At 45.8% G+C, this 112082-nt stretch carries 120 protein-coding genes, 1 pseudogene, 6 riboswitches and 1 other annotated feature (2 of these 128 cut by a window edge); of the genes and pseudogenes, 34 read left to right on the top strand and 87 right to left on the bottom strand.

Annotation, left to right across the window (positions count from 1 at the left end; all coding sequences use genetic code 11):
* From ACINLD_RS03015 to ACINLD_RS03000, 4 genes and pseudogenes are all read right to left on the bottom strand, one after another.
* Positions 1-410, bottom strand: partial view of an NAD(P)-dependent oxidoreductase gene (locus ACINLD_RS03015; protein ID WP_077736909.1) — the 5' end (the start) only. 463 nt of this gene lie to the left of the window's left edge; the window shows 410 of its 873 coding nt (coding positions 1-410); its start codon is at positions 408-410; its stop codon lies beyond the left edge, outside the window.
* Between the two features lie 13 nt (positions 411-423).
* Positions 424-1209 carry an SDR family oxidoreductase gene (locus ACINLD_RS03010; protein ID WP_077736910.1) on the bottom strand — a complete coding sequence of 262 codons (786 nt, stop codon included), beginning with the start codon at positions 1207-1209 and terminating at the stop codon, positions 424-426.
* A 97-nt stretch (positions 1210-1306) separates the two neighbouring features.
* Positions 1307-2233, bottom strand: coding sequence for a methyl-accepting chemotaxis protein (locus tag ACINLD_RS03005; RefSeq protein WP_409446670.1), 927 nt, complete (start codon positions 2231-2233; stop codon positions 1307-1309).
* A gap of 15 nt (positions 2234-2248) precedes the next feature.
* Positions 2249-3172: pseudogene (locus ACINLD_RS03000) on the bottom strand (cache domain-containing protein); the annotation flags it as partial.
* A 307-nt stretch (positions 3173-3479) separates the two neighbouring features.
* On the opposite strand from ACINLD_RS03000, the gene ACINLD_RS02995 reads away from it, so the two are divergent.
* A complete protein-coding gene (locus tag ACINLD_RS02995; protein WP_077736912.1) occupies positions 3480-4058 on the top strand; it encodes a GNAT family N-acetyltransferase in 579 nt (192 codons plus the stop codon).
* Between the two features lie 59 nt (positions 4059-4117).
* On the opposite strand, the gene splB is transcribed toward ACINLD_RS02995, so the two are convergent.
* The 7 genes from splB to ACINLD_RS02960 all read right to left on the bottom strand — a co-directional run bounded on the left by splB (position 4118) and on the right by ACINLD_RS02960 (position 11903).
* Positions 4118-5146 (bottom strand): spore photoproduct lyase, encoded by a 1029-nt coding sequence (splB, locus tag ACINLD_RS02990; RefSeq protein ID WP_409444727.1) that lies wholly within the window; start codon positions 5144-5146, stop codon positions 4118-4120.
* A 72-nt stretch (positions 5147-5218) separates the two neighbouring features.
* Entirely contained in the window at positions 5219-5452 is a 234-nt protein-coding gene (locus ACINLD_RS02985) for a transcriptional regulator SplA domain-containing protein (protein ID WP_026586746.1), read from the bottom strand.
* Between the two features lie 117 nt (positions 5453-5569).
* Complete coding sequence (gene ptsP, locus ACINLD_RS02980) at positions 5570-7288, bottom strand: phosphoenolpyruvate--protein phosphotransferase (RefSeq protein WP_026586745.1); 1719 nt, start codon at positions 7286-7288, stop codon at positions 5570-5572.
* Positions 7288-7554 (bottom strand): phosphocarrier protein HPr, encoded by a 267-nt coding sequence (locus ACINLD_RS02975; protein WP_026586744.1) that lies wholly within the window; start codon positions 7552-7554, stop codon positions 7288-7290. Before ACINLD_RS02975 ends, ptsP begins: the two co-directional genes overlap by 1 nt.
* A 98-nt stretch (positions 7555-7652) precedes the next feature.
* Positions 7653-9749, bottom strand: a complete 2097-nt coding sequence (gene ptsG / locus ACINLD_RS02970) for a glucose-specific PTS transporter subunit IIBC (protein ID WP_409444728.1) — start codon at positions 9747-9749, stop codon at positions 7653-7655.
* Between the two features lie 223 nt (positions 9750-9972).
* Positions 9973-10818, bottom strand: coding sequence for a glucose PTS transporter transcription antiterminator GlcT (gene glcT / locus ACINLD_RS02965; RefSeq protein WP_026586742.1), 846 nt, complete (start codon positions 10816-10818; stop codon positions 9973-9975).
* 113 nt (positions 10819-10931) lie between these two features.
* Positions 10932-11903 carry a LacI family DNA-binding transcriptional regulator gene (locus ACINLD_RS02960; protein WP_077736914.1) on the bottom strand — a complete coding sequence of 324 codons (972 nt, stop codon included), beginning with the start codon at positions 11901-11903 and terminating at the stop codon, positions 10932-10934.
* Positions 11904-12010: 107 nt separating this feature from the next.
* Here ACINLD_RS02960 and ACINLD_RS02955 point away from each other — a divergent pair, with 107 nt between their 5' ends.
* The gene (locus tag ACINLD_RS02955; RefSeq protein WP_256860431.1) at positions 12011-12145 is read left to right on the top strand and encodes a hypothetical protein; all 135 of its coding nucleotides are present in this window, start codon (positions 12011-12013) and stop codon (positions 12143-12145) included.
* Between the two features lie 147 nt (positions 12146-12292).
* Here the strand turns inward: ACINLD_RS02955 and ACINLD_RS02950 are convergent, their stop codons facing one another.
* From ACINLD_RS02950 to ACINLD_RS02920, 7 genes are all read right to left on the bottom strand, one after another.
* Complete coding sequence (locus ACINLD_RS02950; protein ID WP_256860432.1) at positions 12293-12448, bottom strand: GNAT family N-acetyltransferase; 156 nt, start codon at positions 12446-12448, stop codon at positions 12293-12295.
* Between the two features lie 307 nt (positions 12449-12755).
* Positions 12756-13850 (bottom strand): M24 family metallopeptidase, encoded by a 1095-nt coding sequence (locus ACINLD_RS02945; protein WP_077736915.1) that lies wholly within the window; start codon positions 13848-13850, stop codon positions 12756-12758.
* 159 nt (positions 13851-14009) lie between these two features.
* Positions 14010-15917, bottom strand: a complete 1908-nt coding sequence (locus ACINLD_RS02940) for a heavy metal translocating P-type ATPase (protein ID WP_077736916.1) — start codon at positions 15915-15917, stop codon at positions 14010-14012.
* A 235-nt stretch (positions 15918-16152) separates the two neighbouring features.
* Entirely contained in the window at positions 16153-16644 is a 492-nt protein-coding gene (gene stoA, locus ACINLD_RS02935) for an endospore biogenesis thiol-disulfide oxidoreductase StoA (RefSeq protein WP_077736917.1), read from the bottom strand.
* A 59-nt stretch (positions 16645-16703) separates the two neighbouring features.
* Positions 16704-18044 carry a polysaccharide biosynthesis protein gene (locus ACINLD_RS02930; protein ID WP_026586737.1) on the bottom strand — a complete coding sequence of 447 codons (1341 nt, stop codon included), beginning with the start codon at positions 18042-18044 and terminating at the stop codon, positions 16704-16706.
* Positions 18045-18195: 151 nt separating this feature from the next.
* Positions 18196-18795 carry a cell wall hydrolase gene (locus tag ACINLD_RS02925; protein WP_026586736.1) on the bottom strand — a complete coding sequence of 200 codons (600 nt, stop codon included), beginning with the start codon at positions 18793-18795 and terminating at the stop codon, positions 18196-18198.
* Positions 18796-19021: 226 nt separating this feature from the next.
* Positions 19022-19216 carry a hypothetical protein gene (locus ACINLD_RS02920; protein WP_077736918.1) on the bottom strand — a complete coding sequence of 65 codons (195 nt, stop codon included), beginning with the start codon at positions 19214-19216 and terminating at the stop codon, positions 19022-19024.
* 169 nt (positions 19217-19385) lie between these two features.
* Between ACINLD_RS02920 and ACINLD_RS02915 the strand changes: the two genes are divergently transcribed.
* Positions 19386-19574 carry a YkvS family protein gene (locus tag ACINLD_RS02915; protein WP_026586734.1) on the top strand — a complete coding sequence of 63 codons (189 nt, stop codon included), beginning with the start codon at positions 19386-19388 and terminating at the stop codon, positions 19572-19574.
* Positions 19575-19677: 103 nt separating this feature from the next.
* On the opposite strand, the gene ACINLD_RS02910 is transcribed toward ACINLD_RS02915, so the two are convergent.
* The 5 genes from ACINLD_RS02910 to ACINLD_RS02890 form a co-directional block, all read right to left on the bottom strand.
* Complete coding sequence (locus ACINLD_RS02910) at positions 19678-21780, bottom strand: SA1320 family protein (protein WP_077736919.1); 2103 nt, start codon at positions 21778-21780, stop codon at positions 19678-19680.
* Positions 21781-21795: 15 nt separating this feature from the next.
* Positions 21796-22728, bottom strand: coding sequence for a DUF1672 family protein (locus ACINLD_RS02905; protein ID WP_409444729.1), 933 nt, complete (start codon positions 22726-22728; stop codon positions 21796-21798).
* Between the two features lie 62 nt (positions 22729-22790).
* A complete protein-coding gene (locus tag ACINLD_RS02900) occupies positions 22791-23354 on the bottom strand; it encodes an Mbeg1-like protein (RefSeq protein WP_277692714.1) in 564 nt (187 codons plus the stop codon).
* 10 nt (positions 23355-23364) lie between these two features.
* On the bottom strand, positions 23365-24297 hold the full coding sequence (locus tag ACINLD_RS02895; protein WP_409444730.1) for a DUF1672 family protein: 933 nt from the start codon (positions 24295-24297) through the stop codon (positions 23365-23367).
* A gap of 513 nt (positions 24298-24810) precedes the next feature.
* Positions 24811-25245, bottom strand: a complete 435-nt coding sequence (locus ACINLD_RS02890) for a hypothetical protein (protein WP_026586731.1) — start codon at positions 25243-25245, stop codon at positions 24811-24813.
* 761 nt (positions 25246-26006) lie between these two features.
* Between ACINLD_RS02890 and ACINLD_RS02885 the strand changes: the two genes are divergently transcribed.
* The 6 genes from ACINLD_RS02885 (at position 26007) to ACINLD_RS02860 (ending at position 29085) form a co-directional block, all read left to right on the top strand.
* Positions 26007-26489, top strand: coding sequence for a DUF2975 domain-containing protein (locus ACINLD_RS02885; protein ID WP_026586730.1), 483 nt, complete (start codon positions 26007-26009; stop codon positions 26487-26489).
* Positions 26490-26499: 10 nt separating this feature from the next.
* Entirely contained in the window at positions 26500-26724 is a 225-nt protein-coding gene (locus tag ACINLD_RS02880; RefSeq protein WP_077736925.1) for a helix-turn-helix domain-containing protein, read from the top strand.
* A gap of 102 nt (positions 26725-26826) precedes the next feature.
* On the top strand, positions 26827-27618 hold the full coding sequence (locus tag ACINLD_RS02875; protein WP_277692905.1) for a DUF817 domain-containing protein: 792 nt from the start codon (positions 26827-26829) through the stop codon (positions 27616-27618).
* Between the two features lie 221 nt (positions 27619-27839).
* Positions 27840-28331, top strand: a complete 492-nt coding sequence (locus ACINLD_RS02870) for a DinB family protein (protein ID WP_409444731.1) — start codon at positions 27840-27842, stop codon at positions 28329-28331.
* A 360-nt stretch (positions 28332-28691) separates the two neighbouring features.
* Entirely contained in the window at positions 28692-28862 is a 171-nt protein-coding gene (locus ACINLD_RS02865) for an XRE family transcriptional regulator (protein WP_236251226.1), read from the top strand.
* 16 nt (positions 28863-28878) lie between these two features.
* Positions 28879-29085: a hypothetical protein gene (locus tag ACINLD_RS02860; RefSeq protein WP_077736927.1), complete on the top strand. Its 207-nt coding sequence runs from the start codon at positions 28879-28881 to the stop codon at positions 29083-29085.
* Positions 29086-29195: 110 nt separating this feature from the next.
* On the opposite strand, the gene ACINLD_RS02855 is transcribed toward ACINLD_RS02860, so the two are convergent.
* The 10 genes from ACINLD_RS02855 to ACINLD_RS02810 all read right to left on the bottom strand — a co-directional run bounded on the left by ACINLD_RS02855 (position 29196) and on the right by ACINLD_RS02810 (position 36080).
* Complete coding sequence (locus tag ACINLD_RS02855; RefSeq protein WP_026586726.1) at positions 29196-30317, bottom strand: Rap family tetratricopeptide repeat protein; 1122 nt, start codon at positions 30315-30317, stop codon at positions 29196-29198.
* Positions 30318-30476: 159 nt separating this feature from the next.
* On the bottom strand, positions 30477-30827 hold the full coding sequence (locus tag ACINLD_RS02850; RefSeq protein ID WP_277692711.1) for a hypothetical protein: 351 nt from the start codon (positions 30825-30827) through the stop codon (positions 30477-30479).
* A 323-nt stretch (positions 30828-31150) separates the two neighbouring features.
* Positions 31151-31381 (bottom strand): hypothetical protein, encoded by a 231-nt coding sequence (locus ACINLD_RS02845; RefSeq protein ID WP_409444732.1) that lies wholly within the window; start codon positions 31379-31381, stop codon positions 31151-31153.
* Positions 31378-31566, bottom strand: coding sequence for a hypothetical protein (locus tag ACINLD_RS02840; RefSeq protein WP_077736929.1), 189 nt, complete (start codon positions 31564-31566; stop codon positions 31378-31380). Before ACINLD_RS02840 ends, ACINLD_RS02845 begins: the two co-directional genes overlap by 4 nt.
* Before the next feature lie 83 nt (positions 31567-31649).
* The gene (locus tag ACINLD_RS02835; protein WP_077736930.1) at positions 31650-32099 is read right to left on the bottom strand and encodes a group I intron-associated PD-(D/E)XK endonuclease; all 450 of its coding nucleotides are present in this window, start codon (positions 32097-32099) and stop codon (positions 31650-31652) included.
* Between the two features lie 340 nt (positions 32100-32439).
* Positions 32440-32937: a preQ(1) synthase gene (gene queF / locus ACINLD_RS02830; RefSeq protein ID WP_026586724.1), complete on the bottom strand. Its 498-nt coding sequence runs from the start codon at positions 32935-32937 to the stop codon at positions 32440-32442.
* A gap of 17 nt (positions 32938-32954) precedes the next feature.
* On the bottom strand, positions 32955-33686 hold the full coding sequence (queE, locus tag ACINLD_RS02825; protein WP_026586723.1) for a 7-carboxy-7-deazaguanine synthase QueE: 732 nt from the start codon (positions 33684-33686) through the stop codon (positions 32955-32957).
* Positions 33679-34119 (bottom strand): 6-carboxytetrahydropterin synthase QueD, encoded by a 441-nt coding sequence (gene queD / locus ACINLD_RS02820; RefSeq protein WP_026586722.1) that lies wholly within the window; start codon positions 34117-34119, stop codon positions 33679-33681. The genes queE and queD overlap by 8 nt, the downstream gene beginning before the upstream one ends.
* Before the next feature lies 1 nt (position 34120).
* On the bottom strand, positions 34121-34780 hold the full coding sequence (gene queC / locus ACINLD_RS02815; RefSeq protein ID WP_026586721.1) for a 7-cyano-7-deazaguanine synthase QueC: 660 nt from the start codon (positions 34778-34780) through the stop codon (positions 34121-34123).
* A gap of 137 nt (positions 34781-34917) precedes the next feature.
* A riboswitch (PreQ1 riboswitch) is annotated at positions 34918-34962 on the bottom strand.
* Positions 34963-35045: 83 nt separating this feature from the next.
* The gene (locus ACINLD_RS02810; protein ID WP_077736947.1) at positions 35046-36080 is read right to left on the bottom strand and encodes a hypothetical protein; all 1035 of its coding nucleotides are present in this window, start codon (positions 36078-36080) and stop codon (positions 35046-35048) included.
* Between the two features lie 222 nt (positions 36081-36302).
* Here ACINLD_RS02810 and ACINLD_RS02805 point away from each other — a divergent pair, with 222 nt between their 5' ends.
* The 3 genes from ACINLD_RS02805 (at position 36303) to motB (ending at position 40162) form a co-directional block, all read left to right on the top strand.
* Positions 36303-38393 (top strand): AAA family ATPase, encoded by a 2091-nt coding sequence (locus tag ACINLD_RS02805; RefSeq protein WP_409444733.1) that lies wholly within the window; start codon positions 36303-36305, stop codon positions 38391-38393.
* A 196-nt stretch (positions 38394-38589) separates the two neighbouring features.
* Positions 38590-39393 (top strand): flagellar motor stator protein MotA, encoded by an 804-nt coding sequence (gene motA / locus ACINLD_RS02800; protein ID WP_026586718.1) that lies wholly within the window; start codon positions 38590-38592, stop codon positions 39391-39393.
* Positions 39386-40162, top strand: a complete 777-nt coding sequence (gene motB, locus ACINLD_RS02795) for a flagellar motor protein MotB (protein WP_026586717.1) — start codon at positions 39386-39388, stop codon at positions 40160-40162. The genes motA and motB overlap by 8 nt, the downstream gene beginning before the upstream one ends.
* 24 nt (positions 40163-40186) lie before the next feature.
* Here the strand turns inward: motB and ACINLD_RS02790 are convergent, their stop codons facing one another.
* Entirely contained in the window at positions 40187-40642 is a 456-nt protein-coding gene (locus tag ACINLD_RS02790; RefSeq protein WP_026586716.1) for a MarR family winged helix-turn-helix transcriptional regulator, read from the bottom strand.
* Between the two features lie 235 nt (positions 40643-40877).
* Here ACINLD_RS02790 and ACINLD_RS02785 point away from each other — a divergent pair, with 235 nt between their 5' ends.
* A complete protein-coding gene (locus ACINLD_RS02785) occupies positions 40878-42389 on the top strand; it encodes a PAS domain-containing sensor histidine kinase (protein WP_077736949.1) in 1512 nt (503 codons plus the stop codon).
* Between the two features lie 60 nt (positions 42390-42449).
* On the opposite strand, the gene ACINLD_RS02780 is transcribed toward ACINLD_RS02785, so the two are convergent.
* A complete protein-coding gene (locus ACINLD_RS02780) occupies positions 42450-42695 on the bottom strand; it encodes an aspartyl-phosphate phosphatase Spo0E family protein (RefSeq protein ID WP_026586715.1) in 246 nt (81 codons plus the stop codon).
* A 203-nt stretch (positions 42696-42898) separates the two neighbouring features.
* Between ACINLD_RS02780 and ACINLD_RS02775 the strand changes: the two genes are divergently transcribed.
* On the top strand, positions 42899-43207 hold the full coding sequence (locus tag ACINLD_RS02775; protein WP_236251225.1) for a YkvA family protein: 309 nt from the start codon (positions 42899-42901) through the stop codon (positions 43205-43207).
* A complete protein-coding gene (fosB, locus tag ACINLD_RS02770) occupies positions 43204-43656 on the top strand; it encodes a metallothiol transferase FosB (RefSeq protein ID WP_026586713.1) in 453 nt (150 codons plus the stop codon). Before ACINLD_RS02775 ends, fosB begins: the two co-directional genes overlap by 4 nt.
* A 26-nt stretch (positions 43657-43682) precedes the next feature.
* On the opposite strand, the gene ACINLD_RS02765 is transcribed toward fosB, so the two are convergent.
* The 5 genes from ACINLD_RS02765 to ACINLD_RS02745 all read right to left on the bottom strand — a co-directional run bounded on the left by ACINLD_RS02765 (position 43683) and on the right by ACINLD_RS02745 (position 48170).
* Positions 43683-44222, bottom strand: a complete 540-nt coding sequence (locus ACINLD_RS02765) for a 1,2-dihydroxy-3-keto-5-methylthiopentene dioxygenase (protein ID WP_026586712.1) — start codon at positions 44220-44222, stop codon at positions 43683-43685.
* 19 nt (positions 44223-44241) lie between these two features.
* Positions 44242-44868, bottom strand: a complete 627-nt coding sequence (locus ACINLD_RS02760) for a methylthioribulose 1-phosphate dehydratase (RefSeq protein ID WP_026586711.1) — start codon at positions 44866-44868, stop codon at positions 44242-44244.
* Positions 44826-45527: a 2-hydroxy-3-keto-5-methylthiopentenyl-1-phosphate phosphatase gene (mtnX, locus tag ACINLD_RS02755; RefSeq protein ID WP_277692709.1), complete on the bottom strand. Its 702-nt coding sequence runs from the start codon at positions 45525-45527 to the stop codon at positions 44826-44828. The genes ACINLD_RS02760 and mtnX overlap by 43 nt, the downstream gene beginning before the upstream one ends.
* Entirely contained in the window at positions 45524-46741 is a 1218-nt protein-coding gene (gene mtnW, locus ACINLD_RS02750) for a 2,3-diketo-5-methylthiopentyl-1-phosphate enolase (RefSeq protein WP_081692830.1), read from the bottom strand. The genes mtnX and mtnW overlap by 4 nt, the downstream gene beginning before the upstream one ends.
* Before the next feature lie 88 nt (positions 46742-46829).
* Positions 46830-46929: riboswitch (SAM riboswitch) on the bottom strand.
* 50 nt (positions 46930-46979) lie between these two features.
* Entirely contained in the window at positions 46980-48170 is a 1191-nt protein-coding gene (locus ACINLD_RS02745) for a pyridoxal phosphate-dependent aminotransferase (protein WP_026586708.1), read from the bottom strand.
* 94 nt (positions 48171-48264) lie between these two features.
* Here ACINLD_RS02745 and ACINLD_RS02740 point away from each other — a divergent pair, with 94 nt between their 5' ends.
* The 3 genes from ACINLD_RS02740 (at position 48265) to mtnA (ending at position 51615) form a co-directional block, all read left to right on the top strand.
* Positions 48265-49044, top strand: coding sequence for a carbon-nitrogen family hydrolase (locus ACINLD_RS02740; protein WP_409444734.1), 780 nt, complete (start codon positions 48265-48267; stop codon positions 49042-49044).
* An 82-nt stretch (positions 49045-49126) separates the two neighbouring features.
* Positions 49127-49270, top strand: a riboswitch (SAM riboswitch).
* Between the two features lie 83 nt (positions 49271-49353).
* Complete coding sequence (gene mtnK, locus ACINLD_RS02735) at positions 49354-50541, top strand: S-methyl-5-thioribose kinase (protein ID WP_277692707.1); 1188 nt, start codon at positions 49354-49356, stop codon at positions 50539-50541.
* 12 nt (positions 50542-50553) lie between these two features.
* Positions 50554-51615, top strand: coding sequence for an S-methyl-5-thioribose-1-phosphate isomerase (gene mtnA / locus ACINLD_RS02730; RefSeq protein WP_026586705.1), 1062 nt, complete (start codon positions 50554-50556; stop codon positions 51613-51615).
* A 209-nt stretch (positions 51616-51824) separates the two neighbouring features.
* Here mtnA and ACINLD_RS02725 read toward each other — a convergent pair whose 3' ends face one another.
* Together ACINLD_RS02725 and ACINLD_RS02720 are read right to left on the bottom strand one after the other, a co-directional pair.
* A complete protein-coding gene (locus ACINLD_RS02725) occupies positions 51825-52322 on the bottom strand; it encodes a methylated-DNA--[protein]-cysteine S-methyltransferase (RefSeq protein ID WP_077736954.1) in 498 nt (165 codons plus the stop codon).
* Between the two features lie 4 nt (positions 52323-52326).
* A complete protein-coding gene (locus ACINLD_RS02720; RefSeq protein WP_026586703.1) occupies positions 52327-54537 on the bottom strand; it encodes a PAS domain-containing sensor histidine kinase in 2211 nt (736 codons plus the stop codon).
* Between the two features lie 284 nt (positions 54538-54821).
* Between ACINLD_RS02720 and ACINLD_RS02715 the strand changes: the two genes are divergently transcribed.
* The gene (locus ACINLD_RS02715) at positions 54822-55847 is read left to right on the top strand and encodes an acyltransferase family protein (protein WP_026586702.1); all 1026 of its coding nucleotides are present in this window, start codon (positions 54822-54824) and stop codon (positions 55845-55847) included.
* 40 nt (positions 55848-55887) lie between these two features.
* Here the strand turns inward: ACINLD_RS02715 and ACINLD_RS02710 are convergent, their stop codons facing one another.
* The 5 genes from ACINLD_RS02710 to htpX all read right to left on the bottom strand — a co-directional run bounded on the left by ACINLD_RS02710 (position 55888) and on the right by htpX (position 60850).
* Positions 55888-56079: a hypothetical protein gene (locus tag ACINLD_RS02710; protein WP_077736955.1), complete on the bottom strand. Its 192-nt coding sequence runs from the start codon at positions 56077-56079 to the stop codon at positions 55888-55890.
* Entirely contained in the window at positions 56076-56237 is a 162-nt protein-coding gene (locus tag ACINLD_RS02705; RefSeq protein ID WP_164470268.1) for a hypothetical protein, read from the bottom strand. Before ACINLD_RS02705 ends, ACINLD_RS02710 begins: the two co-directional genes overlap by 4 nt.
* 102 nt (positions 56238-56339) lie before the next feature.
* Positions 56340-58337 (bottom strand): penicillin-binding transpeptidase domain-containing protein, encoded by a 1998-nt coding sequence (locus ACINLD_RS02700; protein WP_409444735.1) that lies wholly within the window; start codon positions 58335-58337, stop codon positions 56340-56342.
* Between the two features lie 111 nt (positions 58338-58448).
* Positions 58449-59798 (bottom strand): TrkH family potassium uptake protein, encoded by a 1350-nt coding sequence (locus ACINLD_RS02695; RefSeq protein WP_026586700.1) that lies wholly within the window; start codon positions 59796-59798, stop codon positions 58449-58451.
* Positions 59799-59956: 158 nt separating this feature from the next.
* A complete protein-coding gene (gene htpX / locus ACINLD_RS02690; RefSeq protein ID WP_026586699.1) occupies positions 59957-60850 on the bottom strand; it encodes a protease HtpX in 894 nt (297 codons plus the stop codon).
* A gap of 145 nt (positions 60851-60995) precedes the next feature.
* Between htpX and ACINLD_RS02685 the strand changes: the two genes are divergently transcribed.
* Together ACINLD_RS02685 and ACINLD_RS02680 are read left to right on the top strand one after the other, a co-directional pair.
* On the top strand, positions 60996-61715 hold the full coding sequence (locus tag ACINLD_RS02685) for a DUF1836 domain-containing protein (protein ID WP_026586698.1): 720 nt from the start codon (positions 60996-60998) through the stop codon (positions 61713-61715).
* Positions 61716-61842: 127 nt separating this feature from the next.
* The gene (locus ACINLD_RS02680; protein ID WP_026586697.1) at positions 61843-62043 is read left to right on the top strand and encodes an alpha/beta-type small acid-soluble spore protein; all 201 of its coding nucleotides are present in this window, start codon (positions 61843-61845) and stop codon (positions 62041-62043) included.
* A 13-nt stretch (positions 62044-62056) separates the two neighbouring features.
* On the opposite strand, the gene ACINLD_RS02675 is transcribed toward ACINLD_RS02680, so the two are convergent.
* From ACINLD_RS02675 to ACINLD_RS02660, 4 genes are all read right to left on the bottom strand, one after another.
* On the bottom strand, positions 62057-63127 hold the full coding sequence (locus ACINLD_RS02675; RefSeq protein ID WP_026586696.1) for an anti-sigma factor domain-containing protein: 1071 nt from the start codon (positions 63125-63127) through the stop codon (positions 62057-62059).
* Entirely contained in the window at positions 63124-63879 is a 756-nt protein-coding gene (gene sigI, locus ACINLD_RS02670; protein WP_026586695.1) for an RNA polymerase sigma factor SigI, read from the bottom strand. Before sigI ends, ACINLD_RS02675 begins: the two co-directional genes overlap by 4 nt.
* A 293-nt stretch (positions 63880-64172) precedes the next feature.
* Entirely contained in the window at positions 64173-64940 is a 768-nt protein-coding gene (locus ACINLD_RS02665; protein ID WP_026586694.1) for a TerC family protein, read from the bottom strand.
* A 270-nt stretch (positions 64941-65210) separates the two neighbouring features.
* Positions 65211-65822 carry a DedA family protein gene (locus ACINLD_RS02660; RefSeq protein ID WP_142246158.1) on the bottom strand — a complete coding sequence of 204 codons (612 nt, stop codon included), beginning with the start codon at positions 65820-65822 and terminating at the stop codon, positions 65211-65213.
* A 289-nt stretch (positions 65823-66111) separates the two neighbouring features.
* Here ACINLD_RS02660 and ACINLD_RS02655 point away from each other — a divergent pair, with 289 nt between their 5' ends.
* The 3 genes from ACINLD_RS02655 to ACINLD_RS02645 all read left to right on the top strand — a co-directional run bounded on the left by ACINLD_RS02655 (position 66112) and on the right by ACINLD_RS02645 (position 70612).
* Positions 66112-67755 carry a diguanylate cyclase domain-containing protein gene (locus ACINLD_RS02655; protein WP_026586692.1) on the top strand — a complete coding sequence of 548 codons (1644 nt, stop codon included), beginning with the start codon at positions 66112-66114 and terminating at the stop codon, positions 67753-67755.
* 130 nt (positions 67756-67885) lie between these two features.
* Positions 67886-68764: a Ku protein gene (locus tag ACINLD_RS02650; protein ID WP_026586691.1), complete on the top strand. Its 879-nt coding sequence runs from the start codon at positions 67886-67888 to the stop codon at positions 68762-68764.
* Positions 68765-68767: 3 nt separating this feature from the next.
* Complete coding sequence (locus ACINLD_RS02645; protein ID WP_409444736.1) at positions 68768-70612, top strand: DNA ligase D; 1845 nt, start codon at positions 68768-68770, stop codon at positions 70610-70612.
* Between the two features lie 8 nt (positions 70613-70620).
* On the opposite strand, the gene ACINLD_RS02640 is transcribed toward ACINLD_RS02645, so the two are convergent.
* From ACINLD_RS02640 to ACINLD_RS02630, 3 genes are all read right to left on the bottom strand, one after another.
* On the bottom strand, positions 70621-71082 hold the full coding sequence (locus ACINLD_RS02640; RefSeq protein WP_026586689.1) for a MarR family winged helix-turn-helix transcriptional regulator: 462 nt from the start codon (positions 71080-71082) through the stop codon (positions 70621-70623).
* A 182-nt stretch (positions 71083-71264) separates the two neighbouring features.
* Complete coding sequence (locus ACINLD_RS02635; protein WP_026586688.1) at positions 71265-71438, bottom strand: Fur-regulated basic protein FbpA; 174 nt, start codon at positions 71436-71438, stop codon at positions 71265-71267.
* A gap of 101 nt (positions 71439-71539) precedes the next feature.
* On the bottom strand, positions 71540-71695 hold the full coding sequence (locus ACINLD_RS02630; protein WP_179115738.1) for a hypothetical protein: 156 nt from the start codon (positions 71693-71695) through the stop codon (positions 71540-71542).
* Between the two features lie 192 nt (positions 71696-71887).
* Here ACINLD_RS02630 and ACINLD_RS02625 point away from each other — a divergent pair, with 192 nt between their 5' ends.
* Positions 71888-72220, top strand: coding sequence for a MerR family transcriptional regulator (locus ACINLD_RS02625; protein WP_026586687.1), 333 nt, complete (start codon positions 71888-71890; stop codon positions 72218-72220).
* Positions 72221-72258: 38 nt separating this feature from the next.
* On the opposite strand, the gene ACINLD_RS02620 is transcribed toward ACINLD_RS02625, so the two are convergent.
* From ACINLD_RS02620 to ACINLD_RS02610, 3 genes are all read right to left on the bottom strand, one after another.
* A complete protein-coding gene (locus ACINLD_RS02620; RefSeq protein WP_026586686.1) occupies positions 72259-72642 on the bottom strand; it encodes a hypothetical protein in 384 nt (127 codons plus the stop codon).
* 89 nt (positions 72643-72731) lie between these two features.
* The gene (gene mgtE / locus ACINLD_RS02615) at positions 72732-74087 is read right to left on the bottom strand and encodes a magnesium transporter (RefSeq protein WP_409444737.1); all 1356 of its coding nucleotides are present in this window, start codon (positions 74085-74087) and stop codon (positions 72732-72734) included.
* Positions 74088-74340: 253 nt separating this feature from the next.
* A riboswitch (M-box (ykoK) riboswitch) is annotated at positions 74341-74506 on the bottom strand.
* A 139-nt stretch (positions 74507-74645) separates the two neighbouring features.
* Positions 74646-74801, bottom strand: a complete 156-nt coding sequence (locus ACINLD_RS02610) for a transcriptional regulator SplA domain-containing protein (protein ID WP_142246129.1) — start codon at positions 74799-74801, stop codon at positions 74646-74648.
* Positions 74802-75082: 281 nt separating this feature from the next.
* On the opposite strand from ACINLD_RS02610, the gene ACINLD_RS02605 reads away from it, so the two are divergent.
* From ACINLD_RS02605 to ACINLD_RS02590, 4 genes are all read left to right on the top strand, one after another.
* A complete protein-coding gene (locus ACINLD_RS02605) occupies positions 75083-76027 on the top strand; it encodes a S8 family peptidase (protein WP_026586684.1) in 945 nt (314 codons plus the stop codon).
* Positions 76028-76151: 124 nt separating this feature from the next.
* Positions 76152-76341, top strand: a riboswitch (cobalamin riboswitch).
* A 149-nt stretch (positions 76342-76490) separates the two neighbouring features.
* Positions 76491-78779, top strand: coding sequence for a 5-methyltetrahydropteroyltriglutamate--homocysteine S-methyltransferase (gene metE / locus ACINLD_RS02600; RefSeq protein WP_077736958.1), 2289 nt, complete (start codon positions 76491-76493; stop codon positions 78777-78779).
* Positions 78780-78988: 209 nt separating this feature from the next.
* A complete protein-coding gene (locus ACINLD_RS02595) occupies positions 78989-79303 on the top strand; it encodes a hypothetical protein (protein ID WP_026586682.1) in 315 nt (104 codons plus the stop codon).
* Positions 79300-80049: a hypothetical protein gene (locus ACINLD_RS02590; RefSeq protein ID WP_051290361.1), complete on the top strand. Its 750-nt coding sequence runs from the start codon at positions 79300-79302 to the stop codon at positions 80047-80049. Before ACINLD_RS02595 ends, ACINLD_RS02590 begins: the two co-directional genes overlap by 4 nt.
* Before the next feature lie 27 nt (positions 80050-80076).
* Here ACINLD_RS02590 and ACINLD_RS02585 read toward each other — a convergent pair whose 3' ends face one another.
* On the bottom strand, positions 80077-80706 hold the full coding sequence (locus ACINLD_RS02585; protein WP_026586681.1) for a histidine phosphatase family protein: 630 nt from the start codon (positions 80704-80706) through the stop codon (positions 80077-80079).
* A 148-nt stretch (positions 80707-80854) separates the two neighbouring features.
* Between ACINLD_RS02585 and ACINLD_RS02580 the strand changes: the two genes are divergently transcribed.
* Complete coding sequence (locus tag ACINLD_RS02580) at positions 80855-81325, top strand: nucleoside deaminase (RefSeq protein ID WP_026586680.1); 471 nt, start codon at positions 80855-80857, stop codon at positions 81323-81325.
* 46 nt (positions 81326-81371) lie between these two features.
* Here the strand turns inward: ACINLD_RS02580 and ACINLD_RS02575 are convergent, their stop codons facing one another.
* Complete coding sequence (locus ACINLD_RS02575) at positions 81372-82022, bottom strand: hypothetical protein (protein WP_277692700.1); 651 nt, start codon at positions 82020-82022, stop codon at positions 81372-81374.
* 86 nt (positions 82023-82108) lie between these two features.
* Entirely contained in the window at positions 82109-82522 is a 414-nt protein-coding gene (locus tag ACINLD_RS02570; RefSeq protein ID WP_409444738.1) for an organic hydroperoxide resistance protein, read from the bottom strand.
* Positions 82523-82671: 149 nt separating this feature from the next.
* On the opposite strand from ACINLD_RS02570, the gene ACINLD_RS02565 reads away from it, so the two are divergent.
* Positions 82672-83115 carry a MarR family winged helix-turn-helix transcriptional regulator gene (locus tag ACINLD_RS02565; protein WP_409444769.1) on the top strand — a complete coding sequence of 148 codons (444 nt, stop codon included), beginning with the start codon at positions 82672-82674 and terminating at the stop codon, positions 83113-83115.
* Between the two features lie 29 nt (positions 83116-83144).
* Here the strand turns inward: ACINLD_RS02565 and ACINLD_RS02560 are convergent, their stop codons facing one another.
* The 11 genes from ACINLD_RS02560 to ACINLD_RS02510 form a co-directional block, all read right to left on the bottom strand.
* Complete coding sequence (locus ACINLD_RS02560) at positions 83145-83570, bottom strand: organic hydroperoxide resistance protein (RefSeq protein WP_026586676.1); 426 nt, start codon at positions 83568-83570, stop codon at positions 83145-83147.
* A 110-nt stretch (positions 83571-83680) separates the two neighbouring features.
* Entirely contained in the window at positions 83681-84928 is a 1248-nt protein-coding gene (locus ACINLD_RS02555; protein WP_026586675.1) for a glutamate-5-semialdehyde dehydrogenase, read from the bottom strand.
* Between the two features lie 14 nt (positions 84929-84942).
* Complete coding sequence (proB, locus tag ACINLD_RS02550) at positions 84943-86040, bottom strand: glutamate 5-kinase (protein ID WP_026586674.1); 1098 nt, start codon at positions 86038-86040, stop codon at positions 84943-84945.
* A 62-nt stretch (positions 86041-86102) separates the two neighbouring features.
* Positions 86103-86321: a binding site (T-box leader), on the bottom strand.
* 60 nt (positions 86322-86381) lie between these two features.
* On the bottom strand, positions 86382-87284 hold the full coding sequence (purU, locus tag ACINLD_RS02545) for a formyltetrahydrofolate deformylase (RefSeq protein WP_077736959.1): 903 nt from the start codon (positions 87282-87284) through the stop codon (positions 86382-86384).
* A 109-nt stretch (positions 87285-87393) separates the two neighbouring features.
* On the bottom strand, positions 87394-87708 hold the full coding sequence (locus ACINLD_RS02540) for a DMT family transporter (RefSeq protein ID WP_026586672.1): 315 nt from the start codon (positions 87706-87708) through the stop codon (positions 87394-87396).
* Complete coding sequence (locus ACINLD_RS02535; RefSeq protein ID WP_026586671.1) at positions 87708-88037, bottom strand: DMT family transporter; 330 nt, start codon at positions 88035-88037, stop codon at positions 87708-87710. The genes ACINLD_RS02540 and ACINLD_RS02535 overlap by 1 nt, the downstream gene beginning before the upstream one ends.
* A gap of 60 nt (positions 88038-88097) precedes the next feature.
* Positions 88098-88201, bottom strand: a riboswitch (guanidine-I (ykkC/yxkD leader).
* A gap of 49 nt (positions 88202-88250) precedes the next feature.
* On the bottom strand, positions 88251-88772 hold the full coding sequence (locus ACINLD_RS02530) for a DinB family protein (protein ID WP_077736960.1): 522 nt from the start codon (positions 88770-88772) through the stop codon (positions 88251-88253).
* A 60-nt stretch (positions 88773-88832) separates the two neighbouring features.
* A complete protein-coding gene (locus tag ACINLD_RS02525) occupies positions 88833-89540 on the bottom strand; it encodes an HAAS domain-containing protein (RefSeq protein ID WP_236251224.1) in 708 nt (235 codons plus the stop codon).
* Between the two features lie 42 nt (positions 89541-89582).
* Positions 89583-89915: a PadR family transcriptional regulator gene (locus ACINLD_RS02520; RefSeq protein WP_026586668.1), complete on the bottom strand. Its 333-nt coding sequence runs from the start codon at positions 89913-89915 to the stop codon at positions 89583-89585.
* Positions 89916-90032: 117 nt separating this feature from the next.
* Positions 90033-91325, bottom strand: coding sequence for a polysaccharide lyase family 1 protein (locus tag ACINLD_RS02515; RefSeq protein WP_081692829.1), 1293 nt, complete (start codon positions 91323-91325; stop codon positions 90033-90035).
* 384 nt (positions 91326-91709) lie between these two features.
* A complete protein-coding gene (locus ACINLD_RS02510) occupies positions 91710-92228 on the bottom strand; it encodes an acyl-CoA thioesterase (protein WP_026586666.1) in 519 nt (172 codons plus the stop codon).
* Positions 92229-92409: 181 nt separating this feature from the next.
* On the opposite strand from ACINLD_RS02510, the gene ACINLD_RS02505 reads away from it, so the two are divergent.
* Positions 92410-93276 (top strand): dimethylarginine dimethylaminohydrolase family protein, encoded by an 867-nt coding sequence (locus ACINLD_RS02505; RefSeq protein WP_077736962.1) that lies wholly within the window; start codon positions 92410-92412, stop codon positions 93274-93276.
* A gap of 7 nt (positions 93277-93283) precedes the next feature.
* On the opposite strand, the gene ACINLD_RS02500 is transcribed toward ACINLD_RS02505, so the two are convergent.
* The 12 genes from ACINLD_RS02500 to proG form a co-directional block, all read right to left on the bottom strand.
* Positions 93284-94411: a hypothetical protein gene (locus tag ACINLD_RS02500; protein ID WP_142246131.1), complete on the bottom strand. Its 1128-nt coding sequence runs from the start codon at positions 94409-94411 to the stop codon at positions 93284-93286.
* Positions 94398-95018, bottom strand: coding sequence for a patatin-like phospholipase family protein (locus tag ACINLD_RS02495; RefSeq protein WP_077736964.1), 621 nt, complete (start codon positions 95016-95018; stop codon positions 94398-94400). The genes ACINLD_RS02500 and ACINLD_RS02495 overlap by 14 nt, the downstream gene beginning before the upstream one ends.
* 62 nt (positions 95019-95080) lie before the next feature.
* Positions 95081-96100, bottom strand: coding sequence for an ABC transporter ATP-binding protein (locus ACINLD_RS02490; protein WP_026586663.1), 1020 nt, complete (start codon positions 96098-96100; stop codon positions 95081-95083).
* Between the two features lie 23 nt (positions 96101-96123).
* On the bottom strand, positions 96124-97011 hold the full coding sequence (locus tag ACINLD_RS02485) for a C40 family peptidase (protein WP_077736965.1): 888 nt from the start codon (positions 97009-97011) through the stop codon (positions 96124-96126).
* Entirely contained in the window at positions 97011-98105 is a 1095-nt protein-coding gene (locus tag ACINLD_RS02480) for a mandelate racemase/muconate lactonizing enzyme family protein (protein WP_026586661.1), read from the bottom strand. Before ACINLD_RS02480 ends, ACINLD_RS02485 begins: the two co-directional genes overlap by 1 nt.
* Positions 98106-98129: 24 nt before the next feature.
* On the bottom strand, positions 98130-99017 hold the full coding sequence (locus tag ACINLD_RS02475; protein WP_256860501.1) for an LD-carboxypeptidase: 888 nt from the start codon (positions 99015-99017) through the stop codon (positions 98130-98132).
* A 110-nt stretch (positions 99018-99127) separates the two neighbouring features.
* Positions 99128-100768 carry a peptide ABC transporter substrate-binding protein gene (locus ACINLD_RS02470; RefSeq protein ID WP_179115740.1) on the bottom strand — a complete coding sequence of 547 codons (1641 nt, stop codon included), beginning with the start codon at positions 100766-100768 and terminating at the stop codon, positions 99128-99130.
* A gap of 10 nt (positions 100769-100778) precedes the next feature.
* Positions 100779-101771, bottom strand: a complete 993-nt coding sequence (locus ACINLD_RS02465) for an ABC transporter ATP-binding protein (RefSeq protein WP_026586658.1) — start codon at positions 101769-101771, stop codon at positions 100779-100781.
* A 7-nt stretch (positions 101772-101778) separates the two neighbouring features.
* On the bottom strand, positions 101779-102738 hold the full coding sequence (locus tag ACINLD_RS02460; protein ID WP_026586657.1) for an ABC transporter permease: 960 nt from the start codon (positions 102736-102738) through the stop codon (positions 101779-101781).
* 5 nt (positions 102739-102743) lie between these two features.
* Positions 102744-103670, bottom strand: coding sequence for an ABC transporter permease (locus ACINLD_RS02455; RefSeq protein WP_026586656.1), 927 nt, complete (start codon positions 103668-103670; stop codon positions 102744-102746).
* 15 nt (positions 103671-103685) lie between these two features.
* On the bottom strand, positions 103686-104510 hold the full coding sequence (locus ACINLD_RS02450; RefSeq protein ID WP_077736967.1) for a M55 family metallopeptidase: 825 nt from the start codon (positions 104508-104510) through the stop codon (positions 103686-103688).
* Positions 104511-104699: 189 nt separating this feature from the next.
* Entirely contained in the window at positions 104700-105512 is an 813-nt protein-coding gene (proG, locus tag ACINLD_RS02445; protein WP_077736968.1) for a pyrroline-5-carboxylate reductase ProG, read from the bottom strand.
* A 164-nt stretch (positions 105513-105676) separates the two neighbouring features.
* On the opposite strand from proG, the gene ACINLD_RS02440 reads away from it, so the two are divergent.
* On the top strand, positions 105677-106981 hold the full coding sequence (locus ACINLD_RS02440; protein ID WP_077736969.1) for a S1C family serine protease: 1305 nt from the start codon (positions 105677-105679) through the stop codon (positions 106979-106981).
* A 59-nt stretch (positions 106982-107040) separates the two neighbouring features.
* On the opposite strand, the gene ACINLD_RS02435 is transcribed toward ACINLD_RS02440, so the two are convergent.
* Positions 107041-107994, bottom strand: a complete 954-nt coding sequence (locus ACINLD_RS02435) for a ring-cleaving dioxygenase (RefSeq protein WP_077736970.1) — start codon at positions 107992-107994, stop codon at positions 107041-107043.
* Positions 107995-108322: 328 nt separating this feature from the next.
* Between ACINLD_RS02435 and ACINLD_RS02430 the strand changes: the two genes are divergently transcribed.
* Positions 108323-109648: an APC family permease gene (locus ACINLD_RS02430; protein ID WP_077736971.1), complete on the top strand. Its 1326-nt coding sequence runs from the start codon at positions 108323-108325 to the stop codon at positions 109646-109648.
* Positions 109649-109685: 37 nt separating this feature from the next.
* Here the strand turns inward: ACINLD_RS02430 and ACINLD_RS02425 are convergent, their stop codons facing one another.
* The 3 genes in view from ACINLD_RS02425 to ACINLD_RS02415 are tightly spaced (at most 38 nt apart) and all read right to left on the bottom strand, a layout consistent with a single transcriptional unit that may run on beyond the window.
* Positions 109686-110570 (bottom strand): carbohydrate ABC transporter permease, encoded by an 885-nt coding sequence (locus ACINLD_RS02425; RefSeq protein ID WP_077736972.1) that lies wholly within the window; start codon positions 110568-110570, stop codon positions 109686-109688.
* A 17-nt stretch (positions 110571-110587) separates the two neighbouring features.
* Positions 110588-111541, bottom strand: coding sequence for an ABC transporter permease (locus tag ACINLD_RS02420; RefSeq protein ID WP_026586640.1), 954 nt, complete (start codon positions 111539-111541; stop codon positions 110588-110590).
* A gap of 38 nt (positions 111542-111579) precedes the next feature.
* Positions 111580-112082, bottom strand: the end of a protein-coding gene (locus tag ACINLD_RS02415) for an extracellular solute-binding protein (RefSeq protein ID WP_035428021.1). Its footprint extends 1021 nt past the window's final position; only the last 503 of its 1524 coding nucleotides appear in the window; its start codon lies beyond the right edge, outside the window; its stop codon occupies positions 111580-111582.

Below are 112082 nucleotides of genomic sequence, written 5' to 3'. Positions count from 1 at the left end.
ATAATCGCAAGCGTGCCGTTGCGGGCGCCGATGTCTCCGCCGGAAACCGGGGCGTCCAAAGCATACAGCCCTTTCTCTTTGGCGGCCGCTGCAATTGTTTTGGCAAGAGACGGATTCGAAGTCGTCATATCAATGAGGTATGAGCCTTTCTTTGCGTTATCAATAATGCCCCCGCTGCCAAAATAGACCTCTTCAACATCTTTCGGGTAACCGACCATCGTGATGATCACATCTGCCGCTTGTGCCAGCTCTTTGACAGATGCTTTCCATTCCGCTCCTTTTTCGACCAGGTTGTCCGCCTTCTGTTTCGTTCTCGTAAAGACGGCTGTCGGATAGCCTTCAGCCAAAAGATGTGCGGCCATGCTGTTTCCCATGACGCCAAGCCCGATAAATCCGATTGTTTTTTTCATGCTGTTTTCCCCCTTATATCGCTTTTACCATTCCGCCGTCGATCAGTAGTGTTTGTCCCGTCATGTATGTATTGCACTCTGATAAAAGAAAGCTTGCATATTGTGCAAAGTCTTCAGGCTTCCCGTAGGCGCCGAGCGGTATTTGTTTTTCGAAAGATTCTTTCACATGCTCTTCGGAAAGGCCTGTCTGTTCGGCTTTTTGCCTGTCAAGTTCTGCCACGCGGTCGGTCGCGATCCTTCCCGGAGCCAGCGTGTTAATCAAAATACGGTGCTCGGCCAGCTCTTCAGCGAGAGACTTCGTAAGACCCACGATCCCCATCCGAAACGTATTGGAAAGCAATAGACCGGGGATCGGCTGTTTGACTGATGATGAAGCGATATTGATGATCCGTCCGCCATCCTTTTTTAAATATGGAAGAGCTTCACGGATCAAGCGGATATAGCTGAGCAGGTGAAGTTCAAACGATGATGTCCAATCATCATCGGTAAGCTCCAGCAGGCTGCCGCCTTTAGGTCCGCCGACATTGTTGACAAGCATGTCCACCGTTCCGTGCACTTCGGCCGTCTTGTGCACAAGCGCCTTGATCTCTTCTCCGTTGGCAAGGTCGCATACTTCATAAGTGACCGCGGCGCCCGAAAGGCCTCTCAGCTCTTCTGCTGTCCTTTGCAACACTTCTTCATTTCGACCGGACAGCATAATATTGGCGCCTTCCCGGCAAAGAGCGAAAGCGATCGCTTTTCCGAGACCTTTGCTGCTTGCGGCGACAAGCGCGGTTTTGCCTTTCATCTTTAAATCCATGCGGGCATCAACTCCTTTCTTTTTTCTAGTTTAACACGAAAATTAGGATCTCACAGCTTAAATAAAGCCCCCTCTGGCTCTTGAGGGGGCTTTGTCGCTATACTTTAAATTTTTCAATCGCTTCCAATAAATCTCTGTTCGCACTGCTGAGTGCTTCAGTTGATTTGGCGATCGATTCAAGCGTCGTCAGCTGCTCGTTGGTAGAGGCGCTGACCTCCTCTGCCGCCGCGGCGGATTGCTGGGAAATGGCGGAAATGCTTTGGATCGAATCCGTCATTTTTTGCTGCTCACCGCTCATATCTGAGATCTCTGAGTAAATGTGATCAATCGATTTGACGAGCGCCTGCATTTCCGCCGTAATCTTGCTGAGCGCTTCTCCCGTCTCATGGATCATGTCATTTTGCTCTTCGTTCAGCTTGCTTGCTTCCGTCATGGCGGAAACGGCATCCTTTGTTTCAAGCTGAATCTGTTTGACCGTTTCACTGATATGCTGTGAAGAGGATGCCGATTGCTCAGCGAGCTTTCTAACCTCTTCCGCGACGACGGCAAAGCCGCGTCCGCTTTCTCCGGCCCGGGCCGCTTCAATGCTGGCGTTCAAGGCAAGAAGATTGGTCTGATCCGAGATGGCCGAAATCGCCGTGACGACATCTTCAATATTCTTCGTTTTTTCTTCAAGCTGCTGAAGCATTTGTTCCACTTTTTTCGTTTCCGTATTTGCTTCGTTTGATTTCGCCAAAAGCTGTCCGAGCGCGTCAATTCCTTTATAGCTTGCATCTTCGGATGTTCTGGAAAGCTTTTGAATGCTGTCGGCATGGTGTTCGATTTCTTTAATTTTCACAGACAGCCGCTCGGATTTTTCATTGACGTTTTCTACTTCTGCAGCCTGTTCTGTCGCACCGGTTGCAACTTCATCAATCGCTTTGGCGATCTGCTCGCTCGCAAATACCGTTTCTTCAGATACGGAACTCAATTGATCCGTTGTTTCCGATACTTTACCGGATGACGACCTGACCTTCAAGATCATCTCTTTCATGTGCTCGACCATTTTGTTAAAGTCTTTTGTCAGCGTGCCGACTTCATCTTTCGACTTAACCGCCGTCTGCACAGTCAAATCTCCGTCAGAGACCGCTTTTGTTTGGGCGATCAGGCGTTTGATCGGTCCCGTGATGGTTTTGGCCAGGAAGTAGCTCAGAACAATCGCAACCACCAAGGCTAAACCTGAGATGATGAGCACAATTTTGTTCATTTCCTGAGCGACCCAGAGCAGTTTATCGGTTTGGAACTGCGTGCCGACTTTCCAGCCTGTGCCGTCGATCGTTTGATAGGCGATGACATTGTCTTTGCCAAGCTTGATCCCGTCTTTTGCGGAAGGAATGTCTTTGTACATCTTATCTTTTGACATATCTTTGCCTTGTTTTGACGGGTGAGCCAGCATGGTTCCATTTTGGTCGATCAAAAAGGCGTAGCCGTCATAAGGGACCTTTTGATCATTGATGATTTCGTTTAATGCTTTTAGCGAAATGTCAAAGCTGATGACGCCTTTTACTTTGCCGTTGACAACGATGGCTTTTGCTGCGGCTACCGTCATGTCTCCTGATACGACATCTTGATACGGTTCAGTCCAAACGACTTGATCCGGTGTTTTTTCCGCTAATGTATACCACGGGCGGGTTGTCGGATCAAAATCTTTATCAAATGATGTTTCCGGATATATAAAGATTTCTTTTTGCTCTGTCCCGATATATGCAAAGTTGACATGCTCGTTTTTATCCTTTATCTGCTTTAATTCATCGAGAACAAGATTTTTTAATTCCTTACCGTTTACCCCGACAAATGACTGGCTCATTTGGCCGTCACTCATACGGGATAAGGCGATTTCGTAGTTCTTTAGTTGAAGCTCGATGTTTCCTTTAATCGCGTTGAGAAGACTAGAAGTGGAGTCCTTCGCTTCTTCTTGAAGCATGGATTTCAAAATGAACGTGGTTGACAATTGGAGAACGATCACCGTCACAATCAGGATGACAGCAACGAATCCAGCAATTTTAATGTGCAGTTTTTTAAACATGCGAATCCCTCCCTTACACACACTTTCATACTTTTTTTATCGGCTTGGATTATTGATTGTTTAAGACAGGGGTCAAAACGCTATATAATGAAGGAAATAAGCAAAGGAGTGATGGGGGATCCATAAACAATTTTACGTTGATAACGGTACTTCTTTTCAGCAGGTTGAAATCCGCAATTATCGGCCTGAGGATATTCCTGCGCTGATGTCTTTGCAGAGAGAATGCTTTCCCGCACCTTTTCCCGCAGACCTTTTATGGAATAAAAAACAGCTTCGCTCCCATATTGATATTTTTCCGGAAGGAGCTGTATGCGCTGTTGCAGAAGGCCGCCTTATCGGCTCCATGACAGGGCTTATCATCGACTTTGACCCGAGCCGACCGCATCACAACTGGGATGAGGTGACAGACAGCGGATACATCCGCACACACCAAAACAATGGGAACTCGCTTTATGTCGTTGATATTTCCGTCTCTCCAGATCATCGGAAGCTTGGAATCGGGAAATGGCTGATGCAGACGATGTATGAATTGACGGTTGATAAAGGGCTTGAGCGGCTGTTGGGAGGCGGACGCATACCACACTACCACAAGTCTGCCGAGCAGCTGTCTCCGGAACAATATGTGCAGGCGGTGTTGCGGGGAGAAAAACGCGATCCCGTCCTTTCATTTCTTCTTCAATGCGGCCGTTCGCCTCTTTGCGTAATCCCGGACTATCTTGAAGATGAAGAATCGCTTCATTACGGCGTGTTAATGGAGTGGAAAAATCCTTTTTTTAAATCATAAACTGGGAAACTCCTGATTTTCAGGAGTTTCCCAGTTTGATTTTCTCATTTTATGCTCTGTCATGTGAAATATTCGATTTTCGCTTCAGGAAAATGCTTGTCGATATAAGTTTCGAGCGCAGTGCGCAGTTCGGCTTCTTCATCCTGTTGATAAATATATTTTCCAATTCCATATCTTCCCCATTTATAGCGGCGTTTTTCTTCGTCAAGTTCGAGCTTTGTTTTCGGGTAATTCTTTTCAATGACACGTTTGGCCGGCTTGGTGAATCTGTGCTGAATCATTTCAAATGTGATGTCATGTCTGACATGCCGGGGCAGAGCATAATCCAGCTTTTCAAGCAAGGCTCTGTATCCTTCCTGCCAGCCGTCATGAATGTAGATGGGCGCTATGATAAATCCGAGCGGGTAGCCCGCCTCCGCCACCTTTACCGCGGCTTCGATCCGTTGATCCAAAGGAGATGTACCGGGTTCAAAGTGTTTAATCACATAGTCGGCATTGACGCTAAACCTGAACCTCGTTTTGCCATTATGTTCTGCATCAAGCAAATGGTCGACATGATGAAATTTTGTGACAAAGCGCAGTTTGCCGAGATCAGACCTCCCAAAATGTTCAATTGCATGTTTTAGCGTATGTGTCAGATGATCGATTCCGACGATATCAGATGTGCAAGAAGCTTCAAACCGAGTCTCATCCGGTGCCCGTTCCTGCATGTACTGATCAGCTTGATCAAGAATCTCTTCAACATTGACATATGTTCTGATATAAGGCTTGCTTCCCATCGTCGTCTGCAGGTAGCAGTAGTGGCAGTGACCCATGCATCCAGTCGCAAAGGGGATGGCAAATTCTGCGGACGGTTTTGATGAATCGAATTTCAGCGTCTTTCTGACGCCGATGACAAGGGTTGACTTTGCGTTCCGGTATTTTTGCAGGTGGCCTTCTCCCGGGATATTCCTCACCTGATTATGGGAAGTGGTTTCTCTAATCTCCAGGCCCATATTAGCAAATTTGTCTTTCAGTTTTCGGCCGAGGGGATATTCCAACGCTCTCGGTTCAATGTAGACAAGCTGGGGGACAAACGGTTTAACCATTAAAAAGAGACACATCCTTTTTGTCGTTTCCCATACTTTTTGCATGAACGATGTACGATATACGGGGAAATGCTAGGCCTCGTCAAACAATTCACGATAAAGCCGCTCCGCCTCTTCATATGAGGAAAAAACGGCGTCATCCTCGGCGAACGCGTGGTATGTATCAAACAGAAACAGCGCCAGTTCGCCTTCATGGAGCGGATGCTCGACAACCTCCGCTTCTTTAATATGGGCAACATTTGCAGCATGCGGATTGCGATAAATGACATATACTTGATCCCCTGCCTTGACCTGTTGTTTTGACATACAAAAAGCCTCCATTTTATCAGATGTTAACTTGTAGTATCCCCGTCAAAACAAGCCTCATTCTGTGCAATACAAAAAGCCCGGACGGAATATACCGCCCGGGCTTGCTGGTTTGATTTATGAGAGAGTGAAGGTTTCTTTAACGAATTGAACAACTTCCTCTGTCGTACTCATTGACAAAATCTTCTCTTTAAATGACTCTGTCTCTTTTTTAGAAAGCTTGCTGATTTGCGTTCTCGCCGGAAGGATGGATGTTGCGCTCATTGAGAACTCATCAAGGCCAAGGCCGAGAAGGATCGGGATCGCAATTTCATCGCCGGCCATCTCACCGCACATGCCAACCCATTTGCCTTCTTTATGAGCCGCTTCAATCACAAGCGTAATCAGGCGAAGAATCGCAGGGTTGTATGGCTGATAAAGGTAAGATACCTGTTCATTCATCCGGTCTGCGGCCATTGTGTATTGAATCAGGTCGTTCGTTCCGATGCTGAAGAAGTCGACTTCTTTCGCAAATTGATCAGCGATTACCGCTGTAGCCGGAATTTCAACCATCATTCCGACTTCAATGTCGTCGGATACTTTCTGGCCTTCAGATTGCAGCTTTTCTTTTTCTTCTATTAGAATCGCTTTAGCTTGTCTAAATTCATTGACCGTCGCAATCATCGGGAACATAATTTTCAGGTTTCCATATGTACTTGCCCGAAGTAACGCGCGCAGCTGCGTTCTGAAAATCTCTTGCTCATCCAGGCAAAGACGGATGGCTCTGTATCCTAAGAAAGGATTCATTTCTTTCGGCAGTTCAAGATATGGAAGCTCTTTGTCTCCTCCGATATCAAGGGTACGGACGACAACGGATTTGCCTTCCATACGCTCAAGCACCGTTTTATAGGCGTCAAACTGCTCCTCTTCAGTTGGAAGCTGGTCTCTGCCCATGTAAAGAAACTCTGTACGGTAAAGTCCGACGGCTTCGCCTCCATTTTCAAGGACGCCTTTCACATCATCAGGTGTGCCGATATTTGCGGCAAGTTCAACATGGTGTCCGTCATTTGTGACAGTTGGTTCGTTGACAAGCTTGGCCCATTCCGCTTTTTGCTCCAAAAACTTTTGGTGCTTTTCTTCGTATTGGCTGATGACGTCTTGAGCAGGATCAACGATCACATCGCCGTTGATGCCGTCTACGATCACCGTTACGCCGTTTTGAATTTCCTTCGTCGCCGCTTTTGTTCCGACAACCGCAGGAATTTCCAATGAGCGAGCCATGATGGCTGAATGGGAAGTCCGTCCGCCGATATCCGTTGTAAACCCTTTAACAAACTGACGGTTTAACTGCGCTGTGTCAGATGGAGTCAAGTCTCCGGCAACGATAATGACTTCTTCGGAAATCAGGCTCGGGTTTGGAATGTCAACACCGAGAAGATGTCCTGTGACCCGCTTTGTGACATCGCGGATGTCTGCAGCGCGTTCTTTCATATATTCATTGTCCATTGACTCAAACATCGTGACAAACATGTCAGCCGTTTCTTTCAAAGCAAACTCCGCATTGACGGAATCTGATTTGATTTTGTCTTTGATCGGGTTTAACAATTCAGGATCGCTTAATACTAAAAGATGTGCTGAAAAGATTTCAGCTTTATCTTCGCCAAGCTCTTTCAAAGCGTGGTTTTTAATGGTTTCCAGCTCTTTTTTCGACTGCTCGACGGCTTCTTCAAAACGATTTACTTCCGCCTCAGAATCAGAGATGTTTTTCTTTTCAACCGTGAGATCAGGCTCCTCAAGCCGATATGCTTTTGCGATCGCAATACCGGCTGAAGCTCCTATTCCTTTCAATTCAAGCATTACTCGCCGAGTCCTTCGCTTTTCATTGTATCTTCCAGTGCAGAAAGAGCATCATTTTCGTCAGCGCCTGAAGCAGAAATCGTAATTTCAGCACCTTTAGCAATACCAAGTGACATAACACCCATAATAGATTTAAGGTTTACGGTTTTTCCGTTATATTCCAAATTGATATCTGCATCATATTTGCTCGCAGTTTGTACAAGAACTGTCGCTGGACGCGCGTGGATACCAGAGTCTGCAGTTACTTTAAACGTTTTTTGTGCCATTTTTATCAATCTCCTTTTAATTTAAAGCTTTAATACATTCACAATATTATATCATACAGCCGTACATGTCATCTGACAAGTACGGCCATTTTGTGAATTTATTTTTCGATGCGGACGATTTCGTCCTGCTTCAGGCTGACATTTCCTTCCGCCACTAAGCTTACAGCAGCGCCTTCTTCAAGGTTTGTGAAAACGACTGGCGTCATCAAGGAAGGCACCTGATCCTTCACTTTGTCAATATCGACTTCGAGCAGCTTCTGGCCCGGTTCAACGCGGTCTCCTTCTGAAACAAACGATGTGAACCCTTCGCCTTTCAAGCTGACGGTATCAATTCCAAAGTGGATCAGAATCTCTCTACCGCCGTCAGATTGCAGGCCGATCGCATGCTTTGTCGGGAAGACGTTGAGCACTTTTCCTCTTACAGGAGAAACGACCGTGCCTTCTGAAGGAAGAATCGCGAAGCCGTCGCCCATCATTTTTCCTGAGAATACCTGGTCAGGTACATCAGTAATCGGATGAAGCTCTCCTGCCAGCGGTGAAACAAAGACTTCCTCACCCGCTTCATTTTGAAGAGGTTCGACCATGACTTCTTCAATCTGCTGCTCGACTTCCTCAGCGGCTTCCGGAGCTTTTTCAGGGCGCGGCGTACGTCCTGACATGATATCCTGCATTTGTGATTTTAAGGTGTCTGATCTCGGTCCGAAGATCGCCTGAATGTTATTGCCGACTTCAAGTACGCCTGATGCGCCAAGTTTTTTCAAGCGCTCCTTGTCAACTTTCTTCTGGTCGTTGACTGTCACGCGAAGTCTTGTGATACATGCATCAAGGTGCTTGATGTTTTCTTGATCTCCCATGGCTTCAAGAATTTCATACGGCAGATCGCCGGCTGCTTCTTTGCCTTGTTCAGGAGCTTCTGCAGCCTCATCCTCGCGGCCCGGCGTTTTCAAATTGAATTTGCGGATCGCAAATCTGAATCCGAAGTAGTAGACCACAGCCAGCACGAGACCGACAGGGATCACAAGCCACCATGCCGTGCGGTTTGGCAGAATACCGAACAGGAAGTAGTCGATCAAACCGCCTGAGAACGTCATTCCGATCTTGACATTCAGAATGTCCATCATCATGAATGACAATCCGGCGAATACACAGTGAATCGCAAACAGGATAGGTGCAACGAACAAGAATGAGAATTCGATCGGTTCAGTAATCCCTGTTAAGAAAGATGTCAGCGCGGCTGAACCCATAATACCGGCGACAAGCTTTTTGTTTTGCGGCTTTGCTTCATGATAAATCGCCAGCGCTGCGGCAGGAAGACCGAACATCATAAACGGATATTTACCCGTCATAAATGTTCCGGCAGTCAACTGAACGCCGTCTTTAATCTGCGCCATGAAAATTCGCTGGTCACCGCGGACAAGTTCTCCAGCTTTGTTTGTGTAGCTGAAAAATTCGTACCAGAATGGCGAGTAGAAAATATGGTGCAGACCAAACGGTATCAGCGAGCGTTCGATAATACCGAAGACCAAAGCGGCCAGCGCTTCGTTGGCAGCAAGCAGGTTTGTCGAAAAGCTGTTCAACGCCCCTTGAATCGGCGGCCAGATCACCAGCATGATCAATCCAAGGATCAGGGCGCTGATGGATGTAATAATCGGAACAAACCGTTTTCCGGCAAAGAATCCTAAGTATTGCGGAAGTTCGATTTTAAAGAATCGATTGTACATGGCAGCGGCGAGGACACCGACGATAATACCGCCGAATACCCCGGTCGCCAATGTCGGAATCCCGAGCACTGTCGTATATTGCGGATGGTTCTCGGCGAAAAATTGCGCTCTTTCAACTGCATCGCTCGGAATTGAGCCGTTTTGAGTCAGCACCGCGCTCATCGTCACATTCATGACGAGGTAGCCGATGATAGCGGCGATTCCAGCGACACCGTCACCGTTGGCAAGGCCGATTGCAACACCGACTGCGAACAAGAGAGCCAGGTTGCTGAAGACAACATCCCCTGAGCTTTCCATCACTTTCGCAACCATTTGAACGCCGCCATTCGTTAGAAACGGCGCGACCTTAATCATTTGCGGGTTTTGCATGGCATTACCCAAGGCGAGCAGAATTCCTGCCGCCGGCAAGATTGCTACTGGAAGCATCAGCGCCCGTCCGATTTTCTGCAGGACGCCAAATAGCGATTTAAACATTGTTTTTACCCCCTCTAAGGATAGTTTGACCTTACAGCAAAAATTCATGACAACTTCGTTCAGGTAGGCCTCTTTTTTTCAAGATAAACCGTTTACATTTCGTTTCTAGAACGACAAAAAAGGCATGGTGAAAGCGGGTACACAAAGAAACAAAAGACAGCGTCTTCATTTCTTCCCTTTTTTCACTCATGCCTGATCGAATCAGTAACACGTTATAAAGGCGTTATGAAATTTTATTTGTTAAACGGTACAAATGCAATGTCAAATAAACAGCTTCTGCCTCATGAACAGGTTTCTTGAGCGATTGCTGCAAGATCTTGATCATCTTCCAAGCAGTATTGTAACATAGCGGATATTCGGTTTTCAACAACAACATTAATTTTTCCGGTTCTTGAATGGGTTCGTCCCGTTTGATCCTGTCAATCGTAAACCGCAGATGGCGGATCAAACGCAAGTAGTTTACGCTTTCTCTGTTCACCTTCATCTGAAACGAGTCTTCAATGACCTGGACGAGCCGGGAGATCAGCTGTGAGTGTTGATTGACTTCAGACAGCGGCCGATTCGTCATCGCGCTGTGAATATGAAGCGCGATAAAACCGATTTCACCTTCAGGAAGCTCGACGCCCAGTTGTTCGTTGATCATCTTGATGGCTTCATTGGCCACTTCGTATTCCTTCGGATAAAGCGATTCCGTCTCAAGCAGGAACGGATTTTTCATATCAAATCCCTGTTCAAGGCGCTTGACGGCAAACGCGATATGATCTGTGAGAGCGACATGGATATGCTCGTTCAGCGGCTGGCCGATTTTCTGCGCGATATGGTAGATGACGTCACTTGCGATATCAACCATTTTTTCATCGACATATGTGAGGAGCTTTTTATACTGGGATTGTTCTTTATCATTTTCCAAGACAAACATCTTTTCATAGTTCTCATGTTCGATAAGATCTCCGCGCTTTTTGCCAAATCCGATCCCTTTTCCAATCAGGACCGCCTCTCTGTAATCCTCGTGGAGTGCGATTAAAACGTTGTTGTTGAGTACCTTTTCAACGGTAAAGGATCTTTTCACGATCCTCAGCTCCTTTTTGTCATCAATCTCTCATATCGTACAAAACTCACGAAAGGGCGTCAATTTATTTTGACGTTTTTGAAAGAAAAATGTCGAAAATGATTGTCTATTTTTTATACTGTCGATCTTTCGATCAGTTTGTAGGAGATAACCTGCTTTTCAGGACCTGCTCCGCTGATTCTTTTTTGCAGGAGGCGGAAGGCGTGTCTGCCCATCTCTTTTATCTTGATTTCGATCGTTGAAATACCGAGTACTTGGCTGATCGGCTGATTATCACAGCTTAATATCGCGAGCTTTCCGGGAACATCAACACTGTGATGCCGAGCTTCAAGATAGAGGCCTGCCGACACCTGGTCATTGGCGACAAACACCGCCGTCGGTTTCTCCTTCATCCCTCTCCACCTCGAAAACAGTTTCTGCCCATCGGTGATCGTCAAGGACCGTTCAAACACCCACTCATCGCGATAGGCTTCCCCGATGGATGAGAGCGCTTCTTGATAAGCCGTCAGACGGAAGTGGCTGTTGACCCCATTTTTCCTTGCCAAGCCGATCGCAATTTTTCTGTGCCCTTTTTCAATCAGAAAATCCAAACCGCGGCGGAACGCTTCCTGATGGGGGATGCTGACCGTTGAAAAATGCTCTTCCTTTGAATCCTGGCAAAGGATGAAAGGCCCTGTCTCGCGCCAGTTCAAGAGCTCCTCATCAGACATTGCTTTTGAGCAAAAAATCAAGCCGTCCACCTGCCGCTGCTTCAGCTGCTCCAATGCAAAAATTTCTTTTTCCACTTGGTAATTTGTCTGGTACAGCGCAAAGTGGACCCCGGCTTGGGCCGCCTCTTCGGCAATTCCTTCAATTAATTCGCTGAAATACGGCAGGCTGATCGTCGGCAAGACAACCCCGATCATATTGGAAAAGCCTTTCGACAAGTGAACGGCGTGCATATTCCGCGCATATTCAAGCCGCTCAATCGTCTCAAGAACTTTTTTCCGCTTCTCTTCCTTAACATAGGGATGGCCGTTGAGAACCCTTGAAACAGTCGTGATTGACACACCCGCCGCTTTAGCTATTTCTCTGATATTCGCCATTGGTTTCCCTTCTTTCATTTCACTCTTGATATGGAAAGCGTTTCATACTTTAGAATGAAAACAACATCGGTTCTGATCACGTTTTCATTTTCGAAAGGAGAAGAAAAATGGGTATCTTGATTCTGTTCCTCTTATGTATCGTTATCATATTGTCTTCAAAAGCGGCGATGGCACCGCTCAAAGAAAAGCATAAGGTCAAACCATTCCGCAGTTTTGACGATTTTTTCATTTCAAAGGACTGATATCATCGGCGGAACAGGCATCGATTTAAAGGAAAAGAGCCTGCAGGCTTTTTTCCTGCTGCCACCCGCCACATTCCTAACACCGTCGGCCTTCATCAACATATGTTTGATTCAAATTTTAAAGCCTTGCGATCCGTCCCAAATACCTCAAAGCCCTAATAAAGCGGACAGTTTTTTAGCTGATCGATTCGTTGACCCAACGGTTAAGTACACATTTTCAATTCCGTCTATGCTTTTCGCCTTTTCGACCGCTTCAGTCAACAATGCCTTTCCAAGGCTATATCCGCGCTTTTCTTGTGTCACATCATCGCCGCGATCGTTGCTCTATGCCTCAATTTCATCTTTGTTTCTTTGACTAATGTGACAACCCCCGCAAGCCTCGATATTGTTCCGCAGATTGATGCTTCTCTTCTTGATCACTTGGTGCAAATGCTTCCGGTTTTTTTGCAGCGCTTCAAGCCTTAGATCAGCGTCCTGAGCATTAAATTGTCTGATTTCCAACGTTTTCTCCTCGCTATGTTTTTTACACCTCTTGACCTGTTTGCTGAAAAAGAGCAGGTGATGCTCCTTTGATCACCTGCTGAACAAACCACATTGAATTTACTAAACCTTAAGAAATCACGGTCAGCTGTTTCGGATAACATGTCAAAGCTTCCGCGCCGTCCTCAGTGACAAGGACATCGTCTTCAATTCGAACGCCGCCGATTTCCGGGATATAGATGCCGGGCTCAATCGTATAAACCATTCCTTTTTTCAATCGTTCATCATTGTTATGGCTCATGGACGGGTATTCGTGCGCGGAAATTCCCAGCCCGTGGCCGAGGCGGTGCGGGAAGTATTCCCCATAGCCTGCTTGTTCGATCATGCCCCGCGCTTTTAAATCAAGATCGCCGATCCTCACACCCGGTTTGCTCATTTCCAGAGCCGCCGTTTCCGCCTGGAGAACCGTGTCATATATTTCTTTCTGGCGGCTGCTTGCCTCTTTATAGACGAGCGTCCGCGTAATGTCAGAGCAGTACCCGTCCGTGATCACACCGAGATCGAAGAGGACGAAATCGCCTGCTTTCAGCGTCCTGGTTCCGGGATTTCCGTGCGGCTGCCCCGATTTTTCGCCAAACAGGACCATCGTTGAAAAAGACATGCCTTGAATCCCTTTTTTCTTCAGTTCGTATTCAATCGTGGCGACAACCTCGATTTCTGAAATGCCTTCCTGCAAAGCAGCAGCGCCCGCTTCCACTCCGTAGTCGGCAAGCTTTGCCGCTTCGCGGAGAATGCGGATTTCATGTTCATCCTTTACAACCCGAAGCTCGTTCAGCTTCTGTTCTGCAGAAACGAGCTCTGCTCCATTTGTAACAGCCTTCAGCATTTCAGCGCGGGAAAGGGAGAGCGTTTCTTTTTCAACCGCTACTTTGGATAGCTTGAGATTTCTTTTTTTGAGGGCTTCCGCGATCAGATCCCAAGGATTTTCATGGTCCTCATAACCGATGATGTCGTGCGGCCAGCCCGCCGCTTTGGCCTGATTTTTCTCCATCAGCGGGCAGACAAAAAACGGCTCCCCTGTTTGAAATGCGAAAACACCCATCAGCCGTTCGTGAGGCTCTGTGTAAAAGCGAGTCAAATAAAAAACATTTTCTTTTGAATGAATAAAAGCTGACGAAATATCATTTTCCTGCAGCCAGGCAGAAATTTGTTCAATTCTTTCCACGTTAAGTCCACTCCTAATCACAGTTTCCGTTCATATCCTATGTAAAGCACCAACTATATTGTATCAGTTTTTCCCGGCTTCTGCTAAAGCTCAAAGCGAAATCGGTTGAAGATCAAAACAAAACGGCTGCCTTTTCAGCATGACAGCCGTTTTGCCTGCTTACGATTTTAGGAGGCGGAGTCCGTTTAAGATGACGAGCAGTGTGCTGCCTTCATGCCCGATAACGCCGAGCGGCAAGTCGAGAATTTGCAGGAAGTTGCTGCAAATCAACAAACAGATCACAGCCAATGAAAAAATGACATTTTGTTTGATGATCCTGTTCATTTTCCTGGAGAGGCGAATCATGTTCGTCAAACCTGTCAAATCGTTTTTCATGAGCACGACATCAGCCGTTTCCAAGGCCACGTCTGTTCCTTCTCCCATTGCCACACCGACATCGGCGGCGGCAAGAGCCGGCGCATCATTGATCCCGTCCCCCACCATGACAACCGTTCCATACGTATGTTTAAGCTTTTGCGCTTCTTCCACTTTGCTGTCAGGCAGGCATTCAGAAACGACGAATTTGAGTCCGGCTTCCCGGGCGATCGCCGCTGCCGTTTCCGGCTGATCACCGGTCAGCATCGCGGTCTGAATACCGAGCGCGTTCAGATCGCCGATTACCGCTTTCGCTTCCGGCCTGATTTGATCCTTTAATGCAAAGCAGCCGGCCAAGCGGTCTCCTTTTTTCAAATAAACAATCGTTTTCCCCTGTTCAGCAAGCTTTTGAACCGAATCTCCAAGGCATTGGTCAGCTTCTTTGTCACCGGCAAATCCCGCTTTACCAATCAGCCATGTCTCCCCGCGGTATTGGGCCCTGACGCCAAAACCTGACGTCTCTTCTATCGATACATGTTCCGCCGCGCGAATTCCTTTAGCTTCGGCATATGCGACAATCGCTTTGGCTAGCGGATGATCCGACTGTTTTTCAATAGCGGCTGCCGCTTCGAGACACTCGCTTTCATCCATGCCTTCAACTAAAAGCATGTCTTCTACAGCGGGCTTCCCCTTTGTGATCGTTCCCGTTTTATCAAAGGCGACGATTTTGCTGTTGCCGAGCTTTTCAAGGAAAACGCCGCCTTTGACTAGCAGTCCGTTCCTTGCTCCATTTGATATCAGTGATAAAGCAGCCGGCATGATTGAAGCGACAAGAGCGCAAGGAGAAGCAACCACCATAAACACCATCGCCCTGTAAAACGTCTCGCTCCAGCCCCACCCCAGCACATAATGAGGTAGAAAAAGGAGAAGGCCGACAGCCAGCAAGACGCCTTTCACATACAGGTTTTCAAAACGGTCAATAAACGCTTGGGAAGGGGAAACACTGTTTTGCGCAGATTCAACCAGCTTGATGATTTTTTTGAAAAGCGAATCTTCATTCGCCTTGGAAACGCGAACAGTCAACGATCCGCTCAAATTAACCGTTCCGGCAAATACGGCGTCACCGGAGACTTTTTCCACGGGTATTGATTCACCGGTGAGAGCAGACTCATCAATGCTTGTTTTCCCTGATTCAATTTCACCGTCGGCGGCGATTCGTTCCCCCGGCTTGACCATGATCAAGTCGCCGGAGGCAAGCTCAGCCGCCGCCACTTTTCGGGCGCCCCCTTCTCCCAGCAAAACAGCTTCCTCAGGCTCCAATTTCATTAAAGACGTCAAGTCCCGTTTGCTTTTATTTAACGTATAAGTTTCAAGAGCGCCGCTCAACGAAAAGATAAAAATCAAAATGGCGCCTTCAGCCCAGTAGCCGATGATCGCCGATCCGATCGCAGCAAAGATCATCAGAAGCTCGACATTCAGCGTCTTCTCCAGAAGCGTTTCTTGAATTCCCTCTTTTGCTTTGGCAAAGCCCCCGATACAAAAAGCTGCCAAAAACAAGCTGACGGACAATGTCTCATTACCGGACGACAGCCAGCCGGCTATGATCAGCACGCCTGCCAACAGCGCAGCGGCCAGTTCGCCATGCTGTCTCCAATTGTCTAAATGTAACATATGATATTTTGGCTGTGATTGATTGCGGATATCTAATTGCATCTTCAAATCCCCCTAATTGAGAATGTAATTCATCGTCAATTTCCTTTTAAAACAGAAATTGCTGCCATACGGCAGCAAGATCATCAGTGTTTTTCGCTTATATAAAAGATTTTTCGGTCTTCTTAGGTTCATTATAGCACGGCAGCACCACTTTTCAAGTAATAATTATTATAATTTTCTTTTGATATTAATTATCATTTACATTCATCCATAAAAAAAGCTGAAAAATTCGATTTCAGCTTTTTTTCCTTGCCCATTCCTTCATTTGTTCAACTGTAATCGGCCCGACGATCGATTTTTCCAGCTCTCCTTTTTCATTGATGAAAAACGTCGATGGAATCGTCATCACATTGTAGGCTTTCATCATCTCGCCTTTCGCGTCAAATATAATCGGAAATGAAAGCTTATTCGCTTTGATAAATCGCTTGACCGTCTGCTCGTTTTTTTCTGCATTCAGCAAATTAACGGTGATCAATTTCACATCAGGCTGTTTTTCTTCATAATAGGACTGAAAACGGGGAAGCTCCTCCCGGCACGGAGGGCACCAGGTCGTCCAAAAATGAATGATCGTCTTCTGGCCTTCAGCAGGGATGATCACACGCTGGCCTTCCATCGTTTTCATATGCATCACCGCAGGTGCAGCGTTTTGCGCGTAAGCAGTCGGCGGCAACAGACCTGTCCAGAGCAAAAAAATCAATGACATGCAAAAGGCGGCTATTCTTTTCATTTTATCTCCCCTTCTTTTTGATTTTAGCTTCCCCGAAAGAGCGGAAACTATGAAGGGGATCAGCGGCTTTCAATTCTCGGCGATCCCGTTTTCGTCGTTAATAACAAGGTGACACCGAGCTCTTTGCATATCGTCACATAATGCAGAGATGTCAGCAAAATCATGCCTGTGTTCATCGCCAGAATGATGCCCGTCATCTGCAAACTCTCCATTGAACCGAGCATATACATCATCAAAAACGATATTGCACTGGCCCAAACATTATGATAAAAAGCATCCTTGACAAGCCCCATCCCGATTAAGCAAGCCTGAAAAGGCATGACGAAAAAATGAAACAAAAAATAGGGCCAAAGCAATTTCAGATAGAAGGCGGCATTTGCCGTATCAAAAAACAGGCGGGTCAAAGGCTCTGCAAAATGATACATCACCAGCACCGCCGGGATCCCGTAAAGGAGCGTGATGAAGATCGACTGTTTGATCCGTTTGATGACACGGTCAATTTGTCCATAGGCATAGCTTTCAGAAATGCTCGGGATCATGACAACCATAAGCGAATGGGCGATAAAAGCGGGGAAAAATCCGATCGTCATGGCAACCCCTGACAGCACACCGAACTGCTCAATCGCCGCTGTTCTCGAAACGCCGGCGGCGAGCAGCGTCCCTTTGACCAAAAAAGGTTCGACGGCATTTGTAACAGCATGAAAAACACGCAGCCCTGTCGTCGGAATCGAAACGGTAAGCAGCCGTTTTAACACATCATTCCGACGCAAATGGACATGCTGTCCTTTAGCGGCAGCCCGTCTCACCAAAATAAACTGGGAATATAAATACACAAAGACAACGACTTCACTGGCGAACAGAACAAACAGCGAGATCAATACCGATGTATCCAGATCAAAGGAATACCACTGAAAAAATAAAAACAAGCCGATCAGCTGCAAGATTTTTTTCAATGCATTTGCCGTTGCGATTTTCCCCATTTGCTGGACACCCATGAAATATCCCCGGGCAACAGATGTAAATGCAACCGTCGGGATCATACCGATGACGATGCCCCTGATTAACGGGTGATACGAATCGAATATCGGAATAAAGGGCAAAATGATAACCGCAGCCGCCGTAGAAAAGACCGTGCAGACCGCGGTCAGCCTCAAGGCATGTTTCAGCATGCTTTCATGCAGCTTTTGATTGGACTCCGCAATAAACTTTGATATTGAAACTGGCAGCTCGAGGCTTGCGATGACGACGACCAAAAATATCGAAGGCAGCACACTCATATAGAGCCCCATGCCATGCTCGCCAAGCTCCCGTGCAAGAATCATATTGATGACAAACTCAAGACATTCTGCAAAAAAAGCTGCTAGCGAAAGAAGAACGATTCCTTTTACAAAACGGTTCATGAGGTCTCTCCTTGTCTTAGGCTGGTTATATCCCATTCATATGAGACAAGTCTAAAAATTATTTCTTTTCATTCGCTGAAAAAGGTGATAGTGTTAAAGATAGAGTATGGAGAAATAAAAAAGCCAAGGCTTGGGGAAGCCTTGACTCAGATTAAACTGCAAAGACATGATTGCCGATGCGTTCGATGACTTTTCTCGTTTTAATCCAGTCATCCGTAGCGGACTCGGGATTATAAAAATATAACGCGTCTGTTTCTTTTTTATGTTCATCAACCGCCTCTTCGACAGCTTTAATTGATTGGCGGTCCGGTTTTTTCCTGATGCTTCCATTAAGAACAGGCTCAAATGCGTTTTTTTGGTAGATGACACTTTTGACGCTGTCGGGAAATCTGTCGTCTTCGACACGGTTCAGGACAACATTGGCCACCGCCACTTTCCCTTCAAACGGTTCGCCTTTCGCTTCTGCATGAACGAGTCTTGACAGCAGCCTTTTCTCTGCACCCGTCAATTCCGGTGCTTCCTCTTCTTCTATATCCTCAGCGTCAGGCTGCGGCATGATTTCGATGAAGCTTTTTTCATCTGTCAAATGAGTGAAAGACGAGTACTCTTCTGGACTCAAGCTTTCCAACACCCGCTCCTTCGCCTGTTTTTCTTTTTTCGAAAACGGCAGGGCGGCCTGAGCATGCTCGATTTTTGCCGCAGGCAGCATGCAGATGATAAAAGCAGCTAACGCAGCTAACTTTGCTTTCATTTCAATCCTCCTTGCCATATCCTCTTCGACAAACATATGTCTTACAGTAACAAGACAAAACATCGATTTCATTGTTAAATTTTTACCATGCTTTCCATCAAACCGTTCCACTGGCATATAATTGTATAGAGCGCGCTGTTTTTTCCGGAAAAAGGCAAAAAACCCAGCAATACATGGATTGCACAGCAAATAAAAAAGCTTTCTCAAAAGTAATGAGAAAGCCTTTTTAGCTTCTGGGTTCTTCCGTATATTGAAAAACAATGTCTCCCCCGTGCTGGGCGATGCCCCGAAAATATTTAAAATCTTCCTGTTTTGTTAAGATGGCTCTAAAAGAAAGAAAATCATCTTTGTTCACGCGAACTTCGTGAATCCTCCCCGACCGCAGCTGTTCGATCAAGTCAATGGCATTTTCATCTGTCAACTGGCCTCTCTCCTTCTTTTCTGAAATCACCTTTAACTAATTAACTATACCACTAAGCAGCAGCATGTACAACAATAGTGCTGTTGCTTCCCATATCGCTTTACTTCTAAAAGAAAATATTGCAAAATACTTTCAATGGGTTAATTCACTTTAAAGGAGAGGAAGTCATTTGAAGATTGCAAAAGTCGGGAACGTCATCGAATTTAAAAACGGACTCACCGGAATCGTGGAAAAAGTAAACGAAAATTCGGTTATCGTCGATGTCACGATTATGGAAAATTACAGAGACTTGGAATTGGACTCCTTAACCGTCGTCAACCATAAAAACTATAAAATTATTAAAGACTCCTTTCATTGATCATCCATTCTTCAGCAGATTCCACGCAGGTTTAAAAAATTCCACAAAGTTCTTCCATAAGGAAAAACCGCCCGAACATCCGGCGGTTTTTTCCCTGCTTCTCCTACATTGTGCCGCGTTTAACATCAGCGCGAAGAAGTTTGATATTGCTCAGAATGTCTTTTGCAGCATCACACAGTGCCGTAATGGTTTTCGCTTTTTGATTTGACAGCTGAAAAACAATGTCTTGAAAAAGCAGCTCCGTTTCTTCCAGAATCGAGACGGCGGCCGTATTGTAAAGGTTGATGTTGTGGAAGTGAACCTGTTCAAACACCGCATTGTCAATGTACGGTTTGAACTTATGTATAAAAACAGGCAGGAAGGAAATTAAATTGCCGACCGCTTTACGGACTCCTTCTATCGTCCCCGCCATTTCATCCAGCGGCTTCACCACATGGTCAATCGCACTTTTTATTTTCTCATCCCAATCAGAAAACATCCCGACTAATTTCGCCGGAACGGCCAAGCCTAAAAATAGATTCGCCGTCCCCTTTACGGCAGCCGACGCAGCCTCCAGGGCAAATTCCACCGCCAGCAATGCATCAAATAGGATGTTTACAACAGGAACGAGGCTTGCGTTCAAAGAGCCCGCCATCGTCGCCGCTGAGCTATTCACATGGCGGTCTTTCAATTTCAGGCGATCTTTTAAATAGTCGGACTCCTCAAATTGAGATTGAACAGATGCCGGAATCGATGTCTTTTGCTGCATGGGCGCTTTTCGGTTTTTAATATCTTGCGCTGCGCCGCGGTCGCTCGTTTGAAAGCCTTCCCCCGCCGTCTGAACCTGGCGGATAAATGTCTTGACCTGTTTTTTCAAGCCCTTTTCATTCTTTCCGACAATGACAAAATGACTGTAGATTTCATCCGCAACAGCATCGGCAAATCCCATTGCAGGGTTGACGAATATATCGGATATCTCCTGTCTGATCATGTTTGTCAGCGCATTGGTCAGACTGTCAATATCATGCTTAAGACCGTTCAAATATCCCCTAATCTCACCTGTCATACTTTCCACACTGATATTTGTTTGAAAAACATATTCAAACAGTTCAGCCGGAGGCGAGTTCAATAGCACATTTAACGAACGGCACTTTTCTTCAGCCGTATCCAGCAATGCAATTAAACCGTCGATCAAATATTTTAAGAGATTGCCCGCTTGCGATATTCCGATAAATAACGGATTGCCAAAGGCGCTTTCAAACATGTCGGTAAACGTTTCACGAAGATCGGCTAAACGTTTTGGTTTCAGCTTTTTTTCGTGTTCGACGATATCATTGGAATGATCCAGGTACTCTGAAACATATCCCAACCGCCTAAGCACATCGCTTTCCAATGCAGCTGCCAGCAGGTCAAGATTTTCTTTATTGATCTCAATCTTGTTGGAACCGATGTTTCCGTATAGAGGCTCCCCCGTCCAAATGCTTGTCACGATATGATCGCCAGCAGAAACATAAATTCGGCCGTGACCCGGTTCTCCTTTTTCACCGATTTCGACCGATTGGCCTTCCTCTGTATTTTCCCCCATTCTATAGCCCATGTGGTTGGACATAAAGGCGGAAACGAGCGGAACGCCATTATCAATTTCGATCACTTTTCCCGGAATCCGGTCCCCTAGCAGCACGCCTTCTTCCGCCAATGTCAGCGGATCATACTTACTGAAATAGTTTGTGATATTGGGATAGTCTTGGTCCCGGTCCACTTCCCCTTCCGGCAGGATCGACGGATTAATCGTCACAGCCTTCACATCGGGATGCTCCACCGCAACCGCATTCGCCAATCCCCCGCCAAGCGAGTTTCCGCAGACTGAGTTTAGTTTATCACCGTATTTGGCTTTCATCTGGTCGTAGTAGTCGCGGGCAGCTTTGACTTGTTCCGGTGTTACATCACCGGCCATCTGCGCATCGGTGAGAATGTCCTGGATGCCGTTTGTTTTCCCCGCGTCCGTTCCTTGGTAGACGACTGTGTATTCGCCTGTTTCTATGTTTTTGACCGTTATCACATCAAGGCCGGTTGGGTCTTCATATATTTTATTTACCACTAAATACTTATAGCCATTGACCTTAAATGTATCTGTTTCATGCGGATTTTTATAGGAATGAAATCCTGCGATTTCTACTAAATTTTTATCTTCACTGAGTGTTTTATTATTTTTTTCTTCATTAGCCATTATGAAATAGTGCTCCTAATCTTTCATAATATAAGTCGGGTCGGACCTTTCAAGAGTATTTTCCTGTGAATTCGAACCCGCTTTTTTGTTAATCGTATTGTCATGTAAAAAGACACTGTATTGCCCTGGTGCGAGCCCCTCCATATTTTCCAAGTCTTTTACAATTTGATCGAAAATAGATTTGTCTGGTTCTGTATTAGGTTTTTCCATGAATAAATGTATAGTGACATAAAACGATTCCGGGTCTGTCTTAGAATGCTTGATCTCGCGTTTCCATTCTTCTTTACTTTTATTTGGATTTTTTAAATATTTCAAATAAACCTTATCTAAACTATCATCAAAAGTTGTTATATAATAATAAATCGTATGAAACCCTGATGCCATTACATTATTAACGGCTTCTTGCCTCATGCCGACAACAGGCTCTTGCTTCGCAGTCTTCGCCAGGTAATCATCAAGCTTCCCTAGTTCTTGATCAAAAACCATTGCATAAATACCACTATTAATTGCACTTTCAACTTGACCTTCCTGTGACCATACTTTATCCGTCAATACCTCCTCAGCCTTTACATCAATCGGAACAACCGCATATGTATGAAAATGCGGCTCACCCTCTGATTCAACAAATACAGAAGCCGCATTAAGCGCTCCAACAATATGATGTACTTTCACTTTCGTCTTATATTTGTCCAGGAAAAATGTCTTGACGGCTTTTTCAATTTCCTCACGATGTGCTTCGGCGATTTTAGTCGTTTCTTCTCCACCGTCCAGTTCATAGCCTTGCCCCGTATAATCTTGTACACTGATTAAATTTTGGTTATACTCCGCTTGGCTGTTAGCCTCTGTTTTTTCACCGTTTTTGTCATGATTTCCCACATCCAAGTTCATGCATCCTCCCAGAAGTATTGGGATACCAATACTGAGCGTTATGATTTTTTTGTATTTCATCATTCATCCTCCTCTGATGAGGTTTGTGTTTCTCAAAATCATCTTATATGTCCTTTGAAACCTCAATACCGAGGCCGGACGCCTTCTTCCGCCAATGTCAGCGGATCATACTTACTGAAATAGTTTGTGATATTGGGATAGTCTTGGTCCCGGTCCACTTCCCCTTCCGGCAGGATCGACGGATTTATCGTCACAGCCTTCACATCGGGATGCTCCACCGCTACCACATTCGCCAATCCCCCGCCAAGCGAGTTTCCGCAGACTGAGGTTAGTTTATCACCGTATTTGACTTTCATCTTGTCGTAGTAGTCGCGGGCGGCCTTCACTTGTTCCGGTGTTATATCACCGGCCATCTGCGCATCGGTGAGAATGTCCTGGATGCCGTTTGTTTTCCCCGCGTCCGTTCCTTGGTAGACGACTGTGTATTCGCCTGTTTCTATGTTTTTGACCGTTATCACATCAAAGCCGGTTGGGTCGTTATATTTGATATCCTTAACCTTATATATAACGTTATTTATATAAATTTCCCTTCCAATATCTTGGTGTTTGTAGGCATGATATCCCGCTAATTCAACCAAGTCCTTATCATTAACATGACTATTATTTCCATTTGATGATGAAACCATCTGAATCTCCTTACTTATCTTTGATAATCTCCTCAGAATCAAGACTATTATCTTTTGATCCCCTCGCAGTCTGTTTACCGATCATATTGTCATGTAAAAGCACACTATAAATCCCAAGTGGCAAACCGTCCATTTTTTTTATGTCCTTTGATATTTGTTCAATGATTGATGGATCAGGCTCTACGTTTTTGTTTTCCAGGAACAATTGAATGGTAATATCAATACTCTTTTCATTCATTTTCTGATTTATTAAGATCTTTTCCCATTCTTTTTTGCTTCGATCAGGTTTTTCTAAATACATTTCACTAAGATTGATACCACTAAATACACCGGGAGACATCGATATATAGTAGTATGGTGTACTATATCCGCTCCCCCCTACATTTTCCACAGCTTCCTTTGTTAATCCAACCAGATTATGTTTTGCAGAAAACTCTTTCAAATACTGATCTAGAACTTTAAACTCCTTATCATATACCATTGCGTAAATTCCTGTTCTAATAGCATCTTCAACTTGACCTTCTTCAGACCAAACTTTATCGATTTTCACTTCTTGCTTCTCCACATCTATCGGAACAACCGCATATGTATGAAAATGCGGCTCACCCTCTGATTCAACAAATACAGAAGCCGCATTAAGCGCTCCAACAATATGATGTACTTTCACTTTCGTCTTATATTTGTCCAGGAAAAATGTCTTGACGGCTTTTTCAATTTCCTCACGATGCGCTTCGGCGATTTTAGTCGTTTCTTCTCCACCGTCCAGTTCATAGCCTTGCCCTGTATAATCTTGTACACTGATTAAATTTTGGTTATACTCCGCTTGGCTGTTAGCCTCTGTTTTTTCACCGTTTTTGTCATGATTTCCCACATCCAAGTTTATGCATCCTCCCAGAAGTATTGGGATACCAATACTGAGCGTTATGATTTTTTTGTATTTCATCATTCAGCCTCCTCTGATGAGGTCTGTGTTTCTCAAAATCATCTTATACGTCCTTTGAAACCTCAATTCCGAGGCCGGACGCTTCTCAATCCCGATCGAAGAAAATTTTCCCATTGATCAGGAATCGCTTTATTATAAATCAAGAGACATCCCATTTGAATCATTTGATGCGTATTTTAAGGTAGGGATAAAGTAAATGAGACATTAGAACTAACAGAACACCTCTTGATCGAAATAATCGAAGACTTCGGAATTAGGTATATATATTCATTTTTTGTTAAACACCTGTACATTCAGAAGTCTAAATGACATGGATCAAGATGAGGAATTACAGAATAAGAACAGCCCGTTTATTCGAATCGGGCTGTTCTTTGGTTTTTCTGCCTGATCAAACTTTCTATGGTTGTTCAGGCGATAACCTTTGATCAGGACGGTGTCTCAGGAGATGCCTTGTGGTAAGACAATAAAAAAGACCCGGCTCAGTCTGAGCGGGCGATGTTTCCCTTTTTTAAATTACCAGTCCGGCTCCTCATGTTCAAAACCATAAAATCCTTTGATGATCACGTCCCCGCACCCGGACACTTTAGTGATCTCTAAATAATGATTTCTGTACGGTGTTCCCGCTACTTTGTCGGCAGCACTTAAGTTGAGTTGATTGCCAGTGAATTCTTTCTCGCTTAACGTATACTGATTCCCGCTTAATGAAATTCTCTGTAACTTGAAGTTGAGCGTGCATCCTTCCGCATTGAATATCGTAAATTTGTAATAAAGCCAGGTTGGGTAATAATTTGGATTCGTATCATCAGACATAAAAAAGCCTTTGTTTTCCTCTGTCATTGTAAAGCTCTCTTTTTTCTCGTCTTTTGTGATCTTTGCCAGTGCCTGTTGTACGTTCAAAGTTAACGCTAATAAAAGTGTCAGCACAGTGCAAGCCAATAATTTTTTCATCAGCACCCCTCCCGATTTTACCATATTATAACCCGGATTGAATAAAAAGGAAATTAAGTTTTAATTCTTGTCGCTATGATTTCACAATCAATTATTGGATCAAAAGATTGCCGGAAGTGTGCAACTCTATGTTTGAACAAGAAATTTCCAATCGATCGGCGCAAATAAATGGTCTAAAAAAGAGATTTTAGGACATTTATGTGACTCGGCCGTCAATAATATTGAAAGGTCTATCAAAATTCAATATGAAAAATCGGTATATGTTATTCAAATGTATCATCAAGACCAAGGGTCATGGTTCAGAATGATATACCACTCGATGAAATCGTAAGTCTTTTCCAATCGCTCAACAAGCAAATTGTTCATATCATCAAAACGATTTCTGACGAAAAGCTGTCAACCCTTTGTGACATAGGGAATAATCAGCATAAAACATTACATCATATTTACAAACAAATCTTAAGGAATCAGGTAAAGAACATGACAAAGGGTGAGAATCGCGCAAAATACAGCCGAGGCTGCTGGTAAGCCGAAGGAAAAGCTCAAAATCGATGAAGGATGAACCGAAAAGTCCATTGAGGAAAATGAAAGTGTCTTGATAAGCCTTTAACTACATTAAAAAGCATTCCCCTGTAATGAGGAATGCTTTTTTATCTTGTTTAAAATCAATAACAAAATAACCTATTTCAATATTTTTTTATTGTAAAACGATAAATGATGTGATAAATTCAATATTGAAAAAAATAAGTGAGGTGCTTCATATGAAACAAGGATCAACACTCTTTTTAAAGATAGCTGTTATTCTTATTGGAATCCCGGTTCTTGCTTTGTGCATTTTTTTTGTGCCGGAAATAGCAAACTTTACAGCGGAATTGTATCCAGATATTTCCTATCTGAAATATCTCGTTTATATCGATTTGTATTTAGCGGCGGTCCCTTTTTACTTTGCTCTGTATCAAGCCTTTAAACTTTTAAGCTATATTGACCAGAATAAAGCTTTCTCGGAATTATCCGTCAGGGCTTTAAAGAATATAAAATCCTGTGCAATCACCATCAGTATTTTATTTGCGGCAGGCATGCCACTCTTCTATCTCATCGCGGAGAGGGACGATGCTCCAGGTATCATACTAATCGGATTGGTCCTTATTTTTGCTTCAATGGTTATCGCAGTCTTTGCCGCTGTTCTCCAAAGGCTATTGCAAGAAGCGATCGATATAAAATCAGAAAATGATTTAACAGTCTGAGGTGAAAACAATGGCAATTATAATCAATATCGATGTGATGCTGGCTAAAAGGAAAATGAGCGTCACGGAACTTTCTGAGAGGGTCGGAATCACGATGGCGAACCTTTCAATATTGAAAAATGGAAAGGCAAAAGCGATTCGATTGTCAACTTTAGAGGCGATTTGTAAAGCTTTAGAATGTCAACCCGGAGATATTTTGGAATACCGAAGCGAGGAAGACACCCAGGATGAATAAGAATGAGAAAGTTATTTAGCGATGATCCTACGCATATGACCGTAAGGCTATTGACAACTATTCTGAGGCCTTTTTCAGAAAAAAACTTTGGAGGCACAAATCATGAGAGCACTAAAACAGCTCGTTCTTTTTGGTTGGGAACAGGCCCTATCATGTTTGTTTCCTGTCGTTATTTTTGCCTCTTTGGCGATGACCAAAATTATCCCTCTTCCCTTCCTGCCGCGGTATGACTGGCTGCTCATCATCTGCCTTCTCATGCAGTGGCAGATGGTGCGTTCCGGTCTTGAAACACGGGATGAATTAAAAATGATCACATTGTTCCATCTTATTGGCCTTAATCTTGAACTTTTCAAGGTACATATGGGCTCCTGGTCTTATCCCGAGGAAGGATTCTCCAAATTTTTCGGAGTGCCTTTGTATAGCGGCTTCATGTACGCAAGTGTTGCCAGTTATCTTTGCCAGGCCTGGAGGCGCCTTAAGGTTGAGCTGATTAAGTGGCCGCCGTTTTTGGCAGTTGTCCCTCTTGCCGCTGCGATTTACTTGAATTTTTTCACCCACCATTTTTGGATTGACATCCGCTTTTGGTTATCCGGACTTGTCATGATCGTCTTTTGGCAGTCATGGGTCACATACGAGGTGAATGGAACTCGTTACCGTATGCCGCTCGCCCTTTCCTTTGTGCTCATCGGATTTTTCATATGGGTAGCCGAAAATATCGCAACGTTTTTTGGGGCTTGGGAATATCCAAACCAAACCGAAGCATGGAGTCTCGTTCATCTAGGAAAGGTGAGTTCATGGCTCTTATTGGTGATTGTCAGCTTTCTTATCGTTGCGACGTTAAAACAGGTGAAGGGGAAAAACTCCACCAAGATAGATACTAGTCCAATCTTATAACTGTTAATAACCTTATTTCAAAAAAATCGGCCTACTCCGTTTCATAAATGGCGTTGACTTGATTGGTCTAATGTGTCGCATTTGTATAGCGGAGGTTAAGAACGAATACGAAACAATAGAATGCGAAAACAGGATTAAATCAGGTGTTTTATGATGGTACCCATTTGTGTATAATTAGAAGAATATTCTGGTATTTATTATTTCTGCGGGGTGGGATAGTGATGGAAAAACACGAATATGAGTGGGTCAAACAAACGAGACAGATTTTACTAGACCAGTGTAAAGAATTGAAGGAAAATGATTTCACAAAAGAGTTGGGATTTGGTTTTCAAAGTATAAGAGATTCTTTAGTTCATGTGGCGGGTTGTTATCATGCTTGGCTGGGTTCCTTTGTGCTTTCAAAAACAGCTACACCACTATTAACAAAGGAAGCAATCAATGATATGCAGATAGAGGATATTCAACGTTATTTTCAACAGGCGAATATATATGTAGACACTGTATTTGAACAATTCACTGATAAATTTGATGAAATGATCGAAAAAGAGCCTTCTTGGAAAGCAGGCAGCGGGGTTGTAAGAAAAACGCCGCAGCAATTACTAATCCACTCTATCACGCATGAATTTCATCATAAGGGGCAAATTGTAGCCATGTTGCGGTTGCTTGGCTATACTCCTAATAATACAGACATTTTAGGGCTGCCTGAAAAGTAATTTGCTGTACATAAATAAGAGATCATGAGTTATTAAACTAACGGGCAGACGGCTTTCCGGTTACGTCTAAGCCGCTGTATAAACGAAAGGAATTGCTGGCCGGCCTTAAAAAAAAGACGTGCAATTACGCACGTCTAGGTCACAAACTTAGCAATCTCCTTATCGGTTATCCGTTAATAGGTCACACTGCTGTCACTCTCTATCGATCACTCGTCCAATTTTCCGACCAATTCCGCCTGCATCGAACTTGAAATCTTAAATGTATTACATGATTTCTCGGAAGCGAAGTCATTCACAATAGACGACATCATTCTTTACAAGTCGGATATAGATATAGTTAGATCTAGGTTGAATGAAGTTATGAAAGAGAAAGGAATCCAAAGCCAGAAGGAATTGGCTGAGTTAGTTGGTACTACCGAGGCCACGAAAAGCAGATTGAAAACGAATACAGACATGAAATCACGACACTATTCATTATTAGCAAGGGGTAAAATGTGCCAATCGAAGAATTATTTCATGTCGAGGAAATAGAAGAGGGAAAATAAAAGTGGAGATGACTGGCGGAGAGTTTGTTGCCTTGAAGGTGATCGCGCAAATATGGCGAATACTTGGATTGCCCGATCCAAGAGGTCGTACAGTTGAACGCGTAGAAGATAATGCTGAACAATTAATCTCAAATAAAAAAGCCCTTCTCATTATAGTTGGGCTTTTAGTGCTATTTTTTCTTAGCAAAACGGAATCGCGATATTTCTAAATTAAGATGCGAACCTTTCTGCGACTTTAAAAGAAGTGTTATCTGTTTGAACATATGTGGAACTAACCACACTTACTGTCCCCAATAATAAAACAGCGCAAATCAAAAATTTAGCTTTCATTTACATAACCACTCCTTTGAATTTGTCTTCTTGCGTCACATGCAATACGGTAAAAATCACATGCATCACGAATCTTTTCTTCAGTTTGCAAAACTTGCGCAGTGATGATTCCGTAATCTTCCACATCTGCATACAAACCGTTTTCTTTGAAGAACTTAAAAGATTCCCTAACTAAATCCAGATCATTAATCAAGTAAAGCCCTTTTAACATTTCGAGCTTTGCAAGGTCATATGAATTACAAATTTTTCCGGCAGATTCTTTTCCTTCACAATAAAGGTCATGGGCTGTTACCAACTCAGATTGCTTTGCTCTAACATGTGCAAGGTTAAAAAAGGCTTTTGGTAAAAAACTATGATTAACCTCTCTATACACTTCAAGGGCTTTTTGGAGATGATCGGAAGCTTTTTCAAGTTCTTCAAGTTGATTGTAACATATTCCAAGATTCAAATGCGATGAGCCAATTAAATGAACAGAGTCCAAAATTACTGATTCAGTTAATGCTTGGTTTAAGCTTGGTAAAGCTTTTTCAGGAAGCATTTGATCTCGATGATTTCCAGCAAGAATGAATTGACATTGAACTCTGCGTTCTCCATAAGTATCGTACTTTTTATAAATGTTATAAGCGCGGCTCGCATAATTCATCGAAAAAAATGTCTGTTTCATATGGTAATACACTTCTGATACCTTGAAATAAAATTCAGCTTTCTCTAGCTCATCACACTCAAAAGAATCAAGTTGTTTTTCGGCATTCCTATAGAAATTCAACGCGAGTATCAGTTCTTTTTGTCTGAAATGATACATTCCTGCGAAGAATTGATAATAATATTCCAACATTCCCTCAAGGTTGTTTTGATCACGAATTTTTTTGAACTCCCCAAATCGTCTAGCTAAATTACCGCCGGAATCAGAATACATATAATCAAATTGAAGATTGTGTCGAAATAACAATAAGTTATAATAGACAACTACGTCTTGGTTCTGTTCCATTTGCTCTAATTCTCTTTTAACTTCTTTCCTGGTATCCTCCGCTTGGCCCGGCCAATTGTTTTTCAAAGCCGTATACCAAAAGTTCATTTTCGTCGCAACCAGATCATAAGGAATGACATCCATAAGCCCTCTCCCTTTCTTCATTAAATTTTCAGAAAGTTAAAAGCGTCTCTTTATCTTAATAGTAATAATTCTACAAAATAACCCTGTTTTTCACAACCATATATTGTTAACACACCTATAAAACATCTAATATGTAAACAAATAGAGTAGGTTATGTTTTTAGTCCTGATCAATAAGATTCATTTTCATGGACTGCAAGGATTTAAGAAGATCGAGGTTATCGATTAGCACACGAAATAAGAAGTTTTCCCGCCGTCGATACCTTAACATACCCACATCAACTTCCGGCGGCTCATACGCTTTAATTTCATGGGAAAATCGTTTATAGTAGGAGGCAATGAAAAGGTATCTTTTTTCGATGGATGACGGTACTATAAATTGATCGCTTTTTCCTCCCGTTAATGAGAATTTGAATGATTGATCCAAAAACAAAAAAAGCCGATGACACACCTTTTCGTTCACAACGAATGAGCCTCCACTATTGTTCTGCGTATATTCGTAAAAAGCCACGTTATCGCTCTCCTTCCGTTTATTTATAAGACCTAGCAATCGTTCGCATACGCTCACTCTTGCAGATGTTATTAATCGCGATAAATCTTTTATTAAAAAATATCCGCGCGAATGTATATGAGCGCTATTATTTAATTGAGTATAGATAATGCGTATAGTAAATGAGTATAGTTCGTCTGTCGTTTGAGCAAGGGACGGGTTCACCTCATGAACCCCCGGCTTCATTTTCGAATGCTTTCGGTATCGGAAGCAGCACGTACAGGTTCGAAATTGTCCGCTCTCTTTACTCCTTCTTTCGCGAATATCGATCAAGCCGACTTCCTTTAACTTCCGTAAAGCCTCCCGGACCGTATTCTCCGAACAGAAAATTCGGACGCCAACGTCTTGATTGAAGGAAACGACTGCTTGCTGTGATTGTCCGCGTGCATCGACAACATCGTATAAACGAGCTTTTGCGCACTCTTGTCGAGAATCTTGACGTCAGATAGTACGCTGCTCGCTACTTGTGCGAATTTGTGCTCGCGTAAATCCAAAACGCCTCGCTCTTCGTTCAAGACAAAGCTCCCTTATCGAACACCTTCGCGATGACGTACCCTTTCGATTCGAGAAGTTCAATTAGTTTAACCGCATTCTTCTTCCCGGTTCCCTGATCGCCACCCATATTGTGTGCTTCAGATAAAAATCTAGTAAGATGTACGAACAAAATCTCGTCTTCAGATTCGTTTCTACCTTCGTACATAACAGTCACCTCCTGAATTAGTTCCACAGACGAACCTGTGATCTTGGAAATCAATCGGTCGTTTTTCGTTTGTCATGCGTTTATCACCCCGCAATATCTTTCGTTATAACTTCCGGAAAATCCGTGTAATCCGAAAAGTATAATGGCTGTTTGCTTCCGCCGCATCCGTTCATATCGACCACCTCTCGGAGCATGATCGAATTTTGCGATTTCCCTTGCCACACATCGTAAGGCAGATACGCAACCCGTCGATTCTCTAAATCCACTATCGCAAGTATGTCGTAATCAGCTTTCGTATAAGGCCGACTCGCACCGTTTGATTTTCGATTATCTATTTTCATTCGGTAGCCGTCGTGCTCCATATTCGTTTTGACCTGAATCTTCGTAAATACTCCGCCCACATCCGTAACGATATCGTAATGGACCCACGGTATGTCCGGATTAAGGCTAACGATTTCCTTCCTCGCTAGGTCTGCGCGAACAATACTCTCCGCTGCATATCCGCAAAAATTACGTTTACTAACGGCACCCATCCGACCACCTCCTCATGAGATAATACCCGCGACTTTTTAAAACCGCACAATAAGTTCGAAATTTTTTCGCCTTCACTTATAACTGCGCAACAACTTTCCGAAATGGACACCGTTTTTAAAATTTCGCTGTCATAAATAGTTGCGAAGTCACTTTCGGATTGGCACACGTTTTAGACAAAAAAATAGACGCACTCAATCGTACGTCTACGTCACACTAGCATTAAATTTCGCTTATATTTATAGATAAAAAACGTCACAGTGACGTCACACCGGCATCACACTCCGATCACACAACGTCACACTTCGCTATTTTCACGGGTCACACTCCGCCACACTTAAATCACCGATTATCAATCGTCTCCGGATACAAATCATGATTCATCATCCGGTACTCAGCCATTTTCTCATACTTCGTGCCCGGTTTGCCATAGTTTGTATACGGGTCGATGGAGATTCCGCCCCTCGGGGTGAATTTGCCCCAGACTTCGATGTAGCGTGGGTCCATCAGTTCAATTAAATCGTTCATGATGATGTTCATGCAGTCTTCGTGAAAATCGCCGTGGTTGCGGAAGCTGAAGAGATATAGTTTCAAAGACTTGCTTTCTACCATTTTTTTATCCGGAATATAGCTGATGTAAATGGTCGCAAAATCGGGTTGCCCTGTTTTCGGACACAGGGATGTGAATTCGGGACAATTGAATTTGACGAAGTAGTCTCTGTTTTCGTGTTTATTTGGAAATGACTCGAGCACTTCCGGAGAGTAGTCGAACAAATAATTGGTCCCTTGATTGCCGAGAAGGGTTACGCCTTCCAGTTCTGATTCTTTTCTTGTCGTCATGTTTCATCTTCCTTTCTTTACACGCCGCGTTTATTTCCCCAGATGAGGGTGTGAAGCTGCGGAAGGACGCGGACGCGGTTTAGTTCAGGGTCTCGCGTGACCGCTTCTACCAGCTCTTCATACTTTTGCAGCAGTTTTTCAACAAGCCGGCTCTGATCCTCGGTCTGAACGTCATCATTTCCGACCTGGAGAAAAAACGGGATCTCTGGATAACGATGGTGGACTTTTTTGGCAAATTGCAGGTCGTCCGCCGTGAAAATGACGACCTTCAGACTTGCCGCGGCCAATCTGCCGTGGTCTTTCAGTTTGCCGATGATATGGTCAAGCTTGTTAAAGTCGGTGTTCATGTTTGAGCTTGGCGGTTTCGGTGAGATGGTCAAATCATCGATATCCGTAAACCAGTCTTGATAAAATGTGCCTTGGGTTTCAAGCGCCGTCCGGATATCGTGTTCTTTCAAAAGGGAGATCAGGGCATCCAGCTGTTTTAAAAGCGCCGGGTTTCCGCCCGAAATCGTCACATGCGAAAAGGCGTTTCCGCCGATTTCTTTCAGCTTTTCGTATACGTCTTCCGCCGTCATCCATTGAATATCTTTTTTGGCCGAACCGTCCCATGTGAAGGCCGAGTCACACCAGCTGCATGAATAATCACAGCCGGCGGTTCTCACAAACATCGTTTTTTGGCCGATGACCATGCCTTCCCCCTGAACAGTCGGACCGAAAATTTCCAATACCGGAATCGGCTTAGCCATGTTGACCACCTGATGTTGGACGGTAGACGACATAGCTTGTCGGGGTTTCCCTGACAAACACCTGAACACAATGCGGGCGGTTTTCAAGCTCCCGTAAATAAGCCTCGACTTTTTCATAAATCGTTTTTGCGACAACTTCAGTCGACGGAATTTGTTCAGGGCTGTCACCGGAAAATTCGTTGTGATCATTTAAAAGCGTATGATCATATTCCCCATGGATCAGTTTTTTAATCGTGCTGAAATTGACGAGAAAACCGGATTCATTTAAGACATCTCCGGCAATCGTGATGTTGATCGTATACGTATGGCCGTGGACCCTGCTGCATGCGCCCGCATCATCCCTCGGAATGAAATGAGCGGCCGACATTTGCATATCTTTATTGAGTTCAAATGCGTACGGGTGGTTTGCTTGCGGGTAGATTTGCGTCAGCATGTTAAGCTCTCTCCCTTTTCATTTTCATGTATTCGTTGTAGCCGTTCGCGCGCAGTTTGCAAGCCGGACATTCGCCGCAGCCGTCGGCGATGATTCCGTTGTAGCAAGTCAGCGTCTCATGTTTGACGAAGTCAAGGGCATCCAGCTCATCTGCCAGCTCCCATGTTTCCGCTTTATTCAGCCACATGAGCGGCGTGTGGATGACAAACGGGCGCTCCATCGCCAGGTTGACAGTGACATTGCATGATTTAATGAACGCGTCACGACAATCGGGATAGCCGCTGAAATCCGTTTCGCATACACCGGTCACGATGTGGCGGGCGCCGACTTGGTAGGCAAGGATGGAAGCAAACGATAAAAACACGAGGTTGCGTCCGGGAACAAATGTGGACGGAAGCTCGCCTTCTTTTGCTTCAATGTCGATGTCATCCCTTGTTAAAGCATTTGGCGCCAGCTGATTCAAAAGCGCCATATCCAACAGATGATGTTTGACACCCAGCTTTTCAGAAATGCTTTTCGCCACTTCGATTTCCTGCTTGTGCCGCTGGTTATAATGAAAGGTGACCGTTTCCACCTCTTCAAATTGTTGCAACGCCCATAAAAGGCATGTGGTGCTGTCCTGACCGCCGCTGAAGACAACGATCGCTTTTTCCTTTTTCATGGTTCCTCCTTCTCCGCTTTCGCCAATGTATTCAAAAGAAGAGATTCGATCTTAAGCCAACGAAAAAACACCTTTCTTTTGTAGGAAAGGTGTTCTAGCAAAAAAACAATAAAAAAGGCCATACCCCAAGGATACAGCTTTCCTTAGTTTTTTATAGAGGGTTTCGCTAGAACCTCTCCCGCGGTTTCAAGAGCGGATTTTGTTCAATTTTCCTTCGCCATCTTATCACAAATCCGGGCGCTCGCCAAGCCCCGGACATTGACGTTTAGCGTTTTGGCACTTTTTTGACGATCAGAAAGAAAATAAAGACAAGGCTGAGCTGGCCGAAGAGCGGATAAATGGTGGAAATCAATTTTCCGTAGCCGATCTGCCCGGTTAAGTAAATCGTCAAGAGAATGAATATGAAGATGTAAACACTTTTTATATGAAGATATTCATTGATCTGCTTTTCCAGACCGTATAGATTGCCGATGACCGATGTGAACACTTCGCCGAAAATGATAAACAGGTAGATGATATGGACAGAATGCTGGACAATATAGACGACCTGCGCCATCGGAATCTCATATAAAAGAACATCAGGCAATGTTGAAAGTGATAAAAAGCTGGCGATTAAGACAAGTGTGAGCAGCGTCCCTCCGATAAACGCCCCTTTTTTAATCAGCTCTTCCGATTTTAATTCAGAGGCGATCGGCACAAGAACAGCCTGTGCGAGCGACAAATTGAAAGCGCCATATGACACGGCCGACAAGATCCACTCCGTATGACCCGACGTCGACGGCAAAGTATTGACGCTTGGCCCGCCGAAGATAAACGAATCAAACAGAACGATCAATGAAAACAGCAGCAATAAAGGAACGACGACGATATTGACGCCGAAAATCCCCTTTACACCCGTCATCATCACGAACAGGCTTAAGGCGATCGTCACGAGCATCCCCGCCTGATTGGAAAGTCCGAGCTGTTCTTTGAAAAGCGCTCCCGCTCCCGACAGCATCACGGACGTCACGCCAAGCAGTACCATCAGCATGAAGGCGTTGACGAATTTTCCGAGCGTTTCGCCGAACAAATATTTGTTCAGCTCCTGATAAGATTTCGCTTTAATTCTGATGGAGATCAGCATGATTTTCGCGCCGAGAAAAGTAAACATCAGCCCGCTGATCAAAATCCCGGCCAAACCTGTCCAGCCGAACCTTAAAAAAAATTCAACGATCTCTCTTCCCGTCGCGAATCCGGCTCCGACGACAGTTCCGACGTATACAAATGCCAGCTGAAAAGCTGATCCTTGTGATTGGCTCATAACTCTCCCCCGTAAACGAATTCCCTTGCTTCATCATATGAGGCACGTCCCTTAAAAAGAAGGACAACTTCACGACGCAGGAACAAAAAGGAAAAAGCATGATACTTGAAAGTCAAAGATGGTCAAGGTATACTATAGTCAAAGATGGTCAAATGAAGCGACCATTTTTTCAAACACCATTGGTCAAAAAAGGTCAAATTATATTGAAAGGGGTTTTGGCAAATGCGTTGTCAACATTGTCAAACAAATGAAGCGACGATTCGCCTAAACATGCAAATAAACCATACAAAAAAACAAATGGATTTATGTGAAAACTGCTATAAAGAGCTGACTCAGCCTTCCATGTATTCCGGAAACCACTTTTTTGGAGGAGGGTCTTTCTTCAGTCAGCCTGCACAACAACAGCAGCAAACCGCTCGCACAAAAGGGCTGCTCGATGAACTGGCGGTCAATGTAACGAATGCCGCCCGAACTGGGCTGGTTGACCCTGTGATCGGCCGCGAAGATGAAGTGGCCCGAGTGATCGAAATTTTAAACCGGAGAAACAAAAACAATCCGGTGTTAATCGGTGAACCAGGCGTCGGTAAAACAGCCGTTGCAGAAGGACTTGCCTTAAAAATCGCTGAAGGCAATGTGCCAAACAAGCTGAAAAACAAAGAGCTCTATCTGCTTGATGTCGCCTCCCTTGTGGCGAACACGGGAATCAGGGGACAATTTGAAGAAAGAATGAAGCAGCTGATGAAAGAGCTGAAAGAACGAAAAAACGCCGTTCTTTTCATTGACGAAATCCATCTCTTAGTCGGCGCTGGCTCTGCGGAAGGATCTATGGACGCGGGCAACATTCTGAAACCTGCGCTTGCCAGAGGCGAACTGCAAATCATCGGTGCGACGACTCTGAAAGAGTATCGTCAAATTGAGAAGGATGCCGCTCTGGAACGACGCTTCCAGCCGATCATGGTGCATGAGCCGACCATTGAACAGGCGACAGCCATTTTGAACGGCCTGAAGGAGAAATATGAAGCATACCACGGCGTTTCCTATACAGATGAAGCCATTAAAGCATGTGTCGTTCTGTCCAGCCGCTACATTCAGGACCGCCACCTTCCCGACAAGGCGATCGACCTGCTCGATGAAGCCGGTTCAAAGGCAAACCTTACAATCGATACGGTCAGCGGTGAAGAAGCGGAAAAACGCCTGAAAGAAATCGAAGCGGAAAAACAAAAGGCGCTTCAGGATGAACACTATGAGCTGGCGGCAAAGCTCCGCGATGAAGAAGAAGCATTGCACGCTAAGCTGGAAGAAAAAACAGCAGCAAAACAGGCCATCGTCGGAGCCGAAGACATCCAGGCGATCATCGAACAAAAAACAGGCATTCCGGTCGGCAAACTGCAGCATGACGACCAGAAAAAAATGAAAGAGCTTGAAGCCAATCTCGCAAGCCGTGTTATCGGACAGGAAGAGGCTGTGAAAAAAGTGGCAAAAGCCGTGCGAAGAAGCAGAGCCGGTCTAAAATCAAAAAACAGGCCTGTCGGTTCCTTCCTGTTTGTCGGTCCGACAGGAGTAGGTAAAACAGAGCTTTCCAAAAGGCTTGCCGAAGAGCTGTTCGGCACGAAAGATTCCATCATCCGCCTCGACATGAGCGAATATATGGAAAAACACGCCGTATCCAAGCTCATCGGTTCTCCTCCGGGATATGTCGGTCATGATGAAGCCGGACAGTTGACAGAAAAAGTCCGGAGAAACCCGTACAGCATCGTCCTGCTCGATGAAATTGAAAAAGCTCACCCTGATGTACAGCACATGTTCCTGCAGATCATGGAAGACGGACGGCTGACGGACAGCCAGGGACGGATGGTCAGCTTTAAAGACACCGTCATCATCATGACAAGCAATGCCGGCGTTTCCGAAAAACGGACAACAGTCGGTTTCAACAGAGAAGAACAGCTGCTGGGTGAACAATCATTGATCGATTCGTTAAGCAGCTACTTCAAACCTGAATTCCTGAACAGGTTTGACAGTATTGTCGAATTCAAGCCTCTTGAAAAAGAAGATCTTGTCAAAATCGTCGACCTGCTTCTGAAGGAGCTTGAAGAAACATTAAGCGATCAGGAGCTGACACTTACGGTTTCAGACGAAGCAAAAGAAAAAATCGCCGAAATCGGATGTCACCCTGCATTTGGTGCGCGTCCTTTAAGAAGAACGATTCAGACAGTAGTCGAAGATCAAATGACCGACCTGCTGCTTGAAGAAGAAAATATTTCCGGTTTTCACGTTACAGCGGAAAACGGCGATATTGCGGTGCAATCCGTATAACACATGCGGCTTCCATGTTGGAAGCCGCTTTTTATAATACATAAGACTCCACTAAATTAAAAATTTTTCCATCTTTTCATCCTAAAGTCCCGTTTCAGCTTGATTTCTCAACAATTTCTGAAACGCTCTAAAGTTCCGATCGACCGGCACCGATATTAACGATAGAAAAGTTAGTTAAAAGGAATTGGTGAAAAAAATGGACAAAACATCGTTAATTGGAATCATTTTAGCTATCATCGGAGTAGGTGTCGGCATGGTGATGAAAGGTGTCAGCCCGTCCGTTCTGGTCAACCCGGCGGCATGGCTGATCATACTTGTCGGGACAATCGCCGCGGTTACCATCGCTTTTCCAATGCGCGAATTAAAAAGGGTTCCCAAGCTCTTCGGCATCTTGTTTAAAGAAAGAAAGTCGATCGAAATCAACGAGCTGATCCCCATGTTTTCTGAATGGGCGCAAATCGCCAGACGCGAAGGCCTTCTCGCATTGGAAGCGAACCTGAATGAAATCGATGATCAATTTTTGAAAAACGGCATGAGCATGGCGGTAGACGGACAGAGCGCTGATTTCATCAGGGACGTTCTGACCGAGGAAGTGGAAGCAATGGAAGAACGGCATCAGGTCGGGGCGGGCATTTTTACCCAGGCAGGCACATATGCACCGACATTGGGCGTTTTGGGAGCCGTTGTCGGGCTGATAGCCGCGCTTGCGGACATGAGCAACACTGAAGCGCTGGGACACGCGATCAGCGCAGCCTTTGTCGCCACCCTTCTCGGGATTTTTACAGGCTATGTGTTATGGCATCCTTTTGCCAATAAATTAAAACGGAAATCCAAACAGGAAGTGAAAGTCCGCGAAGTGATGATCGAAGGAATTCTTTCCATATTGGAAGGACAGGCTCCAAAAGTCATCGAACAAAAGCTTCTCATGTATGTCTCTCCTAGCGAGCGCTCCAGCATCGTGATTCCTGAGGGAGACAAAGGGGAAACGAATAATGGCTAGAAAAAAGAAGCATAAAGACCATGAAGAACATGTAGATGAGTCCTGGCTCATCCCCTATGCCGACTTGCTCACACTTCTCTTGGCCCTTTTCATCGTACTGTTTGCCATGAGCTCGATCGACGCCAAAAAGTTCGAAATGCTGTCCAAATCGTTCAATGCCGTGTTTACAGGCGGTACAGGAATGATGGATTATTCGAGCTTCACAGAGCCGAAAACAAGCACAACCGAGGAAGGGAAAAGCCCTGATGAGCCGAAAGATATAGCGAAAATCCAAAAAGAAAAGGACAGGCAGTCGCTGAAAAAAATTCAGGACCATATCAACCAGTTCATCAAAAAGAAAAACCTTGAAAAACAGGTGAACACAAAGCTGACAGACGAAGGGCTTCTTCTCTCAATCGAGGACAATATTTTCTTCGATTCAGGGAAAGCCGAGATTCGCCCGCAGGATGTCCAGCTTGCCAAGGAAGTGTCCGACCTTCTCGTGCTCAATCCGCCGCGCAATATCGTCATCAGCGGACATACGGATAACGTGCCGATTAAAAATTCTCAATTTAAATCAAACTGGCATTTAAGCGTCATGCGCGCTGTCAACTTCATGAGCCTCTTGATCGAAAATCCAAAGCTCGATCCGAAGATATTCAGCGCTAAAGGCTACGGAGAATATAAACCGATCGCTCCAAATGACACGGAGGAAGGAAGAAGAAAAAACAGGCGTGTTGAAATTCTGATCCTGCCGATCGATGTCAAAAATGTAAATAACGAAAAATAAGGAAGCTGCGATTGGGCAGCTTCCTTATTCTTTGTTTTGATAAAAGTGCTTTGCGTTCAGACCTACTTTTTTCAGCATGTCGATACAGGCTTCCTTTTCTTCAGCGCTCAGGACACTGATCATTTGATGCAGTTCTTCGGCATGTCCGGGAAAAATCTGCTCAAGGAGCTTGATGCCTTTGTCGGTGATTTGCGCATAAGTGACCCTTCGATCGGTTGTACAGGCTCTTCTTGCGATCAGCTGCTTTTGCTCCAGCTTGTCAACCACATATGTAATGCTCCCGCTCGCCAGAAGAATCTTATCCCCTATTTGCTGCAGGGGCTGATCCCCTTTGTGATAGAGAAGCTCTAATACAGCAAATTCTGTCGGATTCAGACCATGCTTATGAATATGTTTATTCATATGATCATTAATTGATCTGTACGCTCGTGATAATACAATGAATAATTTCAATGACTGTTCCTGTTCTCTATTGCTCATATCTCTCATCTCCAAAGAAACAACTACAGGAAAACATTAATAAACTATGAGGAAAATGTCAACTGTTAACATTCAAACCATGTTATGATGATAGCAAATGAACCTCAAATAGATATTTTCGGAAATTCCCCGGTATTGTGTCCTATTTTCAATGTATTGGTTATCTTTTCTATAAATCGGCTCTTACTAGTGATATAATACCTCTATTCCTGTATCGATTGGGAGAGAGTAAAACATGCGCAATTTAAAAAAGATATGGAAGAAAATCAGGCTGTATTTAATCCTTGTTTTGATTCCGGCCTTTATTATAAGCTTTTTTATATACGAACAAGAGCGTGAAAACATTACTGATAAACACCGCCAGACGGCAACGCTTATGCTGAATATCCATCGAAACCAGATCAATTATTTGATCGGTGAAACCGAAGCAAGGCTCAGTTCCCTGGCAACGGCTCTCAACCATCCTGTCGACGAAAAACATATCAAACATATCCTGACGGAAACATACAAAAAAGAGCCGCGCTTTTCAGCATTGTATCTATTAAATGAAAACGGCGATGTCATGGTCAGTACGATGCCCGTAAAAGAAAAGAAGCCGGTGTCGTACAAGGACATTCTCCAAAAGGCGAAAAGCTCCAAGAAATCCGTGATTACCGATGACGCAAGCATCATGACGGACAAGCTGGAATTGAATATTTTCACTCCGGTCTTTAATGACAAAGGGAAGACGACAAACTTTTTATTAGCCTCGATTCGCATCGATTATTTGAAAAACATTATGAATGTGCTAAGCCCCGAGCTTTATATCAAAATTTTGAATCAGAAAAACCAGGTCCTTTTCACAGCCGGGCACTCACCCCCTGAAAAGCCGGAAGGCGGTACTGTCGATGCTTTTTTGGACCAGATCGACTGGAAGCTTGAAGTCTATCCTGAACCCGTCCAGCTAAACGAAATTGTTTACAGCCTTCTATTGTCCTTTTTAAGCATCTTTATACTGCTCAATATTTTATTCGTGCTGCTCCAATATGTATTGCTTAAAAGGCGGACGAAGCAGGAACGCGCCCAGAATGAAGCGCAAAAGCTTGAATTGATCGGCACACTGGCGGCGAGCACCGCTCATGAAATCAGAAATCCGCTGACCGGAATCAGCGGGTTCATCCAGCTGCTTCAGAAAAAATATCAATCTGCTGAAGATCAAATGTATTTCTCGATCATCGATCAGGAAATCCGGCGGATCAATCAGATCGTCAGTGAGTTTCTGGTGCTTGGGAAGCCGACTGCCGAGCAGTGGCAGTTAAACACCTTGAATGAAATGATTGACGAAATTATGCCGATCATTCATTCTGAAGCCAACCTGTATAATGTTGAGGTGGAATTCAAAGATCTTGCGGAAGGCCCGTCTTTCGTTTTTTGTAAGAAGGACCATATTAAGCAGGTCGTTTTAAATGTCGCTAAAAACGCATTGGAATCAATGAAAAACGGCGGGAAATTGCTGATCAAAATGGATCAGGATCAACAGGCTGCGAAAATTGTGGTGAAAGATGTTGGAGAAGGCATTCCGAAAGAAATGATGGAGAAGATTTTCCAGCCTTTTGTCACGTCTAAAGATAAAGGCACAGGGCTCGGCCTTGTCGTGTGCAAGCGAATCATCTCCATGTATGGGGGAACGATACATATCGAGAGCGAACGGCATAAAGGAACAACCGTCACAATCACGCTTCCGACATCAAAAGATCAAAATGGCTGATATGCTTACCGCTCGCGAAAAGAGCTTCCGTTAATGGCAGCTCTTTTTCATGGACTTGGATCATGCCGTATATTTTTCAAGGATCAGACAGCTGATGCCGTCTAAAACATGGGGCAATGGCTTGTCTGATGAATAATGATCATTCATTGTCATTTTTTGATATTGATAGATCAACTGGTCTAATTCCTGACTCTGTTTAATTGTCTCATCCCCTGTATATCCGTAGACTTCAGCAGCTTCGACCATCATTTGCCGCTTTTCATTGATGGAGGCCAACAGCGCTTCTTTCTCTAAATACCTTTGCATACGCTTCACCCCTTACCGCGTTAAAGTTTCGAGATTCATCCAGATTTTGCGTACTTGAGCATTATTACAGATTATACTTATTTTGTAAACCTATTTTCCGAAAAAATATTTTGAAATCAAGTATAATAGATTTGTTGAATCATTCCCTTGAATGAAATATGGTAAACACCGAAATGTTTTTTCCTTTTAAAGGAGGTCTTTTGATGAAAAAACCTATTTCAAAACTAACGGCTTTCTTCGCTGTAAAAGAAGCGCGCTCCGGTCTGATCCTGTTTTTCAGCGCCTTTAAAGCGTGGAGAAAAGGAGAATATCCGCTTTTTCCTAAAAGAACGATTTTTCTGGCCGCTTTGGCTTTCATTTATGTGCTGTCACCGATTGATTTGATTCCGGACATTATCGCAGGGGCTGGCTGGCTTGATGATGCGGCTGTTCTTGCCTTTCTTTTCAGACAAATCGCCAAAGAACTGGCTGAATTTGACGCCCTGCACGAGAAAGGAGGCGGCGCAAAATGATTGATGGTCTTAATCATCTGTTATTTTCAGTCTCCGACCTAAAGGCGTCCATCGCTTTCTATGAAAATGTGTTTGATGCAAAATGGCTCGTCAAAGGCGAGAAAACCGCGTACTTTGATCTAAACGGCATCTGGCTCGCTCTGAACGAGGAAAAGGATATTAAACGGACTGAAATCCGCGACTCATACACACACATTGCCTTTTCGATCAAAGAGGAAGATCTCGATCATTGGGAGACGAAATTAAAAGATTTGGGCGTGAATGTGTTAAAAGGGAGAAAACGCCATCAGGGTGATAAAGATTCGATTTATTTTTCCGATCCGGACGGACACAAATTCGAGCTCCACACCGGCTCTGTCTTCGACAGACTCGAATACTATCAAACAGAAAAGCCTCACCTTTCATTTCATGAGGGCCATATTCAAGCGCTATACGATAAAAACAAATAAAAACAGCGCCCTAAGCGGCGCTGTTTTTATGACTGTTTAACCTGTTCTCTTTCATAGATCGGCACCCAGCCCTCGGTCGTCACAAATATCCTGACGGCTACGACTTTCCTGTCTTCTTGAAGCGTGAAGTAATGGCGGGTGTTTTCCGGAACAGAGATCAAATCGCCGGGGCTCAATAAACAATCGAAAAATACGCCGTCTTTTCCTTCAATCGCAAAGATGCCGTGGCCGCTGACGATAAACCTGACCTCATCATCTGTGTGGTGATGCTCCTGTTTAAAGTTTTTCAGAAGTTCATCCAGTTTTGGATTTTCATCAGAGAGCGAGATGACATCTTGCGCCTTATAGCCGCGCCGCTCGGAAATGTCTTTGATCTCACTTTGAAAACTATTTAAAATCTCCTGTTTTTCCGCGTCTGTTAAATCGTATTTTTCCCTTAAACCTGCAGACAGTTTCGTGATATCCCATTGTTCGTAAATCACACCCTGCTGATCGAGGTACTTTTTCACCTCTTCACTGTTTTCGATCACCGTGTTTTGCTCATCATGGATACGGATTGTTGCCATGTGCGTTTCTCCTCCTTTTTCAAACATACGCATGTCTGAAAGCTTTTAATTTTAAATGCCAGCTGAACAAAAATTCATAAGCTTCAAGAAACCGCTTTGCTTCAAATGCCGTTTTCCCCCAGACGGTAATGCCGTGGTTCCTGATCAAGACGGCGCCGGAATCGCCTGTCAGGTGAGCGGCAAAATCAGCCGCCAAGTCCGGAATATGGGCGGTATTTTCGATAATCGGAATGGTGACTGCGGCGTTTTCCTCCCATATCCCGAGCGCTTTAATGATTTCCTGCCCTTTAAAAGTGATTTGCTGCTCTTTTGCATAAAGTTCTGAAATCACGTTATTGTCGACGGTATGAACATGAAGACAGCTGCCTGCGTTTGTTTTTTGATAGACATACGCATGGAGCAGCGTTTCCGCCGACGGCTTCAGGGAGTGGCCGCTTTCTGCAGGATTGCCTTCTTGATCCACCAGCAAAAAATCCTCGTCCGTCTCTTTTCGTTTGTCTTTTCCGCTGGCCGTCACCAAAAAGCGAAGCGGAGCCTCCGCTACTTTGATTGAAAGGTTGCCGCTTGTCGCCGGAAACCAGTCTCTTGCCGCGAGCTCCCTTTTTACTTCGGCAAGCTCCTGCCTGCGCTGTTCTCTAACAGCCATTCCTTCACCTCCCGGGTTTCTTCTAGGGCGCGCTTCACATCGTGAAAATCCTGAAACGCGATATGGTTCAAATGCAGAGCCTCACATTCCTTCAGCAAATAATCACGGGCCATGCACAAATCAGAACGCTTTGCAGCCTCAACATCCGTGACGGAATCCCCGATCATCACGAGAAAGTCATCTTCCCCTTTCAGCCTTCGAATGATGGAAGGCTTGCAGCAGCCGCATTCGTTTTCGCACTTATCATCACACAGATGCGGCCAATCAATCGCGATGCTCTCGCCAGTAAAATCCGCCTTGTTGCAATAGATGCGCTCCCTTTCCACGATCCCTTCAAGCAAAGGATAGACGAAGAAATCCATGCCTCCGCTGACGACGTAAAAGGGAATCCCGCACTCATCAAGGAATGCAACAAACTCCTTAAAACCGGCGCGGATCTCCGCTTGCTCGAGTACAAATGCCGTCATCTCTTCCCTGAGGCTGCTCTCCAGAAGGGCAAACATGCCGCCGACTCCCTCTTGGATCGATATTTCCTTGGAGAGAACACCGTCTTTTAAGGCAATCCATTCGTTTGGAGCGAATTGTTTCATGATGCTGATGATGTTGTCGTTCGTTGTAATCGTCCCGTCAAAATCGCAGATGATCAGCGGCTTTCTCATACGGGAATCTCCACTTTCCCCCATTTATCCAAAGCGAGCTTTAAATCGCGGGACCGTTTTGCTTTTTCTTCGACAGGTTCGCCTTGAAGAACGGCTTCTATGATCGCTCTAAACGCCCTGCCCCCGCCTGTTGCTCCGTTTGGATGGCCGTGAATTCCGCCGCCCGCATTGATGATGTGGTCAATACCGAAGTCTTTCATCAAAAGCGGAACCATGCCTGGGTGTATGCCGGCCGACGGCACGGCAAATGACGGCTGAAAAACATCCTCTTTCGTGCATTCATCATGAATGGCGAGCGCTTCCCGCTTTTCGAGCGCGACGCTTCCGTACGGGGAAGGAAACAGGCTGAAATCCGCCCCCAGATAACGGGTCAGCTTTCCCAGCAAAAGCGAATGGGAAAAACCGTAATACGGCGAAGAAGCCAATGCGCCGCTGACGGCCGGATGAGCCATGATCGCAAGCGGAATTTCGTCGTCTTCGGCCAGGCTTTGGAGGACGTCCAGCCCATAGGCAAACACATTGAACAGCAAAACGTCGGCCCCAAGCTCAGCGGCCTTTTTCGCTTTGTCTTTCAGCTCCATCGTCCTTCCTGTCAGATTGACGGCGTAAAGCGTTTTGTGTCCGGTTTCTTCATAGGTGCTTTGCAGCACTTTTTTCCCTTCGGTGATCCGCTTTTCAAAAGGAGCGTTCCCGGTTTCAAACAAAATCTCATCATCCTTGATCAAATCGACACCGCCGAGCGCCTGCTGCCTCAGCTGCTCCTTCAAATCTTCCATATCGCGGCCGATGACGCCTTTGAAAATGCTCATCAGAAGCGGCCTTTCAAATTCGCCGATCTTTTTGCGGATGCCGTAGATCCCGAATTTCGGTCCCGGCAGCGATTGCTTAAAGTCGTTTGAAAACGAAAGATCCGTCAATTTGATTTTCCCGTCAAGCGACAGCTTGCCAAAAACGGTCGTCAAGACAGCCGGAATATCCCTCGTAAAATTGGCTTCCGGATAGGCGATCGTGACCACCGCCTGTTTCTCCCCGCGGGCGCCTTCCGTTTCTTCAACGCGGACGACGCGTCCTTTGTGCTTTTTTAATTGTTCCTGTTTCAGCTGCGGCAAATCCGTCCAGGATCCCACCGTCAGGCCGAGCGCAATTTGCTCCGCCCGTATTTTTGGATCGCCTCCGGGATCTGTCAGGACATATGTTGCCAAAAGTTCACTCATGCTCTTTAGCTCCTTCCTGTTTCCCATGCATACAAAAAAACCTCTTTTTGCGGCTGTGCTAAAAAGAGGTTTCGTTTCTCACTTCGAATCCTTATCTCTCAGCGCCAGCTGCAAGAATTAGCACCGTGCTTAAAAAGTCGGTTGCCGGGCTTCATCGGGCTCGTCCCTCCACCTGCTCTTGATAAGAATATTGATTTTTATAAATTATTTTGAATTATCCCACCGTTTTCCTTAGTTGTCAATGAGGGACTGCCGATTTTTTGAAAATGTTCAGCCTGGCGATCCTGCTTGCCGCTTCACGCAAGCGTTCCTCACTTGTAAGAAGACCGACTCGTACATAGCCTTCACCATGCGGACCGAATCCGATGCCCGGCGCTGTCGCGACATTAGCCTTCTCCAGCAGCAAATCCGAAAATTCTTCAGATGTAAAGCCTTCGGGGACGGGCATCCAGGCAAAAAAGGAGCCTTCCGGAAACGGGGCGTCCCAGCCGATATCCCGGACAGCCTTGATCCAGACGTTCCGCCGTTTTTCATATCGTTCATTTTGCACGTTCACACAGCTTTGATCTGCGAGAAGCGCGACGGCGGCTGCATCCTGCACCGCTTTAAAAAGGCTGACATACATATGGTCCTGGTAGAGATTCAGCGCTTCGATCACAGAGGCGTTTCCGACCGCAAATCCGACTCTCCATCCCGCCATATTGTAGGTTTTGGACAGCGTATAAATTTCGATCCCGGCTTCCTTAGCGCCGTCTGTTTGCAGAAAGCTCACCGGCTTTTGGCCGTCATAGCCGATCGCCCCGTAGGCAAAATCATGAACGACACAAATGCCGTGCGCTTTGGCAAACCCGACGGTTTCTGCAAAAAACGCCGGTGTGGCCTGAGCTCCGGTCGGGTTGTTCGGATAGTTCAAATACATCAGCTTCGCTTTTTCTTTTAGCTCAGAGGGAATGTCGCTGTAGTCGGGCAGAAAATGATTGTCCGCGGTAAGCGGCATCGTTTCCATCTTCGCTTTGGCCAGCTCAACACCCGACCAGTAATCCGGATATCCCGGGTCGGGAACGAGCACGGTATCCCCCGGATTTAACAGGCATTGCGGCAGCTCTACAAGGCCCGCTTTTCCGCCGAACAATACGGCAACTTCCCGCTCAGGATCAAGGGAAACACCATACTCCCTTTGATAAAATTCGGCTGCCGCCTCTTTCAGCTTGCGGCTCCCGCGAAAGGAAGAATAGCGATGATTTTCAGGATGATGCACGGCTTTTGCCATCGCTTCAACAATATGATCCGGTGTCGGCTGATCAGGGTTTCCCTGGCCGAGATTGATGACATCATGACCCGCTGCCATCTTTTCATTCACCTTTTTGACCAGTGATGCAAAAAATTGTTCCGGAAGCTGTTTCAGCACATCAGAAAACTCAAATTTCATTTTTTTCACCCGCTTTGAAAAATTCTTGAAATGATAGTCCATCATCATATATTGTTAAAGGTAAATTGTAAAGCAAAAAATGAGGTGAATAAGAGTGAAGCGGACGATTTCCTGCCTGCAATTCGATATCGCATACGGCAATCCTTCGGAAAATCTCAAAAAAGCGGAGCGGCTGATCGAAGCGGAAAGCCGGCATGCGGATATCCTCGTTCTCCCCGAGCTTTGGACGACAGGCTATGATTTAAAAAAACTCGATGAAATCGGCGACGATGAAGGCGAACAAACGAAAGCATGGCTCAGGAAAACGGCAAAGGCCAACCATGTCCATATTGTGTGCGGATCAGTCGCCGTCAAGAAAAAGGACGGCGTATACAATACGATGTATATCGCGGACAGACACGGGCAATTGATCAAAGAATACAGCAAAGTCCACCTTTTTCAGCTGATGGATGAGCATCTCTATTTATCCGCCGGTTCCGCCGACGGCGGCTTTGAGATTGAAGGCACACCTGCCGCCGGTGTCATCTGCTATGACATCCGTTTTCCGGAATGGATCAGAAAACACACCTCAAAAGGAGCGGGCATCCTCTTCGTGGCGGCGGAATGGCCCCGGCCGAGGCTTGATCATTGGCGGAGCCTTCTAATCGCGAGAGCTATTGAAAACCAATGTTTTATCGCCGCCTGCAACTGTTCGGGGAAAAATCCGGAAAACGAATTTGCCGGCCACAGCATGATCATCGATCCGCTCGGACGGGTTCTTGCAGAAGCAGGACACGAAGAAACGGTCATCAGCGCCGAAATCGATCTTAAGGACATCGAAAAAACGAGAGGGCACATTCCGGTTTTTGAAGACATCCGCAAAGATTTATATTAAAAAGTATTGACAAATAATCAATGATACTGGTAACATGTTCAGCAACTGACCGAACTGAAATTTCAAAATTTTATATTGATTTCTCTTATCGAGAGTTGGGTGAAGGACTGGCCTTATGATCCCAACAGCAACCGACCGTAATACCATTGTGAAATGGGGCGCGAGCATTTTGCGCCGCTAGGGCACGGTGCTAATTCCATCAGATTTGCATTCTGAGAGATAAGAGAGGCGTGCGCGACGATCAGCCTCTTTCTCTCGATGAGAAAGAGGCTTTTTATTTTGTTAACGACTTTGAGGGGGAATTTTAAAATGACCGTAACGAAAACCGCAACCTACGAAATCCTGACAGAAAGCTCTGCGGCCGCGCTCGCCGTCCGGCTCGGACTTTTTTCAAGCAAAAGCACTTTGACATGCCGGGAAATCGGCGACGGCAACCTGAACCTCGTCTTCCGCGTGTATGATCAGGAGCAAAAGAAAGGCTTGATCATCAAGCAGGCCGTTCCGTATGCGAAAGTCGTCGGCGAAAGCTGGCCGCTGTCATTGGACAGGGCGAGAATTGAAAGCAGCGCACTGATCCGGCAGGCTGAGCACGCACCACACCTTGTGCCCAAAGTGTATTACTCGGATACAGAGCTGGCCGTCACCGTGCTGGAGGATCTGTCCCATTTGACAATCGCCAGAAAAGGACTGATCGAAGGGTACGATTATCCGCATTTGTCAGAGGATATCGGTGAATTTCTCGGAAAAACGCTATTTTACTCGTCTGACTATGCATTGGATCCAAAAGTAAAAGAGCGTTTGTGCAAGCAGTTTATCAATCCTGATTTATGCGACATTACAGAAAACCTTGTTTTCACAGATCCATTCTTCGACAATGAAACAAATGATTTTGAGGAAGAGCTGCGCGGTGAAGCGGAGAAGTTATGGGGCAATGGTGCCTTGAAGCTTGAAGCGGCAAAGCTGAAAAAGCGTTTTATAACCTCGTCGGAAACGCTCATTCACGGCGATTTGCATACCGGAAGCATTTTTGCCGGTGATGCCGAAACGAAAGTCATCGATCCTGAATTTGCATGTTACGGTCCGATCGGTTTTGATATCGGCCAGTTTATCGCCAATCTGTTTTTAAATGCTTTGGCCCGCGAAGAAAACAGACGCGGCCCGCTGTACAGCCATGTTGAAACCGTATGGAACACATTCAGCCGCACATTCAGCGAAGCATGGGAAAAAGACAGCCTTGATCAGTACAAACACGCGCCCGGACGACTGGAAGCAACACTGAAACAAGCGCTGGAGGACGCCGCCGGCTTCGCCGGCTGCGAACTGATACGCCGGACGATCGGGCTTGCCCATGTCGCCGATCTGGATACGATCGCCCCATTTGACAGACAGATCCGGCAAAAAACGCTCGCATTGAGAACAGGCGCGGCATTAATTGAAAAACGCAGCAGTTTCCGGACGCCTAAAGATATCATTGAAGCGTTTCAGAGCTTGCTTTAGGGAGTGACTAACATGCCAGAACAATTTGCAGTTCCCCGCTCTGTGGAGTGGACAGAAACATCGGTAAAAATTTTAAATCAGCAAAAGCTGCCCGAGAAAACGGAATATCTCAATTTGACGACACAGGAAGACATCTATGATGCGATCCGGTCGCTGAAGGTGCGGGGAGCTCCGGCCATCGGCATCACAGCGGCGTTCGGGCTTGCGCTTTGCGCCCAACAAATCGAAACGGCGGATGTTTCCGAATTCCAAAGAAAGCTTGCCGAAATCAAAAATGTGTTAAACGGCGCGAGACCAACAGCCGTCAATTTATCATGGGCCTTAAACAGGCTGATGAAAAGCGCTGAAGGCGCCCGGTCTGTGAATGAAGCAAAAACCGATCTCATCCATGAAGCGATTCAGATTCAGATTGAAGATGAGGAAACATGCCGGCAGATCGGGCAAAATGCTTTGCAGCTGTTTAAATCCGGTGACAATATCATGACGATCTGCAACGCCGGATCGATCGCGACAAGCAGATACGGAACGGCTCTTGCCCCGTTTTATCTGGCCAAAACAAAAGATCTTGACCTTCATATTTACGCCTGTGAGACGAGGCCCGTCTTACAGGGCGCGCGCCTGACGGCATGGGAACTCATGCAGGGCGGGATCGACGTCACGCTGATCACCGACAGCATGGCCGCACATACGATGAAAGAAAAAAACATTTCTGCTGTCATTGTCGGAGCAGACCGGATCGCAAAAAACGGAGACACAGCCAATAAAATCGGAACCTATGGGCTGGCGATACTCGCCAATGCCTTTCAAATTCCGTTTTTCGTTGCCGCTCCCCTGTCAACTTTTGATATTTCGATTTCGTGCGGAGACGCCATTCCGATTGAGGAACGCGATCCAGATGAAGTCAGACAGATCGCAGGGACACGGATCGCGCCGCAGGAGGTGCCTGTGTTCAATCCGGCTTTCGATATCACTCCGAATCATCTGATCTCGGGGATCATTACAGAAAAAGGGATCATCACAGGCCATTATACAGAAGAAATCGAAGCGCTTTTTTCCGCTAAAGCTAACGTGTAGGCAGCTTTAGCGGATTTTGATGAATTTCATAATGTCTTTTTTTTGTTCTTTTGTCAGGACATGCAGTTTGACGAACAATTCGGTGTAGCCGACAATTTTTTGCGGGCGGTTTGTTTTCATTGATTCGTCCTCCTTTTTTACCAAGACCAACATTTTTAGCTTAATAAAATTATATGTCGCCGACAAAAAAAAGCAACGGCGCGCTTGCATTATTTTCCTTTATAAGGAATATTCTCGAGCTCAAGCAACACCGCTTTTTTATCTGTTTCATTTCCCGCATACCCTGTCAGCGTCTTGTTTTTTCCAATGACGCGGTGGCAGGGAATCAAAATCGGCAGCGCGTTTTTTTTGTTTGCTTGGCCGATTGCCCGGACGGCTTTCGGATTTCCGATGGCACAGGCAATATCGTGGTAGCTTCGTGCTTCACCGTAAGGAATGGACTCCAGCGCTTTCCACACTTTTTTCTGAAAAACCGTCCCCTCCTGATCGATCGGCAGTGAAAAGGTTTGGCGCTCGCCCCGGAAATATTCTTCAAGCTGACGCTTCGCATCCAGCAATAGCGGCGTTTTTTTGGGCATGAGCTCTGCATCTTTTTCCCGCAGATTCTCCAATTCCTCCTGATTCAAAAGCACATGTGTAATGCGGCCGTTCTCCTCGACGATATATGCTTGTCCAAAGGGCGAACTGAACTCAATATAAAAACTCACGATGTTATAAAGCCTCCTCCTCATGCTGTTGTCTGATCGGAAGTGTCAGGTGAAAGGTCGTGCCTTTTCCCTCCTCACTTTCGACCTCAATTTTTCCTTTGTGTTCTTCAATAATTTTATAGCTGACCATCAGGCCAAGTCCAGTGCCCCGTTCTTTTGTTGTATAAAAAGGCTCGCCAAGCCGCTTCAATTTGTCTTCCGTCATGCCGATCCCTTCGTCGGCAAGCGATATGAGGATATGATCGTTCCCCTTCGGCTTGATCGACACATAGACATTGCCGCCGTCCGGCATTACTTCGATCGCATTTTTCAAAATGTTGATAAAAACCTGTTTCAGCTGATTCGGCTCGCAGTAAATCAGCGGAATTCGGCCGTCACAGGTGAGGTGCATCTGCACATTGTCCAAGTTGGCCTGCGCATGCAGAAGATCCATTGTATCCTGCATAATTTTGACGACATTTTTTTCTTCGTACATGATCGCCTGCGGCTTTGCCAGAATCAAAAATTCCGTAATAATTGATTCAATCCGCTTTAATTCAGAGGTGATCACATTAAAATAGAGCGAGTGATCCTCTTTGATGCTGCCTTTCAGCAATTGGATAAACCCTTTTAAAGCCGTCATTGGATTGCGGATTTCGTGGGCGATTCCTGCCGCAAGCTCTCCCACCACATGAAGCGTATCCGATTTGCGCAGCCGTTCTTCCAGCTCCCTCCGTTCAGTCACATCTCTGAGCATTGCCAAATTCATGTTTTGGATAATGTTGCGCTTAAATGAAAACTCCAAAATTCGTTTTTGATCGGTTAACAGAAACGGAATATCATTGTCCATTTCCTCAAAGGAGATCGCTGCTGCGGGAGAGGCTGCATTTTCTATTCTGTAGGCGGAAATGACGTCAAGAAGGCTCGCTGTTTTCAGCTCGTCAAGGGGGAGGCCGAGGATCTTTCCGGCCAGGGGATTCGCGTCAATAATCTCATACTGATTATTGAAAAGGACAATCCCGTCCATTGAACCGTTGAATACTTTTCTGAATTTGAGCTCGCTTTCCCGCAATTCTTTCTCCATCCGCTTCCGGTCGCTCACATTTCTTAGGATGGTGAGGTGCTGGCTGTTAAACATGATGCGCTTCGCCGTAAACTCGAGTTCCTTATATTGTCCGTTGCCCATGCGAAACAGAAGCTCTTCCCGGATTTCTCCTTTTTCACTGTACCGTTTCATAATGGAATGATAGCGCTTATCATTTTTATCAACAAAATCGGTCATTTTTTTGTTGATCAGCTCATCCATCGGCACTTCAAAGATCTTGCATGCCGACTGATTCGCCTTGACGACCCGCCCGTCAGTACCCATAAGGACAATGGCGTCCATCGCATTTTCAAACACTTCCCTAAACCGTTCTTCACTTTTGAACAACTGTTTTTCCATCGAGCGTTTTTCGGTAATGTCCCTCATAATCGACATATAAAAGCCGTTTAAAATATTCGATGTGATCGTCAGTTCAAACAGCCTGTTTTCCCCTGATCTGAGCCGGACCGGCAGCTCTCCTTTTGCTTTTCCTTTGCGAAAAAGGGCGCTCCAGATTTTCTCGAGCCTGCCGCTGTTTTCCGTGGAGACGAACTGTGAGAGCCGCAATTTGGAAAGCTCGTCTTTTTTGATCTCAAAGCTTTGGCAGAAAGAATGGTTGGCATCGATAAAACAGCCTTGTTTATCAAAAATGACGATCCCTTCGACCGCCCTGTGAAATAAATCTTTAAATAGCTTTTCATTGATCGTGCGTTCACGTTCAAGGATCTTTTTTGAGGAAATGTCCCTCATGACTACAAAAAAACAGTCTTCACCGATTCCTTTACTGGCAGTAAACTCTATGTATTTGACGGAGCCGTTATCAAGTCTGATCGCGACCTCTTTTTTCGCATATCCCCGCTCCAAAAAACGGCTGATGTTCTGATTTAATTCATCAGGCGGTACAGCGTGAACAAAATCGAGCGCCGGGCGGTTCAGCAAATTCTTTTTTTTGCTTTGCAGGATGTTGCAGGCCGCATCGTTCGCCTGAACGATGTTCATCTGCCGATCTAAAATAAAAATGGCGTCAAGCGTTCCGTTAAACAACAGCTCATACTGGTGCAAATCCGCTTTTAGCTTTTCGTTTTCTTTTCGAAATTTCTCCAGCTGTTTTTTCAGATTCAAGGATTCTTCCAAATCAAGAGTCTCCTCCATTAGCTACACTCCTTCCCTGAACACCTATCCTCCATTAATTCTACAAACCGGCACATCTTCCTTCATATGTTTCAAACTTTTACAAGCTTTCCACCCGTTTTACAGAAAGATGACGATCAAAAAGTTCCTTACTTTTTAATGACATCGTCCTAACAATGAGGCTTAATACATAGAGAACAACCGGCTTTCTATTTTAGAATTGAATAAGCGGGGCAATACTTGTAGAAGGCGTTGTCAGCGCGCTTTTTTAGACTCGCAAAAAAAGCTTAAAAAAGGGTGATGTTATGACGAATTCACGTGACAGTTATTTTGATAATGCAAAATTCCTTTTGATTTTCCTTGTCGTATTCGGACATATAATCCGCTCTTATATCAATGATAATGATGTGTTTCTTCATATATATAAATTTATTTACACGTTTCATATGCCGGCTTTTATCCTCATATCCGGCTACTTTGCAAAAGGGTTCAATCGGCCCGGATATGTCAAAAAAATCGCTTGGAAATTGATTGTCCCTTATTTGATTTTTCAAGGCATTTATACGGTTTTCTATTCTTTTATCGATGATCAAAGCCTGTCTGCCGCAAATCCGTTTGAACCGCAGTGGTCGCTTTGGTTTTTATTGAGCTTGTTTTTTTGGAACCTTCTGCTGTTTCCTTTCACAAAAATTCCGGCAAAATGGGCGTTTGCCGCAAGCTTTCTGATCTCCGTTCTTGTCGGATATGTCGATATTGTCAGCAACACGCTCAGCCTGTCGCGGACATTTGTCTTCTTCCCGGTCTTTTTGGCGGGCTATTATTTACAAAAAGACCATTTTAAAATGCTGACAGGCTGGAGAGGCAAACAAGCTGCTCTCATCGTGTTGACGGCAACGTTTGTTTTCTATTTTTTCGCTGATTTTGATTATTCATGGCTGTTCGGCTCCAAACCGTATTCAGAATTCGGCGCTGTCGGGATGAAGAGCGGACTGAACCGCGTGGCGCTGCTTGTATTAACATTTGCCTCGACATTTGCCTTTCTGGCGCTTGTCCCTGAAAGGCGGTACTTCTTCACCCTTTGGGGAACGCGGACATTTTACGTTTACCTGCTGCACGGCTTCATCATCAAAACATTCAGAAATACCGGTGCAGAAGAATGGCTGGCCGACTATCAGAGCCTGACCGTTTTGATAATCGCAACCGCCATCTTGACCTTCTGCTTATCGAGCGGCTTTGTGAAAACGCTGGCTCAGCCGGTCATCGAATTGAGAATGACGAATTTAATGCGCTGGCTTAAAAAAGACGGCGGATATAAAGCTTATATCAAATAAACGAAACTCCCCTCCTAACAATCCGCGGAGGGGAGTTTTTTTAATCCTTTTGGCGCTGTTCCTTTTGAGCGTCAGCTTTATCGTCCTTCTTTTTTTTATTATGTTCGGTGACATCTATCCATTTATAGGCGTTGATATCGCCGAGTTCACCGGAAAACTCTTCCTGAAGCACTTCTTTGTTCATCGGTTTTTTATGATTTTGCCGCTCCCCGCTTTTCAGATGCTTCTTCACTGCCGCGACTCTCCCTGCTTGCCGTTTTTCGAATTGCGGTTGGCGCCTCTGTCCCCGTTTTCGGCATCAAACTGTGTGATGTATTGATGGTCATGCATGCTTTCTGCAGGTGTCTTATTGTTAAGAGCGGCTTCATTTCTGGCAACTTTTCTCTTCATCATGACATTCCTTTCTTTTGTCTTCTCATTCGATATCCTTTCCTAAAACAGACAGACCACACATCCATTTACCGGAAAAAAATAAACGCCGATAAACGGCGCTTATTTTTTGAAGACATTTTTGACTTTATTGACGACGTATGAACTGCCCCCGCGGTCTGAAACATCCTGGATCATCATCGTAATTAACAGGTCTTTATTTTTATAGTCATAGGCTGTAAACCAGCCGTTTTCTTTGCCTTTTTCGTCTTTTTTCGTTTTCAGCTCCGCAGTTCCGGTTTTCCCTGCGATTGAAAGACCTTTTACAACCGGTTTATATGCTGAGCCGCGCGGATCTTCAACAACGCCTCTGAGACCTTTTGTAATCGTCTCTGCTCCGTCTGCCGGGACAACGTTTTTGTGCCAGATTTCCTTCTCATCTCCATCCTTTTTGATGAGGTAAGGCTTGATCAAATCCCCGTTATTTAAAAACGGCGTATAGCTTGCGGCGAGGTGTATCGGAGACATGAGCATCTGTCCCTGGCCATAGCCGGAATCGGCCAGAAGGATCTCGGAATCGATTCCTTCGTTTGATATCGAGGAAGCTTTTGTCGGGAACTCATAATCAAGCTTTTCTTCAAAGCCGAATGATTTCAATCCTTCGGTAAATTTGTCGCTTCCGGTATCAAGAGCGGTCTGCGCGAAGTAGATGTTGTCTGAAGTGATCAGCGCGTTTTCCAGGTTGACTTCGCTCAATTGATCGGACACCCTTGTCACTTTATAGCCGCCCCATGACGAATCTTTCTGCCATTCTTTCCCGACGATTTTTTTCGCCTCATCCGTTTTAATCGCTCCGTTTTTCAGGCCGATGGATGCGGTTATCGGTTTGATGGTTGACCCTGGTGCATACGTCTTATTATATTTGGAAGTGAATGGCGCCTCTTTGTCTTTGTTCAGCTTTTCCCATTCTCCCTTTTTCCAGCCGAACAAAAATCCATTCGGGTCATAGGAAGGCGCGCTGACAAGCGCCAATGTTTCCCCGGTCTGCGGATTCAGCGCCACCGCTGCACCGGAATCGTCCTTTAATTGGCTGTACAGCTCTTCCTGCTTTTTGATATCAATCGTTGTATGGATATCCGTTCCATCCTTGGAATCCTTTGAAGCGACCGTTGCACCTGATTCAGGTATCGAAATCGTCCAGCCGATTTCCCCTCTCAGCTGCTTTTCATAGACATGTTCGAGACCGACGATTCCAATCATCGAATGTTCACTGTAGTTTTCTTTATCCTGCTTTAATTCCTCTTCGGTAATCGGCCTTATGTACCCTGTTAGATGAGCGGCTTTTTCCCCATAAGGATAATACCTGGATTGAGTGTCCTGCTTCAATACACCCGGTAAAGAGGTCGCTTTTTTCAGCAGGTCGGTATTGTCTGGCTTTACTTTTTTGAGAGGGACAAATGAATCATCTTTCACCCAGCTTGCAGAAAGCTGTTTTTCAATGTCTTTCATTTCCATATCAAGCATTTTTGCAAGCTTTTTCAAGACCGCTTCTTTATCTTCTCCAAGCTGTCCGGGAACGACGCCGATTTCAGGCACTGTCGTGTTTGTGGCGAGCGCTTTTCCATTTCGGTCGTAAATGCTGCCCCGCACCGGTGCTTTTGCGGTAATCCGGACGGTTTCTCCTTCTTTCAGCTGAGAAAAAATAAACGACGGGTTCCAGTTGATCTTCCATGATGTTTTGCCGTCTTTTTCTTCCTTTACAAGCTTTGCTTTTCCTTCAAAAGAAACTGGTCCGGCCAAAGTATTCATACTGACTTTATAGGGAATCGTTTCCGAATCTTTTTTGTCTTCATCTTTTTCATCTTCATCAACTGTTGAAACCTTCAAATCAGAAACTCCGATCTGTTCGTAAATCGACTGATTCCGTTTGATGAACTCATTTTTGGAAATTGATTTTTGTGCTTTAGTCGACAGCTGATCATACATCTGTTCAAAATTTTGTTTGTTCCATTTGTTTACATATTGATCCATGCTTTCTTTTGCCGTCGGTTCGTTTGAACAAGCTCCGGCGAGCAATAGAAATCCGGCGGCGATAAACAAATGGACGATTCGCTTTTTCATCGTGTTTCCCCCTTTTTTTCAAGTCCGCCATTTAAGCATTATATCATACATATATATACAGTGACCGACTTTACGATCATAAAAAAAGACAGCCGCTTAAGACTGTCTTTTCTATCCGATGATAATTCTTTCTTTCGGATAATGGTAATTCGCTTCAATTTCTTTTCTTCCGATTAAATAAAGAAGCGTCACAATGCCGATGCGTCCGATAAACATCAAAATGATGATGACGCTTTTGCCGATAGTGCTCAAATCAGGTGTAATGCCAAGCGATAATCCGGTTGTTCCGAATGCTGAACATACTTCAAACAAGAGTTCAAGATACGTATGATTCTCCGTCGCCGACAGAATGAGTGTGGAACAGAAAACGAGGATGACTGCCATCAGCGTCACAATCAATGATTTCATTAAATCAAACTGATGCAATTCCCTCTTAAAAATCTTTACCGACTTATTCCCCCTGGCAAAATGGAACAACGCCAGCAAATTTAAAGCAAAGGTTGTCGTGCGGATGCCTCCGCCGACTGAGCTTGGCGAAGCGCCGATAAACATGAGCAGGCACATAAACAATATCGTCGTATCCTGAAACTGGCTGATGTCTATTGTAGCGAGACCGCCGCTTCGTGTCGTCGTCGATTGAAACAGCGAGTAAAATAACATTTCATGCCACGATTTTCCTGCAAATGCAAAGCGCGCTTCCATTACAAATATGGCAATCGTTCCTCCAACAACCAAAAGAAAAAATGTCACCGAGGTCAATTTTGTAAACAGGCTGAAGGAAAATGTCCGTTCTTTGCTCAACAGAAAATCCTTCACTTCGATCAGGACGGGAAATCCGATCGCACCCAGGATCAGCAGCATGATAACGATAAACTGGACAAAATAGTCGTGCTGAAACGGGATCAGCGAATTGCCTGTAATATCAAATCCAGCGTTGGTTGTCGCGCTGACACTGGTAAAAAATCCTTGTATATAGGCTTCACCGGCAGAGTCAAAATACTTGAGAAAATAAGTGCCGAGTATCAGTCCGCCAAAACATTCGATGATCAGGATCAACCCGAGTACATGCTTCATCATCTTGACAAGCCCCGATAAATTCGTCTGGTTTTGATCGGTCATGATCAGGCGCCGCTCTTTTAAGCCGATCCGCTTTCCAAATATCAGCCAGACAAAAGTCCCCAGCGTCATAATCCCGATACCGCCAAACTGCAAAACGAACGCCAAAATCCATATCCCCGCCGTGCTGAATGTATCAGCGGTATCGACCACCGTCAAGCCTGTCACACTCACAGCGCTGACCGCGGTGAAAAGCGCGTCGATAAAAGACCATTCCACATCCTTTTGGTGTGCAACGGGAAGACTCAGCAAAATAACCGATACTGTAACCGCCAAAAAATAATAGAGCGCAATCAGCTGTACTGGCGACAGCACGCGCAAAAGTTTCCTTAGTAAAACCTTCATAATCGTTCCTTCTTTTCTCGATTCACTAGTCAGTGTATGTGATCGCTTGTGTATAACGTGTACCATTTTAAAGGAAACATGGTCCAATGTACAGACGGATTTGTTTTTTTGAATTTAAAAAACAGCCCCCATTAAAAAGGGGGGCTGTAAGACCTATATTATTTGGCTTCCAAACGACGAATTCTTTCATGTAAATCAGGGTGTGTGGAAAACAGTGATGTATGCTTTTTCCCGTTGATTTTTAATGTAGCGACAGAAGCCTGTTCTTCTTTGATTCTCGATGTATACTGCTCAAGGGAACGCAGGGCATGGATCATCTTGTCCTTTCCGGCAAGGTCTGCTCCGCCTCTGTCTGCATGATATTCGCGGTGCCGCGAATATGCGAAAACGACAAGGCTGCCGAGAATCGAGAAGACAATTTGGAAAATGATGACTGCGATAAAGTGAACGATCGGTGCAAGCTCTTCGCGGACGAACCGAGAAACCGCCCAAGCGGCGATCCGCGCAAAGAAGACGACAAACGTGTTGACGATTCCTTGAAGCAGGGTCATCGTCACCATATCGCCGTTTGCGATATGCGCGACTTCATGGGCAAGCACGCCTTCAACAGCAGCATCGTCCATTTCCTGAAGTAAGCCGGTTGATACGGCGACAAGCGAGCGGTTTTTAGACGGCCCTGTCGCAAATGCATTCACTTCACGGGAATTGTAAATCCCGACTTCAGGCATTTTGGTCAATCCAGCGGCGCGAGCCAGTTTGTGAACACGGTCCACCAATTGCTGCTCTTCATACGAGAGCGTTTGTTTCTCAGGATTGAGCACCTGAACGCCCATCGCCATTTTCGCCATCCACTTGGACATTAGAAGCGACATAAAGGAACCGACAAAACCGACAACCGCACTAAATACGAGAAGCGCGACAATATCAATGCCGCCGCCGGCGGTGAAATACGTTCCGACACCTGTTAATGACCCGATAATGGACAAGACGATTCCGATTGTCGTAATGACCAGAATGTTCGATAAAAGAAAAAGAAGGATTCTTTTTGCCATAATAACCTCCATGTTATAATAAGATCAAATGAACTTGTATAATAAAATTATAAGACATTCATTTGAAAATGCAAGTGATAAGCCGTAAGATAATGTTTATAATATTGTCTATTTTATTTTTAATACATACATAATGAGGTGTAATATGAAACCTTTTAGATTGACTCGACTGGAAATGGCCAAACTGATGCATGCATTAAAAGGACAGCTCGATGTCAGCCCGCTGACCATTTTATTGAAATCAGCCGATATGGCGATGAAAGAAGCCGAAAGCGAGCTCGACATCCCCGAGTTCATCACCCGCTATGAACGGAAAAAGCAAAAAACAGAGCATGGGCTTTCCACAAATGAAATCGTGGAGCTCGGCAACTTGTGTGAGCTGACTTCTTTAAAATCGACAGCCATCCAAAACTGGATCAAACGGGACATCAAAGATTTGATGGGTCATCCTGAGCTCGGGAAAAAGTATTCGATCGACCAAGCCGTTATCCTTCTTATTGTACGAGACTTAAAATCAGTTTATGACTTTGAAACGATTCGTCCAATTTTAAAAACGGTGTTCAATACGATAACGGATCGTTCCGACGATGTTGTCAGCCCCCTTCGCTTTTATGAAGGCTATGGGCGGGTGCTTGAACAGGTCAACCGGATCAAAGATTATACGCTGAAAGAATCGGCTCTGGAAACGACCGTCATGCAGCAGACAGAGCATCTCCGGAACTTTTATCAAGACCTTCCCGACGCCGAGTGGAAAAAAGCCAAAGACATCACAGCGGTCACCGTGCTTTCCGTTCTTGCCTCTCATATTCAGGCAACGGCGCAAATCATGATCGATAACGTTTTCAGCAAATATGACATGAAATGAGTTTTAAGACATGCCTGGCTTCATGAAAGCCAGGCGTTTTTATCGTACGCAACAATTGCCAGCATAAAAAACATCTGTCCATTTCAAACTAAACAAGCAGTACATTAGAAAAAGGAGTTGAAACTTCATGGTAAGAACCAACAAACTGGTTGTTCCCGGGGCAGAGCAGGTCTTAGACCAATTCAAAAATGAAATTGCTCAAGAATTTGGCGTCCAGCTCGGATCGGATTCAGCCGCTCGCTCGAATGGATCTGTAGGCGGGGAAATGACAAAACGTCTCGTACAGCAGGCACAATCTCAGCTAAATGGACAAACTGACAACAAATAAATCACCTTTCAAATTATTCGCCGGGACCGCTCGGCGGATATTCTTGATCTATATGTTCAGACGGTTTTTTTTCCTTTTGATAAGGCATTTTCTCTCCGTTTTCAGTCTGAGAATCGCTTTTTGTCCCGTCCTCTGTCTGCTGGCTGTTTTTGTCATTTTCATTATTTTCTTGAGGGTTTTGATGGTTTGGGGTATTTGTCTCCTCTTCTTGCTTGGTGTCCTGATCAGATTCCGTCTGATCTTGATTTGAAGATTGATCGCCGTTTTGGCCTTCTTCGGTTTCGGTATCTTTATGATCGTCAGACTGATCTTCTTCTTTTACAGCTTTTTCTTTTTCATTTTCCTCTCTGTTTTCATCTTGATGATCTTGTTTGTCTTCCTGTTGATCATCGGTTGTTTCATCATCCAATTCATTTTCATGCTTGCGGATATAGCGTCCTGTTGATATCCCTTCTTTTTGCGCTTTGGCGCGCGTATCCAAGTCTGATTCGACCGCTTGCATCTTGTAGCTCTGTTTCTCGTACTTTTTTGTTACATCTGCAATCTCGCTTTTGACCGTCGCTTTATATGTATCATCGTCATTATTTTCATAAACGGTTGCAATCAATACTTCTTTAGAATGTTTGACATAGCCGTGCTGATTGCTGCTTTCAACGATTTCGCTGATAACGACTTTAATATCTGAATTTTCCCAATTTTCTATACTGTCTAACAAGTCCTTTCCATCCTGATTCAACGGGACCAAATCAACAACTTCACAGTTTTTGTTGAGCGTCAGCTCGAAGCTGGGATTGATGTCTATCGTCATATAGGCATATGCCTTGTTGTGCAAAGCATCAGGGATGATCATAAACGCGATCAGCATGATCGCGGCAATTGAAAACACGCCTGCTTTCAGCGGACGAAGCGAGAGCAGATCAAAAAAGCCAGCGCGCCTTCTCGCCATTCTCGTCTCCTCGGGAAAGGCGATCTCCTGACCGATTTCATAATCTTCCTCTGATTTTTTCGCTTTTAAAAATTGTCCGTCAGGGGTAAGCAATGTGACGAATTTTTTATTTTTTTCAACGATAATCCCTCTTCTCATGAGTTGAGCACCCCTTTTAGATAATCCTTAAGGTAAACGTAATCGCCCGTGATGATGATGACCATGGCGATGATATACTTGCGGTTTCTTTCTACTGTTTTTCTGCTTACAGCCACGAGCTTTTCAAGCTGTTTCACAGGAAGCTGCTTCTTTTGAAACAGCATCTCCTTCAATTCTTCGTGCTCGACGAGCGTATAAGCCACTTTGATGGCGTTTTGCCTGGCGTCAGTATGTTTAGGAGAATGCTCCAGCAAGTCGGAAAAAGACAGGCCGAAGCTTTTTAATCTTTCTTTAAAATGAAGGATTTCCTCCCGCCTTTGCTCCTGTTCAAGGAGGCGGTTGAATGCATGAATGGAGAGCTCAGCTTCAATCATGCTTTGCGAGGATTCCTGTTCTTCTCCTTCTTGTAATTCCATGTTGATGTTTTGTGCATTTCTTGCTTCTTTTCTTATATAGTCAATGACTTTGCGCTTAATAATCAGCTCTGCAAATGCAAGCAGAGAATTTCCTTTTTCGGAAGAATATTTTTCAATGGCTTCATTAAAAGCAATCAAGCCGATGCTGAATTCGTCATCTTTTTCATCAATATATCGTTTGCACACAGATGAAACCGTTTTAGCCACAAAAGGCTTATATTGTTCAATAAGCTCGTTTTGCAACTGCTGATTTCCTTTTTGTATGCTGATTACAGACTCTTCTAATGTGGGTTTCTTTTTTCCTGTCTTAAACAAAAGGCTAAGCACTGGTTTCACCTCAGTTCCTCCCTATACTACTCATTAATGATAGCTAATTTGATAGGGATTCGCAAAGGAGAAAACAAGGAATTCATTTCTTATTTTTCAATTATGACATCGATTGTTTTATTCTTCTAGAACAATTCGTTGTTTCTTTGACGATTAAGGGGGTTTTCCCCTTCTTTTTGTAACATCTCTGTTATTAAAATGAAATGTTGTTTCGTTTCATATCGACTTCAATCTCCGCATTTTCAACCCCAGATGACGAAAAACACCGGCGGTTGCCGGCGTTTCTTGTCAGGCTGCTGTCGCTATTCCTGCGCAGCCTTTTGTTCTTGTTTTTTCGGATTTGACAAAAACCATCCTCCAAGGGCAATAGCGAGCAGCACCGCCCAGAAGATGAACTTCCATGTGCCTGAATGAATAAAATGCTCAGATACGATATGGATCTGCGGATGTGCCAGCGTGTAAAGCATCAGTTTAACACCGACCCAGCCGACAATGACGAAGGCCGCCGTTTCCAGGCTCGGACGTTTCTTTAACAAATTCACAAAAGCACTTGCAGCAAAACGCATGATAATGAGACCTATGACACCTCCGGCCAAAATGACGAGAAATTGTCCGCCGTCAAGCCCCCCGATCTCAGGCATGTTTGTAGCGGGAAGTGTTACCGCCAGCGCCACGGCAGCTAAAATGGAGTCTACGGCAAAGGCGATGTCGGCCAGCTCGACTTTGATAACGGTCGGCCAAAAACCGCCTCTCTTTGTTTCCTTCGCTTTCTCATCTTTTTTCAGTACGTGCGTTTTTAAAATGTGATGAATTGAAATGTAGAGCAGGTAGATGGCTCCGAGCGCTTGTACCTGCCAGACGTTGACGAGGAAAGAGATCGCAAACAAAGCGCCGAACCTCAACACAAACGCGCCGGCCAATCCGTAAAAGAGCGCTTTTTTTCTTTGTTTCTCAGGCAAGTGTTTAACCATGACCGCCATGACGAGCGCATTGTCCGCAGCCAAAATGCCTTCCAGCCCGACTAAAATGAGAAGAACCCAACCATATTCAAGTAACAATGCTGCATCCATTTTTTAATTCCTCCTATGTGATTGTCTCTTTCTCTTATTCCCGCTAATGCAGCAGGGTATTTTCTGAAAGCAAAAAAGACCTCTGCCAACATTAGGCAAAGGTCTTGCTAGACATGGTTATCGTCGATTAAAACATGCCAACAAAGCCGATGGAGAACATCCATGAATTGACGACTTTGTTTCCGGATGCAACATCCGGACGCTACTCCCCTTTGGGATAAAAGAAAATATTGAATTATAAGATAATATTAACCTGACGCAGATCAGCTGTCAATCCTTATTTTTGTTTAAAAAAGCCGAAACGCTTTCCGTTTTCATCTTGCTTCGTCTGTTTTTCACGACAAGATAAAGAACAAACAAGACGACAATTCCAATCCCGATCGGAAGAAGGTACTTGTCCAGTATGCCGCCGACAGCACTCCAATTATCCCCGAGAGAAAAGCCTAAGTAGACGTAAACAAACGTAATCGGTGTTATGGCAATAAAGGTATAAAGGGAAAAGACCCAGACATTCATCTTTGCCATCCCGCAAGGAATCGAAATCAGCGTTCTGATTCCCGGAATAAAGCGGCCGCTGAACGCAACAAAACCGCCATGCTTTTCAAAAAAGCGATCCGATTTTTCAAGCGCTTCAGGCTTGATCAAAAAATATTTGCCGTACCGCTCCAAAAACGGCCTTCCTCCGTATCGGCCCAGCCAATAAAGTGTCAGCGGACCGACAACACCGCCCAAAGAACCCGCAGCGACGACTCCGAAAAGTGACATATCACCTTGATACACCCAGTAGCCCGCAAGCGGAAGAACGATTTCGGCAGGCACGAACTCAATACAAAGCGCCAGAAAAATGCCGAAATACGAGAGGCTTTTAAACGCCTCTGCCATTGATAAAATCAGCTCTTCGATATCCACCACAACCTTTAACGATTGATTATTTCAAGTTCTCAAGAACTCACAAACTTGATTTTAACACATTTCACGATCATTGCAGAGAAAAATGCGAAAAGCCTTCCCCCGTCCTCATCCGGCAGGATATCATTGGACATTGGCGAATATCATGATATGTAGTATAATGCACAAATTATACCGCTTATTTTTAAGAAATACCGCTTTTTCATGACAACGGTAATCTGAATGGAAACTCTACATCTAAAATCAAAAGGCGGAGAAAAAAGTGACAGAAGTTATCGGTGAATATAATGGATGGCTGATTATTTTATCTTATATCACTGCTGTTTTGGCAGCTTACACGGCTCTTGACCTTTCAGAACGGGTCGTGCACACAAAAGGATGGAAAAACAAAGGCTGGCTGTTTGCCGGCTCTTTGACGATGGGGCTCGGCATATGGTCTATGCATTTTCTCGGCATGATGTCATTTCAAACATCGGAAGAAATGACATACGATCTCGTTTTTGTCTTGCTATCGATCATTGCCGCCTTTGGCGGATCACTCATTTCATTTTATGTCGTAAACGGACGCAATCTTTCCAACCTAAGGCTATTCGCCGGTTCGATTGCAATGGGCTGCGCCATCGCCTCCATGCACTTTGTCGGGATGGAAGCGATGGAAAACATGGCGATCGTTTACGACCCCGTTCTTTACGGGGCATCTTTCGCGATTGCCATTTCAGCATCCTATGTTGCCTTGAAGCTTTCATTTACACTTTCGAAAAAAACACGCTCTTTCCGGCTGTTGGCCGTGAAAATCGGAAGCGCGCTGTTAATGGGAGCCGCCATTTCAGGAATGCATTATACAGGAATGGCGGCAGCGACATTGTATAAAAGCGCCGGCCGGCATGCCGGCCACCCCGGACTGGACACGGTCGAGCTCGGCATTGCAATCGTGCTGATTACCCTTATGCTGCAAGGCCTCATGATCTTCGGAGCATTTACAGACAAACGACTGCTGATCGAGAGCGAAAAAGTAAAAGACAACGAAGAGCGGTTTCAGTCTCTTATCGAGCACAATATTGATCCGATCTATGTGTTCTCCCTTGACGGGGACATGCTTTCCGCAAACTCTTCAGGTCATCGTCTGCTGAAAAAAATGGGGATTGAGTCAAATGATTTTTCAACCGTTTTTCATCTGAAGGAACACAAAAAACTTCTCGACTGGTTCCTTCAAGTTCAAAACGAAAAACAAGCGATCAACCGCGATATCCAAATCACGGCAGCAGACCAATCGTTCGATTTGAACCTGACGTTGATACCCGTTTATGTCAGACAGAAGCTTGACAGCATATATGTGATCTCCAAAGATATGACAAAGCAGCGTGAAGCCGAACGGGAAATTCATAGAATGGCACATTATGACGCGTTGACGGATTTGCCGAACAGAAGATATGCAGTCCAGCATTTGACCAAAGTCCTTCATCAACAGACGTCAGGCACGGCCGTGCTGTTTTTGGACCTGAACCGTTTCAAAGGTTTTAACGATGAACTCGGACATAACATCGGGGATCTGCTGTTGGCGGAAGCAGCCAAACGGCTGGCGGAATGTGTGCCTGCCGAAGGGTTTATTGCCCGTTTAGGCGGTGATGAATTTATCATCATCACCCCGGTCCAAGAGGCTGAACAACTGTCCCGGCAGTTAATCAGACGGTTTGAAGCCCCGTTTTACATTCAAAAACACAGCTTGAAAACATCCGTGAGCATCGGCATCGCGATTTCGCCGACGGATGGAACAGACGGCGAAGAGCTGATGAGAAAAGCCGACATCGCGATGTATGCCGCCAAAGATGAAAATCGAAGCAGATACCAGTACTTTTCCCCTTCGCTCAACAAAGAGAGCGGGCCGCCGTTCAAGATGGAAACCTAATCAAGAGAAAAAAAGCCGCATTCAGGTGTAATCCTGAATGCTTTTTTTCTCTAACTGAATCCATAAGTTGCTATTCATGAAACAATCTGCACAGAGGCATCACTAAAAGAAAAGGAGTTGAACCGAACCGATGCATACAATGTGGAAAGGCTCAATCAGCTTCGGCCTTGTCAACATCCCGATCAAACTGTTTGCAGCAACCGAAGACAAGGACGTGAAACTGCGGTCACTTCATAAAGAATGCCGCACCCCCATCCAATATGAAAAGAAATGTCCGAACTGCCACGAAGAAGTTTCTCCTGACGAGATTGTCAAAGGGTATGAATATGTAAAAGGCAAGTATGTCGTTTTAACAGATGAGGAACTGAAACAGCTTAAAGAGGAACAGGAAGACAAGTCGGTTGAGATTGTTGACTTTGTCCAGCTGAAGGAGATCGATCCGATCTATTTCAACCGCTCCTACTTCGTCGGGCCTGGAGATAACGGTGTAAAAGCATACACCCTGCTTCGGGAAGCGCTCAGAAAAACAGAAAAAATCGGGATTGCCCATATGACGATTCGATCAAAAAAACAGCTTGCCATTCTCCGTGTATATGAAAACTGCATTTTGATGGAATCGATCCATTACCCGGATGAAGTCCGCAATGTTGCACATGTCCCCGGCGTGCCGGAGCAAACAGAAGTCAACGAAAAAGAGCTGCAGACAGCCATTTCATTGATAGACGAACTGACAACGTCTTTTGCACCTGAACAGTATGAGGATACGTACAGACGAGCCGTGCTGGACAAAATCAAAGAAAAGATCGAGCAAAACGAGGGTGTCACACCTGCTGCAGCCGCTGCACCGCGCGAGGATGTCATCGATCTGGTCAGCGCCCTCCAGGCAAGCATCGAGCGAACGAAAGCTCCGCAAAAACAGGAAAAGGCCAAAACCAAAACCGCTGAAGCAAAGGGAACGGAAGAGAAAAAGCGAAAAACGTCGCGAAAAAAGGCGTCAGAGGCAAAGTAAAAGATGGGAAACACAATGCAGCCCGTTCTCACATCATCTCCCCCTTCCGGCGGCAATTGGCGCTATGAGGTCAAATATGACGGATACCGGGCGCTTTTAAGCGTCTCCGAGGCCGGGATCTCCCTGATCAGCAGAAACGGCCAGCCTTTGGACAGCATGTTTCCGGAAATCACGGCAAATATCAAAGAAAAGCTGGCTTCACTTGAAGAGCATCTGCCCCTCACCCTTGACGGTGAAATCGCATCTTTGACAAACCGTTACCGCTCAAATTTTGAATATGTGCAAAAACGGGGACTGACAAAAAAAGCCGATTTAATCGAGGAAGCGGCCGAAAACAAACCGTGCCAATTTCTCGCCTTTGATCTGCTTGAATACAGAGGGAAAACAATCACTTCACTGCCGTATCAAGAGCGGAAGCAAAAGCTGTATGAGCTGCTTGAAGATCTCGCTTTTCCCCTGGTTCCAGACCCGGCAGCAAAAGAACGAATTCAATATATTCCTGAAACAGAAGATTTTCATTCTCTCTGGGATTCAGTCAAAAAGCTTGACGGTGAAGGAGTCGTTGCGAAGAAAAAAGACAGTCGCTGGATGGCAAATAAAAAAACGGCCGAATGGCTTAAAATCAAAAATTACAAAAAAGCCGCCGTATTTATGACAGGCTACAATATGGCCAACGGATATGTGACGATAGCTGTTGTCGACAAAGGCCGGATTAAAGAAATGGGCTCGGTCTCCCACGGACTGGGAGAACAGGAAAGAAGCGCGCTTCTCGCTGTTGTACAGGAACACGGAACCCCTGTAAGGACAGGCGAATACACGATTGCTCCTTCCATTTGCATGACCGTCAATTACTTGACGATCCACTACGGAACATTGCGGGAGGTATCGTTCGCATCATTTGAATTTGATATAGCGTGGCAGGACTGCACATACACACGACTGCTTTTGCATTCGAGAAACGTCCACCCTGATTTGCAGCTCACCAGCCTTGATAAGATCATTTTTCCGCAAAGCCAAAAAACAAAAGCGGATTTCATCAGCTATTTGAATGAAATCGGCGATTTTCTGCTCCCTTTTTTAAAAAACCGGGCGCTCACCGTCATCCGCTTTCCCCACGGCTCCAAAGGAGAATCATTTTTTCAGAAGAATAAGCCTGATTATGCTCCCGACTTTATTTCTTCGATAAAGGATGATGAGCACGACCATATCATTTGTGAGGATTATTCTGTTTTATTGTGGCTTGCCAATCAGCTTGCATTGGAATTTCATATCCCGTTTCAAACGGCTGATACAGCCCGGCCGACCGAAATTGTTTTCGATCTCGATCCGCCATCGCCATCGGAATTTCCGTTGGCCGTGCGCGCGGCAACAGAACTCCGCCGTTTGTTTGAACAGCTTGGCCTCACCTCTTTTCCCAAGCTGTCGGGAAATAAAGGGATACAGCTCTATATTCCGATTTCAAAAAACGCGTTTACCTACGAAGAAACCCGGATTTTTACAAGCTTTGCCGCTACCTATTGCGTCTCGCTTTTTCCGGATCTGTTCACAACAGAGCGGCTCATTAAAAACAGAGGCGGAAAACTTTATATCGACTATGTGCAGCATGCTCCAGGGAAAACGATCATCTGCCCGTATTCGACGAGAGGCAATGCGCTTGGCACAGTAGCCGCACCGCTTTTTTGGGATGAAGTGGGGCCGAATCTGTCCCCTGCCGATTTTACAATGGAGGCTGTCGTGAAGCGAACGAAAGAAATCGGCTGCCCTTTCGAACGCTTTTTCAGACAGCCTCAGGATGAACAGTTTAAAGCCATTCTCGGCCATTTAAAAGAAAACGGCCGTCCGGAATGATCCCGGTTTTAGCGGAATAATAGGTGCTGACTGTGAATGCCGGCTTTTTTCAGAAGCGCCATCAGCTGCTCCTGCTCCTCTTTTGTCAAGCCTGAAAAAGCCCGTGCGATTCTCATCGAATGGATGGGATAAATCTCATCGAGATAAGCCTTGCCCTTTTCCGTCAAATTCGCGTAAACAGACCGTTTATCTTTTGGGTCTTGCTCTCGTTTGATGAAACCGTTTTTTTCTAATTTGTCGATCACATACGTCACATTGCCGCTTACAAGGAGCAGTCTGGAGCCGATTTGCTGCAGCTTTTGGGCTCCCCTTGTATACAAAAGCTCCAATACAGCAAATTCCGTAGGATTAAAGCCATGTTCTTTGCTGTCCCTAATACTATGTTCAGACACGCTTTTAAAAGCTCTGGCAAAAACCTTGTACAATGACATAGCACGGTGAACTTCTTCCTCATTAAACGAAAGTCTCATATCATCTACCTCTTATACTATTTTCTTAATGAACCCAGGAAAATGAAAACCCTTACAAAGTTGAAAAACAAAGGTCATTATTTTCCTATATTCTATATGTATATATTTTCGTTATACGAAAGAAAATTCCTTCTTATTTTTTGAAGATATTAAAAAAGAAGCCCGCATTTTTCAGGAACGGCCTACTTTGAAAACGGGCGGGCTTTATTTTTTCGAAAAAAATAAAAATATTCGTTTCTCAGCTCTGTAATCGTCATCCCCTGTAAATGATCCTGTTTGTATACCCCAAGCGAAATCAATTTTTTCGAATAGTGGTTTCTTTCTTTTTCCAATGCGTTTTTTAGTAATTTGCTCATGGCTTCTCCTTTCGTTTTCATGTATCCTTATGATCAGAATACGCCACATTTGTTAACCTTAAATTAAGATTGCGTAAAAATTGAATGACACCTCCTCTTTTTTAGGAGGATTTTTGATGAAGGCCGTTTTGCACTGCTCTCAGGAGCGGAAAGGCGTTATGACCGGCAAGCTTCATTAATGCCTCGAACAGTTCATCCCTTTTGTTGTCTAAAGCGACGATTTCTTTAGCAAGTGAGACAGCCTGGTGTTCCTTCATTGATCAATTCCTCCTCATCATCTCTGTATCCACAGCATACAAGAGATATCTTCCCGCTGCACTTCTTCTGTAAACTTTTCTTCCGCATTTTTTCAAAAAAAATAATATGTATGTTAGATTTTCTTACAGATGTCAGGTTTTTTCCCGCGTTTTCATATATAATACAAAAAAAGTCATCTTAGGGGTGGGAAAATGACAGTCGAAGACCTTTCTTATAAAGATAAAAAAGTGATATCAATCGGCATCGTCAGCGAGCTCACAGGCTTGTCGGTCAGGCAGATCCGCTATTATGAAGAGCGGAAGCTGATCTACCCGCAGCGTTCCTCAAGAGGCACGCGGAAATACTCCTTTGCGGATGTAGAACGGCTGATGGATATTGCCAATAAACGCGAGGACGGCGTTCAGACGGCGGAAATCCTCAAGGATATGCGCAAAAAAGAACAGAGCTTAAAAAACGATCAGCAGCTGAGAAAAAAGATGCTCCAGGGACAGCTTAACGCTCATTTTAAATACAGAAACCGTTAAAAAAACGAATCATCCCCGTCGAATGATTCGCCTCACTGCTACCGATCGGTATGTCCGATAAAATCAATCATGATGCCCTTGTCGGGATCGTCGCGAATACGAAACGCGATCGCTCCGGGCTCTCCGCTTGGTTTCGCCTTGTAGGCGGCATGGAAGACGTGGATGCTCGCTTCATATATTTGAAAATCATCCTCGTCAAGCCCGGCTATCCCCCATTTCTGTTTTTCGTTCAGGATTGTTTCCGGGGAAGGAAGAGCCCCTTCTACGTAGAGCCGTTTCATGCCGGACAGGTCGTTCTCCAGTATGGCCTCCAGCATGTTTTCCACGGCAACAAGCCGCCGGTCTTTCCCCTCATCCTCATGCTGGCACCCGGCCATCACCGCAAAAGCCAAACATATCACAACAGCAGCCATTCTCTGCATACCCCAACCTCCCTGTTCTCTCGCCTAAAATATATAAACTTTCAGGGCGTCTGGCAAGAAAAAACCCTCCTTTATCAGGAGGGCTGTTTTTATAATGCATGAATAAATGCAGTTGCAATTCCAAAGTAGATCAACAGAGACAAGATGTCATTCAAGGTTGTAATCAGCGGTCCGGAAGCGATGGCCGGGTCGACATTGCATTTGTGAAGAATAATCGGGACGATTGTACCGGCCATCGTTCCGATGATCAGCGTCGCCAAAAGCGAAGTGCCCACGACAAACCCGAGCAAAAGATTACCCTGCCACACAATCGCGATTCCCGTAATCACGACAGCGCAGACAAGACCGATGATGATGCCGACTCTGAGTTCGCGGAAAATCAGACGAAAAATCGTTTTTTTGTTGAGCTCTTCTTTTGAAAGGCCTCTGATGACAACGGCTAAAGACTGGGTCCCTGTGTTTCCCGTCATTCCGGCGATCATCGGCATAAAGAAGGCCAATGCGACAACCTGTTGAAGCGTATCTTCAAAATAGCTCATGATGCTTCCGGAGATCAAGCCGATAAACAACAGCAGAATCAGCCAAGGGAGCCGCCGGTATGCGGCTACATATGACTTTGTATCAAATGTGATCGCCTTACCTGAAGCAGCGAATTTTTCATAGTCTTCATTCGCTTCCTGGATGACGATGTCGATGATGTCATCGACCGTGACGATTCCGACAAGCTTATGGTTTTTTTCGACAACGGGTATCGCCAGAAAATCATAGCGTTCAATCAGCCTGGCGACCTCTTCCTGATCTTGCAGGGCCTCTGCGGAAATAACCCTTGTGAACATGAGATCCTGAACTTTTTCATCAGGTTCGGCTAAAATCAAATCGCGGTAGGATAAAACGCCGACGAGCTGTTTGTCATCATTGATCACATATAGATAGTTGATCGATTCGGCGATTTCGGCAAAGCTTTTCAGCTTGACGACAGCTTCTTTGACCGTGTAATGCTGCGGAATCCACACATAGCGGTTTGTCATGATTCTTCCCGCAGTTTCCGGCGGATAGTTCATCAGCACGCGGACCGCTTCTGATTCTTCCGCTTTCATGCTCGAAAGAAGCTGATCTTTCAGCTTCGGATCCATTTCCTCCAGAAGCGCGGCAAGATCATCATTATCCATCTTGTTCATGACATGGATCGCTTTCTCTTTGCCGACCTTGTTCAACACAGCAAGCTGCTCTTCTTTGTCGAGTTCACCCATCAAATCGGTGATGTCTTCAACTGTTAAAAAAGACAGATAGCGTCCGCGGTGCTTTTCAGGCAACTCCTTGAACAAAATCGCCATATCATATGGCTGCAATTCTTCCAAAACACTTTGAAATTCCTTGCGTTTTCCGTCTCTGAGTAAAATAATAATTCGTAAAATCAATTCATCATATGTCATGTTTTGTACCATGGCAACCTGTACCTCCTTTTCAGGAGATCCTTATATCACCATAGCAAAAGGGGTGATAGGCAGGGATCTCCTCATCGTCGATCAGCATTATGTCTTTCTTCTTGTTTTTCAAATGTTTAAACCGCCTCGAATGGGGAGAATCCATACTCACACCTCCTTGTATCATGGAGGAAAGGTTTACTTTCCTCAAAAAATAAAAAAACACCTATTTCATTAAAATGAAGGTGTTAAAAGCCATACAAAATAAAACCCTAACGCCTCCCAATCGTAGAGCTTTAGCACTGTATGGCATAGGCAAAAGTGCCAGCTGCGTTAAAAATCACCTTATGTCGATGATTCTTGTTGACCCATTGGCGTCTTTGGACATTTTTGGGCAGCAGCGTATCTCCATACAGGAGCCTCACCTAACGAAGAGCTATATTTACCAGACACACTGAGATTACAGAAAAAAAGGAGAGCTGTCAATAAGAAAAACAATTTTTCCTACCTTCTTATATGCGTGGATTCCCTTTTTCGTCACAAACAAACCGGTTTTCGTCAAGTGCGGCGTTTCTCCCGCTATTTTTCACTGTCATTTGGTATGTCTTCCTCTGACAAGAAATGATAGTTCTCATGCAGCAAAAGCGCATATTCCCCGTCATACTTCGGATGGGGGACATATTCCGCCTGCTCGATTGACAATTCTCCTCTTTGATGGGCTTCTTTCTCTTTCACATCTGTCACCTCCTTTTTCATAGGATGCCTTTTTCCGGAAATAATATGAGGCTTCATTTATCTAGTCAGTTCCTCTCTTTTTTCTCATTAAATTGGTTCTTTTCACTCATAACTCTGTCAGCTTATTCTATTATTCGACTTTTATCACCTATTCTCAATATTTTTAGATTTTTCTTAAAATTCATACAAATGAACCTTTTTTTAACAGAACAATTGTTTTACAATATTACCACACACCTTGTAACCCATCTAAAGCAGCACAAAACAGGGAGGGCTTTGAAATGCAAATGCGATTAATTCCTTATGTCACTGATGCAAAGCTGATGGACGCGAATGAACGGCCGGAAGGAATCGATGCGATTAAGGCGCCGGAGCTGTGGTCACAAGGTTTTAAAGGAAAAGATGTCACTGTCGCAGTGCTTGATACAGGCTGTGACACGTCCCATCCTGATTTAGCGGATCGAATTATCGGAGGCAAAAACTTTACTGATGATGACAACGGAAAAGAAGATCTGTTTCTTGATTATAACGGACATGGTACACATGTTGCGGGTACAATTGCGGCAAACGGCGGGATTTCGGGTGTCGCCCCTGAGGCCAACCTTTTAATTATCAAGGTTCTTGGCGGTGAAGACGGCAGCGGTGCTTATGAATGGATTATTAACGGCATCAACTACGCCGTGGAGCAAAAAGCCGACATCATTTCCATGTCGCTCGGCGGACCGGCCGATGTTCCCGAATTGAAAGAAGCCGTGGAGAATGCGGTGAAAAGCGGTGTTCTAGTCGTCTGTGCAGCCGGAAATGAAGGAGATGGAAATGATCGCACAGAGGAATACTCTTACCCGGCGGCATACAATGAAGTCATCGCTGTCGGCTCCGTTTCATTGACGCGTGAATCATCCGAGTTTTCAAACGCCAATAAAGAAATTGATCTCGTCGCACCCGGGGAGAAAATCCTCTCCACATTGCCGAACCAAAAGTACGGGAAGCTGACGGGCACTTCGATGGCAACCCCTCACGTCAGCGGGGCGCTTGCTCTTATTAAATCACTGGAAGAGGACGCATTTAAGCGGAAATTGACAGAGCCTGAAGTATATGCTCAACTGATCCGCCGGACCCTGCCGCTCGATTACTCAAAAGCCCTGATCGGCAACGGCTTTTTATATTTATCGGCACCCGAGGTTTTAGCCGAAAAAGCTGGCGAAGCAAAGCTTCTTTCCCTTTAAACCTGAGGCCGTCGACATTGTCGGCGGCTTTTTTGTTGTGCGGCTTCATCAAATCTTTTTAATAGTAAGAATTCAAAAATTATTTTGACTAAAAGAACATGACGGTATATAATCTACTAAACAATTTCATCGCCGGGAGCATGGTAATCTAATTCAAGGTTAGATTTTAAAAGGGAAGATTGGTGAAAAGCCAACGCGGTCCCGCCACTGTAAATGAGGAGGTTGTTTCGTAAAACCCACTGTTTCTATACGGGAAGGGTGAAATAACTGTTGATTCATGAGCCAGGAGACCTGCCTGTTCTAACGCACCACATACCTACGGTCGATAGGAGGTGTTCGAGTTGACGTAACAATTGGCTACGTTTATTTCTCGTTCGCAAAAATGCTGTTTTAGGCATTCACCTTCAATTGTCCGGAGAGTGAGTGTCTTTTTTTATTGAACATAATAAGGAGGAAACGTTAAATGACAAATGTAAAGACAAGCAGCTTAGGATTTCCAAGAATCGGCTTGAACAGGGAATGGAAAAAATCGCTTGAGGCTTATTGGAAAGGAAAAACGGATCGCGAGACCTTTCTCAAGGAAATGGACGAACAATTTTTAGGGGCGCTCAAAACCCAGCTTGACCAGCAAATCGATATCATACCGGTTTCCGACTTTACGTTCTATGATCATGTTCTTGACACAGCGGTGATGTTCAACTGGATCCCTGAAAGGTTCAAGAATGTAAACGATCCGCTGGATACTTACTTCGCAATGGCGCGGGGTACGAAAGATGCCGTCTCATGCGAAATGACAAAGTGGTTCAACACCAACTATCACTATATCGTGCCTGAATACGAGAAAAACGCGCAATACCGCTTGACGAAAAATAAGCCGCTTGACGATTACAAGAGAGCAAAAGCGGCATTTGGTGTAGAAACCAAGCCCGTTATTGTCGGCCTCTATACTTTCGTGTCGCTGGCAAAAGGCTATGACAAGCAGGAGATAAAAGATATTTACGATCAAATGATCCCGCTTTACATCCAGCTTCTGAAAGAGCTTGAGCAGGAAGGCGTCAAATGGGTGCAAATCGATGAGCCTGCCCTCGTGACGGCATCACCGGCCGAAGCGGCTGCCGCAAAAGAAATCTATGAGAAAATAAAAGAAAACGTGTCAGGATTGAATGTGCTGCTGCAGACATACTTTGATTCAGTTGACGCCTATGAAGAGCTTGTTTCATTCCCAGTTGACGGAATCGGCCTTGATTTCGTCCATGACAAAGGCAAGAACCTTGAGCATTTAAAAACGCACGGCTTCCCGAAAGACAAGGTGCTTGCCGCAGGAATTTTGGACGGCCGAAACATTTGGAAAGCCAATCTTGAAGAGCGGCTCGACTGGACGACAGAGCTTTTGAGCGGCCTTGGGGTACGCGAAGTTTGGCTTCAGCCTTCAAACAGCCTGCTTCATGTTCCTGTGGCCAAACACCCTGATGAACAGCTTGCCAATGATTTAATAAACGGGTTATCTTTCGCCAAGGAAAAGCTTGTCGAACTCACACTGCTAAAGGAAGGCTTAATTTCCGGGAAAGCGGCCGTACAGAGCCAAATCACTGAAGCGAACGAACACCTGCAAGCTCTGAAGCAATTCGGCGCTGCCACCAACACCGCATTCGCCGAAGAAAGAGACCGGCTGACAGAGGATGACTTTAAGCGTCCGACGGCTTTTGAAGAAAGGCTTCGGATACAAAATGAATCCCTTGGCCTTCCCCTTCTTCCGACGACAACGATCGGAAGCTTCCCGCAAACCGCTGAAGTGCGCAGCGCCCGGCAAAAATGGCGCAAGCAGGAATGGTCAAATGAACAATACGAATCATTTATCGAAGAGGAAACGAAGAAATGGATTGACATCCAGGAAGAGATCGGACTTGATGTCCTTGTCCACGGTGAATTCGAACGGACGGACATGGTGGAATATTTCGGTGAAAAGCTCGGCGGATTTGCATTCACGAAATACGCCTGGGTTCAGTCTTACGGCTCCCGCTGCGTCCGTCCGCCTGTGATTTATGGGGATGTCGAGTTTAAAGAGCCGATGACGGTAAAAGAAACAGTTTATGCGCAGTCTCTGACTTCTAAAAAAGTAAAGGGCATGCTGACAGGTCCTGTCACGATTTTAAACTGGTCTTTTGCCCGCTATGATCTGCCGAGAAAAGAAATCGCCTTCCAAATCGCGCACGCTCTACGCAAAGAGGTCGAAGCGCTTGAAAAAGCCGGAATCCAAATCATCCAGGTTGACGAACCTGCATTAAGGGAAGGCCTGCCGCTTAAAGAACGCGATTGGAATGAATATCTGACGTGGGCTGCCGAAGCTTTCAGACTGTCCACTTCATCTGTTCAAGACACAACACAGATCCATACACATATGTGCTACAGCAACTTTGAGGATATCGTCGATACGATCGAAGACCTGGATGCAGATGTGATTACGATTGAACACAGCAGAAGCCACGGCGGATTCCTTGAATATCTTGAAAAACACCCTTATTTAAAAGGACTCGGACTCGGCGTTTATGATATTCACAGCCCGCGCGTCCCTCCTACCGATGAAATGCTGACAATTATCGAAGATGCCTTGAAAGTTTGTCCAGCTGATCGTTTCTGGGTCAACCCTGACTGCGGATTAAAAACACGGCAGCCTGAAGAAACGATCGCTGCTTTGAAAAATATGGTGGAAGCCGCAAAACAGGCAAGGGATAAGCTGGCTCAGACTGTTTAAATTCACAATACGTTCAAAAAACAGAACCATCCGGTGATTCGGATGGTTCTTTCTCTTGTCCGCGGCCCGTCATAGTTCAAAAGAATCATTGCACAAGGTCTGTTCAGCAGGAAAATATTATGACTTTTGATTCATTCGTACGATTTTCTTCCGGATGCTTTTCTTTTAACATATGGATAGTAGATGATGGAAGGGAAGGAAAATATGTAGTGATCGACGATGGAAAAGCCCTGGAACGGGAATTATACAAAAAAACATGTTATGAAGACATTCATTCTCTTCAACATTATGTAAAAGAGTTGAATGCTGCCATAGGCGAGCTGAGGCATGAAAGCTCCGCTATTTTAAAAGCTCATCAAATGTACATAAACGGCTGGCGGGGCCAGGCGCGGAAAATGTATGACGCTCTTTTGGACGACCTTGACCGCGCGGAATTCCGTGTATACGACAAGCTGAGACTCGTCAAACAGCATGCGGCTGAGGAGATGGAACGGCTTCAGCTGGAAGCCGAGGAACTGATATGAGCATTCGGCTGAATGTCCATGATTTGCATGCCCTTTCCCGTCAATTTCGCCATTCACACCAGAAAATCAGTGATCTGATGCTTCTTTTGCATCGTCACCTTCATGTCCTGCTCTCAAGTGTGTCAGCAGCAAAGATTAGCGAAATCGATCAGGCCCAATCCGAAATGGAACATGAACTCAAAGGATTTTTACATACGCTTGATGACCTGGAGCATTTGCTCCGGCACACCGAAATCCGTATGAAAAAAACGGATCAAATGCTTGCCGCCCGGCTTTTTCAGAGCGGCGGCCATCTCGCCGGCTATCCGCACATCATGTCTTTTTTGGCCGCCTCCAAACATTCGGCTGACAACTTCAAGATGACAGCTTCGCTAACGTGTGAACCTCTGATTTTACTGAAACAATTGAAAGAAAACGGCCTGTCGGGCCTGTTTACGGGAAAACGGACTGCATCATATGTTCAATTTGATGACCGGGGAAAACGGCAGCTGTGGTCGGTTCGGCGCCTGTTAAGCCGCAAAATCGCAAGGAATCTTTGCCTTTTGGCCTATCAGCAGGCAGCAAAAGGCCCGCTTTCATATACGGGTTCTGCATTTTCCAGAAAAGCGGCCGAGGCGGACGCATCCGACCTCAACACCGTTTGTCTTCACGGAAGCCAAAAAATTTCCGCCTCTGCCCTAGCCGGGTTCAGCGAACAAGCAAAACAGGAACGGAATGAAGACGAGCTTGCTTCTACAAAAGCCTGATCTTTGAGATCAGGCTTTTATATGTATCTACCAATACACATTCTCTTTGATTCTATGCTCCCCGTCGCCTTCTTTGATGATGACCGCGCTTCCTTGTTCGGGAATGGCGATAACCGCAAGCGCCGTATCATGGACATAGCTTGAGTTCCATAATTCATGAAGGGGGCGCTCTTTCAAAATATTCAAAAGCATTAAGATGAACACAGAATGGCTGACCAATAAAACGTTTCCTTCCCGGTGTTTTGCGCGAATCTGCTCAAACGCCCGCTTTACCCGTGTTTCAAAGACTTGAAAACTCTCCCCGCCGCTTGGAATATACCGTTCAGATGCTTGAAAGTAGGCTTCCAGCATGCCGGGATCTTGCTGTTTGATTTCGTCATACGTTTTTCCTTCCCAAGAACCCAGGCTGATTTCTCTAAAGATGTCGTCCTCAATAAACGGGATGGTGCGGTCCCCGAGTATCGCCCTTGCCGAATCGACTGCGCGCCCGCTGGTGCTCACATATGCCGCTTGAAATGGAATACTTTTCAGCTTCTCTCCGAGCGCTTTCGCATTGGCTAAACCCAAGGGTGTCAAATTAGAATTCGCCCAACCCTGCATTCTCTTTTCGATATTCCACTCCGTCTGGCCGTGTCTTGCCATATATAAAGTTAGCAAACAATCCTCTCCCATTTTTTTGATTCTCGCGTCCATTGTATGCTAACAACACGTCCAAAGCAAATATACAGAATATTCAAAACAACGTTTATTTTGCCGGGAGCATCAGCTATAATAGAAAGGCAAGACAACCAAGGAGGATACAGACATGAATCACGAAGCATTCTTACAGCGCGCAATCGATCTTGCAGTCGAAAGCGTAGAATCCGGAACAGGGGGGCCTTTCGGCGCTGTGATTGTCAAGGATGGCAACATCATCGCCGAAGGAAAAAACAATGTAACAACGAGCAATGATCCAACCGCACACGCGGAAGTAACGGCCATACGCCTGGCCTGTGAAGCAATTGGCGATTACCAGCTACACGACTGCGTTCTTTATACAAGCTGTGAACCGTGTCCAATGTGTTTAGGGGCGATATACTGGGCGAGGCCGAAAGAAGTGTATTTTGCCGCCAGGCATTCAGATGCCGCACAAGCCGGCTTTGACGATACGTTTATTTATGATGAAATCATGAAAAACCGGGCCGACCGGAAAATTCCTTTTTATCAAATGGAGCTTCACGCTAAACTTGAGCCTTTTCAGACGTGGGAAAACACGGATGATAAAATAGAATATTAATGTAAGGAGCTTTCCATTTTGGAAAGCTCCTTACCATTTAATCCGCTCATTCCTTATACCAGTCAAGCGCTTGATCTTCCGGTTCAAAATCAAGGCTTTCCGCTTTTCCATCCTTTTGTATCTCAAGCCTTACGGTTTTGCCTTGCAGTTTTTCGGGAGCCTCAGCTACATCTCTTTCAAAGTCGGATACTTTCTGATATGTTTTCTCCCCCGCTTCAGTCTTGATTGTGATATCGTGATCAGACTCGCTGACAAGCGTTGCAATGATGTGCTGTCCGCCGTCAGCCTCGCGTTCATAGACGCCGTTTTGATCCGCTTTTGCCTGAGGCATCAGCTCCGCCTCTTCGGCCTCCTGTGTCTTGCCGTCCACTTCGACCTTGACAAGCTTCCCGATTAAATCATCGTGTGCCTCTTCACTTTTAAACTGCCTGCTTTTTGGAATGATCAATTCCCGGTCTTTGATTTTCAAGGTTATCTGGTCATCTTCTGCTAGAATAAGCTTTCCTATCAAATCAAAATCGGCTTCTGACCGTCTGTTTTGGTCATGGGAATACTTTCTTAAGTCACCCTGTTTTCGGTTCGCTGTTTCAGCGGATTTATGGTTGCCGTCATCCTCTTGTGCTCCGCCTCCGCAGCCTGCGGCAAGCGCGATGACGATCAGCCCGCCGAGCACAATTGCTTTTTTGATATGCTTCATATGCTGCTCCTTTCAATCTTGTTTTACTTTCATCCTCTAAAAAAGAAAGCAAACACTCCTGTTTGCTTTCCAGCTAAACGCCCGATTTATTTTACTTCAAGGCTGACATCTATATTTCCTCTCGTCGCTTTTGAATACGGGCAAAAATCGTGTGCGGCCTTGACGAGCTCCTCGGCTTTCTCCTTTTCAAGACCTTTGGCTGCGACGATCAGCTGGACGCCGAGCTTAAAGCCGCCGTCACTTTCATCTTTCATCAGGCTGACGCGGCCTTCCACTTCAGAGTCAAAGTCAATTCCCTGCTCTTTGGCGACATGTTCTAAAGCGCCGCCGAAGCATGCCGCATACCCCGCCGCAAACAGCTGTTCAGGATTTGTTCCCGATTCGCCTTCCTTTTTTTCATTCGGCATGACAATGTTGTAATCGAGAACACCATCATCTGATTTGACATGTCCAGATCTTCCGCCTTTTGCCGTTACTTTCGCTGTGAATAATGTCGTCATGATTCTTTCCTCCTTACGTTTTCCCTTACTCTTTATATTTCACAAAATCCGCTTTTTAAACATGCCGACAGCCTTTTTTAGTGAAATAATAGGAAAAGGACGAAAAATTTTATACAATGAAATGGAACAAAGAAAGAGTTGGTGAACCGATGACAAATGAATTCGAACATATGAAGCTTGAGAGGCAGCTCTGTTTCCTCCTGTATGCCGGCTCGCGCGAGATGACAAAACTGTACAAGCCGCTTTTGGACGAGCTGAAGATTACATATCCCCAATACCTTGCACTTCTTTTACTGTGGGAGCATGGTCAATTGAGCGTGAAAAAAATGGGTAAGCTCCTTTATCTCGATTCAGGCACGCTGACTCCGATGCTGAAACGAATGGAGCAGAGCGGCCTGCTGACAAGGGAGCGCTCCCATAAGGATGAACGCTCTGTGATCGTAAAGCTGACGGCAGACGGCAGAGCCCTCCGTGAGAAAGCAAGCTGCATTCCCGCTGACATGCTAAAACAGACCAAATTGACGGCTGAAGAGCTCAACGATTTAAAACATGCGCTTCAATCACTCCTCGTCACATTGACGAAAGAAAATTAAGGCGCCTTCAAATATGAAGGCGCCCTTTTTTATGAAATGACCGCAAGACTCACTTCTATATTTCCGGAAATCGCTTTTGAGTACGGGCAGACTGTGTGTGCTTCGTGAACAAGTGTTTCCAATTCGGCTTTGTCAATATCCGCGCTCTTCACTTGCAGTGCGACGCCGAGCCGATATCCTCCGTCTGCTTCATCTTTCAGAAGGCTGACATTTGCCGTTACTTCTGTTTCGATGTGCAGGCGCTTCTTCTTAGCGGTTAATTGCAGCGCGCTGTCAAAGCATGCCGCATATCCGGCGGCAAACAGCTGTTCAGGATTGGTCGCTTTTTCTTGTTCTTTCGCTTTTATCGTGCCCGGCATGGCCAGCTCCAGCGCCAATGCGCCGTCAGAAGAGGTCACTTGTCCGTCTCTTCCTCCTTTGGCGGTTGCTTGAGCGGTAAACATCGGTTTCGTCATATTCATTCTCCTTTATTTTCGATTTTGCACAATTTAATTTTACAAAATACAATTGAATTGTGCAATAAAAAAACATCCCGCCCCTTTAGATGAGGCAGGATGTCCATATGTTAAATGCGGATCTGTCCATTTCCTTTCAGGATATATTTTGAGGATGTCAGCGCCTCAAGACCCATCGGGCCTCTTGCGTGGAGCTTTTGCGTGCTGATGCCGATTTCCGCGCCGTACCCGAATTCAAACCCGTCGGTAAACCTTGTCGACGCATTGTGGTAAACCGCCGCTGCGTCAACAGACGTTAAGAAAAAGCGGGCATTTTCCTCATTTTCGGTCAATATCGCTTCTGAATGCCGTGTTCCATAGCGGTGGATATGGCGGATCGCTTCATCGAGGCTGCGGACGGTTTTGATGCTTACGACAGGCGCCAAAAACTCCGTCTCCCAGTCAAGCTCGCCGGCGGGCACAGCCGAAGGAAGCAGCTCACATACCGTCTGGTCCCCTCTGATTTCAACACCTGCTTCCGCAAGCTTTTGCAGCAGGGCCTTCGATTTTTCCTCCGGCCAGTCTTCATGAATGAGCACTGTTTCAATCGCATTGCAGACGGACGGGCGCTGTGTCTTCGCGTTAATGACTACCCGCTCCGCCATATCAGCTTGCGCCGATTCATCGATAAAGATGTGGCAGTTGCCGGCCCCTGTTTCAAGTACAGGTACCGTCGATTCCCGGACAACCATATCGATGAGGTTTTTTCCGCCTCTTGGAATCAGCACATCGAGATATTCGTTTAATGTAAACAGCTGCTTTGCCGTTTCCTTGCGCGTATCTTCGATCAGCTGGACGGCTTCCTTTGGAAGCGCAGACGCTTCCAAAGCCTCCCGAATCACACGGACTAAAGCTTGATTGCTATTCAGCGCAGAGGAGCTTCCGCGGAGGACGCAAGCATTGCCCGTTTTCAGGCAAAGTGTTGCGGCATCAGCCGTGACATTGGGCCGCGCCTCATAAATCATCCCGACAACGCCGAGGGGCACGCGGATTTTCTCGATCAAGAGCCCGTTGTCTTTGCGGATTGTTTCAAGATTGTCCCCGATCGGATCATTCAGCGTCATGAGAAGGGTAATCGCGTCCGCGATGTCGCCGAGCCTTTTTGCATCAAGAGAAAGCCGGTCCAACAGCGCAGGTGAGAACCCTTTTTCTTTTCCGAGTGCAATGTCTTTCTCGTTTTCCGCCAAAATATATTCCTGATTGGAGCGAATCGCTTCCGCAATCAGTGAAAGCGCCTTGTTTTTCTCTTCCGTCGTCCGATGAACGAGCTCTTCGGCCGCTTTTTTCGCCTTTTTCGCTTTTTCGATCACTTCATTCATTTCGTTTCATCCCCTTATTCTTTTATGCTAATCCAATCATCTCGATGGATGACCTCAATCCCTTTATCATAATGAAATTCATCGCTTCGTTTTCCTTTTATTCGCAAGAGTTCTTCCGCTGAGTACAGCGTCTGGCCCTTGCCGGCTAACCCATTCGGGCCGTACACTTCTACGACCGCACCCTTTGAAAAATCTCCGTATACTTTGGTGACGCCAGCCGGGAGCAGGCTGCTTCCATTTTCCGTCATCGCCAGTTCCGCCCCTTCATCAATCAAGATTTTTCCTGAAACAGGTGAATGAAAGGCGATCCACTGTCTATGATTATTGACCGAAGACAGGTCTGATTGGCCGATATAGGTTCCGTCGCCATTCCCCTTTAAAATCTCTATAAGCTTTTCTTCACCGGCTCCTGTGCCGATAAATACATTGACACCGAGAGAAAGAGCGGTTTTTGCAGCTAAAAGCTTTGATTTCATTCCGCCCGTTCCGACTTTCGAACCGATCGATGTGGCATAGCTTAAAAGGTCTTCTGTAATGTCGGCGATATAATCAAAGCGGCGGGCATCAGGATGTTCGGCCGGATTTGCCTCATAAAGGCCGTTGATGTCCGTTAAAATGATTAATTTGTCAGCATGGATCAAACCGCTCACTAAGGCGGAGAGCATATCGTTATCACCAAATGTCAATTCTTCCACGGAAACGGAATCATTTTCATTAATAATCGGCACAAGCCCTCGCTCAATCAACTCCGTGATCGTCGCATATGCATTGCGGTAACGTTCCCTTTTGGCAAAATCATTTCGCGTCAACAAGATCTGTGCCGGCAGCAAATCATGCGCTGCAAACTGCTGAATATATTGCTGCATTAACAGGCTTTGCCCGACGGCTGCTGCGGCCTGCTTCCCCTTTATAGTAACCGGCCTTGCTGGATAGCCGAGCTGAAAAAAGCCGGCGGCGACAGCGCCGGAAGAAATAAAAATCACTTCGTGGCCTTCTTTTTTCAAAGCGGTAATCGCCCGAACATGGTCATGGACTTTCGCCTCATCTATCCCGCCTTTTGAGTCCGTTAATGAACTGCTTCCGATTTTGATGACAATCCGTTGTTTTTTCACGTTTCTTCCCTCCGAGATGATCCAGGCGGAAGCCAATAAAAAAAGCCCCTTTCGTCTTTAGAGAAAAGGACGAAAAGAGCTTTTTCCGCGGTACCACCTTCATTGAATGCGCAAAAAACTGCACATTCCGCTTTCCCCTGTAACGCAGGGTTTGCGCCTAGGTTTTTCCCCTAAGACTCCGAGGCAGGTTCGGCAGGTTTCATGTGGTGAAATGTTTCAGCATGTCATTTCACTCTCTTTCACAGAAAGGTCTGCTTACTGGTCCTCTTCAACGCTCGCTGATTTTTTATTATTATGCCCAGTAAAAATGCCGCTGTCAAGAGCTTTCTCACCGGCGATTTTTAATTAAAAACGATGGTCTTATTTCCATGAACGATAACCCGGTCTTCCAGATGCCATTTGACCGCTCTGGCAAGAACGCTTCTTTCAATCGTCCGGCCGATGTTTTTCAAAGCCTCCACATTATCTCTGTGGTCAACGCGTTCAATACCCTGTTCGATGATCGGGCCTTCGTCCAATTCGTTTGTGACGTAGTGGGATGTGGCTCCGATCAGCTTGACCCCTCTTTCATATGCGCGCTTATACGGATTGGCGCCGATAAAAGCAGGCAGGAATGAATGGTGGATATTGATGATTTTATTCGGATGCGCCGAAACAAACTCAGGGGTTAAAATCTGCATGTAACGGGCAAGGACGATGACATCTGCGCGATATTCTTCAAGCCATTTCAGCTGCTGTTTTTCGACTTCTTGGCGGATGTCTTTGTTTGCTTTCATATAAAGAAACGGAATATTCAGCGATTCAACGATCTCTCTGGCATCCTCATGGTTGCTGATCACCGCGGCGATCTCCGCCATCAAATTGCCGCTCTGCCATTCCCACAACAGCTCATGGAGACAGTGCAGCTCTTTGGACACGAAGATGACGACCCGTTTTAATTCGCTTGCGGGTGTGATGCTCCATGTCATTTGGAAAGACGCTGCGACAGATGCGAATGTTTCTTTCATCCGGTCGATTTTTTCGCGGATTCCCGCAGCTTCAAATTCGATTCTGAGAAAGAAACGGCCGCCTTCCGGATCTGTCGTATACTGGCTCGATTCAATAATATTGGCGCCGTTGTCATATAAAAACGCGGAAACGGCCGCGACAATGCCCGGCTGATCCGGACAGCTGACGAGCAGGCGCGCTTTCTCGTTATTGATTTCCTGATAATGCTCTAACTGTTGTTTCATATATGCTTTCATTTTGATTAAAACCCTCTTTGTCTTGTAATTCGTAAACTATCTCTTCATTATACTTGAGTTGATTGAAAAATCAATTTGTGTACGCCTATTTTATAACCGGGGACAGTTTTTAGCTGATCAGCTTTAATCCGACGGCTGCCCCCAATATAAGCGCGATAAAAAAGATGCGTTTGGCGTCTTTCGGTTCTCCGTAGAAAAGGATGCCGGAAAGCGTTCCGCCAACGGTGCCGATTCCGGTCCAAACCGCATAAGCCGTTCCCATCGGCAACGTCTCCATGGCAAGAGAAAGCAGGCAAAATGAGGAGGCAAACCCGGCAATCAACAGAAAGATCCATTTAAGCTGTTTATCTTGATGAAACTGGTTCATCATCGTCACACCGAGCATTTCCAAGACGCCGGCGGCGACTAAATAGATCCATGCCATCACGAAGCCTCTCCTTTCTCTTCATTAGTCACAAGCTTCAGCCCGATCACACCGCACAGCAAAACACCGATCAGTACAAGCTTGACGATGTCGGCCGGTTCATGAAACAAGATGATCTCGCACAGCACCGTTCCCGCTGTGCCAAGTCCGGTAAATACCGCATAAACGGTGCCGACCGCAAGCTTTTCACCGGCCTTAATCAAAATATAGAAGCTCGCAACGACGGCCGCCGCCGTCCCTGTCCATTCAATCGCTGTATCGGCATGCTTCAGCCCGATCACCCAGCAAATTTCAAACATGGCCGCCAGCACAACACTGCCCCATCTCATATTCGTTCCCTCCAATCATCATTTAGCAATCGAAAAAGCCCGGGTTATCGATGAAAACGATACTCCCGGGCTTTTTTCCCTCCGTGTGCATATGAACGAAGTCATATGTGTTTTCTCTCGGACCAGACCACATGCCGATGTGCGGAACCCTAGAAAACTTTAAGCGATATCATATTTTGCTATCTAGCATCATACCAAACGCATCATCCAAAATCAACTTTCACGCTTTCGGAATTCTTTCAGCAATGCCTGAATATGCGCCTGATGATAGCGGTTATGATCCGACAGATGCCAAATCCCCCAGCGGATCGTGGCAGCGCCTGTTTCATATGGAACCTTTTTCTGCAAGTCTGTTTCCGAAAACCTTTTAACGGTATGTTTCAATAATTCCAGCACCTCATCATACTGCTCGAGCAAAGCAGATAGCTGGACACCTTTTACGTCGGGCAACCGGCCGTTTTCATCTGTCATCGGTCCGTAGCGATCTTCAAGCTCCCTTGGAAACGCCTCTTCTCTCAATCTGTAAACCCAGCGGATGTCGACATTGATTAAATGATAGATCAGCTGGGCGATGCTGTTTTGATCGCCGCGTTCCCCTTTATATTCCAGTTCCTCCTGGCTGATGCCGGAGACGATCGATTTCAGCCGTTCAATATTTTCGTTGACGGCAGAGAACAGAATTCCGGTGACAGGCGCCATCTGTTCATTTGTGTGTAAATCTTTTATAAATGTCATTCTGTCACTCCTATTGGTTTTCGTACTGAGAAAATCCGGCCCTTTAAATGAGTGGTATGTTTATGGAGCCGTTTTTTTGAAACCCTTTGCTTCAAAGACGGAAAGCAAAATCAGGCCGAGATAAGGAATATACGCTTCCGCCAGCATCGCTCCCGGTGAATTCCATTCAAGCCACTGGAACAAAACATGTACGCCCGCGATCAATGGGGGCAGTGCCGCCAGAAATTTCACTTTCATCCAAAAAGAGAGCAGGGCGATGACGATGAAGGCAACCGCCATGACCAGCCAGCGCCCAGAACCGTCAATCGTGAGAACCGGAGCGCCCCAGAAGCGGTCGAGCAAGATGATAGCCAAGATGGAAGAAAACATGAAAATGGAATAAATCGATATGTACACGGCCGTTCTTTTCTTTCCTTTAAATGCCGAAATGCGTCCGAGAACAGGTGTCATGATGATCCCGAGCAAAATGTAAAGCGGATAGCCTATCAGCGCATATGGCGAATAGTTGAGACTGCTGTTTACAGCATCATTGAAAATAAACAGGGAGATCGCCCCGAGCAAAATGAAAAACACCAGCCGTGCGTTCTCCCTCGGTTTTGTCGAAAGCTCTTTTGCGACCTCCTGTGCATATGCTTTCGGAGAGTCCCCGAAAATTTGCCGCACGCTTTTTCCTTCTTTTTCGCCTTCTGCTGCGTGAACCGTTAGTTCATCCATAATGCCTTTAATTTCTCTATCACTTTTTCCTTTAGATACCAAATACAGTCTCATATCATCTAAAACTTCCTGCATGCCTTTTGACAACACTTTTTTTCACTTCCCCTCAACCTTTTTGTCCAGCAATGCGTCTACGCTCTCAGACAGCGTTTTCCATTTCGTGATAAATGATTGGAGCTCCTCTTCTCCTTGAGGTGTAAGCGTGTAATATTTTCGCTTCGGCCCGCTCGCCGATGCTTTCAGCTCGGTTTTGACCCAATTCTCCTTTTGCATCCGCAAAAGAATCGGATAGATGCTCCCTTCGCTTATATCTGAAAAACCGTATGACGACAAAACCTTTGTCATTTCATAGCCGTAGATTTCCCCTTTCGAGATGACAGCAAGCAGACATCCTTCTAAAATCCCTTTCAGCATTTGCGTCGAACTCATCATATTCTCCCTTCGGTATCTTGTCATACAAGATACTTACACCTTACCACACACTATTTTGTTATGCAAGATAGCAGACGTAAAAAAAGCAGGCATGCCACATGCCCGCTTACGATATTATTGCAGTTTTCCAACACCGGCTTGTGCTTGTACAATCTCAGGCACATCGGCGGCATCGTCGATTTTTTCATAGAGCTCAGGCGTCCAGCCTACTGTTGTTTTGATCGACGCATCGTTCGCTTCATTATAAGCGGAGACAACACTGATTTTTTGATCATTCAGCAGCGTGTCTTGTTCATAGAGCTCGTCTCCTTTAAAGACCTTCATCAGCTTCTGCGGCTTTGTTCCTTCAGGCATCTCGAAGTAGTTGTCTTCCGCATATATTTTTGAAGAGTAGCCGACACCCCATGAATAATTGTAGTTTTTCGTGCTTTTAAAATAGTTGTTGTAGATGTGCACTTTGCCGTAACGTACACGCGGCGCACGCTCTTTAATATTTTCGTACATGTTGTGGTGGAATGTCACTCTCAGATGGCCATTATCGGCTTTATAACTGTCGCTTGATCCGACAATCGTGTTTTTCGAATGACCTGCAAACACATTGTAGGAAACAGTGATGAAGTCAGACTGTTTTTTGATATCAAGCAGTCCGTCATGGTGCTGAAATTCGCGTCCGAAATAAGTCTCGGTTTCCTCATCAGGCTTATTTCCGTCATTGAATGAGCAATGGTCGATCCAGATATGCTTGGATGACTCGATTAACAGATTATCAAATTCAGAGTTCCAGTTCCCGCTGCTTCCGTCGGTCGGATCCCAGCCGGGGAAGAAATCATAGGCATTTTCAAACTCGATATTGCGGACAATGATATTTTCGACACCTTTGATATAAAGGCCGCCGCCGATGATTTTCGCATCATCGCCCAATCCGATGATCGTCGTGTTGGAACCGACGCGAATGATAACGCGTTCTTTCTCGTTCTTTTCAGAGCGGAGTCTTGCTTCTTCAAGCTTTCCTGACGGTTCTTTTTTGCCCCATTTCTTCGGGTCATAAGCTTTCAAATACTCTTCAATGCTGTAGTCAGGATCTTTATAATCATCATAGCCCAGAGGCTTGTTTTGATCATCGACACTGAGATCAATCGTACCTTTCACATAGATGATTTTCGGCGTGTCATTCGTGCCGTTCTTGCTGTTGTTCCCTCCGAGCGCTTCAACAAGCTGCTTCCGGTTTTCAGCTGTGTACACATGGTCTGAAGAAGCGTCGGCACCGCCGGTTGTTCCATCTCCATATGCGCCCCAGCCGTCTTTGGCCCCCAATGTTTCTCGTCCGTGGTCTGCTGCTTGGACGGAAAAAGACGAGCCGAACATCAGCAGAGGAAAAATCATCATGCTACAAAAAAATTTTTTCAATACTTGCACCTTCCATCTAAATTTTTTCACAAAAACTAATATATTCTATAAAAATACATAAAACAACAGATTTTCCTCCTATTTTTTTCGTCATTTACCAAGAGATGTATGACGAATTCCCCAAGGACATAGTGCAAAACTTACCTAAATATGAAGGCAGCTGAAATGAAGATGATGGCAGATTGATTTTTCAGAATAATAAATAAAATTGTGGCTAATCGGTGAACGGAGATGTTTGAGCTTTTCCGCAGGTTAACTTGGTGAGTGTGATTCGAGGCGAGGAGCTTTCGGCTGAAGAAAAGCAATAAGGACGGTTCAACCGTCCTTACAAAAAAACGCCAAGACCCCGGCTGCTATTAAACAGGCGAGTGTTGGCGGCTTTGATTACCATGGCTTGTCTACAGCGAGGGCCTGAGCGAGGGCTTTGCTGTGCTTCCGGTGGCTTTTGCGTTCTTCCGCCCGCTGTTCGGCTGTTTTGTGCAGCATGATCTCTTCTTCCGTCTCCGGCTCGACCTGTGGAACAGGCTGGGGATTTCCGTTTTTGTCAAGAGCCACAAATGTTAAAAAGGATGTTGCCGCAAGCTTGCGTTCGCCCGTCAGCAAATGTTCTTTAATCACTTTCACAAACACTTCCATTGATGTTTTACCGACCCATGTCACATACGATTCAAGGCACACGGAATCCTCCTGCCGGATCGGCTCAAGAAAATCGACGGAATCCATTGAAGCGGTGACCGTTTCACACCTGGAATGCCTTGCTGCAGATATCGATGCAATATCGTCGATATAACTCATCAGCTTTCCCCCGAACAGTGTGTTGTGGTTGTTTGTATCAAGCGGAAACACCCGGCTTGTTTTCACAACTTTTGATTCCCGGCAGTATCTTTTTTCTGGTCCTGTCATGTCCATTACTCCTTTGATGTCTGATTGTTTATAAGGTGAATGTTCTTTATTAAACACTATTAGAATTCATTTGTCTAAAGTTTTTTATCCGGATACTTGTGAGATTTTCTTGCTAAAACGTTTATTTCCAATCTTGCGAAGGGAATAATGAAAGTATGAAAGGAAGATGGGGGAGAGAAATATGGACTCAGCAACGCTGAAAAAAGATTATCAAGCAAGCTGCAGCAGCGAATATGATCTTTTAAAAAAAGTTGTGCTATGCAGACCCGAATACATGGAAATTGCTGAAGTCATCAATGCTACACAAAAATACTACCATAAAGAAAACATCGATAAAACGCTGGCCGTCCAGCAGCATAACAGATTGATTGAGGAATTGGAGAAACGCGGTGTTGAAGTGGTGCTTCTGCCTGCGCTGAGCCAATTTCCTGAGCAGATATTCACGAGGGACATCGGGTTTATCATCGGCGAGACCGTTTTCTCCGCTCAGCTTTCCGCCGATATCCGCCAAGGTGAAGAGAACGTGTTGCAGGAATGGCTCGGCAAGGAAAACATATCCTATAAGACCTTTAACGAAGGATATCAAATTGAAGGCGGAGACATTTTGATTGATCAAAACACCGTCTTCGCCGGAATCAGCCACAGAACGACATTTTCAGCTGTTCGGGAGCTTAAACGGCAGCTTCCCTCATATGAAGTCATTCCGATTCCGTTTGAAGAAACATTTCTCCACCTGGACTGCGTCTTTAACATTCTTTCTCCAACAGAAGCGCTCGTTTATCCAAAAGCCTTGGGAGAACAAGAATACCAGATACTAGGGAAACACTACGATCTGATCGACATAACGGATGATGAACAGTTCACACTCGGAACAAACGTCCTGGCCATCGGCAATCAAACCGTCATCAGCCTCCCCGATAACAAAAATGTCAACAATCAGCTTAGGAACCGGGGCTATACAGTGATTGAAATCGATCTGTCCGAGATTATCAAATCCGGCGGATCATTTAGATGCTGTACGATGCCGATCGTGAGAAGCTGCAGGTAAGGACTTCCTAGACCTGCTTCTTTTTTTCTGCTTTTCTGTTTAGCCTTTCCATGCTTCCTAAGTATAAGAAAAGTTTATCAGCTGTAGCGAGATAAATTCTGATGAATATCCATCCAGTCAAAGCTATGAATACTGCAGGCACGATTTTCACCAATACTTTAACCGTAGGGTTTTTCACTCGCCCCATATATATTGCCTTTAAGAATAGGAAGTAAACAACGGCGGGCAGCAGCATCCAACTTGGAATAGCGAAATTTAAAAACGGTAGCCTGCAAAGCGACAAGCTGGTCAATGCTGCTATAATCATGATACCGATGATTTTTAATGATAGGCTGATTCTAAAAGGCTTAAACAAAGTTTTGCTTGAAGCCATTAAGAGTTTTTTGTAATACGGATCAACTTTCGGTGATGAAAGCCAGCTTTGCATTTCGAAAAAACAGTATTTTTTTGGTTTAATGGGGTGCTTCGCAGCAAGATTCTTGATTTCTTGGCGGCTGAATTCGTATTCGCTCATTTTATAGCCGTCGAGCATGAGCGAGTAGGCTTCCGCATCTGAAAAAGAGTCAAGGTCTGTTCGAACACGGGAAAGCAGGGTTTGGACTTCTTCATTCACACCATACGTTTCAAACGGTCCTTTGAAGGTGCAATTTTTCCGGTATTCTTGATGTTTAACAGGAATAGATTCGATCGGGAGACGTTTTTTCAAGTGCAGCAAAGCGGTCGTTCGATGATATTTTCTCATATGGACTGAAAGCTGTTTCTCGCGGACGAGATCGGCCAGAATACTGACGCTTCGCCGCACAACGCCGGGAGTATACGTAGACGGCTCTTTTTCGTTTTCCATTTGTATAGAGGCATCACTGATAATGAAATGAGTACACTCCGGCTTGTGTTTCACCAGCGTGCTGATGCCTTGATTATCATGAACTCCTCCGTCAGCCAGTTGAACACGGATGTCCTGATCATAAAGATTGCTGACGGCAAGCGGAACAAAGACACCCGGAACGCTTGCAGAAGCGGCTACCGCATGCCCCAATCTGAAATATCTATGCTTGCACGGCCCCTGTTTCTGTTGTTTATTATTGTTGCAGTTGTCAGAGTCATCCTTTGCACAAAGATCATCATAAGACTTCACTTTTTTCCAGCTTGAAATTTCCGTCAATGAGCATCAGGCTTTTGTCTCGATCCGTCTCGCCCATTCCAGCATGAGTGAACACCCAGTTATGCCCGTTGTTTAATACAGTCGCGTTCATCAGCAATATGGGGACTTTCGCATTTTTAACAGTCGTGTCAATGGTCAGATCCTGCATGTGAATGGATTTCTTTTTTTCTTTTTGAGAACATATACCATTGAATAAAAATTTTTCAAAAAGCTCTCCGATATAGTCGCTGCGCGAGTAATTGGGCAAACACATTCTCAAGTTTTTCCATGGATTCACAAAAGTTTTCAGCCGTATGTTGCATTGAACAGCTTGAAGAAACTCGGTTTGAATGGTTGCCATCATCTCTTGATATTCTTCATCTGTTATCTCAGAGCCTTGTTTGCATTCAATTAATTTTTTCAGATGAAGATAATAAAACGCGCCGACAATTGAGCCTCCCGATACAGTTGAGATCACGTCAACATGGCGAAGCAGCCCCATGTCGGCCATTCTCGTCAGAACGCCGATATGAAAAAAACCGGCGCGAAATCCGCCGCCGGAAAGAGCCACACCAAGTTTACTTTCTTTTTCTTCCAGCATGATCAGTCTCCTTTTTTACGGTTATTATTTTTTAGGAGAACAACATTTATGCTGACTGTTTTTTATCTAGCCTGCATCGTCAATTTCGGGCCGCCCGCTTCTTCATCTTTTCTCACGTCTCCATCATACAAATGGCAGGCGACTAAGTGGCCTGTGTCCGCTTCCTTCAACACGGGCTTTTCCAGCGCGCATATGTCCATTGCCGCCGGACACCTTGTCCTGAACACACAGCCGCTCGGCGGGTCGATCGGGCTCGGGAGCTCGCCTTTTAAAATGATTCGCTTCCGCTTATCTTCGATGTCCGGGTCGGGGATCGGAATTGCGGATAAAAGGGCCTGTGTATACGGGTGAAGCGGTTCTCGATAGAGCTTGCCGCTGTCTGTGATTTCAACCATGTTTCCGAGGTACATGACACCGATGCGGTCGCTGATATGCTTGACCATTGAAAGGTCGTGAGCGATAAACAGGAAGGTGAGCCCTTTTTCTTTTTGCAGTTTTTTCAGGAGATTGACGACCTGCGCTTGTACGGAGACGTCAAGAGCTGAGATCGGTTCATCACAGACGATGAATTCCGGTTCAAGCGTGAGCGCCCTGGCAATGCCGATTCTCTGCCTCTGACCGCCGCTGAATTCGTGCGGATAGCGATCGGCAAAGCTTTTGTGCAAGCCGACGGCTTCCAAGAGCTCGTCCGCTTTTTTGAGGCGCCCTTTATTTCCCCCGTATAAACCGTGGATTTCCATCGGCTCCAGCATAATATCCCTGACCGTCAGGCGCGGATTCAGTGATGCGTACGGGTCTTGAAAAATCATCTGGATTTTGCGATTGTACTGAAACGCCTCTTGCTCATTCAATTGATGGATATTGACGCCCCGATATGTCACCTCGCCTTCGGTCGGTTTATAAAGGCGCAGCAGCACCCGCCCTGAAGTCGATTTGCCGCAGCCTGATTCACCGACAAGCCCGAATGTCTCTCCTTCTTTGATCTCAAAGGAAATCCCGTCGACCGCTTTGACCGTTTTGCCTTTCCCGGCGTCAAAATGCATTTTCAGCCGGCTGACTTTTAGGAGTGTGTCTATTTTCATGGCGATCTCCCCTTCGTTTTTGTTTAAAAGTAGCGCCTTGCCGCACACAGCTCTTTTTCATAAACCGTGCCTTTAAGAGATATGATTTCAATCGATTTTCCCGTTTTCGGCGAGTGGAGCATCCGCCCTTCCCCACAGTAGATGCCAACATGATGGACCCGGCCTTGGCCCTCTTCATATGCAAAAAACAGCAAATCTCCCTCCTCCAGCTGGCTTAAGGAAACGTCCTTGCCTCCTTTTGCCTGGTCGCCGGCATCGCGGGGGGCGAGGTGTCCGTTGGCTTTCAGCATATTGAAGGCAAACCCTGAACAATCATAGCCGAATCCGCTCATTCCCCCCCATAGATACGGAAGGTTTAAAAACGCTTTTCCCGTTTGCACGATGTCTTTGCCGGAGCCTTTGCGATGTCCTTTGATTGTCGCATCTGCTTTTTTCAGCCATTTTCGTCCCAATGGCGTCGCCACTTCAAACCAGCCGCTCTCCTCCGATAGAACAGCGAGCTTTGTGAGAAAGCTTAATTCGAGTTCTTTTGTTTTCTTTTGATCATATAAAAAAGCAGTCGGTTTTTGAATAACGGCGCAGCTTTCGGTCTTGGGATCTGTTTTTCTGACCAGGCAGGCTGCGGGAATCCAGCCCGGATAACCACGCTCATTTTTCGCAGATGGCTGGCCGGGAATGACGACAGATGCCCAGCCGTCCTTTTCCTCGAGCACCTCGACATCTTCGCCGAATAAAACCTGTGTTTGCAGAAGGTTTTCCGTACACAGCGCAAGGCGGTCTTCATATGCTAGTGACTCAAGCCAATGTCTGATAGGAGCGGGTTTTGAGAGCATCATTTCATCTGCACGGCGCGGTGCTTCGGGATGTGTCCAAACATTGGCTACCGCGACGGCGGCTGTATAGACCGTCATCAGTCATCTCCCCTTAAACCTTTGATATAATCAATCCCGAGTCCCGGGACTTCCGGAATCGTCAGTTTCCTGCCTTCATAAATGATGCCGCCCTGGACGATGTCTTCTTTCAGCATAAGCGGTGCGTCAAAGTCAAATCTTGTCACGTTTTTCTGGCTTGCGGCAAAGTGCGCGGCGGCTGTAATGCCGAGCCTCGTTTCGATCATGCTTCCAGCCATGCATTCCACACCGCAGGCTTCTGCCATCGCATTGATCGTCAGCGCCTGGCGGATGCCGCCCGCTTTCATCAGCTTGATATTGATCATGTCGGCGCTTCTTGTTTTCAAAACCAGGAACGCCTCCTCTGCTGTAAAGACGCTTTCATCCGCCATGATCGGCGTATCCACTGCATCTGTTACTTGCTTCAAACCTTCAAGATCGTGTCTGTGGACAGGCTGCTCCACAAGCTCAATATCAAGACCTTCATCTTCCATCTTGCGAATGGCTCCTATCGCCTGCTTCACTGTCCAGCCTTGATTCACGTCGAGCCGGATGTTAACCCCGGACCCGCTTACCTTGCGGATTTCGCGGATACGGGCCAGGTCTGTTGCGATGTCGTCTTTTCCGATTTTGATTTTCAAGGTGTGATAGCCTTCTTTTATATAGCGTGCGGCATCCTTTCCCATTTCTTCGGGGTCGTTGACACTGACGGTAAAGTCCGTCTCCATCTCCCGCCTGTATCCCCCCAAAAATTGATAAAGAGGCAGGCCGCACATTTGCGCTAAACAGTCATAAACAGCCATATCAACGGCCGCTTTCGCACTTGTGTTTCCAATCATCAGCTTTTCGATTGTATGAAAAATGGCGTCCGCTCTCAGTAAACTTTGGCCGATCAGCGCCGGGGCGAAGACCTGTTTGATCGCCCCTTCGATGCTTTCAAGCGTTTCGCCGGTGATGACGGCGGTCGGAGGCGCTTCTCCCCAGCCTATCGCCCCGTTCTCAGCTGTGATTTTCACGATGACAGCCTCTGCGGTATGTACGGTTCGAAGCGCGGTTTTAAACGGTTTTTTCAGGCGAACGCTGGCACGGTATGTGGTGATGTCGGTGATCTGCATGCCGGCCCTCCTTTCTCTTAAGTTTTAAGAAATTCCCGGCTCGATCGTCAGCTGTTTCCGATCGGCATCCAACACGGCCTCCGCCCCGATCGGCACGGCGATGTTCGGTGATGAATGGCCGATTTTAAAGCCGGACAGCGCCGGTTTTCCCTCGGGGACGATATAGTCTTCGATCAGCTCTTTCAGTGTCAGCGATTGCTCGCGTTTTTTCGGTGTGCAGTTATGAAAATCGCAAATCAACATCCCGGCGGCGTCGGAAAGCTTTCCCGCCATCTGCAGATGATTCAGCATCCGGTCAATGCGATAAGGCTCCTCATCGACATCTTCGATAAACAAAAGCTTTCCTTTTACATCGATTTCAAACGGAGTTCCGAGCGTGGTCGTTAAAAGGGCGAGATTACCGCCGGCAAGCTCCCCCTTCACCTTCCCTTTCACAACCGTCTTCAAAGGCGAGGTGTCATCCGTCAAAGTAAGCGTCGATTTTTGAAAAAGCTGTCGAAACGAATGTTTTGTCAGCGGATCGACGTCATCCCGGCCGATGTCCGAGCTGAGCATCGGCCCGTGAAAAGTGACAAGCCCCGTCTGCTGCCTGATGGCTGTATGCAAAAAAGTAATATCTGAGTAGCCCCAGAAAATTTTCGGGTTGTTTTTCAAGATCTGATAGTCGATGTTTCCGGCGATTCTTGCCGTTCCATATCCGCCGCAAGCGCAGATCACCGCTTTGACGGCAGGATCTAAAAACATGTCATGAAAATCGCTCAGCCGCTCTTCATCACGTCCTGCGAGATAGCCGTGTTTTTTTGCCGCGGCCCGGCCCAGTTTGACACGAAGGCCCAGCTCTTGTAAAAAAGCGACGGCGGCATCCAGCTTTTCCGGATCAGGCGGACTGGCCGGTGCGATCACTCCGACCATATCTCCTTTTTTCAGCCGTTGAGGCGTTATTTTCAACAAAAGAGTACCCCCTTTTAGAAAAATCCGCCCGGCCCTGTGCTAAGCTTGCACAGATCACAGGCGGACACGGTTTATGTTTTTTCGGCCCATTTGAGCTCGATATAGCCGACAGGGTGGCGGATGATGCCTTTTACGTTCTCTTTTTCCAAATGAACTTGATTATAGAAGTGGATGGGAATGATCGGCATTCCTTCAAACAACAGCTTTTCAGCCTGATGCATCAGCTCGTTCCGCTTTTGTTCGTCGGCTTCTTTTTTCGCCGCGTTGATCAGCTGATCATACGCTTTATTGCTCCACCCGGTTCTGTTCATCGCATTGCCGGTCTGAAAGCTTTCCAGAAAATTGACGGGATCTGCGTAATCGGCTAGGAAAGAGCTTTGGGAAAACTGAAATTTCAGCGCTTTTTGCTCTTCAAGGAATGTATTCCACTCCATATTTGCGAGCTTTACATTGACGCCGAGCGTGCTTTTAAGCTTCTGCTGAATGGCCTCTGCCATTTTTTTATGCTCAGGCTTTGTACTGTATGTCAATGTCACAGCGGGAAGCTTTTGATAATGTTCTTCCTTCATGCCCTTTTCCAGCAGCTTTTTCGCTTCTTCGGGATCATATTTAACCAAATCGCCGCCTTCCTCGCGAAAGTCCTTGCCGCTAGGTCCCTTAATACCTGGAGAGACAAAGGCCCGCGCCGGTTTTTCACCGTTTTTTGTGACATAGTCGACGATTTCCTGCTGGTCAATGGCCATCGCGAACGCTTTTCTGATGTTTTCATTTTTAAACGGCTCCATATTGACGTTGAACCTGTAAAAATAAAGGCCCGCCTGCTCGAACACTTTCACCTGGTCAGAGCCCCTCAGCTTCTCGCTCATCTCTGCCGGCACATAGGATGTATCAAGCTCATTGGACTCGAACATCTGGTAATCCGTATTTCTGTCATCAACCATCGCCCATGTGACTTTATCAAGCTTGACGGCATCCTTATCCCAATACGTATCGCTTTTTACCATCGTGAAGCTTTCATCATGCTTCCACTCTGTCAGCTTGAACGGTCCGTTGCCGACAAATGTGTCTGCTTCTTCGTGCCATTTCGGATTTTCTTCGGCGACCTTTTGATTGACGGGGAAAAAGGCCGGATTGGCGACAATGCTTAAAAACGATTTCTGCGGATGGGCCAGTGTGACTTTCAATGTTTTGTCATCCAAAGCCTCCACTTTCACATCATCTTTTGCGCCTTTTCCCGTGTTAAACGCCTCTCCTCCTTCGATAAAATAGCCGAGGAACGCGGCGGATGAACCCGTTTTCGGATCAAGCAGCCGCTTCCACGCATATTCGAAATCGCCGGCTGTCAACGGATCCCCGTTTGACCATTGCGCCTGTTTTCGAATTGTAAATGTATATGTCTTTCCGTCAGCGGAAATGTCCCATTTTTCGGCTGATGCAGCCTCAGGCTCATGATCTTTTCCAAGCCGTGTCAGCCCTTCCATAATGTTGTTCAGCGCCTGCCATGACACATTGTTAAAGCCGATCGGCGGATCGAATGACGTCGGCTCATTCTCATTGTTCAGCCGCAGGATTTGTTCTTTTTCAGCTTCCTTTCCTTTCTTTTCCGTCTCCTGACCGGCTTGCTCATTCGCCGTACACCCAAACAGCATCACAACAATCATCATAGCGGCCAAACTGCTCCACAACCTTTTCATCAAATCCCCCCGTTTCATTTGATCCTTATCACTTTCTCACCAATACGGCCCGCTCGTCCTGAAGCCAGCAGCACACATCATGCCCGGCTGTAAGTTCGGTTTTCACAGGGTGGAGCTTTTCGCACACTTCCATTGCAGATGAACAGCGGGCGGTAAACGGACACCCTTGAGGCGGTGAAAATAAATCAGGCGGCGTCCCGTCAATCGGGACAAGCTCCGCTTCTTCAATGTCAAGCCTTGGAACGGATTTCAGCAACCCTTTTGTGTATGGATGCTGCGGATGATAAAAGATGTCTTTTCTCGTCCCCGTCTCCGCGATTTTTCCGGCGTACATGACCGCGATTCTATCGGCCGTCTGCGCGACAACGCCCAAATCATGGGTAATCAACATAATCGAGACCCCGGTTTTGCGCTGTATGTCTTTAAAGAGCTCAAGGATCTGCGCTTGAATGGTGACATCAAGCGCTGTTGTCGGTTCGTCCGCAATCAGGATCTCCGGTTCGCAGATCAGCGCCATCGCGATTACGATCCGCTGCCTCATTCCGCCGCTGAATTGATGGGGATACTGCCGCAAACGCTCTTTCGGGTTCGGGATTCCGACAAGCTCAAGCATGGAGAGGGCGGCTTTTTTCGCGGCATCCTTTGAAATTCTTCGATGCTCCAAAACCGCTTCTGTCAGCTGGTCGCCGATCGTTAACGTCGGATTCAGGGCAGTCATCGGATCCTGAAAAATCATCGAAATCTCGGCGCCGCGGATTTTCCGCATCTCTTTTTCAGACAGATAGCGCAAATCCCTTCCTTTAAAACGGATCGAACCGTCGGTGATGGAGGCGGAATACTTCGGCAAAAGCTGCATGATGCTTTGTGATGTTACGCTTTTCCCGCAGCCCGATTCACCGACGACCGCAAACGTTTCCCCTTCATATAAAGCAAAGCTGACACCGCGGACAGCTTTCACCGTCCCTCCGTGTGTCGCAAATGAAACATGCAGATTTTCAACATCCAGCACTTTTTTCCGCAAACATCCATCACCTCCTCAGCTTCGGATCCAGCGCATCCTGGAGTCCGTCTCCCAGAACATTAAAGGCGAACATCGTCAATGAAATAAAGAAAGCCGGAAAAAACAGCCGCCACCAATCCCCCGACAAAATGACCGGCAGACCGTCGTTGGCCATCACGCCCCAGCTGGCAAACGGGGCTTGAATCCCTAAGCCGAGGAAGCTTAAGAACGCTTCGGCAAATATGGCTTGCGGCACCGTCAGCGTCATTTGCACGATAATCGCCCCCATCATGTTCGGAAGCAGGTTCCGCCTAATGATCCGCATCGTTTTCGCCCCAAATGTTTTGGATGCAAGAACGTGCTCATCGTGTTTGATCTTCAGCACCTGCCCTCTGACAATTCTCGCCATGCCGACCCAGCCGGTGACCGTCAGCGCAACGATAATCGTCCCGAGTCCCGGTCCCATCAAGACCATCAGAAGGATGACGACCAAAAGGTATGGAAGCCCGTGCAGGACTTCGATGATCCGCATCATCACATGATCGGTCTTACCGCCTTTATAGCCGGCAACACCGCCGTAGATAACACCGATCGCAAAATCGATCAACGCCGCCATAAGGCCGACAAAAAGCGAAATCCTCGCTCCATACCATGTTCTTGTAAAAACATCGCGGCCCAGCTCGTCGGTTCCGAACCAATGCGTTCCGGACGGAGGCAGGTTTTGCTGGGAAAGCGACTGCTGTGTGACACTGTGGGGAGAAAGAGTCGGCCCGAGAGCCGCCATGATAAAGAGAAAGATTAAAATACTCAAGCCAGTCATCGCCAGCTTGTTCTTTCTTAAAATCCGCCAGGCGTTCTGCCAGTATGAAAGGCTCGGCCTGACAACAGATTCGCTTTCACCCCTTACCTGTTTCTTCGGGGCAAACCATTCATTCGGGATAGGCCCGCCATGCGGAGTCCCATTTTCCCGGCGAACCGGAAGGCTCATATCTCTCACCCTTTCTTATGCAGTTTAATGCGCGGATCAAGGATTCCGTATGCCATATCGACTAAAAACAGCATAACGATGAGGATGATGCTGTAGAAAACGGTGGTTCCCATAATCACGGGATAATCGCGGGAGTTGATGCTTTCGACGAAGTATTTTCCCATGCCTGGAATCGCGAAGATTTTTTCAATGACGAAGCTCCCTGTTAAAATGGCGGCTGAAAGTGTGCCAAGCACCGTAACAACGGGCATCAGCGCGTTTTTAAGCGCATGCTTGATGACGATTTTAAAGGGAGAGAGTCCCTTCGCCCTTGCCGTGCGGATATAATCCTGGGTCAGCACTTCAATCATGCTCGACCGCGTCAATCTGGCGATTATCGCCATCGGTCCCATCGCCAAAGCCGTTGTCGGCAGCACCATATGCATCGGGCTCGTCCAGGTCGAAGGCGGAAAGATGTTCCAATTGACGGCGAATTGCTGAATCAAGAGGGTCGCCATAATGAAGTTCGGCACAGAAATCCCGAGGACGGCGATTGTCATCGCCAAGTAATCGATGATCCCGTTTTGCTTCAGCGCCGCAAAAATGCCGAGGGCGATTCCTGATATGACCGCCAGCACGAGCGCCGTCATCCCCAGTTCAAATGAAACAGGGAAGCCTCTTGCCAGCATGTCGTTCACACTTTGCGAAGACTGTTTGATCGACGGTCCAAAATCAAAGGTGATGATCGATTTCAAGTAGATCACATATTGCACAATGAGAGGCTCATCTAAGTGATAATAAGCTTCAAGGTTTCGCTGAACCGCCTCATTGGTGTTTCGCTCCTCATTAAAAGGAGAACCCGGAATCACTTTCATCATCACAAAGGTCAATGTTGTGATCACCAAAATGGTCACAAGCATCGAGAAAAACCGCTTCATGATGTAACCCGCCATGTCCATCACACCTTCCTAGGAAAATGTCGTCCGCATCGCCAGCTCTGTCATGACAAGCATCGCTTGGTAGGCCTCCAAAATATCTTTCGCTTGATAGCGGACAATCGTCGTTCCCGGTTTGATTTCAGTGCCGGGCATCAAGTTCGCCCACTCCGCCTGGCCGTAGTTGGCAAATTCGATGCTGAGCACCGGCCTGTCCGGAGGTGTGAGGGGCTTGACCTTGTCCCTGTTTTGCAGCGCATAAGCCGTCTGTTCCTTTAAAAGACGCCCCGCTTTCTCAGGTGTCAGACATTTGACGGCCGAACGCGAAATCGTTTCTTTCACGGCCGCGGTCGTCACGTTCGGGATCAGCTCCTTCGCTTCAGCCGCGGCCTCACTGTCACCGGCCACCATGATGACCGGAACGCCGTAATAGCCGGCTACATAAGCGTTAAAGCCGAGCTCGCCGACCGTCTGATCGTTTATGTAAAAATGCCGAACACCGAAGATCATGCTGTGCGACATCACGCCTCTCATCGACGCCCGCGCGTGATAGCCGAGAAACACCGCTCCCCCATATGTTTCATCAAGTCCCTGAACCATCGAAAACGGCTTGACATCCCCTGAAATAAGCTGTGCTTCAGGATGGAGGTGCTCGATCAAAATATTGTTCATTTTTGAATGGCTGTCATTGACAAGCACTTCTGAACAGCCGTTTTGCAACGCTGCTTCAATCACATGATTGGCTTCATCCGTCATGATCGCCCTTCCCCGCTCATAGTTCAGCTTGCTTGAATCGACAAACGTATCATCAGGAAGTCCAGAAATTCCTTCCATATCAACGGACATGTACAGCTTCACAAAATTCCCCCTCATCAAAAACATCTCAAATTTTTTATTATTTTAAGAATATTCTAACAAATTATATTAAAATCTTAATAGGATTTCAATAACTATTGGGAAATTTAGAAATTTAAGATAACAATGGAAATGTGAAGAAATTTGTCGAACAGCACGAAAAGGCTGCCCTCAAAAAGGCAGCCTCCCCGCTTATGGCCGTACGGCATCTTTTAATGATTGATACTTGTCCAGCGTTCTCTCAAACAGCTTATCAAAAACCTCTGGTACAGCCTGCTGAATAACCTCTGCGCCTTCTGCTGTAATGCCGCCTTTTGTCGCCACCCGTCGAAGGGTTTCTTCAAAGGTCATTTGTTGTTCCAACAAAAGTTTCCCAGTACCTACTAAAGAATGGATCAGGAACTCAAACGCTTCTTCTTTCGTCAGACTGCTGTTTCTGACTGCGGACTGGGCGAACTCTTCAAAAATCGCGGCGATAAAACCCGGTGAAGAGCTTGTTAAATTGCTCGCGGCATCGATATCGTTCTCGCTGATGTTTTTTACTTTGCTGAAAGGGGAAAGGTATCCTTCGAGACTGGTTTTATTGTCTTCTGTCACCCGTTCGCCGTGCACGACAAGCGAAATGCCGACTCCCGCTTCAGATGTCAAAGTCGGGATGTATCTTGATACTTGCCGGTTTGTCCATTCGTGCAGCTGTTCAAGCGTGATGCCCGCAGCAATTGACACGATATGTGCGTGTTCCTGAAGAAATGGATTGATGTTTGTGAGCGTTTCTTTCACCGCTAAAGGCGGAACACAGATGAAGATGAGTCCGCACTGCTTTGCGAGATCTTCAGACGATTGGAAGGAGACATCCGGATGAAGCCTTTGGGCGGCCGCTGCTTTGTCTCTGTCAGCCCTTGTTGCAACAAGCACCGTCTCGCCCTTTATGTTGTCTTGTTGAAGCAGCTTGCCCGCGATCATCCGCGCCATGCTCCCGTATCCGATAAAACCGATTTTGTTCAATGTTCGTCAACACCTCTGGAATGTCGTATTGTAAGAAAAAAGCATCCATATCTATTCTATCCTTTTCCTTTGACAATTTCCCACATTCTTTTCATGTTTATCCCACAGTCTTTGTTTATGATGGGTGTATCAAAGGATATGATAACAATAGGAGCGTGGAGAAAATGGAATATAACAGGGAAAATCAACCTCAAACCGAAAACGAAATCATCGTCTCTGATAAACAGCCAAATCAAAAATTAAAACCAGAACAACAAAAGCGGAGACTATCATGGATGACGCCGATCATCAGCGGCATCATCGGCGGAAGCCTCGTCCTCGGCGTGTCGACTTATCAGCACTCAAAAGACCAGACAGTCGATTCGTCCGCTCAGACACAAACCAATCAAACATCCACTTCTTCGTCAGCGAACGAGACGAAGACGGAAAAGCTGTCATCTACAAGCTCTTCCGACGTGTCAGCAATGGTTGAGAACATATCGCCGGCCATCGTCGGCATCTCAAACTATCAAAAACAGACAGAGAATGATATGTTCGGCTTTGAGAGCAGCGATAACACGAACAGCGGCAGCTCAACCGAGGAAGAAACAGGCACGGGTTCAGGCGTCATTTATAAAAAAGCGAACGGAAAAGCGTATATCATTACGAACAACCATGTCGTCGAAGGCGCAAGCAAGCTGAAGGTTTCTCTCTCAAACGGGAAAGAAGTCGAGGGCAAACTGGTCGGAAGCGACTCCTTGACAGACCTTGCCGTTGTCGAAATTTCTGCGGATAACGTCGAAAAAGTGGCGTCATTCGGAGATTCGTCAAGCTTAAGGGCGGGCGAATCGGTCGTCGCCATCGGCAATCCGCTCGGCAAAGACCTTTCCCGCACCGTCACACAAGGAATCATCAGCGGTGTTGACCGGACCGTATCCGTCAACACATCTGCCGGCGAAACGGAAATGAACGTCATTCAAACGGATGCCGCGATCAATCCCGGTAACAGCGGCGGTGCTCTGTTAAACACGAAAGGCGAAGTGATCGGCATCAACAGCATGAAGATCAGTGAAACAGGCGTGGAAGGCATCGGTTTTGCGATTCCGAGCAATGATGTCAAACCGATTGCAGAAGAGCTGATGTCCAAAGGCAAAATCGAACGTCCATACATCGGCATCAGCATGATGGATCTGAGCCAGGTTCCGGAAAACTATCAAACCGGAACACTCGGTTTAAAGAGCAGCCAATTAAACAAAGGCGTCTACATCGGCCAAGTCGCTTCAGGATCTCCTGCCGAAAAAGCGGGGCTTAAAGAAAATGATGTGATCGTCAGCCTGAACGGCAAAGAAACCGCTGCCGGCAGCACCCTTCGCAACATCCTGTACAAAGATACGCAAATCGGCGATACGATAAAAGTGAAAATCATCAGAAACGGCAAGACAATGACCAAGCAAGTGAAACTTGATCAAAAAGAAGAAGCATCTTCTTAAATCAATCCCCCCCTGTTTGATATAACAAAAAACAAGGCCCTTAACACGGGCCTTGTTTTTTATTTGATCGGTGTAAGACGGGCTTCGATTTCTGTTCGCCTGTTTTCAAGGTATGGCGGAAGCGCAAGGCTTTGTCCCAGCTCATCGAGTCCTTCGTCAACATGAAAGCCGGGTCCGTCGGTGGAAAGCTCAAAGAGGATGCCGTTCGGCTCTCTGAAATAGAGCGCTTTAAAATAATAGCGCTCAACAATGCCGGAATTCGTGAAACCGTGCGCACTGATTTTTTCATGCCATTTTTGCAGTTCGTCTTCATTTTTGACGCGGAATGCGACATGGTGGACACTGCCTTTTCCGGGACGCTCTCTTCTCATGTCTTGCGTTTCTGTGAGATGAACCTCTGTGGCGGCTCCGCCGTCTCCTGATTCAAACACAACCAGCTCCCGGCCGCTTCCATCAATCTCCTCTTTTGCAACACGCTTAAAGCCGAGAAGTTCTGTCAGCACTTCTTCAGTCGGGCCTCTATCGGGAACGGACAGCTCGACAGGCCCAAGTCCTCTGATCTGAAACTCTTCCGGAATAGGACTGTTTTTCACTGGCACCCCATGATCTTTACCTTCAGCGTCCGCTACAAGAATGATCGTTTGCCCTTCATGATCGAAAAAGCGGAGAACGCTCCGTCCCGCACGCTGCATGATCCCGTCTGGCCTGACGCCGAGTTCATCAAGGCGCCGTTGCCAAAAACCGAGGGCTTCCTCGCTCGGAACCCTGAGGGACACTGATGAAATGCAGTTTGTTCCTTGTATCTTTCGGGCCAGCATCGGAATCTCGAAAAACGTCAAATCTGAACCAGGGGTTGCAACCTCATCACCGTAAAACAAATGATACATTGTCGGATCATCCTGATTGACCGTTTTCTTGATCAGTCTCATGCCAAGCCCTTTGACGTAAAAGTCGAGATTTTTTTGCGCGTTGGCCGTTAAAGCGGATACGTGGTGAATGCCGTTCACTTTCATCTTGTATAATCTCCTCTCAATTAAATATCTCGAATTCGAGATATTTTCTTTTCTTCAAAAATAGGTGATTTCAGATGAAAAGTCAACCAATACGGCTTTCGATCCGGTTCGTTTCTAAGGGTAAGCAAAACACTAACAATATAACTTTTAATAGATTACATAGTTCGTTTATAACCGCATTTTTTTAGTTTTACTCTGTGAAAAACAATGACCTTCAAAGGAAATACGAAAATCTGAAAATTTATTTTATTTTTATTTTGAAAAAAAGGTATTACAATATAAAAATAGTTTTTTTACAAAAAGAATGACACAACAGGAGGCGTAGCAAATGAATGCAGACACAAACGGACTAAAAAAAGAGATTGGCTTGTTATTTGCGCTTTCTCTTGTGATTGGCACGATCATCGGCTCGGGCGTGTTTATGAAGCCCGGCAGTGTTCTTTCTTATTCCGGGAATGCACAGATCGCCCTTTTCGCCTGGCTTCTCGGAGGCATTTTGACGCTTGCGGGCGGACTGACGATCGCCGAAATCGGCACGCAAATTCCGAAAACGGGCGGGTTGTACACGTATCTGGAAGAAATCTACGGAGAGTTTTGGGGCTTTTTGTGCGGCTGGGTGCAGATCATCATCTACGGACCGGCGATCATCGGCGCCCTTGGGCTATATTTCGGGTCGCTTGTGGCCAACTTGTTTTCCTGGGACAAATCATGGGCCGCACTGATCGGCATTATTTCCGTCGCGTTTTTGTGCATCATCAACATCATCGGGACAAAGTACGGCGGAGCGGTCCAGACGATCACAACGGTCGGAAAACTGATCCCCATTGTATGTATTGTTGTCTTCGGGCTCTGGCAAGGTGATGAACATATTTTCAGCGAAGTCAAAAGCTTCGGCGGAGAGAATTTCGGAGCGGCGGTGCTGGCGACATTGTTTGCCTACGACGGCTGGATTCTTCTTGCCGCACTCGGCGGAGAAATGAAAAACCCGGAAAAGGTGCTTCCAAAAGCGATGACCGGAGGCATTTTGATTGTGACGGCGTGCTATCTGTTTATCAATCTGGCGCTCTTGCATATTCTGCCGGCAGAACAGATTGTCGCACTCGGTGAAAATGCGACAAGCACCGCCGCTTCGATGCTGTTTGGACCGCTCGGCGGAAAATTGATCTCCATCGGTATTATCGTCAGCATTTTCGGCTGTTTAAACGGAAAAGTTCTGTCTTTCCCGCGCGTTATTTTCGCGATGGCGGAAAAAAAACAGCTGCCGTTTTCGCGCTGGATCTCGCATGTCCACCCGACATTCCATACGCCTTGGATTGCCGTCACCGTACAGATCATGATTGCCGTCGTCCTCATGATGATCAGCAATCCGGAAAAGCTGTCTGAGGTTTCGATTTTTATGATCTATATCTTTTATGTGATGGCATTTTTCGCGGTGTTTATTCTGAGGAAGAAAAACAGCGGACAGGAAAGATCCTACAGTGTGCCGCTTTACCCTTACATGCCGATTGCGGCTATTGCCGGATCGCTGTTTGTCCTTTTCAGCACCCTGATCACAGACTTTTACAGCTGCCTCTGGTCTATCTTGATCGGCCTTGCCGGACTCCCTGTTTATGTGTGGATGAAAAAACGAAACAAAGGCGGCTCCCATGTATAAGCCGCCCGCTGCTGCCGAAGATGTCCGGCAGCTTTTTTTATCCTTTGACAGACCCGATCAATATCCCTTTTGCAAAATGTTTCTGCAAAAATGGATAAACCGCTAAAATCGGCAGTGTCGCTATGACAATGACGGCCAGTTTGATCGACTGTTCCGGCGGCACCGCACTCTCCATCATCTCATTGGTCCCGGTCAAGTCGGACAGGATCGTCACCTGGCGCAGCACCATCTGCAGCGGCCATTTGGCGCTGTCATTGATATAAAGCAGGGCATGAAAAAAGTCGTTCCAGATGCCGACCGCATAAAACAGGGCAAAGGTGGCGATGATCGGCTTTGACAGCGGAAGGGCGATCCTCAGGAATACGCCGATTTCTGAACAGCCGTCTATTTTCGCCGATTCCTCGAGTTCTTTCGGCAGCTGCTGAAAAAAGTTTTTGATAATGATCAAATTAAACGGATTAATCGCCATCGGCAAAATTAAAGCCCAATAGGAATCGAGCAGTCCGAGTGTTTTGACGACGATATAGGTCGGAATCATCCCCCCGCTGAAAAGCATCGCGAAAATCACGAGATTTAAAAGCAAATTCCTGCCTTTGAGGTTCCGTTTCGCAAGGGGATAGGCCATCGTAAACGTAAACAACAGCTGAACAAAAGTTCCCACAACCGTAATGAACACGGAAACCCCCATGCTTCTGATAAAGGTCGGCGTAGAAAAAATGTAGCGGTACGCATCCAGTGAAAAGGTTTCCGGAAAGATAAAGAAGCTCCTTTCCGACAGCTCGGCTTCTGTTGCAAAAGACCCGGCGATGATGTACAGAAATGGCAGCACCGTCACAAGCCCCAGGCAGCCAAGAAAGACAATATTAAACACATCGAACACCCGCCCGGCTTTCGTATTATGGAGCGATTCTGAAGCGGACATCCCATCACCTCCATTCATTAAAACAGACCATCCTGGTCGAATTTTTTCGCGACATAATTGGCACCGAAAATCAGGATGATGCCGACGACTGATTTAAAAAGGCCGACTGCCGTGCTGTAGCTGTAAGCCCCTTGGGTAATCCCAACCACATAGACATACGTGTCAAAGATTTCGGCGACGCTCCGGTTTAATGAATTGGTCATTAAAAAGATCTGTTCAAAGCCGATGTTTAAAAAACTGCCGATTCTTAAGATAAGGAGCACGACAATCGTACTTCTGATCGCGGGCAGCGTGATATGCCACATTCTCCTGAAGCGCCCGGCCCCGTCCATCACCGCCGCTTCATACTGTTCCTGGTCAACGGCGGCAAGCGCCGCCAAAAACAGAATCGTTCCCCAGCCCGTCTCCTTCCACATGCTTTGCAGCACGATCATCGGCCTGAACCATTCGGGATCGGAGAGAAATGAGATCTCCCCTCCCGTTACATGCTGCAGCATTTTATTGATAACCCCTGTATCAACCGTAAAAAAGACAAATGTGATGCTGACGACGATCGTCCATGAGACAAAGTGCGGCACATAAATAAACGTCTGAATGCATCGTTTATAAATCGCATGCCTTAATTCATTCAGCAATAGCGCCACGATCAATGGCGCCGGAAAGGCGAAAAGCAAGTCGAGAGCGGCCAGCATCAGCGTGTTGCGCAAGAGCCGGAAGAAATCGGGATTCATAAAAAAATCCTTGAAATACTCGAATCCGACCCATTCGCTCTGCCAAAAGCCGAGATATGGGGAATAATCCTTAAAAGCGATCAATACGCCCCACATCGGCCAATATTTAAAGATGAGAAAATATAAAACACCGGGAACGAGCAGAAGATAAAGCCATTTGTCCCGTTTAAAGGCCGAGAGCCCATTTGTTTTTCTAGCCGCCTTGACAGCGGCCTTCTCCGTTTTTGTGGCGATTTCCATGTCCTAAACCCCCTTTCGTGTGCATTGGCGGAGATGGGCTATTCAGCCTGCCGGTACAATTGATTAAGCTCCTTCATCAAATCCTCGCCGCCGCTTTTATACCAAAGCTCAACGGCATCCTGAAAACCTTTTTCATCAATGTCTCCGATGATAAATTGTGTTTTGGCGTCAAGGATGATGTTGTCGAGCTGTGCGCCTTTTTGCGTGTACACATCTGAAACGAGCGATTCTGCCGGGTTGAAGACGGCGATTTTTTCTCCTTCTTTGATGATCTGTTCACGGTGCTTGAACAGCTTTGACGTTTGTTTTTCAATGTAATATCTTTGTTCCGGAATCCCCATGCTGAACTGGGCGAGCCCTTCGTGTTCGTAAAGCAGTTTTTTGTTATTTTTTTCTAGAGATGTGAATGTTCCGTTTTCGAGCTTATAATTACGCCCCTCAATACCGTTGTTGGCAATGATCTGAGCCTCTTTATCGTTCATTTTGTCCAGGAAGCTCAAAACCTCCCTCAGCTCTTTCTCCGTTTTGACGCTTGCCTTCG

This window comes from Bacillus sp. z60-11 (assembly GCF_046464135.1).
Classification (GTDB): domain Bacteria; phylum Bacillota; class Bacilli; order Bacillales; family Bacillaceae; genus Bacillus; species Bacillus sonorensis_A.
This window is presented reverse-complemented; position numbering and strand designations above follow the sequence as displayed.

What these genes read in the sequence shown, in the direction of transcription:
- ACINLD_RS02490 (WP_026586663.1), bottom strand. Translation starts at nt 96,100, where the DNA reads ATGAAAATAGACACACTCCTAAAAGTCAGCCGGCTGAAAATGCATTTT.
- queE (WP_026586723.1), bottom strand. Translation starts at nt 33,686, where the DNA reads ATGGCTAAGCCGATTCCGGTATTGGAAATTTTCGGTCCGACTGTTCAG.
- ACINLD_RS02995 (WP_077736912.1), top strand. Translation starts at nt 3,480, where the DNA reads ATGTCTTTGCAGAGAGAATGCTTTCCCGCACCTTTTCCCGCAGACCTT.
- ACINLD_RS02660 (WP_142246158.1), bottom strand. Translation starts at nt 65,822, where the DNA reads ATGGCAGAGGCGTTTAAAAGCCTCTCGTATTTCGGCATTTTTCTGGCG.
- ACINLD_RS02910 (WP_077736919.1), bottom strand. Translation starts at nt 21,780, where the DNA reads ATGGCTAATGAAGAAAAAAATAATAAAACACTCAGTGAAGATAAAAAT.
- ACINLD_RS02715 (WP_026586702.1), top strand. Translation starts at nt 54,822, where the DNA reads ATGACGAATTCACGTGACAGTTATTTTGATAATGCAAAATTCCTTTTG.
- ACINLD_RS02780 (WP_026586715.1), bottom strand. Translation starts at nt 42,695, where the DNA reads ATGCAAAGGTATTTAGAGAAAGAAGCGCTGTTGGCCTCCATCAATGAA.
- ACINLD_RS02905 (WP_409444729.1), bottom strand. Translation starts at nt 22,728, where the DNA reads ATGAAATACAAAAAAATCATAACGCTCAGTATTGGTATCCCAATACTT.
- ACINLD_RS02745 (WP_026586708.1), bottom strand. Translation starts at nt 48,170, where the DNA reads ATGAAATTTGAGTTTTCTGATGTGCTGAAACAGCTTCCGGAACAATTT.
- queC (WP_026586721.1), bottom strand. Translation starts at nt 34,780, where the DNA reads ATGAAAAAGGAAAAAGCGATCGTTGTCTTCAGCGGCGGTCAGGACAGC.
- ACINLD_RS02705 (WP_164470268.1), bottom strand. Translation starts at nt 56,237, where the DNA reads ATGAAGAGAAAAGTTGCCAGAAATGAAGCCGCTCTTAACAATAAGACA.
- ACINLD_RS02700 (WP_409444735.1), bottom strand. Translation starts at nt 58,337, where the DNA reads ATGAAAAAGCGAATCGTCCATTTGTTTATCGCCGCCGGATTTCTATTG.
- ACINLD_RS02575 (WP_277692700.1), bottom strand. Translation starts at nt 82,022, where the DNA reads ATGAAGCATATCAAAAAAGCAATTGTGCTCGGCGGGCTGATCGTCATC.
- ACINLD_RS02760 (WP_026586711.1), bottom strand. Translation starts at nt 44,868, where the DNA reads ATGGCTGTTAGAGAACAGCGCAGGCAGGAGCTTGCCGAAGTAAAAAGG.
- ACINLD_RS02555 (WP_026586675.1), bottom strand. Translation starts at nt 84,928, where the DNA reads ATGAATGAAGTGATCGAAAAAGCGAAAAAGGCGAAAAAAGCGGCCGAA.
- ACINLD_RS02720 (WP_026586703.1), bottom strand. Translation starts at nt 54,537, where the DNA reads ATGGAGGAGACTCTTGATTTGGAAGAATCCTTGAATCTGAAAAAACAG.
- ACINLD_RS02985 (WP_026586746.1), bottom strand. Translation starts at nt 5,452, where the DNA reads ATGTCAAAACAACAGGTCAAGGCAGGGGATCAAGTATATGTCATTTAT.
- mtnA (WP_026586705.1), top strand. Translation starts at nt 50,554, where the DNA reads ATGCCAGAACAATTTGCAGTTCCCCGCTCTGTGGAGTGGACAGAAACA.
- ACINLD_RS02940 (WP_077736916.1), bottom strand. Translation starts at nt 15,917, where the DNA reads ATGCAATTAGATATCCGCAATCAATCACAGCCAAAATATCATATGTTA.
- ACINLD_RS02855 (WP_026586726.1), bottom strand. Translation starts at nt 30,317, where the DNA reads ATGGATGTCATTCCTTATGATCTGGTTGCGACGAAAATGAACTTTTGG.
- ACINLD_RS02885 (WP_026586730.1), top strand. Translation starts at nt 26,007, where the DNA reads ATGAAACAAGGATCAACACTCTTTTTAAAGATAGCTGTTATTCTTATT.
- ACINLD_RS02620 (WP_026586686.1), bottom strand. Translation starts at nt 72,642, where the DNA reads ATGCAGAGAATGGCTGCTGTTGTGATATGTTTGGCTTTTGCGGTGATG.
- ACINLD_RS02875 (WP_277692905.1), top strand. Translation starts at nt 26,827, where the DNA reads ATGAGAGCACTAAAACAGCTCGTTCTTTTTGGTTGGGAACAGGCCCTA.
- ACINLD_RS02785 (WP_077736949.1), top strand. Translation starts at nt 40,878, where the DNA reads ATGCGCAATTTAAAAAAGATATGGAAGAAAATCAGGCTGTATTTAATC.
- ACINLD_RS02895 (WP_409444730.1), bottom strand. Translation starts at nt 24,297, where the DNA reads ATGAAATACAAAAAAATCATAACGCTCAGTATTGGTATCCCAATACTT.
- ACINLD_RS02900 (WP_277692714.1), bottom strand. Translation starts at nt 23,354, where the DNA reads ATGGTTTCATCATCAAATGGAAATAATAGTCATGTTAATGATAAGGAC.
- ACINLD_RS02525 (WP_236251224.1), bottom strand. Translation starts at nt 89,540, where the DNA reads ATGAGACTGTATTTGGTATCTAAAGGAAAAAGTGATAGAGAAATTAAA.
- ACINLD_RS02535 (WP_026586671.1), bottom strand. Translation starts at nt 88,037, where the DNA reads ATGAGATGGGGCAGTGTTGTGCTGGCGGCCATGTTTGAAATTTGCTGG.
- ACINLD_RS02865 (WP_236251226.1), top strand. Translation starts at nt 28,692, where the DNA reads ATGAAAGAGAAAGGAATCCAAAGCCAGAAGGAATTGGCTGAGTTAGTT.
- motB (WP_026586717.1), top strand. Translation starts at nt 39,386, where the DNA reads ATGGCTAGAAAAAAGAAGCATAAAGACCATGAAGAACATGTAGATGAG.
- metE (WP_077736958.1), top strand. Translation starts at nt 76,491, where the DNA reads ATGACAAATGTAAAGACAAGCAGCTTAGGATTTCCAAGAATCGGCTTG.
- ACINLD_RS02475 (WP_256860501.1), bottom strand. Translation starts at nt 99,017, where the DNA reads ATGGTCGGAGTGATCGCACCGGCCAGTCCGCCTGATCCGGAAAAGCTG.
- ACINLD_RS02955 (WP_256860431.1), top strand. Translation starts at nt 12,011, where the DNA reads ATGGGTATCTTGATTCTGTTCCTCTTATGTATCGTTATCATATTGTCT.
- mtnX (WP_277692709.1), bottom strand. Translation starts at nt 45,527, where the DNA reads ATGAGAAAGCCGCTGATCATCTGCGATTTTGACGGGACGATTACAACG.
- ACINLD_RS02565 (WP_409444769.1), top strand. Translation starts at nt 82,672, where the DNA reads ATGACAAATGAATTCGAACATATGAAGCTTGAGAGGCAGCTCTGTTTC.
- ACINLD_RS02805 (WP_409444733.1), top strand. Translation starts at nt 36,303, where the DNA reads ATGCGTTGTCAACATTGTCAAACAAATGAAGCGACGATTCGCCTAAAC.
- ACINLD_RS02890 (WP_026586731.1), bottom strand. Translation starts at nt 25,245, where the DNA reads ATGAAAAAATTATTGGCTTGCACTGTGCTGACACTTTTATTAGCGTTA.
- ACINLD_RS02605 (WP_026586684.1), top strand. Translation starts at nt 75,083, where the DNA reads ATGCAAATGCGATTAATTCCTTATGTCACTGATGCAAAGCTGATGGAC.
- ACINLD_RS02975 (WP_026586744.1), bottom strand. Translation starts at nt 7,554, where the DNA reads ATGGCACAAAAAACGTTTAAAGTAACTGCAGACTCTGGTATCCACGCG.
- purU (WP_077736959.1), bottom strand. Translation starts at nt 87,284, where the DNA reads ATGAAAGCATATATGAAACAACAGTTAGAGCATTATCAGGAAATCAAT.
- ACINLD_RS02460 (WP_026586657.1), bottom strand. Translation starts at nt 102,738, where the DNA reads ATGAGCCTTCCGGTTCGCCGGGAAAATGGGACTCCGCATGGCGGGCCT.
- ACINLD_RS02790 (WP_026586716.1), bottom strand. Translation starts at nt 40,642, where the DNA reads ATGAGCAATAGAGAACAGGAACAGTCATTGAAATTATTCATTGTATTA.
- ACINLD_RS02580 (WP_026586680.1), top strand. Translation starts at nt 80,855, where the DNA reads ATGAATCACGAAGCATTCTTACAGCGCGCAATCGATCTTGCAGTCGAA.
- ACINLD_RS02630 (WP_179115738.1), bottom strand. Translation starts at nt 71,695, where the DNA reads ATGAAGGAACACCAGGCTGTCTCACTTGCTAAAGAAATCGTCGCTTTA.
- ACINLD_RS02640 (WP_026586689.1), bottom strand. Translation starts at nt 71,082, where the DNA reads ATGAGACTTTCGTTTAATGAGGAAGAAGTTCACCGTGCTATGTCATTG.
- ACINLD_RS02695 (WP_026586700.1), bottom strand. Translation starts at nt 59,798, where the DNA reads ATGAAGGTTTTACTAAGGAAACTTTTGCGCGTGCTGTCGCCAGTACAG.
- ACINLD_RS02455 (WP_026586656.1), bottom strand. Translation starts at nt 103,670, where the DNA reads ATGGCGGGTTACATCATGAAGCGGTTTTTCTCGATGCTTGTGACCATT.
- ACINLD_RS02765 (WP_026586712.1), bottom strand. Translation starts at nt 44,222, where the DNA reads ATGGCAACAATCCGTATCCATGATGAGCAAAACACGGTGATCGAAAAC.
- ACINLD_RS02675 (WP_026586696.1), bottom strand. Translation starts at nt 63,127, where the DNA reads ATGAGAAGAGGGATTATCGTTGAAAAAAATAAAAAATTCGTCACATTG.
- ACINLD_RS02880 (WP_077736925.1), top strand. Translation starts at nt 26,500, where the DNA reads ATGGCAATTATAATCAATATCGATGTGATGCTGGCTAAAAGGAAAATG.
- motA (WP_026586718.1), top strand. Translation starts at nt 38,590, where the DNA reads ATGGACAAAACATCGTTAATTGGAATCATTTTAGCTATCATCGGAGTA.
- ACINLD_RS02435 (WP_077736970.1), bottom strand. Translation starts at nt 107,994, where the DNA reads ATGAAAGTGAACGGCATTCACCACGTATCCGCTTTAACGGCCAACGCG.
- ACINLD_RS02530 (WP_077736960.1), bottom strand. Translation starts at nt 88,772, where the DNA reads ATGACATTTATAAAAGATTTACACACAAATGAACAGATGGCGCCTGTC.
- ACINLD_RS02650 (WP_026586691.1), top strand. Translation starts at nt 67,886, where the DNA reads ATGCATACAATGTGGAAAGGCTCAATCAGCTTCGGCCTTGTCAACATC.
- ACINLD_RS02440 (WP_077736969.1), top strand. Translation starts at nt 105,677, where the DNA reads ATGGAATATAACAGGGAAAATCAACCTCAAACCGAAAACGAAATCATC.
- stoA (WP_077736917.1), bottom strand. Translation starts at nt 16,644, where the DNA reads ATGAAAAGAATAGCCGCCTTTTGCATGTCATTGATTTTTTTGCTCTGG.
- ACINLD_RS02430 (WP_077736971.1), top strand. Translation starts at nt 108,323, where the DNA reads ATGAATGCAGACACAAACGGACTAAAAAAAGAGATTGGCTTGTTATTT.
- ACINLD_RS02510 (WP_026586666.1), bottom strand. Translation starts at nt 92,228, where the DNA reads ATGACAGGACCAGAAAAAAGATACTGCCGGGAATCAAAAGTTGTGAAA.
- ACINLD_RS02420 (WP_026586640.1), bottom strand. Translation starts at nt 111,541, where the DNA reads ATGGAAATCGCCACAAAAACGGAGAAGGCCGCTGTCAAGGCGGCTAGA.
- ACINLD_RS02485 (WP_077736965.1), bottom strand. Translation starts at nt 97,011, where the DNA reads ATGACGGTCTATACAGCCGCCGTCGCGGTAGCCAATGTTTGGACACAT.
- ACINLD_RS02520 (WP_026586668.1), bottom strand. Translation starts at nt 89,915, where the DNA reads ATGAGTTCGACGCAAATGCTGAAAGGGATTTTAGAAGGATGTCTGCTT.
- ACINLD_RS03005 (WP_409446670.1), bottom strand. Translation starts at nt 2,233, where the DNA reads ATGATCTTGAAGGTCAGGTCGTCATCCGGTAAAGTATCGGAAACAACG.
- ACINLD_RS02685 (WP_026586698.1), top strand. Translation starts at nt 60,996, where the DNA reads ATGAAACCTTTTAGATTGACTCGACTGGAAATGGCCAAACTGATGCAT.
- ACINLD_RS02560 (WP_026586676.1), bottom strand. Translation starts at nt 83,570, where the DNA reads ATGACGAAACCGATGTTTACCGCTCAAGCAACCGCCAAAGGAGGAAGA.
- ACINLD_RS02960 (WP_077736914.1), bottom strand. Translation starts at nt 11,903, where the DNA reads ATGGCGAATATCAGAGAAATAGCTAAAGCGGCGGGTGTGTCAATCACG.
- ACINLD_RS03010 (WP_077736910.1), bottom strand. Translation starts at nt 1,209, where the DNA reads ATGGATTTAAAGATGAAAGGCAAAACCGCGCTTGTCGCCGCAAGCAGC.
- ACINLD_RS02625 (WP_026586687.1), top strand. Translation starts at nt 71,888, where the DNA reads ATGACAGTCGAAGACCTTTCTTATAAAGATAAAAAAGTGATATCAATC.
- ACINLD_RS02570 (WP_409444738.1), bottom strand. Translation starts at nt 82,522, where the DNA reads ATGACGACATTATTCACAGCGAAAGTAACGGCAAAAGGCGGAAGATCT.
- htpX (WP_026586699.1), bottom strand. Translation starts at nt 60,850, where the DNA reads ATGGCAAAAAGAATCCTTCTTTTTCTTTTATCGAACATTCTGGTCATT.
- ACINLD_RS02665 (WP_026586694.1), bottom strand. Translation starts at nt 64,940, where the DNA reads ATGGATGCAGCATTGTTACTTGAATATGGTTGGGTTCTTCTCATTTTA.
- ACINLD_RS02480 (WP_026586661.1), bottom strand. Translation starts at nt 98,105, where the DNA reads ATGCAGATCACCGACATCACCACATACCGTGCCAGCGTTCGCCTGAAA.
- ACINLD_RS02505 (WP_077736962.1), top strand. Translation starts at nt 92,410, where the DNA reads ATGGACTCAGCAACGCTGAAAAAAGATTATCAAGCAAGCTGCAGCAGC.
- ACINLD_RS02775 (WP_236251225.1), top strand. Translation starts at nt 42,899, where the DNA reads ATGAAAAAACCTATTTCAAAACTAACGGCTTTCTTCGCTGTAAAAGAA.
- fosB (WP_026586713.1), top strand. Translation starts at nt 43,204, where the DNA reads ATGATTGATGGTCTTAATCATCTGTTATTTTCAGTCTCCGACCTAAAG.
- ptsG (WP_409444728.1), bottom strand. Translation starts at nt 9,749, where the DNA reads ATGTTTAAATCGCTATTTGGCGTCCTGCAGAAAATCGGACGGGCGCTG.
- ACINLD_RS02810 (WP_077736947.1), bottom strand. Translation starts at nt 36,080, where the DNA reads ATGAGCCAATCACAAGGATCAGCTTTTCAGCTGGCATTTGTATACGTC.
- ACINLD_RS02680 (WP_026586697.1), top strand. Translation starts at nt 61,843, where the DNA reads ATGGTAAGAACCAACAAACTGGTTGTTCCCGGGGCAGAGCAGGTCTTA.
- queF (WP_026586724.1), bottom strand. Translation starts at nt 32,937, where the DNA reads ATGACGACAAGAAAAGAATCAGAACTGGAAGGCGTAACCCTTCTCGGC.
- ACINLD_RS02495 (WP_077736964.1), bottom strand. Translation starts at nt 95,018, where the DNA reads ATGCTGGAAGAAAAAGAAAGTAAACTTGGTGTGGCTCTTTCCGGCGGC.
- mgtE (WP_409444737.1), bottom strand. Translation starts at nt 74,087, where the DNA reads ATGGTACAAAACATGACATATGATGAATTGATTTTACGAATTATTATT.
- mtnW (WP_081692830.1), bottom strand. Translation starts at nt 46,741, where the DNA reads ATGAGTGAACTTTTGGCAACATATGTCCTGACAGATCCCGGAGGCGAT.
- ACINLD_RS02645 (WP_409444736.1), top strand. Translation starts at nt 68,768, where the DNA reads ATGGGAAACACAATGCAGCCCGTTCTCACATCATCTCCCCCTTCCGGC.
- splB (WP_409444727.1), bottom strand. Translation starts at nt 5,146, where the DNA reads ATGGTTAAACCGTTTGTCCCCCAGCTTGTCTACATTGAACCGAGAGCG.
- ACINLD_RS02425 (WP_077736972.1), bottom strand. Translation starts at nt 110,570, where the DNA reads ATGTCCGCTTCAGAATCGCTCCATAATACGAAAGCCGGGCGGGTGTTC.
- ACINLD_RS02925 (WP_026586736.1), bottom strand. Translation starts at nt 18,795, where the DNA reads ATGAAAGCAAAGTTAGCTGCGTTAGCTGCTTTTATCATCTGCATGCTG.
- ACINLD_RS02590 (WP_051290361.1), top strand. Translation starts at nt 79,300, where the DNA reads ATGAGCATTCGGCTGAATGTCCATGATTTGCATGCCCTTTCCCGTCAA.
- ACINLD_RS02930 (WP_026586737.1), bottom strand. Translation starts at nt 18,044, where the DNA reads ATGAACCGTTTTGTAAAAGGAATCGTTCTTCTTTCGCTAGCAGCTTTT.
- ACINLD_RS02470 (WP_179115740.1), bottom strand. Translation starts at nt 100,768, where the DNA reads ATGAAACGGGGGGATTTGATGAAAAGGTTGTGGAGCAGTTTGGCCGCT.
- ACINLD_RS02870 (WP_409444731.1), top strand. Translation starts at nt 27,840, where the DNA reads ATGGAAAAACACGAATATGAGTGGGTCAAACAAACGAGACAGATTTTA.
- ptsP (WP_026586745.1), bottom strand. Translation starts at nt 7,288, where the DNA reads ATGCTTGAATTGAAAGGAATAGGAGCTTCAGCCGGTATTGCGATCGCA.
- mtnK (WP_277692707.1), top strand. Translation starts at nt 49,354, where the DNA reads ATGACCGTAACGAAAACCGCAACCTACGAAATCCTGACAGAAAGCTCT.
- ACINLD_RS02540 (WP_026586672.1), bottom strand. Translation starts at nt 87,708, where the DNA reads ATGGCATGGATCTATTTAGTCGCCGCCGGCGTCTTGGAAATGCTCGGT.
- ACINLD_RS02835 (WP_077736930.1), bottom strand. Translation starts at nt 32,099, where the DNA reads ATGGGTGCCGTTAGTAAACGTAATTTTTGCGGATATGCAGCGGAGAGT.
- queD (WP_026586722.1), bottom strand. Translation starts at nt 34,119, where the DNA reads ATGCTGACGCAAATCTACCCGCAAGCAAACCACCCGTACGCATTTGAA.
- ACINLD_RS02635 (WP_026586688.1), bottom strand. Translation starts at nt 71,438, where the DNA reads ATGAGCAAATTACTAAAAAACGCATTGGAAAAAGAAAGAAACCACTAT.
- ACINLD_RS02840 (WP_077736929.1), bottom strand. Translation starts at nt 31,566, where the DNA reads ATGTACGAAGGTAGAAACGAATCTGAAGACGAGATTTTGTTCGTACAT.